The following is an 86,019-nucleotide window of genomic DNA, read 5'->3' on the forward strand; positions in this document are numbered from 1 at the left end:
GCCGGTATTTATCGGATTAGATTTTCCGGTGTGAGTAATCAGCTCGGCATACTTAGTGATTACGAAGGGGTTTCTGAAGAGTTTGCGGTCAGCGGACCGACGTCAAACTGCCCGTGAGCTAGAGGTGTATATTGCCAAGCCCTTTATATTTTAGGGCTTTAGTAATTCAGCGATATTCAGGTGTTGTTCAAAGCAGTCAGCTAGGCGATCAATATTACTTTCGATAATAGCTGCATAATCCAGTGCTTCAACGTGAGCGATACCTGCCCACGCAAGGAGTTCATTGCGGGTCTCGCTCTCATCAAACAGACCGTGTAAATAACTGCCAATGATCTGACCATCGTCACTAAGGCATCCATCGCTGTGGCTACCCAAATTTGCGAAGGGCTTATCTAGGGCGGGGCCGCTGCTAATGCCAGCGTGGATTTCATAACCGCTTATCTTAGCCTTGCTGGTGTTTAACTGTCCGTTTACCTGACGCAACGTTTTGTCGCTGCCGATGGTCGTTTCCATCTCTAGAAAACCCAAGCCTTGACTGGAACCGGCGTCGCCTTCAATGCCTTGGGGGTCGTGTATGGCCTTGCCCAGCATTTGAAAGCCACCACAAATGCCCAACACTTTGCCACCGTAGCGCAGGTGCTTGTTGATGTCGGCATCCCAGTTATTGCTGCGCAAATAGTCTAGGTCGCGGCGTGTGCTTTTGCTGCCGGGAATAATAATCAGGTCGCAGGGGGGAATGCTTTCACCCTTGCCAATAAAACAGAGGTCAACTTGGGGGTGGAGTCGCAGTACGTCAAAGTCGGTATGGTTGCTGATGCGGGTAAGCACGGGTACCACCACTTTAATTACTTTCTCTTCGAGTTGCTGGCGGCTATCAATGGCGTCTTCCGCTTCGAGGTGCAGATCGTGAATATAGGGCACCACGCCAAGCACTTTTTTAGCGGTGCGCTCTTCCAGCCAGTCGAGACCAGATTGCAGCAGACTAATATCGCCACGAAAGCGATTGATTATAAAACCCTTTACCCGTGCTTGTTCAGTTGCCGAGAGTAAATCTAAGGTGCCGACTAGGTGGGCGAAAACGCCGCCGCGATCAATGTCGGCGACAATGACGACGGGGCAATCCACCGCTTCAGCAAAGCCCATATTGGCAATGTCGTTGGCGCGTAAATTAATTTCTGCCGGGCTGCCCGCACCTTCCACTACCACGACCTCGTATTGTTCGCAGAGTCGTTTATGCGATTCTAATACTGCGCTCATGGCGCGTTTTTTATAGGCGTGGTAATCCTGGGCTTCCATATTGCTCAGGGCTTTGCCGTGAATAATAACCTGCGCTCCGGTGTCGCTATTGGGCTTGAGAAGTACCGGGTTCATATCGGTATGTGGTGCTAGCCCGCAGGCTTGCGCTTGAACGGCTTGGGCGCGACCAATCTCACCACCCTCTATAGTTACCGCGCTATTGAGCGCCATATTTTGCGGTTTGAACGGTGCCACTCGCAAACCACGGCGCTTAAACACGCGGCATAAGCCAGCCACCGTGACGCTCTTGCCCGCGTCTGAGGTGGTGCCTTGAATCATCAATGTTAGGGTCATGGTTTTGGTCGTCGAGGTTAAAAGTTTATTGATCTTGCCAACCGTCATGCATGATCAGTTCGTCCAAATTTCTTCGCGTGTCCCAGGCTTCTGTCTCTAGCATGGGACGGGGATAGAAGGCCTTCACGGGGCCCAAACATAGCACCGCAATAACCCTGCTGCCGCTAGGCATATTCAGTAAGTTTTGCAAAGCTAGGGGGTCGAACAGGGATACCCAACCCATGCCCAGTCCCTCTGCTCTTGCCGCTAGCCACAAGTTTTGAATAGCGCAGGACGCGGAGGCGAGATCCATTTCCGGTAAGGTGCGCCGACCAAAGATGTGTTTGTCGCGATCATCCATTAAGCAGACAACCAATAGTTCCGCGCAGTCGCGGATGCCCTCTACTTTTAAACGCATGAATTCGTCTTCACGCTTGTTGATGGCTTGGGCGGTTTTGATGCGCTCGTCTTGAACTAGATGATAAATATTTTCGCGCAGTTCAGGTTTGCAAATTCGAATAAATCGCCAAGGTTGCATAAAGCCAACACTGGGGGCGAGATGGGCGGCGCCTAATAGTTTTTTTAAAATTGCTTCGTCAACGACTCCACCGGTGAAGTGGCGCATATCGCGCCGCTCTGCCATCACCCGGTAAACAGTATCCCGCTCTGCTTGCTGGTAGCTAAGCGGATTATCATCTGAGGTGCTCACGGCGCGCCGGCCCGGTTGCTTAGCGGCACAAAATAAGTTTGACCATCGCTGGTGATTTTACTGAGTGCTTGGTCGTAAAGACGCTCTAGTGCCGTGACCGAAAGCATGGTGTCGGCATCGCCCCAGCAAGCCTCGCCATTGGGATAGATCAGCAGGATTTTGTCACACCAGTGCGCGGCTAAATTCAAATCGTGTAGACACAGAATAACGCCGCAGCCGGCATCCGCTTGCTCTGCTAGCAAGCTCATAATTTGCACTTGATGCTTTAAATCTAGGTGGTTGCTGGGTTCGTCGGCCAGCCAAAGTTTTGGGCTTTGACACAGGGCGGTAGCAATGGCTAGCCGTTGACGTTCGCCGCCAGAAAGAGTGCTGACCAGGCGATTTTCTAAATCTGCTAATTCTAATTTTTGCAGTGCATCGCGGGCGATAGCGAGGTCGTCTGCGGTCTCAATATCCCAGGGTGAAATAAACGGGTGGCGACCGATCATGGCGGTTTCTAAGACTGTGGCGGGAAAGCCATCGCCGCTATTTTGGAATACCACTGCCAGCTGTTGGGCGACGTGTTTGCGGCGCATATGCTGAATATTTTTTGCGTTCAATATTACTTCGCCATCGCGGGGTTTCCGCAGTCCGGCAAGGGTATGCAATAAGGTGGTTTTGCCTGCGCCATTAGGACCGAGTACGCCCCATATTTCACCTGCCTTAATTTCGAAGGACAGGGGGGTGCCGCTGGGGCGTTCGGGTATGTCGATAAGCAGATCTTTCGCTATCAGCATTTTCAGCGGCTCCGGTGTAATAAATACAGGAAACTGGGCACACCAATAAGCGCGGTTATCACGCCGGCGGGAAGTTGCTCGGGTGCGATTAAAGTGCGCGCCAAGGTGTCCGCCAAGGTGAGCAGAGCGCCGCCGGCCAATGCTGCGGCCGGAAGAATAAGACGCTGATCATTGCCCAATACCAGTCGTAACATATGGGGCACAATTAAACCGACAAAACCGATGCTGCCAGCAGTGGTCACTGCAAACGCGGTGAGTAAACTGGCGGCAATATAAATAGTCCATTCCAATGGCCTAACCGCGACACCTAATGCCGAGGCCTGCATCTGACCGCGCGCTAAGACATTTAAGCTGCGGCCCAGTGGCAACATCACCACTGAAATAATAGCCAGTACACACAGGGCAGGCCAAGGCGAGCGCGCATAGGCGAGATCGCCCATCAGCCAATACAACATACCGGGCAATTGGTCGCTGGGGCTCACTGCCAACATAAAGGTAATGGCGGCTCCCCAGCCAGAGGCGATAACGACGCCGGTGAGTAATAAGCGCGTGGGCGTCCAGCTACCGGTGCCGTGGGCAAGTCCAAATACGGTGACCGCTGATACCATCGCGCCGATAAATGCCGAGCCAGAAACAGCGGCGGCGCTTAAGCCGCTGAGCATAGCCATTAGGGCGCCAACGGCGGCGCCACCAGATAAACCGAGGACGTAGGGGTCTGCCAGTGGATTGCGAAGCAATACTTGCATTAGGGCGCCCGCAACAGCGAGCAGTCCGCCAGCGGCAAAGGCTGATAATGCCCGGGGAAGACGTAATTCAAATACCACGGTGCGGTGCAGCGGCTCGCCGCCGCCACTTAAAACCTGCCAAAGTTCTTGATGTGATATTTGTACACTGCCGGTGGTGATAGCCAGCGCTATCGCACCTAGGGTGAAGACAAATAAGAGTAGCAGCGGCATAAAGAAAACCGGCAAGCTGCTGTTTTTAGCGGGGACGTCAACGGCGGCCACGGGCGGTTTCCAAATGTTCACAGAGCAGGGTGGTGCCTTGCAGTAGGCGCGGGCTTGGACGTTGAATAGTCGATGGTGGAATAAAAAATAAATTATTGCGACGCACGGCAGTAAGACCCCTAAAGCGCTGCCAGTCTGTTAGCCAATCGCGATTTTCCTCTCCCATGCCGCCGGCAATGATGGTTTCTGGGTCGCTAGCTAGTACCGCTTCGCTGTCGATGCGCGGGGTTAAACTTGGCAGTTCGCCAAAGACATTAATTCCGCCGCAAATGCGGATTGCTTCGCTGATGATGTGTTCATTATTAACGGTCATCAGCGGCTTTGGCCAAATTTGCTGAAACACGCCAACGGCAGGCGCATCGCTGTAGCGCGCCTTCAGCGTAGTCACGCCGCGGCGGAATTCCGTCGCGGCGGCCTTGGCGGTGTCGGCGGTACCCGCGAGTGCACCGAAGCGTTCAAGGCTGGTGGCAATGTCTTCAAATGTGCGCAGTTCGCTTAAGTAAATAGGCATGCCGAGTGTTTGCAGTTGTGATAACTGTTCGCTGGGGTTGCCGCTAAGCCAGCCGATGAGCAGGTCGGGCTTTAAGGCGAGAATGGCTTCTTGATCAAAGCGGTTGTAACTGCCAACCCGCGGCAGTGCTTTAGCGGATTCCGGGTAGTCGCTAAAGCTGACAGCGGCGACTAACTTGTCGCCTGCACCGGCGGCGTAAATCAGCTCGGTTGCACCTGGCGATAATGCGATGATACGTTGCGCCGCTTTCGGTATGCAGAGTTGCGCGCCACTATCATCGCTCACACAAATGTCCGCCTGAGCGTTTGCGCAAACCAAGATTGCCGCTAATAGCAGGCCGATGATGGTATTGGTTTGCTGACGGCGCATTACCATTCCACGCCCTTGCGCGCTTTAATACCGTTGTGAAAAGCATGCTTTTTGTTGTCGATCATCGATACGGTGTCAGCCAGTTCTTTGAGTGGCACTGGCGCTCCGCGTCCGGTGATGATTACACTTTGTTCGCGGGGCCGATTGCGCAGCGCCTCATAGACTTCTTCGGCGTCGATATAGCCGTACTTTAATATATAGGTGAGTTCGTCTAGCAGTACGAGATGAATGCTGTCGTCTTGCAATAAAATCTGGCATTGCTGCCACGCTTGCTGAGCGGCTGCGCGGTCTTGCTCCCTGCTTTGGGTTTCCCAGGTAAAGCCTGAACCCATTACAATGAAGGGGACTTCGGGGCAGCGCTGTTGAATGAAGTTGCGCTCGCCACAATCCCACGTGCCTTTTATAAACTGTACTATTGCGACTTTATAGCCGTGGCCCAAGGCGCGAATGATGGTGCCAAAGCCGGAACTGGATTTACCTTTGCCGGGGCCGCTTAATACAATTAACACGCCGCGTTCTTCAGTGGCCTTGGCGACTTTTTCGTCGATCATGGCTTTTTTGATTTGCATTCGCTGCTGGTGCTTTTCTTCTTCATTAAGCGTCATGATGGCTCCTGCTTTGAATAGTGTCGGCACCGCGCACAGCACGGCGCCGAACTCATAGGGGGCAAATAATACCCTTATTTTGGTGTGTAGGTGATACTGAACATTGCCTCACGGCCAATGGATACATAATCGCCAAAGCTAAAACTGCGCGCGCTGACATATTCTTTGTCGAAAATGTTTTTCAGTGCCAGTTGCAGCTTTACTTGCTCGTTCACACGGTAAAGCACGGTGCTATCGACTAGGCCATAACCACTTAATTCGTCAGTGTTGGCGGTGTCTTCATAGCGGCTGCTAACCAGGCGCAGGCTGCCACTGACTCCCCAGTGCTGCCATTCACGAGCCACATCGAGATTGGCTTGCTTGTCAGCGCGGCGCCGCAACTCTAAACCGGTGTTGGCGTCGGTGGCGTCTAATAGTGTGACGTTGGCGTCAATGCTCCAGTGTTGGATAGTGCTTGAGACACTGAATTCCCAGCCTTTTATTTCTGCGCCTTCAATTTGATCAGGGCCAAAGGTGGCGGGGTTATATTGGATGAGCTTATCGACGTCATTTTCAAAACGGCTAATAGCCCAGCTACCCCAGCGCTGATTTCCGCGCAGTTCAAGCTCTATGTTTTCAGAGGTTTCCGGATTTAAGGTCGGCACGCCGTAAAAGGGATAGTAGAGATCGTTAAACGTCGGCGCGTTATAGCCTTCTCCGTAAGAGCCGATAATTTTAATTTCAGCGCTGATGTCAAAACCCATGGACAGATTTTTAGTTTCGTTTTTGCCGAACTGGTCGTTATCGTCTTTGCGAAAACCAATAAGCGTATCGACTACGCCGTAGTCGCCCTGCCACTGAATGTAGCCGGCCTTGTTGCCACGGCTTACTTCGCCGTAGCTGAGATTGCTTTCGACGTGATCGAGGGTGCGCTCGGCGCCCACGGTAATCACATGGTGTGCACCTAGCATTAAATCGTTTTGAAGATTGTAGATGCGCCGTTTGGTATCGAAGGTATCGCCACTTATCCCTGACGCAGCGGGGTCGATATAGCGGTAGTCGATGGTTGATTTATCCGCTGATTCACCGGCAGATAGAGTGAGTAGCCAGTTGCTGAGTGGTCGAAATTGGCCGCGAATATTAGCGACACTGACTTCCCCTTCGGTATATGGCGAACATTCAAATGCGGTGAAGGCACTATCGTAGCAGCTACCGTCGTAGTCGCTTTCGGTTTGGCTAGTTTGATAAAACGCGAATATTTTAGCGCGGTCACTTATTTTGTGACTGACACTGACATTGATGGCCGTTTGCTCAAAACCATCCTTGTCGCCGCTGACACCGGCTTTGCTTGAAGTGTTATCAACGCCATCGGTTTCTTCGCTTAGTACACTAATATTGGCTTGGGTTTGCTCATTGCCACCGCTTACGGCGGCCACTATTTTGCGAGTGCCTTGGGTGCCAGCACCTACTTGCAACATGGGTTGCAGGCCTTCGCTATCATGGTATTTGCGGGTAATTATATTGATAACGCCGCCGATAGCTTCCGAACCATAAAGACTGGAGCGTGAGCCGCGTACTATTTCCACCCGCTCAATCAACTCCGGTGGCAGATTGGTCAGTGATGGGCTGCCGAGAGTGGCAGAGCCGATACGCACGCCGTCAATCATCACCAAGGTGTGATTGCTTTGATTGCCGCGAAGAAACAGACTGGTAGCGGCGCTGCGACCGCCGTTGCGGACAAAGCTAACCCCCACCGCGCGGGACAGTAGCTCCTGTAAATCGGCTGGCTGAATACGTTCGATATCAGCGCGTTCAAACACGGTCACCGGCGCAAGAATATCTGCCACCGATTGCTCGGTACGGGTTGCCGTGACCACGGTGGTTTCTATGTGGGATTCGTCAGCCGCAAAAAGCGGTGACGTTGCGAATGTAAAAATACTGCCAACAGCAGCAAGGGTCATTTTGTTCATGGTGTGCCTCAGAGCTATGAAAGAAAGCAATGAGGGAGGGATAGGGGTTATATACAAGTATACGACCACTGATGGAGCCCTCCGCTTCATCGGGTGAATCACAGTAGAGGCCGGTTCCGGGCTTGCGCGCTCTGTTGTCCAGAGATCGCTTACCGTTGCGGGGGCAGCGTCGGCATTGCGGCGACTCGTGAGAGTGTTCGCGCACCTGACTTCCCGTTTAACTCTTTGCACCTTACTTAAGGAGCGCAGAGCACCTGCTACTTGGCGCGCACTCTAAGGCGGCGCTGGGGTATTGTCAAATTGAAAGCGGGGCTCAACTTATATTTATTCAGACTTGGCCAGCGCTTGAGAGGCGCTTAATTTCTGCGAGAAGCTGCTTGTTAAGCGGCACCTTGATATTGTGTTGGTCGGCTAGTTTGCAGAGGTAGCCGTTAATGGCGTCGATTTCGGTGTCGCGGCCGGCGCTTATATCTTGCAACATGGAGGAGCGATTAGCGGCGGTAGTGGTGGCAACATTAGCCACGTGTTCGTGAAGATCGTCTAGCCAATGTGAGCGACCGAGGGCGGCGCTGACCCGCAATATCTCATCGATGATTTCGTGCATTTGGGCGAGAATTTCGGGCCTTGTTAGCAGCTCACCGTTGCGGCAGCGATGAATCGCAGTGAGGGGGTTAACAACACAATTTACCGCCAGTTTACGCCATAAAACGGCGTCGATATTGTCGCAGATATCCACTTTCAGCGGTGGGAACGATAGCGACTCAGCGAGCTGCGCGCGTGCCGCTTGTTCGTGCTTGTCGCTATTGGCGGACGCGCCGATAAAGGTATGACCATGTCCCGCGTGAACGTATTCAAAATCGGATTGCCGATAGCAGCCTTCGGTGGTGGAGCCTTGCAATACGTTGGCGTGGGGGAATTCCCGCTGAATTTGCTCCGCAATACCAAGACCGTTTTGAAGCAGTAGCAATATCGCGTGCTCGTCAATGTGCTGCTTTATAGCGTTTAAGGCGCTCAGCGTGTGCTGGGTCTTGGTGGTGATCAGCAATTTGTGAATGGGGGCTGTCACACTTTGCGGGCAATCCGCCGCTAGCAGGCTGATCAGGGTTTGCCCGGCACTGATTAAGTGAGTGCCACCGTGTTGATGGTAGTTGTTTGCAGTGACTTGATTGCGCAGAACAAGGCGGATGTTTGCGCCTGCTTGGTAGCCGTATGTTGCCCACAGGCTGCCGATAGCGCCAGCGCCAAGAATATATAGAGGGCTTGCTAATGCGGGCTGTAAAGTGGCTTTTAACATGGGTTGCCTTGGCGACGCCTTAGTTTTTTCCTAGATACATTTTGTCACTTAGCAGGGAATGCTAAACTGCGCCCCGCAACATAACAAAGGAAATTAGGCTATGCCAGCGTTTGATATTGTCTCAGAAGTCGATCTACACGTTTTTAGCAATGCGGTTGATCAGGCCGGCCGGGTTATTGAAACTCGTTTTGATTTTAAGGGTGTAGACGCGCGGTTTGAGCGCGACGCGCTGACCGTAACCATGTTCGCCGAGGCGGAGTTTCAGTTACAGCAAATGGAAGACCTGCTGCGCGCGGCCTTAATAAAGGTAAAGATCGATCCTCTAGCTATGGAATTAGCGGATGTTAAGGGTGCCGGTAAGCAAGTGAAACAATTGGTTACTATGCAAAGCGGCCTGACCTCGGATGTCGCTCGCAAGATTATTAAGTTGATTAAAGAAAATAAAATCAAGGTGCAAAGCCAGATTCAGGATGAGCAAGTGCGGGTGACGGGCAAAAAACGCGATGATCTGCAGCAGGTCATGGCCTTGCTGCGAGCCGAAGAGCTTGATCAGCCTCTGCAGTTTACAAATTTTAGAGATTGATAATCTTTAGGGAAAGCTCAATGCGCCTTCTGATGAGCTTCGTAGCAATGGCAAGGTTGCAAATATGAGTAGTGATGTAGAGCGCGACGATTTGATCTGGTGGCGGCAGAAATCTGTCTGGATCATGATTTTTCTTGGTTTTTCTGCGGGCGTGCCCTTGCTGCTAATTTTCTCTAGTTTGTCGCTTTGGCTAAGGGAGGCGGGTGTCAGCAAAGCTGATGTTACCTATTTTAGCTGGGCGGCTTTGGGTTTTTCCTTCAAATTTGTCTGGGCGCCTCTGGTCGATAAATTGCCACTGCCTTTTCTTAGCGCGGCGATGGGCCGGCGGCGCAGCTGGCTGCTACTGGCGCAGTTGGGCGTGATTGCGGCTATTTGCATGATGGCCCTAACAGACCCTCAGCAACAATTACAGATGATGGCTGTCGCCGCAGTATTGCTGGGCTTTTCTGCCGCTACGCAAGATGTGGTTATCGACGCCTTTAGGATTGAGTCAGCCGACGCTCGAATGCAGGCCCTGCTTTCGGCTACATATATTGCGGGATATCGGATTGGTATGATTGCCGCAGGTGCAGGAGCGCTGTATTTGGCGCAGTATTTTGGTAGTACCACCGATGTTTATCACTACGACGCCTGGCGCAATACCTATTTGTGTATGGCCGCAGTGATGGGGGTGGGCTTGCTTACTACCTTGGTGATTGCTGAGCCCGAGCGCGGTCTTAGTCCATATACCTACCCCACTGGGGACTATTTGCGGTTTTTCTTTGGTTTTACCTTTTCGATATCCGCTTTTGTGGCGGTGTTGTTCTTGGTGCCGTCATCGCCGCATTGGTTTGACGGCGCAATGCAGTATCTACTGAGTTTTGCATATGGCGCTTTGCGTCTGATTTTGGCGGCTGGTATGGGGCTGTTGATGTTTCGAATATTGACGGGGCTTGGCTTTGTCAACGCCACTCTGGTATCTGAGAGTTACACCCAGCCGATTAATGACTTTATTAAGCGCTATGGCAGTCTGGCGATATGGATATTACTGTTGATCGGGTTTTATCGAGTGTCCGATATTATCCTCGGGGTTATCGCCAATGTTTTTTATCAGGACATGGGTTACAGCAAAGACCAAATTGCCAGTGTCACCAAAATTTTTGGTGTGCTGATGACGATTGTCGGCAGTTTTCTTGGCGGTTTTCTAACCCTCAAATTTGGCGTAATGCGGGTGCTGATGCTGGGGGCAATATTGGTCTCCCTAACCAATTTGATGTTTATGTGGTTGGCGGGCCTAGGGGTAGATATTATTGCCTTAACGCTAGTGATTGCCGCCGATAATTTGAGTGGTGGTGTCGCCGTTGCCGCCTTTGTCGCTTGGCTATCTAGCCTAACGAATGTGTCGTTTACCGCTACCCAGTACGCTATTTTTAGTTCGATTATGACTCTGTTTCCAAAGTTGTTGGGCGGATACTCTGGGACGGTAGTCGAATCTGTGGGCTACCCTCCTTTTTTCTTGTTGGCCAGTGCCATGGGATTGCCCGTCATTGCCTTGGTATGGTATCTGACCAAACGGCTTGGAAAGCTAGGCTAGCGGCGTGTGCTATTCTTATCTCAAGTTGCATATCGCAGGGCAGCAATACTGATTGAGAAACGAAATCTTGAATCGATAGAGGGTGGCGCTGTGATCAGAGCAGGCGATAGTAAATGGTAAAATCTAAAACCTTGGTTGGGCGCCTTTGTTATCGTCACTGGCCAACGGCACTCGTGCTTTTGTGCTTGTTAGTCCTGTATTACTTTCACACTCTTTACGACATATCCTATCTGCGCGATCAGGTGGCGGACGGTCAGTGGTGGAGGGTCTTCAGCGGCCAATTTGTCCATAATAATAGCTCCCACCTGTTCTCTAATATGGCAGCGCTGCTGCTGTGCAGAGTTTTACTGTCGATAGTGTATAGCGAGCGTGATTTTACTCTCAGTTTATTGAGCTGTGCGTTTTTGACTGGAGTGTTAATTCATTTTTTGTTGCCGTCATACGACTACTATTTAGGGGTGTCGGCGGCACTTTATGGGGTTTTGATCGCGGGTGCTTTGGCTATGTGGCGCGGACGCCCATATGCGGGCGCGTCCTTATTCGTGCTCGTTATCGCTAAATTATCGTTAGATTATCTTGTACCTGATTCCGTCGCCCCTGTGTCGGATCGTATTGGCGTTCCGGTGGCTGTCGAGGCGCATTTTGTGGGGGTGTTTGCCGGTGTACTAGTTGGGGTGGGTGAAGCTGCGCTGGGTTTAATCAGGCCAGCGGCACTGCCGCCAAAATAAGTGCCCTGATTCGTCTGCGCTGGACTCTGCAATTAAATGACCTAACTGGCGCTGATAGCTTTCGCTATTCGGTGGCAGGCTGATTTTTCCTTGGCTGTTTACAATTCTGAACCAAGGCAGGCTGCTATCTTTAGGAAGTTGACCGAGTAGCCGGCCAACGTAGCGAGCGTGACCTGGTAGACCTGCGAGTTCAGCAACCTTGCCGTAGCTGCACAATCGCCCCGCTGGGACGCCGTGAATAACCGCGTAAATTTGTTGAATGCTTTCCTGGTTCATATTATCCGTTGAGCGACTTACTCGGCTTCTAGGTTGCGGGTACGCTCCCAGTAATCCTCATAAAAGAAATCAACTTTGCCAGTTTCTAGGGAATATTCCGCTCCAACAACCATTAGCTTGCCCTCACTAATTAGCTTTTCGAGGGTGGGGGAGCCGCTGCTTAGATGCTCTACCGAGGTTCTTACATTGGCCCGCACACACTGCTCAATTAGTGCTTTATGGTCGTGACGTAATTCCGTAGAAAGCAGCGTTTCGACAGCTGGGCGAATACGTTTAACGATGGAGTGCAGATTCTGTGATGGGATTTTGCTATTGCCGGTGAGGACGTCGACGGTGGCAGAAATAGCGCCGCAATTTGAATGACCTAAAACCACCACTAAGGGGGTGTTAAAACTTAAGGCGGCAAATTCAACGCTACCGATTCCCGATGGCGCGACAACATTGCCGGCAACGCGGATAACGAACAAATCACCAAGGCCTTGATTAAAAACCAGTTCGGCGGGAACTCTAGCGTCAGAGCAGCCGAGCACGATGGCAAAGGGCGCTTGAATTTCGATAAGTTCTGGACGTTTATTGTTGGTGATAGTCGCGTAGTCGCTGTTTACATTTTTGACAAAGCGGGCATTACCCTCTTTTAGTCTCGCGAGCGCTTCTTGAGCTGTGATCATGTATATATTACCGTTAATTGGACCATTGCTTATAGCCAGTCGCTAATGAGTACACCAATGCCAAAACTTTCGATGGCGTTGTTGTATTCAATTAGACTCTCTCCGTAGCCATTAAAATACTTTACGTAGGCCTTTACTCGCGAATTAATTGGAAAGCTCCAGCCTAGTTCAATAGCGCCTTTGTTCTCGCTGCGTAAATTATTGCGTAGCATGACGCTTAGTGTTCGCTTGTGCCACTGGTAAATACCCATCCACTCAAAATGGCCTAGGTATTTCTCGATGTCCGGGTTGTCATCGTCTGCCGCTGACTCCGGTAGTCGATACCAAGGTTTGAACGACATCGCAAAGCGATCGCGCTCAAATACCATATTTAACATAATGCGATTCCAGCTGCGCGATAAAGGCTTGCCGCGGCCGTTGGATTGATGGTTGAAAACAAACTGATTTGCTACATTGCGCAAACCCATCAATTCCCAGTCATTGGTAAATGTGAGCATGAGCTCGGGTTCGTGGTTGGTTTCCCGGAACGGCGCGGACGCAGCGCTATTGTAGGCCTGCCAAAAAGAGCGATTGGTGTAACCAACGCTTAGATAGCCATTATTCTTGTAAATCTCTTCCCACACGGTGAGCTTAATGCTGAGCTGAAACTCCAATTCTATGCTGTCCGGCTCGGCACTATTATTGGCGAGGAAGTCTGTGTAATCGCCAAGGTCGTCGCGGTATGACACCGGGAGTATGTAATTGGTTCGATGCGGTGTTAGCACAAATGGATTGTTGGTGGTGAAGCGTTCCAAGGCGAAGCGCTCTTCGATCACACCGCTGCGACGGTCAGTATTTTGTACTTTCTCTCGGCCTGCTTCGTAGCTTATTTCTGGGCTTGCCGAAGCTGCCGTCGATGCCTCACAAAAACTGCGCAACTCGGCAACTGTGGTGGAATCGGCGAACGATTGTGCTGCCAGCTGCAGGCATTCAGCGACCTTATCGTTGGTTTGTGCATGACTTTGATTTACACAGAACAGGCTGGCATAAAACCATAGCAGAGCCAAGTGTGTGCCTAATCGCATTATGATTATTGTCTCTCTGTTGCTAGTTTGTGGCAGGCGCAATTGTAAACCAAACTAGGGTATTGTGATGGAGTTTTTATACCCAGTTACCTAAGGGGCACCTGCGCTGGTCACAGCCGCTTGAATTTGCCGCTGAGCCCCCCAATATCTCAATAACTGCTGAGCTAAGTGAGTCCCTGATGCGATTTTTGTTCTTAATATTTGTTGGTCTACCGATTATTGAAATGTGGCTGCTGCTTAAAATTGGCGCGGTTATCGGCCCGCTACCCACGATCGCTATGGTGGTGACCACCGCGGTAATCGGTGCGGCCCTTCTTAAACAACAGGGCCTCGACACTTTAACGCGCGCTCAGCAGCGTATGAATTCAGGTCAGGTGCCAGCTACCGAGATTTTAGAGGGCCTGATGTTAGCCGTGGGTGGCGCGCTGCTACTTACTCCCGGCTTTGTCACCGATGCCATCGGTTTCGCGTGCTTGATTGCCCCCTTGCGCAGAATGCTCGTTGCAGCGCTGATTAAGCGGGGTGTGATGCAGGTGCAGGTGAATCAGTTTGGCGGCGGTTCCAGTCCTTTTGGCACTGCCAATCAAGAATTTGGCGCGGAACCCAATTCTCGCACCCAAGATATACCTCCCCAAGATCGCTCTATCGACCCAGTCATTATCGAAGGCGAGTACAAAAAAGAAGAATAATTTTTTGCGGCCGCTCTTGAAATGTTTTCTGTGAACCCCATTTACAGGACAGCCCACGGTGACTTGGTGATTGCACTTGGTTTTCCCAGTTGGAGCATAAGTATGCTCCAATCCGTATGAAAGGGGGTTCAGGTCAAAGCACTACAGACTGCAACAGTCTTATGGGTTTGGGCTGATGCCGGCGTAGCCGGTCAAAATAAATTCTAAATCATTGATTTAATGGAGATTGACAAAAATGAAAATTCGTCCGTTATACGATCGTGTTGTTATCCGTCGTAAGGAAGAAGAGAAAACTAGTGCCGGCGGTATCGTTTTACCTGGTTCAGCAAAAGAAAAGCCAAATCAAGGTGAAGTACTTGCGATTGGTGAAGGCAAGTTGCTAGAGAACGGTGAATTGCGTCCGGTTGGCGTAAAAGTGGGCGAGCTGGTTATTTTTGGTCAGTACGCTGGTAGCGCAGTAAAAATCGACGGCGAAGAGCTGATCGTGCTGAGTGAATCAGAAATCTTTGGTGTGGTAGAAGCTTAATTCCCACACAGAATTTCTTTTGAATCAACGAATTAGTTAATAAAAGGGTTATACGATCATGGCAGCAAAAGACGTAGTATTCGGTAATGAAGCACGCCAGCGCATGGTGGCTGGTGTTAATATTTTGGCAAATGCCGTTAAGGTCACTTTGGGTCCTAAAGGCCGTAACGTTGTTCTTGAAAAATCATACGGTGCACCAACCATCACTAAAGATGGTGTATCTGTAGCGAAAGAAATTGAGCTTGAAGACCGCCTTGAAAATATGGGCGCGCAAATGGTGAAGGAAGTTGCTTCACGCGCTTCTGACGATGCCGGTGATGGCACCACCACTGCAACTGTTTTGGCTCAGGCTATTGTGAACGAAGGTTTGAAATCTGTTGCTGCTGGCATGAATCCAATGGATATCAAGCGCGGCATCGACAAAGCAATTGCAGCCGCTGTTGCTGAAGTCAAAAAACTGGCTAGCCCATGCTCTGATACTAAAGCGATTGCCCAGGTCGGTACTATCTCTGCCAATAGCGACGCAAATATCGGTGACATCATTGCTGAAGCAATGGAGAAAGTCGGTAAAGAAGGCGTTATCACGGTTGAAGAAGGTCAAGGCCTAGAAAACGAGTTAGAAGTTGTTGAAGGTATGCAGTTCGACCGCGGTTACTTGTCACCTTACTTCGTTAACAACACTGAAAATATGAGTGTTGAGCACGACAGTCCATTCATTTTGTTGGCTGACAAAAAAGTCTCTAATATTCGTGAATTGCTGCCCTTGCTTGAGCAGGTCGCTAAATCTAGCCGTCCGCTGATTATTGTTGCAGAAGACGTTGAAGGCGAAGCACTGGCCACTCTGGTTGTTAATACCATGCGTGGCATCGTTAAAGTTGCTGCCTGTAAAGCGCCCGGCTTTGGTGATCGTCGTAAAGCGATGTTGCAAGACCTTGCAATTCTGACTGGCGGTACCGTTATTTCTGAAGAAGTGGGTCTAGATCTTGAGCAAGTGACTCTTGAGCACCTTGGTACCGCTAAGCGCGTGACCATGGATAAAGACAACACCGTGATTGTTGATGGCGCTGGCGAAGCCGCTGCTATTCAAGCGCGTGTTGGCGAGATCCGCACTCAGATCGAAAACACCAGCTCTGACTACGACCGTGAGAAGCTTCAAGAGCGCGTAGCTAAATTAGCTGGCGGTGTTGCGGTTATCAAGGTTGGCGCAGCTACTGAAATGGAAATGAAAGAGAAGAAAGCCCGCGTTGAAGATGCGCTGCACGCAACCCGTGCTGCTGTTGAAGAAGGTGTGGTTCCTGGCGGTGGTGTTGCTCTGGTTCGCGCGGTTTCTAATATCGGCCTTATTGAAGGCGATAACTTGGATCAAACTGCCGGTATCAATGCAGCCTTGCGTGCACTGGAAGCGCCAATGCGTCAAATCGTTGCCAACGCTGGTGATGAAGCATCGGTTGTTCTAGATAAGGTTCGCAACGGTACTGGTAACTTCGGTTACAACGCAGCGACTGGCGAATACGGCGATATGATGGAAATGGGTATTCTTGACCCTGCCAAAGTAACGCGTACTGCACTGCAGGCAGCGGGTTCGGTTGCTGGTCTAATCATCACAACTGAGTGCATGATTGCTGATGCGCCTAAGTCTGATGAAGGCGCTGGCGGCATGCCTGATATGGGCGGCGGTATGGGTGGTATGGGCGGCATGGGCGGCATGATGTAATTTAGCCCCTCCGTTCTACCAAAAACCCCGCTTCGGCGGGGTTTTTTTATGCCTCAATTTTGAGCCCCCTCAGCCTCCCACTAGCTATCTAACATGCTGCCTAAGTTTTGGCTTGTGTGCTCAGGTCTAATTTGTGTAGTATTGTCATATAAATGAAAAAATGTGTATTAGTTGGGTCTCGGTTGGGCGCAGCGAAACACGATTCAAGTCATAACAATAAGTCTTCAGGTGTCTCTTATGTCCCTTAGTCGTTATTTGTGCGTCCTACTAGCTGTTGCAGCCTTATCGGCTTGCGGTGGTAATTCTGTCTCAAGCACCGGATCTGTCGGTTCACCGACAGATGGTGGTAATGGTGGTGGGGGCGGAACTCCGACCCAGGACACCGATTCTGACGGCATAGCGAACGATGTCGATAATTGTCCTCAAGATAGCAATCCGGGGCAGGCAAATGCCGACCTCGATGACCTTGGAGACGCCTGCGATCCAGACGCTGACAATGATGGTGTACTAAACGGCGGCGATAACTGCCCGGTCGTCGCGAATTCCGATCAAGCGGATTTAGACGGCGATCTTATTGGTGACGCCTGTGATGACGAAGATAATAGCGGTGATGGCGGCGGCGATCAGCCCGTAGATACCGATATGGACGGTATTGCGGATGCGGATGACAATTGTCCCGTTGACTCTAATCCCGGTCAGGCCGACGCAGACACCGACGGCGTCGGTGATGCTTGTGATAACGATGCCGATAATGATGGGGTGGATAATGCCGGTGATAATTGCCCTGCGGATGCCAACTTAGATCAGCAGGATACAGATGGGGATGGCATCGGTGATGTCTGCGACCCTCAGGATGATCGCGACACCGACGGTGATGGTGTAACAGAAGCTGATGACAACTGCCCCGCGCTCGCCAATACCAATCAGCAAGATTTAGATGGCGATGCCATTGGCGACGCCTGCGATCCAGAAGATAACCGCGACAGCGATGGTGACAATGTTGGCAATGAGTCTGACTTATGTGCAGACACCGCCGCGGGCGAGAGTGTAGACGGCAACGGCTGCGCAGTGAATCAAACCAATGCCTCATGCGGCGACAGCTTTGCCAGCGTCACGGCAAATCGCCACTATCAAGTAAACCTAGTGTCGGCTAGCGGCGAAAATATCAGCTTTGAAGTGTTTGAGCCCGCTGAAATAAATTGTGGCCAGCGCGCTTTAGGTGCCCACCCTTTGGTTCTTCATAGCCATGGTTTCGGTGGTGCACGGGTCAGTGATACCGGCAGCGGATATACAGGTAATGCGCTTGATAGATTGGTCGCTGGCGGTTACCCGGTAATCAGTATAGATTTGCGCGGCTTTGGCGACAGCGGTGGCACCGTGAGGGTGATGGACCCTGAATTTGAAGGTCTGGATCTACTGCAGATTTTGGACTGGGCAGAAGCCAATCTCGATTACCTAGCGTGGCGTGACGAAAGCACCGGCGACTTAGCAGCGCGCCCAGAAGTGCCAGTGAGTGTTGCTGGTGGCGTCAACTTGCTGACCGGTTCAGTGGGTTCAAGCTATGGCGGTGGCTATCAAATGCTGATTCACGGCGTTGATGAAAAGCAGCGCCTAGATGCGATGGTTCCCGATATAACTTGGCACAATCTCCCCTATAGCCTTAATCAGGGTGACGTTGTTAAATCTGCGTGGTCGCTATTGTTGGTTGCTGGAGGAACGGCAGGTAGTGTTCAGCCAGGCTTGGAGAATCAGGAATCGCCGCTGGCGCGAGGTCTTGATCCCTTTGTGCTGGAAACCTTGGCGCGCGGCGTGGCGACTAACGAGTTTCCCCGTGATGCGCTGGATTGGTTTACCTATCACAGCCCGCGTTATTGGTGCGGGCTGAATGGTCAGGCGACCATGCCCTACAGCGTCGCCGCGAGCCCATTGAATAATAATATCAGTAGTGAGTTTAACGAGGTTCCCGGTAGCAATACATACACTGGCCAGCCCGGTGTAGATATTTTACTTACCCAAGGTATCCGCGACACCTTGTTTAATTTTAATGAGGCATGGTGGAATTTTCAGTGCTTAAGCGAGCGAGCGGCGGCAACAGGCCACGAAGTTCGTATGCTGACCCATGAAAGCGGGCATATTATTTCCGGCTTTGTTCCTGAAAGCCCAGACCCACTTTATTTTCAAGCGCCAGGCGGTAAGTTTGCCTGTGGCGATATAAATCAGCGCGATGCGACGATTGCCTGGCTAGATGAAAAGCTCCGCGGTTTGCCGGCCGCTGCTTATCTCAGTGGCGAAAACGCAATTTGTACATCACTCGCGGATGATGATGCGGTGATGATTCCAGTATCACAATTTAAGGCGCGGCGTTCTGTTAATGACACAACGGCGGTGACGTTTACTGAATTCAATGATGTGTCGGCAAGCAATATCTTTAATGGTGTTGCCGCTCAAGTCGCCCATTTACCGTCGGCACTGGGGCAGGGGCAGGACGTTAATATTGTCCCTCTGCTGAGTGTGAACGATACCAATGGCGTCATTGTTGCGGGCATTCCCCAGCTGGACATTACGGTGACAACACCCCAGCAGATTAACGACGCGGTATGTGCGCTGGGCAGTATTCCTACCTTGCGAACGGGCTGTGACAGTATCTTGTTTGCCGGTTTGGCGATCCGCAGCGCTGGTGGTGAGTGGCGCTTGCTAGACGATCAGATAGCACCGGTACGAGGTTTGGGTGAGCATACCGATATCGATATGGTGGGCATAGCCGAGCGGCTAGTGGACGGTGATGAATTGGGTTTGTGGCTCAGTGGCTATCATCCTCAGTACCTAGAGGCGTTCTCCCGTGACATAACTATACCGGCAGTGAATGTGACAGCCAGTGTTAGGCTGCCACTGTTTGCTGTTAAGGCAGATGGCCAACCCGACTTTGAAGGCAATGTTGCCGCTTCATTTGGCGCACCTGATTTGAGCGGTGGTGGTGCAGGGCTGCCTATTCCCCAGTAAAAGAGGGAGGGGGAATCAAAACCTGTAAATCGGCCTAATGATCAAAGGCCAAAGCAAACGTTGGGAAGGGTAGTTTAAACTTCCCACTACCCGTCCAGAATAAGCATCTCTGTCTATTCCGCAGAGGTGCTTTTCTACGAAAAAACTGCCTAAGTCCTTCAAACTGAATCAAAGAAAGCATCGGGCGATAACACACAAGTTCACTCACAGGTCGCGTTTGCCTGTGTTGACATTGTCTGTGACCGGTGTGCCAATTGTTTTAGCTGCTAGTTTTTCGGAACCTCACCAAAAAAACCTATAACACACCGTACTTTACCTTGCTCATCGGTTTCCGTTACATCAAATCCAGACAGCAGCAACTGACCTTCTTGATGAATAGCCCAATGGTAGCGGTGAAAATTATGCTGAGAATCCACGCCACTGCTTCGAGAATACACTGCGCCCGGAATCTTTGACTTAACGTCGTGAATATTATGCTCAAATCCTTCAATACCAGTGACATCAATAGAGGGGTCAACAAAACGCACATTCGAATCTAGTGCTTTATCTAGGTGGTTTCTAACTTTGGCAGCGTCAGCTTCATTCCATGCTGCGAGCATGTGGTCAAGCGCTTCGGGATAATTGGCCATTCGTCACTCCTCGTATATCTAGTAAAAATGGGCAGCCGGTCAAGTGTCACCTGCAGGAGTCTTTTGGATGTCTGGTTGGGAACTGCTCCAAACTTTCTTCAAGTAACATTAGCAAGCGGTCGTCCCTCAAGAGTGCAACAGCGTCAGCAGGAGCAGCCGATTCTTTTACTTTCTTAATAAATTTGCTGGGCTCAGCAAAGATGTCAAATTTTTTATCTGCCATTGCAAGCACGTAGGCTTCAAGTATTGAAATTTCCGAAAAATCTCCTAGAACCTCGATTAGATTCTCAACCTGCCCGACGCCGTGCGTCCAAAGGTCTTCAATGCCATACGAAGTTTGTCCCCCGGATGAGTAGCAACGAGAGCCATATTTTGAACGCATTGCCTCAAGCTTTCCCATCATTAACTTTGGAATTTGAATGAGCCCCAAAGGCGAACCCTGATCGCCTCCATCAATTGGCACGGTCGTGTCACCACTCAAAATGAAAATAACCCTCTGAACCACCGCCCAGGCACAAAACAGAATGGCTTCTATTAACGCCCCGGTTTTTATTGATAGGGTTGGGCAAAAAAAGCTGGCCTGTGAAAGTGGTGCAGGTTCGCCTTCGACGAAGAGTGGATTTCCTGAGGGTTTGAAAATTAGAAGATTAATCTCACGCATATAGTCTTCGGCAGCAACACAAAAGGCTTCTAACTCCTGTGGTATAGCTCTTATAGAAACTGAACTTTGTTTCTCATGAGAAAATCCCCTTTTAACAACCTTAGCTCGAACATGTTGCATAACTGAAGCTGGCCACGATCGTTCCGCGTTACTAAAGTAATACAGCTCGCCAACTCGATTAGAGAATTGAGCGTGTGCAATAGAATTCTCCAGAAAAATCGCAAACGGTATCTCAATATTTTTTACCGAGGCTGCGGCAAGACCAATATGTACAAAAGCTCCGTTAATCAGCGCCATTGCTGTACCTTGCGGCGTGGGTATGTTCTTATCTCTAAATCTCTCAAATACATTACGAGCCCAATGTGCTGCAGGGATTACATCACCGCATGAATAAGATGAACCCTTTGGAATGAGAGGATTAAAGTCGGTTCTAACGCATAATTCCTGAAGCTCTCGATAACAACGGGTGTCTATCCCGGTGTAGCCAGCCGCGAGGGAATAAAGTTTGGCGTAAGATATGCACTTTACTTCAAAGGCACAGTAATTCTCACCATACGAAATCGCATGGGTAGACAATATCTCCGCATTAATATCAATGTTTTCGGTACCGAAACCTTCCTCCCCGTCTCTATGGCCCGTAAGCGTGTTTGTGCCGTAAACTCTAAAATTCAGCGTGTTTTGAAACTTACTAGCAATCTGAAAATCGCGATGTACACGATCATTCTCGGTCGCCCAAAGAGGTGGTGCTTTAGACGAGGCGGCGTAGTTCAATAAATCAAATAAAGTCTGCACTATCTTTCCTTTCTCGCGATAGCCACCGCTAATGCACCAATCGCAATAGCTATGGAGTATAAGGATAGGTCTATGGAGGAAATTGAAGGCCAATCTGTGAATCCTGGAATTTCGTCTGGAGAAAATGACTGATCACGAGAATACGCAAATAGATTTATACAAAAATCTAAAACCGCAACCCCACCGATTGCAGCAAGAGAAATTTCAACCATTTTTTCGTTGCGTATATGGCGCCGCTCAATCGCAGCCGAAATATCCTTGTTTAGTAACTCGCGCTTAACCGCAAGCGAGCTTTTAAGTAAGTCATACTCCCATGTAAAAAATAACGCGGTCGCGACCATTTTTCGATGGCCCTGAAGACCCAGCCATACGTCATTGAACAGGCTTTCTATGAAGTCTATATGTGAGGCAATCCTCATGTGGCTCGCGTAGTAGGTTTCCCGTTGAGCTTCTTCTGAAACTCTAGATTTTGAAACCATATTCCTCAATGTCGTATTGATCAGGTCGGCAAGAACGTAAAAATATGTAGCAGTTGATAATGCTGAGCGGAGGGAATGAATTTCGTCCTCTTGCAGCACACCAATCACCAGACTATTGCCGATAAAAAAATATGCAGTCGCATCACTGAAATTCACGCCATTTTTTTCATTTACTTTATTCTGTATCCATGATTCTAAAGAAACAACGTCAACGCGATTTTTATCTATAATCGCAATTCTTGTAACCCACAAGGGTGTCACTGGTGTTAATTCTATTGCCTCATGTTCGAATATCTTAAACGAATCTTTTGCGAGGAAGCAGGTAACTTCTCCAGCTTGAATTAGCAACTGGATTGCGCGGTCTACCTCTTCGAAGACGCTTGCATTTTTGTTAAGAAAGTCAACGCACAATAATGTTGTTAGTTCATCCAGATTTTTCGGCAGAACCTTACTTTCAGTAGGTCGATTATGAACAACGTCTGCTGCCATTTTGAGAATCGCAACTGTATTGTCATAAAATTCGACTATGCAATCGTAAACGCGAATGTCGTCATTATTGCCAATTTCAAGAGTTACTGTATCGAAACTTAGGGTAAGGAATGGCTTTGCGCTTGAAGGAAGACTATCTTCCATAATCGAGCTATATTTCAATTCGGCTAGTGATTTCGAATCTATACTTGAACTTACGGTGATTGATTTTGGCAGGTCTTTCTCGAGCTTTGCACAAAGAACTTCAATGTCGCGTAAAAAAGTTTGTTCAGCCGCAGTGGCGCGGGCTGTATCTAGGTTTGCAGCCGATCGGAACGGCGCACTTAGTAACAAAATCGGAGAGTTCATATGCCCAGCGTACCTATAGAGAACTAATAGTTTATTATAAGGGCTCTCGCTCCCTATCATTTTAGCCCCTTGTCAAAGTTGGGGGGTAGTATAGGTTAAAAAATTTCAATGAGTTGGCTTCTTTATAATTCACAAGACTCGCTCAAACGAAGACTAATTCCCGCTATTTCTGTCATACATTCCTTTCCCCTGATCATATCGCGTTTTTTGTGAATTTCAATGAGTTAAGAAGTATCTCGTCAGGGTATTATTGGGAATGACGCTATTGTTCACATTCATCGACGGAGCGGAATTCGCATAGATGCAGGATGTTTAAGTAGCGATATTCGTTGAGGGAAGACCTGTTGCACCAGTGTCGGCTGATTGGGACGGGATTGTGCAAACCGTTTGTGCTGTCCCCGCGACGATCACTATACTTGCTTGGCGGCGATGGTTATGGTGTTGCCTGTGTTAAATAGCAGCCCGATACGAGCTAGCATTCATTATTGAGAGGAAGTTTTGGAACTGTCATCCATTGTTCCATGGGGGCGATCTTACGGCGAATACTGCAGTATGTTTTCCCTGTCAGAGCGAGACTTAGAATGCCATATACTGGGCTGTGGCGACGGCCCTGCCAGTTTTAATGCGGAACTGACCCAGCATGGTGGCCGCATTATGTCGGTCGATCCCATCTATCAGTTTTCTGCTGAGGGTATTCGCAGTCGTATTCAGCGGGTTTACCCTGGCATTCTTGCTGAGCTTGCCCGCAATACCCAGCATTATTATTGGGGCAGTTTCAAAGACCCTGGCCATGTCGGTTCGGTTCGGATGTCGGCTATGAACCGATTTCTGGCTGACTTCGACAACGGTCTCGAGGACGGGCGCTATGTTGATGCCAGCTTACCGGAGCTGCCGTTTTTTGATGCTGAATTTGATCTTGCCCTGTGTTCCCATCTCTTGTTTTTATACAGCGAGCAAATTGACGCGGCCCAGCATATCGATGCCTTGGTTGAAATGTGTCGGGTTGCCAAAGAAGTGCGGATATACCCCTTATTAAGTTTAGATGGCCGAGTGTCGCAGCATGTCCCCGGGGTGCTGCGCTACTTTAATGAACGGGATTATATTGCTGAGTTAAAGCCCGTTGCCTACCAATTTCAGAAAGGCGCCAGCGATATGCTGGTGCTACGCCAGAAGCGCGATTAAAACCGCGCGAGTGAACATGAATTAAAGTGGAGAAATCTTTGGTGACTGCAGACATCGCTGCAAGCATAGATATGCTTGAATTACGTAATGCTCAAATCCACTTGCGACCCGCTAGCGATATTTTTACGGAGGCGGATGGCTTTTCGGCGCTGAATTCCGAGTCCGCGGACTTGCCGGTGTTGGAGTGTATTAGCGCAAAATGCCGTGCGGTTATTTCCTTGCAGGGCGCGCAGGTTTTGGCGTTTTGTCCTGCGGCTAAGCAAGAGTTGTTGTGGTTGAGTCCGCTGTCTAGGTTTCGTCCTGGGGATGCCATTCGAGGCGGTATTCCGGTCTGCCTGCCGTGGTTTGGCGTGAATCGCCGCCAAGCTGACTTGCCAAAGCACGGTCTCGCTCGCACCCAGCTTTGGAGCCTAGACGATGTTCAACAAGCGCCGGACGATACGATTAGTTTACGCTTGGTGTTTCGTCCCAATAGTGAGGATTTAGCGCTATTCCCTTATGCCTTTCTCGCTGAGCTGACTATTGAGCTTGGAACGGAGTTGCGCCTTAGTTTACGGCTTAGCAATGAGGGGCAAGAGCTAATGCCATTGAGTTTCGCCTTCCATAGCTATTTTTCGGTTAGCGATTCTTCAGTAATTAAACTAGAGGGCATCGACGGCCGCGAGTATCTAGATAACTGCCAAGGTTTGTCTCGGTTTGTGCAAAGCGATAGCTTGGTGTTTGATCGGGAGATAGACCGGGTATACGAGGCGGTAGGAGCGAGTCAGACGCTTATCGATAGCAATCGTAACATCGAGATAGATGGCCGGGGTTGCGATACCGTGGTGATCTGGAATCCCGGTGCGGTGTTGGCTGCTAAAATGGATGATGTAGGCCAATATTACTGCCGCTATATATGTGTTGAGCGCGGTATGGCGTTTGGGGATGAGTTGCAATTAGCGGCGGGTGGCGTTGCTGAGGCAAAGATGACGCTGTCATCTAGCTGAAATGGATATTGAGTCGATATGTTTATAATCATTTGCTTGATTAATATGGGGGTGATTTCGGCGGCTGTGCTGATTCACTACGAAACCCTATTCTCCCTGGCTAAATTATTACCTCGCTTGGGTAATCCAAGGCACCGGGTTTTGGTTGCCTTGGTGGGCGTTTTAATCGCCCACACTGTGGAGATCTGGATTTTTTCCGTGGCCTACTACCTGCTCAATGCCAATGGCAGTTTTGGCGAGCTAACAGGTAATTTTTCCAATACCTTACTGGATTGTGCATATTTTTCCTTTACGGTTTACACGTCCTTGGGTTTTGGGGACATTGTGCCTCTGGGTGATTTGCGTTTTTTGTGTGGTCTGGAATCGCTTATTGGCTTGGTGATGATTGCCTGGTCAGCCTCATTTATGTATCTGGAAATGCAGAAGAATTGGGGCGATCTTCGATGATTTGTCGCGACACGATGGTTTGTTAAGTTTCAGTTCAGCTCTAAGAGCGTAGTATGTGCGTACAGTAAAAGGCAGGCGGTAAGTGCAGATAGGCGCGGCCGCAATTAATTGTAGTATTTAAGGAGAATTTTATGCGTTTACAGTGGGCTTTTGCCATTTTGTTGTCTGGTCTTGTTGCGGGCTGCAGTAGCACTGGAACTACCTATCAACCGGCTGATGAGCGCGGTGCATACGGTTATACAGAAACTGAATTGGGTAGCGATCGCTATCGAGTCACTTTCACTGGCAATAGCCGTACCGATAAAGAAACGGTAAATGACTATGCCATGTTGCGTGCAGCAGAGCTTACTTTGCAGAATGGTTACAATTGGTTCCATTTGGTGAATCGTGACACCGAGAGCAAGAGCCGCAGCAGCACCAGTATCTCTGGTATTAATGACTTTGGTGGCGGCACGGCGGTGTATCAGCGCTGTGGTTTACTTAGCTGTCAAACGGTAGTTTCGCAATCTCCGTCGCGCTTTAGTGGTGGCATTGCGTCGTCGACCACGCGAACGAACTATCAGGCATCCTTAGAAATTAAAATGGGTAAAGACCCCATGCCCGATGATGCGGAAGCCTATAATGCGCAAGAATTGGCTTCGACCCTGCGTCGCTGGATGGGTAAGGCTGCAAAATAATTTACAGCTGATAGTTTAAGAATACCGGGCGCTCGTCGCCCGGTTTTTGTTTGTGCGGGAGTTGATTGGAGACACGGACTAATGACTGAAACAGTATTGGTGCTTGGGGCAAGTCCAAAGCCGGGGCGATACTCGTTTAAAGCGGTGCAGCTGCTGCGTGAATATGGCCACAGAGTTTTGCCGGTGAACCCCTATCACGGAGAAGTCAGTGGGGTGAAATGTATTGCTAGCATTGCCGCCGTTTGCGAAAAGGTTGATACGGTGACCTTGTATATTCGAGCAGAGTTATTGAAAAACGACATCGACCAGCTCATTGCTTTAGCGCCGCGCCGCGTGATTTTTAATCCGGGTACTGAGTCCGAGGAGATGGCAGCAAAGCTGGAGAGCGCCGGTATTGCGGTAGAGGAAGCCTGTACCTTGGTGTTATTGCGAACGAATCAGTTTTAGATAAGCTTAAGTAAGCTAGCCTGAGTGAAAACTCAATAAAAAAGGGAGCCAAAAGGCTCCCTTTTTTACGAGCTAATAAGGCTTAAACGAATTGAAGCAGCGCCACCATGACTACTGTCAGTGCGACACTGCAATGTACAACGCCTTTAACCGTCGTCATTGGACCAGTTTTGCCGAACATTGCATTGATTTGAAGTAGCGCTATCAAGCCGATACAAATCCATAGACCCAAGCTGATAGACGGTCCTGCTTTACTTAATGCTGCTGCGCCTGCTGCGCCGGTGCCGTGAAAGGATCCGAGCATGCCGATTAGCATTGGGGCAGAGAATAATGTGTTGGTACGTGAAGCCAAGCCGGCTTTCGGGGCCGCTTTTGCCGCATCGCCAGGCACAATGCCGCAAACGATTTTCTGGTTTGGCCAAATAATCAGCCACACGTTTAAGAACATTAAGGTGCCCATGAGAGCGCCAATAATGATGTAGCCGTTAAGACCGCCGCGCGACATAGTGAAGTGCAGTAGACCAAAGCCGGTTAAAAAGGTGAACATTGCACCCCAGCGGAACCACCACAGCGCTCTAGGAGCTAGTTTTTTTACGGCGTCGGCTTTAGCTGAGGCTTCAGCCTCTTTAAAGTATTCGGTTTGCACAAAATTGAAGTAGTACAGTAAGCCGATCCAGGTAATGCCGAATAGGACGTGTAACCAGCGGAGTAGCAGGTCTGGTGAAATAAATGCATCCATTAAAAGTAGCCTCGTTTTGCGTATTGTTGTGTTGGATTTCTATTGTTGTCGGTTTGCTCGATATCGCACTTGGCGCAGCTTGAGCATAATGCGCAGCGCTAAAACCGCTAAAGTATAACAAAGGCGATGAACTTGGGTAGCCAATAAGACTCAAATCCTTCCGCGAGTGCTTTAACCCCCAGCATGCCAGTGTCATAATGCCTCTTCTTCTACCTCTTTCAAACACAGTGAGTTGATAACCGTGAGCACGGACAGACAGGAACCAAAAATTTCACTCTCGATTGATGATGAGGATATCGTGCAGCGCGCGGCAATGAAAAAGCCCGCCCAGCCGAAGACGCCGAAAGCGGGTGCGCCCAAGGGTGGCGGTGGTTTTGTCATGTTTATGCTGACGGTGTTGGTATTGTTGCTCTCTGGCGTGTCCTACTATTTATACGAGCAGTTAACGGCAAGCCAGGCACAGATACTGGCGAGTCAGGGCCGCATCGATGCCTTGGAAATGCGTCTGTCATCAGCAGATGAGAGCATTAGCGAAAGTACCGTCACCACATCTGTGAAGCTCAAGGAATTGGACCAAGAGGTTCGCAAGCTCTGGGACAATGTCTGGAAGAAGCAAAAAGACGAATTAGCTCAGCACGATGCCACTCTAGACAAGCAACGGGTTGAGCTGGATACCGCGGTCAAACGAATTGCGGCACTTGAGAGCAAACTCAAGAGCAGTGATGCGCAGCTAAGTAAAATTGCAGCGTCTTATAATAGTGATCGCGAATCCTTTACCTCAATGTCAGGTAAGTTGGACAGGGTTATTGCTCAGTCTGAAGTGAATCGTAAAGAGCTATTTACTATGGCTAAACAAGTCGCCGCTGGCGGTAGCTTGGATGCCCGGGTCAAAGATGTTGAGCGCCGCATTACTCAAAATGAAGATTGGTTAGACTCGGTGAATGCCTTCCGTAAGCAAGTAAATCGCGATATCGAATCTATGCGCCAAACGATGACGCAATACCATGCGGGCAGCCCGACACCGCGTTGATTTGTTTGGGCAGGCGGTGGTGCGGCCCTAGGCTCTACACTACCGCCCTCCTGCTGGTGTATACTTTGCCGCCGTTCTGGGCGCTGTCGCCAACCATTTATCAGGAGTCTTCCCGTGACCGTAATTCGTCAAGATGACCTTATTCAAAGTGTGGCCGACGCGCTGCAATATATTTCTTATTACCACCCCGTTGATTTTATTCGCGCCATGGATGAAGCCTATCAGCGTGAGGAGAACCCTGCCGCCAAAGATGCGATGGCACAAATACTGATCAACTCGCGTATGTGCGCTGAGGGCAAACGTCCGATTTGCCAAGATACCGGTATTGTGACCGTATTCCTCACCGTCGGTATGAATGTCCAGTGGGAAGGCACGATGGGCGTAACAGACATGGTGAATGAAGGTGTTCGCCGTGCTTACAATTTGCCTGACAATGTCCTTCGCGCGTCAATTTTGGCAGATCCAGACGGCGCTCGCGCCAACACCAAAGACAATACCCCCGCTGTTATTCACTACGAGATTGTCCCCGGTGACACCGTAGAGGTGCACGTGGCTGCCAAGGGTGGCGGCTCTGAGGCTAAATCCAAATTTGCCATGTTAAACCCCTCTGATTCGGTAGTGGATTGGGTGCTAAAAATGGTGCCGACTATGGGTGCTGGCTGGTGTCCGCCAGGTATGCTGGGCATTGGTATTGGTGGCACCGCAGAGAAGGCGATGATAATCGCCAAAGAAGCCTTGCTAGACCCTATCGATATTCACGATTTGCAAAAGCGCGGTGCCAGTAATCGCGCCGAAGAATTGCGTCTGGAATTGTTTGAGAAAGTAAACAAATTAGGTATTGGCGCCCAGGGCCTAGGTGGTTTGACCACGGTGCTGGATGTGAAGGTGAAAGACTTCCCGACCCATGCTGCTAACAAAGCGGTCGCCATGATCCCCAATTGCGCAGCAACTCGTCACGCCCACTTTACCCTTGATGGCAGCGGCCCTGCGGCGCTCACGCCGCCCTCATTGGACGAGTGGCCAGAAGTGACTCGTGAAGCGGGTGAGAATGTAAAACGGGTTAATCTTGATACCGTTACTCAAGAAGAAATGAATACTTGGAAGCCCGGTGATACGATTTTGCTGAGCGGAAAAATGCTTACGGGTCGGGATGCCGCGCATAAGAAAATGGTCGACATGCTTGCCCGTGGTGAAAAGCTGCCTGTAGATATGAAAGGCCGGTTTATATACTACGTTGGCCCGGTTGACCCGGTGCGCGACGAAGTGGTTGGCCCTGCTGGCCCGACCACGGCAACACGAATGGATAAATTTACCCGCACCATGCTGGCCGAAACTGGTTTGATGGGCATGATTGGTAAGTCTGAGCGTGGCGACGTGGCTATCGATGCGATTAAAGAGTTTGGTGCAACCTACTTAATGGCTGTGGGCGGGGCGGCCTACTTGGTGGCGCAGGCTATTAAAAAGTCGGAAGTGGTGGGCTTTCCTGAGCTGGGAATGGAAGCGATTTACGAATTCACCATTGAAGATATGCCGGTGACTGTCGCCGTTGATGTGCGCGGTGAGTCTGTTCATAAAATTGGCCCCCAAATTTGGAAGGCTAAAATTGAAGAGCAGGCGATTACGGTTTCTTAGTCCATTAAAGCAGGGCACGCTTCGGCGTGCTCTGCTGATGTTTTTTTGATTTATCCCGCCTCGATTAACAGTAAATCATTACATTGTTTGCATTTTTCCCCTCAGCCATGTGCAATACCGTCACTGCTTCTTTGATTGGATGACATCTTGGCCACTTCAACCTTTTATTGGCACGACTACGAAACTTGGGGCGCGAATCCCGCCCGTGACCGGCCGGTGCAGTTTGCTGGTGTGCGAACCGACGCTGAGTTAAATATTATCGGCGAACCATTAATGGTTTACAGTCGGCCCACCCCAGATTATCTCCCTCACCCAGAGGCCTGTTTGATTACCGGTATTACCCCTCAGCAAGCGCTGCAAGAAGGGGTGTCTGAGTCAGAATTTATTGCCACCGTAAACGCAGAATTATCCCAGCCGGGTACCTGCGGTGTCGGTTACAACAGCATCCGATTTGATGACGAAGTGACGCGCTACACCTTATACCGCAACTTTTATGACCCCTATGCCCGCGAGTGGCAAAACGGCAACTCGCGCTGGGACCTCATCGATGTGGCTCGCCTGTGTCGCGCTCTGCGCCCTGACGGTATTGAATGGCCCCTGCGCGAAGACGGCACGCCCAGTTTTAAGCTAGAAGAGCTGTGTATTGCCAATGGGCTGAGTCACGAATCTGCCCACGATGCTCTGTCGGATGTGTATGCAACAATCGATCTGGCCAAGTTATTAAAACAGCGCCAGCCCAAATTGTTTGACTACGCCCTGAGCCTGCGAGACAAACGCACAGTCGCCGCGATGTTAGATGTGGTGACTCAAGTGCCGGTATTGCATGTCTCTGGGCGCCTGCCCGCAGCTAAGTTTTGCTCTGCACTGATGATGCCTTTGGCTCTGCACCCCGATAATAAAAACAGCGTGATTGTTTATGACTTAAGTGTCGATCCTAGTCCGCTGCTTGAATTGTCCGCTGAGGAAATTGCCGCGCGGGTATTTAGTGCAACCGCAGATTTGCCCGAGGGTACTGAACGTATTCCGCTGAAAGAAATTCATATTAACCGCGCGCCAATTATTGCGACTGCTAAATTAGTCGATGAGGCGGTGAGCCAGCGCTTGCAGATCGATATGGCGCAGTGCCGCCGTCATTGGGCTCAGCTTCATAAAGCATCCGGCGTGGTAGAGAAGTTGCAGAAAATTTTTGGAGCGCGCGAGTTTGTGCAAAGCAACGATCCTGACGTCATGTTATACGGCGGCGGTTTCTTTAACGGCGACGATAAAAAAATGATGGATGAGGTTCGCCGTGCGACGCCGGACATTCTCGCCATGCATAGCTATCGCTTTAGCGATGCGCGCTTACCGGAATTATTGTGGCGCTATCGGGCGCGTAATTTTCCCATGAGCTTGTCTGATTCTGAGCGCGGAAAATGGCGCGACTTTTGTCGTCAATGTTTGCGTGATCCCGAGCCAGGCCAGCTTGGTTTTACGGAATTTCGGCAGCGCTTGGTTGAACTCGCGGGTGAGCGCAGCTCCAGCACGGATGCGATGATATTAAGCGAGCTAAATGATTACGCCGATGCCTTGGAGCAAGAGGGTTTGTGACGTCAGCTTGGTGGGTATATCTGGTGCGCAGTCGAAGCGGTAAGTTGTATACCGGCATCACCACAGATCCAGAGCGCCGTTTTAGAGAGCATTGCGGCGAGGGTGGGCGCGGTGCTCGGTTTTTTCGAGGTGATCCAGCTGAGGCAATGGTGTATTGCGAGCCCGCAGAGAATCGTTCGATGGCATCGCGACGCGAAGCTGCCATAAAGAAATTGCGGCGCAGTGACAAAGAATCCTTGATCATTCAGTCGCCGAATTAATTTTACTGACTAGTAAATGCCTGTAAACGCCGCTTTCCTGTACTTGCGATAAAGGCGATAATGCGCGGCTAAGCAGGGGAGATTTATGACGGATACAGGTTCGGAGCGCGAAAAAAGCACTAACGTTGGTGTATTAAAGGCGATGATGACGTTCTTGCGGCCTTATCGCTGGCAAATGGTGGGGGCTAGCCTAGCCTTGATTTGCACTGCGGCAATTACCCTGTCTATCGGCCAAGGCTTGCGGATGTTGGTTGATCAGGGCTTTTCCAGCAATGCCTCAGAAGCGGCTTTAAACCAAGCACTGCTCTTGTTTATGGTCATGATTTTGCTTTTGTCTGCCGGTACCTTTGCGCGTTTTTATTTGGTGTCGTGGATTGGCGAGCGCGTTAGTGCAGATTTGCGCAAGGCGGTGTTCGCGCATGTTGTTCACCTTCACCCCGGTTATTTTGAAACCAATCTCAGCGGAGAGATTCAGTCTCGCATCACCACCGATACCACTTTGCTACAAACTGTCATCGGCTCATCGGTATCTATTGCGCTGCGTAATATGCTGATGTTTGTTGGTGGTCTAATTCTATTGTTCATCACCAATCCAAAGCTAACCGGTTTAGTCATGCTGAGCGTGCCGCTGGTGGTTGTGCCGATTATTGTTTTTGGGCGTCGTGTTCGCGCGCTGTCGCGCACCAGCCAAGATCGTATCGCCGGTGTGGGTACCTTTGTCGGTGAGGCAGTTAAAAATATAAAGATGGTGCAGGCTTTTAACCATCAAAAGCTCGATAAAGACGCCTTTAATGGCCATGTGGAGTCGGCGTTTACCGTTGCAATTGTGCGTATTAATCAGCGCGCATGGCTGTCTACTATTGTTATTACCTTGGTGTTGGGCGCCGTAACCGCAATGCTGTGGGTTGGTGGTCACGATGTGCTGGCTGGTGAAATCAGTGGCGGCGAATTGACGGCCTTTATTTTTTACGCGGTGATGGTGGCTGCCTCGGTGGGTGCTATTTCAGAAGTATATGGCGATCTGCAACGAGCAGCGGGCGCGACTGAGCGTCTACTGGAATTGCTGGCGGCAGAAAACTTAGTGCCTTCTCCTGAGCATCCGCGCAGTTTGCCGGCGGCGCCACCGGGTAATTTGCAGTTTGACGCCGTGAACTTTAGTTATCCATCGCGCCCTGAGCAGCGCGCTATTGATAATTTAACTTTGAATATTGCGCCGGGTAGCAGTGTGGCCTTGGTGGGAAGTTCGGGTGCGGGTAAGTCCACCTTAGTCGATTTAATTTTGCGCTTTTACGATGTACAGGGCGGGGCGATTCGCTTTGATGGTATTGATATTCGCGAACTCAGTCTTGATGAACTGCGCAGCCAAATTGCCATGGTCCCTCAGCAGCCGGTGTTGTTTACCGGCACTGTGGCTGACAATATTCGCTACGGTAAACCCAATGCCAGTCCGGCTGAAATAGAAGCGGCGGCGCGCTCGGCGTATGCCCACGAGTTTATTGAACGTCTATCAGGTGGCTATGACAGTTTTGTTGGCGAGGGTGGTATACGGCTCTCCGGTGGCCAGCGTCAGCGTATTGCTATTGCTAGAGCGATATTGGCAGACCCAAGATTATTATTATTAGATGAGGCGACAAGCGCGCTTGATGCCGAGAGTGAGTATCAAGTTCAGCAAGCCTTGGAATTGCTTATGAAGGGCCGCACCACCATCGTCATTGCCCACCGTCTAGCGACGGTAGTGAATGTTGATGTTATTGCAGTCTTGGATCATGGCAAGTTGGTGGATACCGGCAGTCACGCCGAACTTCTGCAGAGTTCGCCGCTTTATGCGCGCTGGGCGAGTCTGCAGTTTGATGAGGGTGTGAACACTGTTGATGTGTTGGCAGCGGTTTAATTTTTCGGAGAGGCAGCAGTGAAATTTTCCGGCAGTCATATTCTCTCTATCAGTCAGTTTGATCGCGATGACATTGAACGCGTCTTTGAGGTTGCCGATCGCATGGTGCCCTACGCGCATCGGCAGCGCGTCACCAAAGTGCTCGACGGTGCCATTCTCGGCAATATGTTTTTTGAACCCTCAACGCGAACGCGGGTGAGTTTTGGTTGCGCCTTTAATCTGCTTGGCGGGGAAGTGCGTGAAACCACCGGGTTTGAAACGTCTGCAATTTCCAAAGGTGAGTCACTTTATGATACCGCGCGGGTCTTAAGCGGCTATAGCGACGTTATTGTTATGCGCCACCCGGTGGCGGGTTCGGTGGCCGAGTTTGCTGCGGCGAGCAGAGTACCGGTGATGAATGGTGGTGATGGCGCAAATGAGCACCCTAGCCAAGCCTTGTTGGACCTGTATACCATCCGTAAAGAATTACAGCATCAGGGCCGAAGTGATCTTGATGGTCTACGTATTGCCATGATTGGCGATCTGAAGCATGGCCGTACTGTGCATTCACTGTGCAAATTACTTTGCCTGTATAAAAATGTCACCGTGATGCTAATCTCTCCCGATGAACTAAAGATGCCGGAAGCGATTATTGAGCAGCTACGCGAGGCTGGTAGCACGGTGCAAGAATCTGATGTGATGGAAGGCAGTATCTCAAAGGTCGATATTGCGTATTCAACCCGGATTCAAGAAGAGCGCTTTACCAGTCCCGCCGAGGCAGATTTATATCGTGGTCGCTACCGCCTGAATCAATCTATTTATACTCGCTATTGCGAGCCAAACACGGTCATTATGCATCCACTGCCCCGCGACTCTCGGACCGAGGCAAATGAATTAGATAACGACCTAAACGACAACCCCAATTTGGCTATATTCCGTCAGGCCGATAATGGTGTGCTGGTGCGTATGGCGCTGTTCGCGCTGACCTTGGACGTTGTCGATCAGGTCGACAAAGCCGCCCGTGATGTCAATTGGTATACCGAAAGACGGTTTTAAGTTTGTTTCTATCCTCGCACAGCGGCTATTCTTAATGACAGATTTTGAATCCAAAGATGTAGAAGTTGAAGAAGACCGCGCAGCATGGCGCGGTTTTTTTCAGGTGCGCAAATTGCGTTTGCGCCACCGTCTATTTGCCGGTGGCTGGGGGAAATGGCTAAGTCGCGAGCTATTTATGCGCGGCCCTGCAGTGGGTTTGCTGCCCTATGACCCAGTAAATGACTGCATTCTTTTGGTTGAGCAATTTCGTATTGGTGCACTTAGCCGCGCCCAGCGCCCCTGGTTACTGGAGTTAGTCGCCGGCATTATTGATACCGATGAAAGCCCTGCTGAAGTGGCGCGTCGGGAAGCAAAAGAAGAGGCCAATATCGAGATTGGCGAAATGGAGGCGATCGCTGAGTATTATTCTTCACCCGGCGGCAGCGATGAATATTTCTATTTGTTTTGTGGCTCAGTAGATCTGAGTGCAGCGGGCGGTTATTTCGGACTTGCCACCGAGGGCGAAGATATTCATGCCCAAGTTTTTTCTTTTGCTGATGCCATGACCATGCTTGAGGCCGGAAAAATAAATAATGCTCACAGCCTGATTGCTATGCAGTGGCTGCGCGAGCATAGAGAAGACTTGCGTCGGCGGTGGCAGGCGTGAGTGACGTGGCTGCGCCCAAACCAGTAAAGCAAAGGGGCTTATTGCGTTCTAGTTTGTTAGTCAGTGTGATGACGCTGATGTCGCGGGTTTTGGGGCTGGTTCGCGACGTTGTTATTGCGATTTTTTTGGGCGCCAGCAGCAACGCAGACTGTTTTTTTGTCGCGTTTAAAATCCCTAATTTTCTGCGGCGTCTATTCGCTGAGGGTGCCTTCTCTCAAGCCTTTGTGCCGGTGCTATCTGAGTACAAGGAAAAGGGCAGCATAGAGTCTGTTAAGTTACTGATTGACCGCACTGCCGGTGCATTGGGTGGGGTGTTATTGCTGGTCACCTCTTTGGCGGTCATTGCCTCGCCGCTGGTTGCCACTCTGTTTGCCCCCGGCTTTCGTGATGATCCCGCCAAGTTTCAGCTCACCTCGGATATGATCCGGATTACCTTTCCGTATTTATTTCTTATTTCGATGACTGGTTTTGCCGGCGGTATTTTAAATACCTTTGGTCGCTATGCGGTGCCGGCATTCACGCCGGTATTACTGAATGTCTGTTTAATTGTGTCGGCGCTGTATTTTTCCTCGTATTTTGCTGAGCCAGCAATGGCCTTGGCTTGGGGTGTGTTGATGGCCGGCATGGTGCAGCTAGTATTTCAGTTGCCGTTTTTGCAGCGGATTCAAATGCTGCCGCGGCCGCGATGGGATTGGCACAACGAGGGTGTGCAGAAAATTGTCACCTTGATGATTCCCGCCTTATTCGGGGTTTCAATAAGTCAGATTAATTTACTGTTAGATACTATATTGGCGTCGTTTCTACCCACCGGCAGTATTTCGTGGCTCTACTATTCCGACCGCTTAGTAGAGTTGCCGCTGGGGGTGTTTGCCATTGCTATCGCCACCGTGGTGTTACCCAATTTGTCTCGCCAGCGCGCTGGCGGCAATGAGGTCGCGTTTTCATCTACACTAGATTGGGGTCTGCGCGGTGTATTGCTTATGGCAGTGCCCGCTGCCGTGGCCTTAATGCTGCTTGCCGAGCCCATTCTCATTACTCTGTTTCAGTACGGCGAGCTGCAAATGCGCGACGTGTCGATGGCGGCTTTGAGTCTGCGCGCCTACACCCTTGGCTTGATTCCATTTATGTTAATTAAGGTGCTAGCCCCGGGCTTCTATGCCCGCCAAGACACCAAAACCCCGGTGCGTATTGGTATTATCGCGATGGTCGCGAATATGGTGATGAATATCGCCTTCGTGATTCCATTGCATCACTACTGGCAGGTAGGCCATGCTGGCCTAGCATTGGCAACAGCGGCTTCGGCTTGGCTCAATGCGGGTTTGCTGTATCGCGGTTTACGTCGCAATGCGAGTTTCACCCCCTTACTTGGCTGGGGTCGCTATTGTTTGCAGCTGCTGGGCGCCGTGGTGGCAATGAGTGCCTGCTTATATTATGGCCTGCAGTGGTTCACTGGCTGGGAGGCTTGGAGTGTATGGGAGCGCACCTTGCACCTATTGGTCTTGTGCGTCGCGGGTGGTGGAGCATACGCCTTAGTGATGTTTGGTTGCGGTTTACGACTCAGAGACCTTAAAGGACCGGTCGCGCATTAAGACTGCAAATCATGGTTTTTAGCCTGCGGGCATAGCAATATTAGCTCGCAGCGGCAAGAGTCACGAACACTGGCGTTTTAGTCGGGCCTACGCTGGGCTATAATCTCTCGCTTTGCTGAGCAATAAGACGGTAGCCATGGAGTTAATCCGCGGATTTCAACATTTTCGTCCTCGTCATCGTGGCTGTGTAGCCACGATAGGGGCTTTTGACGGTGTTCACTTGGGACATCAGGCGGTATTGCGCCAGTTAATTGCCAAGGGTCGAGAAATGGGTTTACCGTCAACGGTGATTATTTTTGAACCCTTGCCCAGAGAGTTTTTCTCGCCCGATGAAGCCCCGGCGCGCTTAATGAGTTTTCGCGAGAAGTTTATTGCTCTGCGGGACTTGGGGATTGATAGGGTAATGAGGATCAGTTTCACACCTGATTTTCGCGATATGACCGCCCATGAGTTTATTCACAAGTTATTTGTGGTCGGCTTGGGTGTTAAATACATTGTGGTTGGCGACGATTTGCGTTTTGGACGTAACCGCAGTGGTGATTTTGATTTGTTGCGCAAGGTTGGTAAAAAAGACGGCTTTGACGTTGTGGACACCTCGACCTTAGAAGTGACCGGTGAACGAGTTAGTAGTACCCGTATCCGTGAGGTCTTGGCAGACGCTGATTTTGAATTGGCCGAGCGTTTACTCGGGCGGCCCTACAGTATCTCTGGCCGCGTTATTGTCGGTCAGCAGTTAGGTCGCACCATTGGCACACCAACGGCAAATATGGAGCTACACCGGCTGCGCTCGCCTTTGTCGGGGGTCTTTGCGGTAGAAGTCTACGGCGCGGATAGCGTTATGCGCCCGGGTGTCGCCAATGTCGGTGTGCGGCCGACGGTGGGTGACTTGTCAAAGGCGATTTTAGAAGTTCATCTGTTGAACTTTGAAGAGAATATTTACGGCCGCAATATTAAAGTCGTATTCCGTAAGAAACTGCGGAATGAGCACAAATTCGACGGGCTTGATGCACTCAAAGCGCAAATCACCCGAGATGTAGAACAGGCGCGAAGCTATTTTAATCTTTAGCCCAAGCTTTTAATTCATAGTGGGGCCTTTGCACGGGCAAGACACAAGCGTGCACAGGGTCTCATCGTATCGACCTTTGGAAAATACAGAACACCTATATGAGTGAATACAAGCACACCCTGAATTTACCCGAGACTAGTTTCGCTATGAAGGCGAATTTGTCGCAACGCGAACCCGGTATGCTTAAACGCTGGCAGGAAGAGGGAGTGTACGAGCAAATTCGCGAAGCTCGCGCTGGCCGTGAGAAATTTATTCTCCACGATGGCCCACCGTATGCCAACGGCGATATTCATATCGGTCATGCGGTAAACAAAATTCTTAAAGATATGATCGTTAAGTCTAAAACCTTAAGTGGTTTTGACGCGCCCTACGTGCCGGGCTGGGATTGCCACGGCCTGCCAATAGAGCTGAATGTAGAGAAGAAAGTGGGCAAAGCCGGCCATAAAGTTGACGCGGCTACTTTTCGTGAAAAATGTCGCGAATACGCCTATAAGCAAGTGAATGGCCAGCGCGAGGACTTCAAACGCTTGGGCGTATTTGGCGATTGGGATAGACCCTATCTGACCATGGACTTCAATTTTGAAGCCAATATCATCCGCGCCCTAGGTAAAATTGTTGAAAACGGTCATATGCACAAAGGCTTTAAGCCGGTGCATTGGTGCATGGATTGCGGTTCGGCGTTAGCAGAAGCTGAGGTTGAATATAAAGATAAAACCTCACCGGCAATCGACGTGGCATTTGCGATTGTTGATCGCGATGCAGCCATCGCAAAAAGCGGTTTGGCTGCCGATATTGATGGTGAATTGAATCTGGCGATCTGGACTACCACGCCGTGGACCCTACCCGCGAATATGGCGGTGTGTTTGCACGCGGAGCTAGATTATCTTTGGGTGAGCTTTACCGGCGAAAGCGGCGACAAAATGGTGTTGCTATTAGCTGATGCCCTGCATGAATCGACCTTGGCGCGTTACGGTGTCGAAGATTTTACCGTTGTGGGGCGCTGCAAAGGCGCGGCACTGGAAAATCTGCAGTTGCAGCATCCCTTTTATAGCAGGCAGGTCCCAGTCATTCTCGGCGATCATGTCACTACTGACGCAGGTACTGGCGCGGTACACACTGCGCCAGCGCACGGTCAAGATGACTTTGTGGTGGGCAAGCAATACGGTCTAGAGGTTTACAACCCGGTTGCGGCCAACGGCACCTTCTTAGAGGGCACCGAGTTATTTGAGCGTCAGCATGTCTTTAAGGCTAACGACAATGTGATCGCGACCTTAACTGAGCGTGGTCGGTTACTGCACTGTGTACATTTTGAACATAGCTATCCGCACTGCTGGCGTCATAAGAGCCCGATTATCTTCCGTGCTACCCCGCAGTGGTTTGTCAGCATGAAGCAAAATGGCTTACTCGAGATGGCGATGGCTGCTGTCGACACCGTAGCCTGGACGCCGAGTTGGGGGCGTGCGCGCATCGAGTCGATGATGCAGGAACGACCTGATTGGTGTATTTCTCGCCAGCGGACCTGGGGCGCGCCCATTGCGCTATTTGCCCACAATGAAACGGCTGAATTGCATCCGCGTACGGCGGAGCTGATCGAGCAAGTGGCCAAACTGGTTGAGGTCGGCGGTATACAAGCGTGGTTCGACTTAGACGCGGCAGAGCTGCTCGGTGACGAGGCGGCGCAATACAGTAAAGTGAGCGATACACTGGATGTGTGGTTTGACTCTGGGGTGACTCATTTCGCGGTATTGTCGCAGCGAGATAATTTGCAATTCCCCGCCGATCTTTATCTGGAAGGCTCGGATCAACATCGCGGCTGGTTTCAGTCGTCCATGTTGACGTCGGTGGCGACTACCGGAGTAGCACCCTATAAAGAGGTGCTTACCCACGGTTTCACGGTCGATGCGCAAGGTCGTAAAATGTCCAAGTCAGTGGGAAATGTGGTTGCGCCGCAAAAAATTATGAACACCCTAGGAGCCGATATTTTGCGGCTTTGGGTAGCGGCAACCGATTACCGCAATGAAATGACGGTATCGGACGAAATCTTTAAGCGCACCGCAGATTCATATCGTCGTATTCGCAATACTGCACGCTTCCTGCTTTCTAATATGGCCGGCTTTGAGCCCACCGAGCACGCTGTAGAGCCATCAGAGATGCTGGCACTGGATCGCTGGGTTATGCATCGTGCGGCGGTATTGCAAGAAGAGATTGTGGCGGCGTATGAAGCCTATCAATTCCACTTGGTCTATCAAAAACTGCACAACTTCTGCGTATTGGAGCTGGGTGGCTTTTATCTAGATATTATTAAAGACCGCCAGTACACCACGAAAGCCAATAGCCTGCCGCGGCGTTCTGCGCAGACTGCGATGTATCATATTGCCGAAGCCCTTACGCGCTGGATTGCCCCCATCTTAAGTTTTACCGCAGACGAGTTGTGGGAGCATTTGCCGGGTGAGCATTCGGGCACAGTATTTGCCGCTGAGTGGTATACTGGTTTGAGTAAAATGACCCTTGATAGCGACATGGATAATGATTTTTGGAATACCGTACAAGATGTTAAATCCGCTGTAAATAAAGTACTGGAAGGCGCGAAGAAGGAAGGCTTTGTAGGCGGTAGTCTTGCGGCAGAAGTCACTTTATTCTGCGATGAGTCACTAATGACAAGCTTGCATGCCCTGGGTGATGAGCTGCGATTTGTATTGATTACCTCAGCTGCTCGTTTAGCGCCTTTATCAGCGGTTAACGAAGCGGTAGAGACTGATGTCGAGGGCTTACAGGTTCGCGTAGCGGCTAGCGAAGGGACTAAGTGCGCACGCTGCTGGCACCATCGCGAAGATGTTGGTCAGGCTCTAGATCACCCTGAACTGTGTTTTCGCTGCATAGATAACGTCGACGGCGACGGGGAAGTACGTTTGTATGCATGATGCTGGAGTAGATAGCGAAATGGCTGCCCAGCGCCGTAGCCGGTTTTTTTGGCTACTGGTGGCAGCCACGGTGATCGTACTTGATCAAATCACTAAATATTTCGCCAACACCATGCTGGACTACGCCAGCCCGGTAGAGATTTTGCCGGTGCTGAATATTACCTTGCATTACAATCCTGGAGCCGCGTTTAGTTTTTTGAGCGACGCCGGCGGCTGGCAGCGCTGGTTCTTTTCGGTGATCGCTTTGGCGGTGAGCGCGTATATTTGTGTATGGCTAATGCGCTTGCGGCGCGACCAATGGTTGTTGTCCCTTGCCTTAGCGTTGGTCTTAGGTGGTGCGCTCGGTAATTTGTGGGATCGCCTGTTCCTTGGGCATGTTATCGATTTTATATCGGTGCATTGGGGGGATAGCTATTTCCCAACATTTAATATTGCCGATGCGGGTATTAGCGTGGGCGCGGGCCTATTGTTACTCGATATGGTGGTAAACCCTGAATCGGAAAATCAGCCTAAATAGCTGTCTGGAAATGTGTTGATCATGACAAATGTTAGCGTAGCACCGGCTACCGAAATTAGTTTGCACTTCTCTCTTAGTATCATTGATGGCGATGAGGTGGACTCGACCTTTGGTGGTAAGCCTGCCACTTTTGTATTTGGTGATGGCAGCCTGCTCCCCAGTGTAGAGGCCAAATTACTAGGCTTAACAGCTGGCGCGAAAGAGACTTTTACCCTAGCCCCAGAAGACGGCTTTGGTCAGCGCAATCCGGCCAATATTCAGCGTTTTCCGCGCAGCCAGTTTAGTGCCGATATGGTCTTGGAAGAAGGTTTGGTGATCTCCTTTGCCGATGCTGCCCGGGCCGAAGTGCCGGGTGTGGTAAGTGAGGTGGGCGACGAAGATGTGATGGTAGATTTCAACCATCCGTTGGCTGGTCGAAATCTGAGCTTCCGTGTTGAAATTTTAAGTGTCAGCGCGCAGGCTGATGCCAAGTAATATTCATTGGCGAAAGACAGTAATCTGAACACGGTGACGTAATGACTAGCTCGGGCGATAAAATGCAAATTAAAATGGCAAATCCTCGTGGATTTTGCGCTGGAGTGGATCGTGCCATCGAGATTGTTAACCGTGCCTTAGACGTGTTTGGCGCGCCTATTTATGTGCGCCACGAGGTTGTACACAATAAATTTGTTGTTGAGAATCTGCGTCAACGCGGAGCCATGTTCGTTGATGAGCTAGACGAAGTGCCAGACGATAAAATAGTTATTTTTAGCGCCCATGGCGTGTCGCAGGCGGTTCGCAACGAGGCCAATCGCCGCGGTTTGAAAGTCTTTGATGCCACCTGCCCGCTGGTGACAAAAGTGCATATGGAAGTAGTTAGTTTCAGTGGCGCGGGTCATGAGTGTGTATTGATCGGCCATAAGGGCCACCCTGAAGTTGAGGGCACAATGGGGCAGTATGACGAATCCCTAGGTGGCGGGATCTACCTTGTTGAAGACGTTGAGCAAGCCTTGGCACTGCAAGTAAAAGACCCGGACCATTTGTCCTATGTAACCCAGACCACCTTGTCTATGGATGACACGGCGGCGGTCATTAAGGCTTTGCGTAGTAAATTCCCTAACATTGAGGGTCCGCGTAAAGACGATATTTGTTACGCCACCCAAAACCGCCAAGATGCCGTAAAAACCTTGGCACAGCAGGTGGATGTGGTGCTGGTGGTAGGTTCACCCAATAGCTCTAATTCCAACCGTCTGAGAGAGCTGGCCGAACGTATTGGCTGCCGTGCTTATTTACTTGATAGTGAAGAAGATATCCGTCCTGAATGGCTTGAGGGTCAGCCCAAAATCGGCATCACTGCCGGCGCCTCTGCACCAGAAGTCCTGGTCAAGGCGGTCATTGATCGGCTTTGCGAACTTGGCGCATCCGCTCCTGTAGAGCTGGATGGTCGTCCTGAAAATATTACCTTCTCGCTGCCAAAAGAGTTGCGTTTGATTGAGGTTTCTTAAGCCCTTCAGCACGCCGCTATTTCTGATTTAATCATTCTTACCCGCCCGCCAATACTGATAATAAGTTGGTATGCGTCGCTGTGGTCTGGCCTACAGACTGTAATGGTGCCAACTTGAAATGCGCCGCTTGCCGTTGTCGCGCTGCCGTCAGGGGCGAATTTGACATAATCCGCCACCCAGCGGTTTCCGCTAATAGTGACATCCTTCTGAGCTGGATTGCGAGCTAAGACAATTTCGCTTGGTTCCCTTTCGCCGTTGCTATTGTTATCTTCAAATAGAGCGACGTCGCTAGACCAGTCGCCATCTTCATTCCACACAGTGATTTGCTTGCGTCGCATTACTGCTGTTGCTCTGGCGCTAGTGAGTAGGCCGAAAAGCTGCTGCCCGGCTGCGCGCAAGCGATGTTCTTGAATCAGAGCGTAGAAAGCGGGTACCGCACTAAGTATCAGTATTGAGGTAATGGTAAGCACACCAATAAGCTCAAACAACGAAAACCCTCGGTTTTCCACAATGGACTCCTTTCCACATTGGATTTAACTTGGGATTATTTGCCTGTTTATGTATCAGCTTCCATGCTGATCAGGTTTAAATTAGCACTAAGCTAGTCTAATCTAGAACGATACGACAATATGTCAAGTTTACACGGATGCGCCTAATGCAGCTTAACAGCGGAAATAAGGGCTTTACCCTAATCGAGTTGATAGTGACGGTCTCGATCGCCTCAGTATTAGCCGTTGTTGCTGTGCCTAGCTTCAGCCAGTTTATCGATGAGTCTCGTGATCGCGCGGTGGTTCAAAAGCTTATAAAATCCCTTGTGGCTGCGCGTTCAGAGGCCGTGTTGCGGGCTGCCCCCGTGAGTTTGAGCGCAGTAGATGGCAACTGGGCTAACGGCTGGTTGAGCTGGGTGGATACCGATGGCAATGGCAGTTATGACGATGGCGAAGCCATTCAAAAAAGTGCCGCGGTCAGCGGCACCGCAGCGATTACAGGTGATCGCGGTGGTACCGCCGTAAATACTATCGCTTTTAGCCGCGATGGTTTTCTTAATGATGCCACCGCGATAGTGATTTCATATCGCACATCGCCAGAATATTGCTCCCGTGATCGAAATATTAGCATCAGCCTTACTGGTCAGGTGAGTGTGAGCGAAAGGAGTTGCTCGTGAATAGAAATCGACAGCGGGGTGTAACCTTAATCGAGGTCCTTGTCGCCGTACTAATAACGGCGACCGGTGTGCTCGGCGCTGCGGCGATGCAGCTCAATGCAGTAAAGTTTAATCAAACCTCAAATACTCGCTCTACTGCCGTTTTTCTTGCTAATGATATCTCAGACCGTATGCGCGCAAATCGGGCAGATGCCTTGGCCGGACGTTATGATTTGGCTATGAGTAATGACGTGCCAACAGGTACGGCTATTTACCAAATTGACGTGCAGGACTGGCTGCAGGAAATTGCCCTACGGCTTCCAGCTGGTGATGCCTCCATTGAGCGAGATGACGCCAATTTTACTATTTCCATCCAGTGGGACGAGAGCCGACTGTCGAAGACCCGCGAAGTAAGCGCCGGCGATATTCAAACCTTTGTGTTTCAGACTAGGCTGTGAAAGGGGTATATATGAAGTTCTCACAGCGGGGGTTTGGTCTTGTAGAACTAATGATTTCCATCACCCTGGGCTTATTTTTAAGTACAGCGGTTATTCAAGTTTTTCTCGCCACAAGTACCAGCTCTAAAGTTCAAGATTCATTAGCGCAAGTTCAAGAAAATGCGCGTTTCGCAATGCGCTTTCTGGGGGAAGAAATTCGAATGGCAGGCTATATGGGCTGCAGTTCCATTGGCAATATTAGTGTTAACGTCATTGCTCTACCGGCAAGCGCTGTTGATTTTGGGATGGCAACGGCGCTGGTAGGGGAGGATAACGTCGCCGCTGGCAATGTTTTATCAGCCGTGCCCGGTAGTGACGTCTTGCATATTAAAAAAGCGTCTGAAAGTAGTGTTAATGTCACCGGTAATATGGCGACTAACAATGCGAATTTACAAATTGAAAACAATAGCCTTGGTCTTGAAACCGGGGATTACGTCATGGTTAGTGACTGCCTTAACGCAGATGTATTTCGGATTGTGAATAACCTAGGCAGTAACGGCAATGCTGCAGCGACTTTAGCCCACTCTCAGGGCCAGGGACTTAACTCAAGCAACAACCTAAGTAAGCTCTACCAAACCGACGCCGAAGTGTTTGCCTTTGAAAGTGTTGATTACTTTGTTCGCGATACCGGAAGAGATACGGCTGGAGGGCAGCCGATAAACGCCCTCTACATGCGACGTCTTATCGCTGGCAGCGGTGGTGTGATCGCTGCCGCTGTAGAGTTGGTCGAGGGTGTTGAGGATATGCAGATAAGCTACGGTGTAGATACTAACGCTGATCGAGCCGTGGATGCCTACCAAACCGGGGCTGCGGTGACGGCTTGGGAAGATGTGTTGAGTGTTCGGATCGCCTTGCAGCTGGTGGCAAACGAGGAGAATGTTGTTGGCAAGACGGGTGGCGCTAATGCACAGGCAATTGTTGATTTAAATGGGAATGTTGTCGCTAATACGGACGGCCGCTTTCGACAAATATTTACCAATGTATTTGCTATTAGGAATAAATTGCCATGATGTGTGGCGTGGAAAGAAATAGTGCTGCTAGACAACGCGGCGCGGTATTGATTGTCAGTCTTGTGTTTATGCTAATACTAACGATTATCGCTGCAGCGTCTATGCAGTCCTCGACCTTGCAAGAGCGGATGGCGGGTAATGCTAAAGACACCAAATTGGCGTTTCAGGCGGCTGAGGCGGGATTGCGGGTTGCAGAAGCTGCTTTGTCACAAATAAATGTGGGTCCATTTGATGGCAGTAATGGTTTGTATCGCCTGTGTGCGGATCCTACAGATACTGCGACCGCCTGCGTTGAGCCAGATTGGTCGAAGCATTCTTCAGCAGGTTGGCAAGTTCTGGCTGCAGATGTGATTCCCTACGCCGCACAACCGCCGGAATACTTTATTGAAGAGCTAGTCAGCGTAGCAAGCGAAAATGAAATATTAGACTCTGATAAACCTATCGCGCCTTTAGTTTTTTATCGTGTTACCGCAAGGGGCTATGGGGCAAGTAACCGCAGTATGGTTGTGCTAAGTACGACATATAAGCGAAGCAATTAAGTGTGCACAAATTAGGTCGAGAAAAATTATGACTATATCTAAGAAGCGTAATACGCGTGTCGGTTTATTATTTTTTTCTATGGCAATAATCTTTCCGAGCTTACTGAATATGTCATCTGCCTATGCCGCAGATAGCTGTATTATCGAGCAGGTGACTAATAAGTCTATCGGTAAGAAAAATGCTAATCAGACGTACACCTTTTCAGATTTAAGTAAAATTACTGAAATAGTTAGTGTCGATGTCGATAAAAAGAAAGAATGTCCTAATAGAAAGTATGCGTTTAATGATAATAAGCTGACTGTCTATAACAGCAAAAATGATAATACAAAATGTAAGGCTAAGTTTACGGTTAAAGGTGAGAAGAAAGACTGCTCATCGGTTGATCCAGTGAATGATGATATTGCCCAAAATCCATTATTTTTAACTCAGGCCGCTGAGCCCAATGTCATGTATATTTTGGATGACTCCGGTTCAATGCAGTTTGAGTTGATGCCAGATAGCATTATTTATAGTAGCACTCGATATATATTCCCTCGGGCAGATGGCGTCTATAAAGGTGATGACTATAGCAACTATGTGCCCACTGTCGATGCAAACTCAGGGTTTAATGCACGTTCGCGATCGCCACAAATAAATTCCGTTTACTACAATCCAAACTCGACTTATGCACCCTGGATCAAAGCCGATGGGAGCTTGTATCCCGATGCTGATCCTAAGTGCGCTCTGCATAACCCAGATCGAACTACGAATAGTTTTGATGCAAAACTCTGCCGCAACCTTACGGTTAATAATGGCAATTACAATAGCGTTAGATGGTATAGCTGCGATAGTGGTGGCGATTGTAGTTTCACCACTAACAATAAATCATTTTGGCCCGCTAAATATTTTTGGTACAAGGGTGCGGGCAGTGATTGGTCTTGGAGTAACTTCAAAGAAGTCGAGATTCGTTCAGGCCAGACATATACCGGTGACGGTCGTGAAAATCGTGATGACTGTGATGAGGCCGATGATGGGGCTGTTTCTTGTACATATACGCAGGAAATACAGAATTTCGCAAACTGGTATACCTATTATCGTTCACGCATTTTAACCGCCCGCGGCGGCAGCGGCTATGCCTTCGCTGAACAGGGTGTAGGCATACGTGTTGGTTTTGGCAGTATTAACCAAGACGAAACCACCATAGATGGTGAAAAGACCAAAGTGATTGTTAACGGTGTGCGCGCTTTTGACGGCGAAGCACGAACTAATTTTTACAAATCGCTATATGAACGTGAAATCCCAAATGCGGGAACTCCATTACGCTTAGCAGTGGATTATGCGGGTAAGTATTTTTCACGAAAGGATAATAAGGGGCCTTGGGGCGCCGATCCTGGTACTGATGATAGCTCGGATCAGTTGGAGTGCCGAAGAAACTATACGGTATTAATGACCGACGGCTACTGGTCTGGCTCTGCTACCAGTGGCGGGCCAAATAATAATAATGATGGTACTGATGGACCTACGCAAACTGGGCCTACTGGTGCTAGTTTTAGCTATAAAAAGGTGTCGCCATTTACCGATGGAGAATCGAGTACGCTAGCCGATGCGGCTATGTATTATTGGAAAAATGATCTTCGTACAGATATGCCCAATGTGGTTGCGGTATCTAAAACCTCGCCGGCATTCTGGCAGCATATGACCACTTTTGGTGTGGGTCTTGGCGTTTTTGGTACAGTTGACCCAGATGCAGCATTTGCGGCGATTTCATCCGGCGATACCATCTCCTGGCCTAAACCAACATCAAATGAAGTTCATAAAATTGATGATTTACTGCATGCGGCTGTGAATACCCGGGGCGGGTTTTTTAGCGCATCAGAGCCAGAAGTATTTGCGAACAAGCTTGGCGCGATTTTACAAACGATTGCTAATGAAAGTAAATCTTCGGCGTCATCGGTCGCCGCGAACTCCACCAGACTGGATTCCGGAACATTAGTTTATCAAGCGAGTTTTAATAGTTTAGAGTGGTCGGGTCGAATTATCGCCTATTCTTTAAATGGCGACGGTAGCCTTAATAATGCTGTTTGGGATACCAATAAAGGTGGAATCCCAGCGCCAGCATCAAGAAATATTATAACGGGTGTGGGTGATCAACAAGGATTCACAAATAAGGCAATTGCTTTCACTGATGCGAACTGGAGTCAATTGGCGACAAGTCAACAGAATGAGCTTATCGCTGGTGAATCGATTGCTGATGGTAAGGCGCGCCTCGCTTGGCTGCGAGGTGACAAGAGTCTTGAGGGTAATAAGTTCCGAGGGCGTTCAACTATTTTGGGCGATATTATTAATTCAGATCCCTTTTTTGTTGGTCAGAATGAGAACTTTGGCTACAACAAATTACCGGGACTTGAAGGCTCAAGTTACGCAAGTTTTCTTTCGGCTAAGGCCGCACGTACCTCGATGATTTATGTTGGCGCGAATGATGGCATGTTGCATGGCTTTAATGCCTCCACGGGTGTTGAGAAATTTGCTTATATTCCTGTTTCTGCGTATCCGAAGTTAGCTGAACTGACAGCGCCTGAGTACGAGCACTCCTATATCGTCGATGGATCACCGCGAGTATTAGATGCCTATTTGAGTGGCGCTTGGAAGTCCATTTTAGTTGGCTCGACTGCGGCCGGTGGTCGATCTGTTTTTGCGATTGATGTTACAAATCCTGACGCATTGGGTGCATCTAACTTTCTTTGGGAGTTTGCGACACCAACTACTGCCACTGATAAATTAGGCGTTGCTATGAGTCAGCCCGCCATCGCGCGCGTTGCGGCAGGAGGTAAGTGGGTCGCGATCTTTGGCAATGGCTATAACTCTGGTGATACCGTCAAACTCTTCGTTGTCGATTTGGGAACCGGCGCATTGCTGAAGGCAATTAATACTGGGGTAAGTGGCACCGATAATGGCTTGGCAACGCCAGTCCCCGTCGACGTCAATAATGACCGGGTCACTGATTTTGTCTACGCAGGTGATTTGAAGGGCAATCTTTGGAAGTTTGATTTAAGGGGAACAAATAATAACCAGTGGGATGTTGCTTTCAAGACGGCGGGGGTCGCAACACCTCTTTATACCGTTGTTGATTTAGACGGTAACCCTCAGCCGATTACCTCTCGTCCGACGGTAGGTGCTCACCCTCAAGGTGGGTATATGGTTTACTTCGGTACTGGTAAATATTTCGAGAACAGCGACGCAGTATTGCCAGCAACACCGCCAGTTCAAGATTTTTACGGTATCCGTGATAATGGTGCAAGCTTTACTGGAAGGGATAAATTGCTTTCGCAATCGATAGAATTTCAAGGGGCGGCTACAACCAAAAATGGGTCAGTCTCTACAAATCAAATTCGCATTGTAACTAACAATAGTGCTGGTTCTCCGCCGACCTATGGCTGGCATTTACCTTTGTATCCGCCGTCGAAAGCGCGTACCGGTGAGCGGGTCGTTTCGCAACCTGTGCTTCGCAACGGCAGAATTATCTTCGCCACTATTATTCCCTCGGAAAGTGTCTGCGGTTTTGGTGGTAGTAGTTTTTTGATGGAGTTAGATGCTGAGACGGGTGGTCGCATTGGCGATCCAGTATTGGATATCAATGGCGATGGTAAAGTTGATTTGTTGGATTTAGCACTATTTGAAGGAGACTATTATCCTGCAAGTGGTATCGGAAGCCCGGAGATGATTAAAACGCCAGGTATCATTGGCGCGGGCGAACTCGAATACAAATACACGTCGGGTACCAGTGGTACGATTGGCGTGATTACAGAGACGGGCGGAGGAAGCGAGGCTTCTGGTCGGCAGTCATGGAGACAGCTGCAGTGATACATTCTAAGCGAGGCTTCAGTTTAATAGAGCTTATGATTACTGTGGTGATCATCGGTATTTTGGCGTCTGTCGCCTATCCCTCTTACCAGGAACAAGTGGCTAAGTCGCGGCGTACTGAAGCGAGCGGTGCGTTGCTATCGGCTGCTCAAGCGTTAGAGCGGTATTACTCGGCAAATGGGCGCTACACAACCACCGCGGCAGGCTCGACTTTGCCGTCGGTATTTTTGACTAAAGTGCCAGAAAATGGCGCGGCTTATTACAATATAGCGTCTAGCTCTGCTTCCGCCAATGCATTCACGCTCAGGGCCAGTCGAGCGGGATTAATGGCAAACGATAGCTGCGGAGATTTTACTCTGGATGAGACGGGATCCCTTGCTATAACGGATAAACCGGCGGGCTCTTCAAAAACCATAAGCGACTGCTGGCGCCGCTAGTTAAGGTCCACTTGAGTTTGTTCCTACCGCTGGTCGCCTTGAGTCTACCGATCGTCGGCCCCCAGCTGACATTGATCTAATTCTTTCCTAAAGTGTAAAGCGAGTCATTTTAATTGGACGCTTTACACATGCTTTTATCCTTAGCCCGTCACCGAGGCTTTACCCTGATTGAAGTAATGATCACGGTTGCCATCATTTCCATTCTTACCTTGGTTGCCTTGCCTTCCTATCGTGATTACGTTGTCCGCGCTAATCGTTCGGCAGCTGCTAGCTACCTGCAGGAAGTTGCAAATTTACAGGAACGCAATTTTCTTGATGAGCGGAGCTACGCAACCAGCATGCTAGATTTGGGCGCTACAGTGCCTTCTCAGGTAGAGCAGAACTATACGGTGACGACAGTGGCAGATAATGCGGCCACGCCACCGAGTTATACGGTTTCCGCGGCGCCGAAATCGAATCAAGCCGGCGATGATGACTGTGGCACTCTAACCTTAAATAGTCAGGGCCAGCAAGGCTATGCAGCGGGGGCGACACGATGCTGGAATTAGGCCAACAGCGCGGTTATACACTGCTTGAATTGATGGTGACCTTGGGTATTGTCTCGATACTCGCGGGAGTGGCGGTACCTTCATTTACTGATTTTGTCCGCACCCAGCGCTTACGTAGTGTAGCAAGTGATTTGACAACTTCGTTTCAGTTAGCGCGAAGTGAAGCAGTGAAGCGCAATACCGATATTACCGTGGCTAGAGTGGGCAGCAGTTGGGTTGAAGGTTGGACTGTGGCTGCCGGCGCGACAACATTGCGCGCGCAGGATGCAATTTCTGGATTATCTATTACTGGCAGTGCGAACAGTTTTATCTTTCGAAGTAATGGACGTATCGACAGTGCGGTCACTTTTAGTTTGGCGAGTGCGGCAGATGCGAGTGCAGCGAAATGTGTGCGCCTGTCATTGAGTGGCAGCACCATTACTGATGATGGGGCTTGCTAATGACCAGAATTACCCGCTCTAGGCACAACGGCTTTACCTTGATTGAGATTTTAGTTGCGCTAGTTGTGTTGCTTGTTGGCTTGATGGGAGCCGCAGGTCTGATGGTTAGAACAGTGCAGCAGGAGGCTGAGTCCTACCAGCGTTTGCAGGCCTTGAATTTATTGCAGGATATGGTTGATCGGATAAATGCCAATAGGGCTGTGGCCGGCTGTTATTCCTATGGTGGTAGCGGGTCAGTTTTGGGGTATCAGGTGACCTCCCTGACATCGTGCTCGCTAGGTGATACTTCCCAGCAAACGATTGCCGATGCGGATCTTAGCGAATGGAATAATTTATTGCAGGGCGCCTCAGAACAAATCGGCAATACCAATGTAGGTGCAATGCTGGGAGCTAGGGGCTGTGTGCAGCAAATTAGTGCGACGGATCAAACCTACCGTATTACTGTGGCGTGGCAAGGACTGAACGACACGGTGACCGCCCCGGCCAGTAATACGTGTGGCAAGGATCTTTACGGTGACGAAAAGCTTAGACGTATTATCAGCGCGATTATCCGTATTGGAGATTTGTCTTGATGAAATGCAAATTAGATATTAGGACTCATCAACGCGGCTTGTCCTTGGTAGAGCTATTGATCGCGCTCGGCTTGGGCGCATTTATGTTACTGGGTATTATCAGCCTTGTCGCTTCCGTTAGCACCACTCGCACAGAGTTGGCCAACACCTCGGATCAAATAGAAAATGGTCGCTACGCCTTGCAGGTGTTTAATGAAGACCTTGCTCTGGGCGGATTTTACGGTAATTATCATCCCGGTTTGGGGGCGGTTACTTACACCGAGCCGAATCCTTGCGAAACGACGGTCGCCAACTTAGGATTTAGCGGTATTCTCACGCCGGTAGTCATGCCTGTGGCCGTTAATGGCTTTCCCTACGACAGTGCCAGCTCGGCTCCCGGTTTGACGATTCCTAGCTGTTTCAGCGCCCAAGTGCGGGATAAGTCAGAAATTCTGATCGTTCGTCATGTAGACCCAAACTCGGTTGCGGTCACCGCAGCCAATATTCCGGCAAGTAATACGACGCCTTATTTGCAGATGTCTGGCTGCACTTTAGATTCACTTGCTTTCAAAATCAGCACCGATAGAAGCGATCTGGATCTTCGAGAAAACGGCTGCACCCCCTTAGCGTCGACCTTGGCTGAAGCGTGGCCCTACACGCTGCGAGCCTATTTCATTTCGCCATGTAATGACTGCACAGGCTCCGGTGATGGTATTGCCAGTCTCAAGGCTTATGAATTTTTAAATGGAAGTGGTGACATTAAGACCTTGGTTGAAGGGGTGGAGGATATTCATTACCAGTATGGTCTAGACCTTGACGGCGATAGCGGTCCAGATTGCTATGTTGCCAATCCCACTGTTAATACCAAACCTGCTGGCTGTCCTGCTGGCGCAGCGTATACATGGGAAAGTAGCGATACTCTAAATTGGCAAAATGTGGTCTCAATGCAAATTAAAATACTGGTACGAGGTAGTCGTTCCAGTAACAACATTAGCAATAGTAAAACCTACAATATTGGCCGCGAGGTTCTAGGTCCCTACAGCGATAATGTGAGGCGACAAGTTTATTCGACTGTTATTACCTTACCGAATGTTGGCGGAGTGAGAGAGTAATGAATTCTAACTTGGGAAATAAACAGGGCGGTGTGGTTTTGATCATTGTACTGATTATGTTGGGCATCTTTAGCGTTATTGTTGCCAGCATGCTGACCAGCAGTAATGTTAATTTCAAAATTGCCGGCAACCAGCAGTACCGCTTAGAGGCCAAGTTGGCCGCTAGGAATGCGCTGGAAACTTATATATCGAATCCCGCTAACTTCTCTTTGCCACTGCCTACCGCCAACTCAAATATCGAAAGTGATTTTGACGGTAATGGGGTGGTTGATATGGTGGGCGTTGTGCCGCCGCCGAATTGCCTGCGCATCGCGCCGATACTGCGCTCGGAGCTAAGTTATCCCAAGGACAAAGACTGTATTCGCACCGCTCAGGATGTTGACGATAATATTTTTAGGGATAACGAGGGCGTTGCCTCCGTCACAAATTCGGGTTGCGTGAAAATGACCTGGGATGTTCAGGCTAATGTAGTCGATACAGTGACGGGCGTTAATTTAGAAATGCATCAGGGCGTATATGTCCGCGCTGCATTAGGTACCACATGTCTTTAAGGCTAGACGTTTGTTGAATTTAATTTTGCGAGGCCGCTATGAAAACTTTTAATCACACCATGAGAACTCTGGTCTCCGCCGCTGCGTTACTGTTTTTATCAGGTGGGCTGGTTGTTGCTGAGGATATTGATCTCTTTGTGGGTAATACGCCGTCCTCAGAAGCTCAGACGGTGCTGCTTGCCTGGCATACCAGCGGTAATGTAAACGCCAACGCTGTGCATGGCTGTGTGTACAGTGATAACGCGGGTATACCGGCGCTCGGTGCGACAACGGTCGGTGGTATGGAGCAGTGCGCCATGGTGAATGCGGTGCTATCTCTGAAAGCTGATATTGATAACCTAGGTGCTCTAAAAGTCGGCTTAATGGTATTCAATAAGAATAACCTCGACACGTCTTTCCCGAACGGCACCAGTCTTGGCAATGGTAACAATGGCTGCGGGTATTTGATTATTCCACCGACTTTACTGACCTCCGCGGGTATTGATGCCTTTGTTACTAAATTGAAGGCGATTGATGGACGAGTTACTGCCAATGCCTCGGAAATGGGGGATATGGTGTCCGAGAGCTGGGCTGTATTAAATGGTCTTGGCGCATCGGCATCGTGCTCCGGTGTGAATTATAGTTCTTTGGCCGTGCCAGGCGGTTCATGCCGCGATGCTGTTATGGTTTATATTGGCAATGCCACTGCAGCTAATGCCAGTGTAAAAGATGGTAATAACAATCCAAGTGGAGTGCTATTTAATCAACTGAATTCAGCATTTGGTTATGCTAATGGGTCGGCCGAATATAATAATTACGCAACAATTAGGAATGTGACTGGCTTTAATAAAAATCCGGCCAATGATTTTTGGGCGGATGAATGGACATACTTTATGAACAAGGTGGACGTTGACGACAGCGCCCAGTCTGATCGCAATGTTACGACTTATTCTATCGCCGTTTATGATCCTAGTGTTCAATCACAAGTCGCAGAGGAGTTAGCATTTCTTGGTGAAATTGCCAGAGTTGGTGGCGGTAAGGCTTACCAGGTAACGGCGACAAGTCATGCAGATTTGGCGCAAATTTTCCGCGAGATTTTTAATGAAGTGCTTGATGTTAATAGCGTCTTCTCTTCTGCGACTTTGCCAGTGAGTGCAAACACCCAGGGCACGTTTGAAAACCAGATTTATATCGCCATGTTCCGCCCTAACCCTACTGGCGGCCCGCGCTGGTTGGGTAATGTTAAGCAGTTTCAGTTTGGTGTAGATATAAACGGCGGTATTGTGCTGACGGATGCTCTTAACCCCACTGTTGACTCTCAGTCGGTAGTTAACCCGGTTACCGGCGGCTTAGTTGACAGTGCGCAAAGCTTTTGGACTACTAATTCGCCGGTAGGGCAGGCGCAATGGCCTATTGATGGTTTTTGGAAAAATAGTCCAGAGGGCGATGGCTTTACCTTTGATGCGCCTGATGGAGATCTGGTTCAGAAGGGCGGCGCCGCACAAATGCTGCGGGTGGATTATCTGGCGGACCAGAGTGCGCGTCGTGTTTATACCTGCCCCAGCTCTGGTTGTGTTGCCAATGCGGCCTTAACTGAATTTAAAACAAGTAATAGTGATTTGGTTAGTGCCCTAGATGCAATAATTTCTGCCACATCAAGTAGCGCAACGTCGACCATTACAGCGGGTAAGCAGGCGCAGATATCTGGGACATCAGTGTGCAGTGGCAACGGCGGTAATCGTCGGTGTACCTATAGCTACGCTGTCGGGTCGCCGACGTTTGATTTTTCCACCAGCGAAGATCGGGTGGTGTTAGGCGCAGGGATTGTCGGCAGTTCAAAATGCACCAACTCGTCTCCTTGCGTATTAGAGTCCGCTTCTGCAAGCCAATTTGTTATCAAGACGGGTAACTCTGTTAGCGCGGGTACCACCACATTTACAAATGCGACGGTGACCCGCTTGACCAGCCGGATCAATGTGGGGCAAATAGCGCATGGTCTCAATGCTGCTCAGGCTTTGCAGTCGTGTACTCTCAATGGCACCAACAGTGCTGCGACGGTTTTGAACGCTTCGTTAATCACCGGTGCGTCGGTTTCAACTAGCAACTTCCGTAATGTGGATGCTAATAACTATACAGTTAGCATTGGCGGTGGAGCATATGTCTATGCCAGTGCTTTGGCTAACGTTCAATGTACCGCTTCTACAGACTCATTAAATACCGCTAGTATTATTAATTGGGTCCGTGGTGAAGATAATGCTGCAAATGAGCAAATGCCTGGACCATGCTCTGATGGAAGCTGTGCTTTAAATGTGCGTGGCTCTATTCATGGCGATGTTTTGCATTCGCGTCCAGCGGTAGTAAATTATGGTAGCCGAGGGGTTGTTGTTTACTACGGCTCTAATGATGGTCTTTTCCGAGCAATTAATGGCAATCGCAGTGCCGCCATAAGCAATAGTGGCAATACAGTTTCTGTGAGGGCGGGCGGGGAATTGTGGAGCTTTGTGGCGCCTGAGTTTGTTGACCAGCTTCCACGTCAATTTAACGACGACCCTGCGATTCGTTTCCCAAACACGCCTGCGGCATCTGATGCTGAATACCGTGATTATTTCTTTGATGGCACGACTACGTTCTTTCAGGATAGCCGTAGCTCAGGTGCGACCTCGGGAGATGTCTATCTTTATATGTCAGCGCGTCGTGGTGGCCGCCTGCTATACGCTATGAACGTGACTGATCCAATGGACCCGGTGGTTATGTGGCGATTCACTACTACGCAGCTGCCAGAGTTGGGTTATACCTGGTCGCAGCCAAAAGTCACCAAAATCGGTGGGCGGGCTAGACCGGTATTGATCTTTGGCGCTGGTAATTCACCAGAACAAGATGCCGACCCTGTCGTTGCGGCCGACACGATGGGTCGTGGTATCGTGATCCTTGATGGCATTACAGGTAAAATTATTTGGGCGGCATTAAATAGCTGTGCTTCTGTTCCCGCCGGGAGTTTTAGCACTTTGGGAACAGAGGGTGTTACCGGAACATGTGTTAGTAACGGCGCGTTGAGCAATGCTTTTCCTGCAGATTTAACACTGTTGGATAGAGACGGAGACGGTTATACAGACCGTCTTTACGCGGCCGATGTTGGCGCAAATATATGGCGGGTTGATCTTGATCCTCAAGACTCAACAAATATTTACGTCAGTCCAGTTACCACCACTCCGGCTACAGAAATCATTCTTACCAAGTTTGCGGCGCTAGGCGGCACAGGAAATAACGCCAGAAAAATGCTTTATCCACCTGATGTTGTGCCCACCGATGGCTTTGACCTAGTGGTGGCTTCGACCGGAGATCGCGAGCATCCACTCTATACCGCGGCTGCTACGGCCGGGACTGCGCAGAATGTCCAAAATCGCTTCTATATGTTAATTGACCCAAATGAGGGGGCGTCGGCGGCAGGCTTTACAGCCGTGGTGGAGTCCGATTTATTGGATCAAACTACATTAACCTGCATCGACAATAGTAATGTCAGTGGTACAAGCGTGACTTGTGATTCGACTAATAGTACAACCTATGTATTCGACGGCAGTACCTCACCGTATTTAGGTTATTACTTGAATTATTCTGCGGGTGAAAAAGGGGTAAACGCTCCACTGACTGAAACGGGTACGGTTTATTTCGCCACTAATAAACCAGATACGCCAACGCCGGGTACCTGTAGCAATGGTCTTGGACGTGCCTTTGCTTATCAGGTTGATGTGCTTACTGGTGAAACCGTGAGGTCAGAGTTTGCTGGTGGTGGCTTACCGCCAACCGCAATTTCAGGACTGGTTTTATTGAATGGGGAGATTCGCTACTTCCTATTGGGTGGGGATGGCGATTCTATCTTTAAGCCCAGTGAAGGTAAGCCAATTACTAGTGGTCGCAAGCGCATGTATTATTTTTATAAATAGCTTCATGCAATGGAAAAGCGGCGGCTTGTAGCCGCCGGTTTTAATTGTCTAGCTGATGTTTTTTGAGCTTGTAGCGGAACTGCCTAAACGTCACCCCAAGCATTTTTGCTGACTCCGTTTTATTCCAGCGGTTAGCTTCCATTGCATCGGAAATAATCTGCATTTCTATATTTGCAAGATAGCTCTCCATATCGCCCTTGGCGGCCTCCATATGCGATATCTCGCTTGCTATTTTTGCTGACGTGTTAGCGCCCTCAGTAGTTGCAGGTGCTGAGGGTAGAGACAAGTCATCTGGCTTTATGATGCTGTTCTCGCAGAGCGTGGCAGCGCGCTCAATAATATTTTCTAGTTCGCGCACATTGCCGGGGAAGCGATAGTCGCACAGGGTTTGCAGTGCTTCATCGCTCATGACCGGAGGTGTCAAACCCCACTCTCTGCCGATTTTGTCTAACATGAATTTCGCTAGTAGAGGAATGTCTGTCCGGCGATCTCGTAAGCTTGGCACTTGTACTTCAATAACGTTGATTCGATAGAACAAGTCACTGCGAAAATGTTCTGCCGCAACGGCTTTGCTTAAGTCTCTATGGGTAGCGCTGAGGATGCGAACGTCGACGGGTATTTCTTGGTTGGAGCCAATTCGCCGAACCGCTTTTTCTTGTATGGCGCGTAATAATTTCACCTGCATATTCAAGGGTAGATCGGCCACTTCATCTAAAAATAGCGTGCCGCCATTTGCTGCTTCAAACAGACCTTCTTTGTGGTCATAGGCACCGGTAAAGCTGCCTTTGGCATGGCCAAAAAACTCACTTTCTACGAGCTCGCTGGGAATTGCACCGCAATTTACGGGGACGAAAGGGGCATCGCTGCGTGGGCCATTAGCATGAATGAGCCGAGCAACGACCTCTTTACCACTGCCGGATTCACCGCTGATATAAATTGGCGCCTGGCTGCGTGATAATTTGATGATCTGCTCGCGCAGTGTGACGATGCACGGGGTTTCGCCGAGAAGTCTAGTATTGCTGCTGCCATCAAACTGGGTGTCGCGGCGGCCAAGTTTTAATGCGCTTTTAACAAGGTTGCGGAGTTGCTCTACTGAAACTGGTTTGTTGATGAAGTCGAAAGCCCCAGCCTTTAATGCGTCGACCGCCACCTCGGTGCTGCCGTAGGCAGTTAGCACCGCGACCGCGGTAGAGGGGGATGACTGTTGGATATGGCGGACTATTTCTAAACCAGAGCCATCAGGTAATTTTATGTCGGTTAGGCATAAGTTAATTGCGGGGTCTGACTGCAGTGCCTGCATGGCATCGTGAACGTTGCCAACAGCAATAGTTTTCAAGCCCATTCGGCTAATGGTGATGTCGAGAAGTTCGCGAATATCCGGCTCGTCATCGATAATTAACACGGTTTGTTGCATTTGTTTAGACTCTTTTTAGATTCTTTTTTAGTCAGCGATAGTGCCGCGATCAGGGTGGGAAAATTGTAGTCTGAAGCAGCTCTCCCCGCGCTCAGTGCGGCGATAATAAATGTGTATTTGGTTGGCTAGGCACAGTTCCCTACACAAATAAAGCCCCAAGCCGTTGCCCTGTTTTTGTGTTGTGAAAAAAGGTTCAAATATTTTGTCTTCATCTTCGGGCTTGATACCTGGCCCGTTGTCGATGATATCAAGACTTACTGCCCCGGAGCTGGCATTCTTTATGCAGCGAAAAGTAAGAATGGCTTTATCACTATTTTCGGCACCATGACGCGCGCCATTCTCCGCAATATTAGAAATAATTTGCACTAACTGGCTGCGATCGACATTGACGTCGTCATCCTTTAGAGCGCTGTCCACGTTAATATCCAGCGGTTTATGATTCGATGGCTGCCAGTCATCTAGAAATTGTTTTAGCCATGAGCTTAGTGCAAAGCGCAGCGGCTCTGGGCTTCTACCGCGCGATAATTCTAGAATATTTTTTATAATGTCGTTCATACGTAGCGCGTGGTTTTGAATAATGGCGGCAAAGCGCTGGTCGACTTCGTTCAAATCAGGGCTTTCTGCTAGTAGTTGCGCGGCGTGGCTTATGGCGCTCAGTGGGTTGCGGATCTCATGAGCAATGCTGGCGGTAAAGCGGCCTAGAGAAGCCAATTTTAGGTTTTGTGCTCGCTGGTTAATTTTACTGATGTCTTCCAGGTAGAGTAAGCGGTGGCTATCACTATTTTTTTCAAGAATGCTCATGTTGACATGGATGTCTAAATGCCCCGCGCCAATATTGATAACTTTTGTCGTGTTCTTATGATTGCGGGCCATGTCTATGAGCGCAGGAGGCACATAATGGTTGCTGTCTGTGACGGGGGTGGGGATATCGAGTAACTCTGTGGCGGCTGCATTGATGAGTTTTATTTGCCCGGTTTTACTCATCACGACTATTCCGGTCTGCATGCGCTGCACAATCCGCTGATTGATTCGCGACAACTGCTCTATGTCGGTACGGCGGTGTTCGGCCAATTGTTGGGCTTTAACGATGCGCGCGCTTAAATAGCGGATGGCTATAGCGGCCGCAAAATAGGTGGTGCCGGTCATGCCTGCAACAATAAATCGTTGCGCAGATACCCGTTCGCTCAAAGTGTGGGCGGCGACTTCGCTGATTGCAGATATGGTTGCCAGTGCGGCAATGGCTAAGCTTAGCTGTCCGGGCATAGTAATACTGGCGGCGCTGATGGTAACAATGAGTAATAGCGGCAGGCCAGAGTCGGCGCTGCCAGAGCAATAGCTCATTAGCATGATGACGCCGACGTCGACAAAAAACTCGAAGAATAGCTGGGTTTGGCTATATTTGGTGCTAAATAAGGTATGGATTAGCAGGGCCGCAATGGCGAAGAGGGTGTAGCCGATGACGGCGATGGCAAACCATTTTGGTGCAATAGTTCCCAAAGTGGAATTTGCTGGTCCAAATAGCAAGGCAATCAGTATCATGCTTGCTAGAACAAGCCGATACGCGCTGTACACCCGCATTATGGCCCGTTGCTGGAGGAAATCTTGCGCAAAAAACATATTGTGCCCTGATGTTAGCTAAAGCGTAGTTTATACGCCCATAGTGGGGGATGCACTCTCGCTTATTTGCTAGAATAGATCTCTGTATTCATGTGCTTGCCTGGCGACGACCGGGCGCGGCCTCGTTTTTATTTATGGAATTGTATTAATGACCTCCCTGCGTATCGTAATGGCTCAGATAAATCCCGTCGTCGGAGATATCGAGGGTAATACAAATAAGATTATCGCCAACATTGAAACGGCGGTATCGCGTCACGACCCCCAGTTAATTTTGTTTCCAGAATTAGTGATTACAGGGTATCCGCCTGAAGACTTATTGCTGCGCTCCAGCCTGGCGCACCGCGTTGAGCGCGCGCTGCAGCGTATCGCCAGCCATGCGCCGAAATGTTATGTAGTGCTGGGTTATCCGCGATCGATGGATGGCTATTTGTATAATGCGGCGGGTGTGTTTTTCGGTGGCAAGCTGGTTAATGAATACCATAAGCAATGCCTGCCTAATTACCGTGTTTTTGATGAGAAGCGCTATTTCAAGGAGGGCCGCGATACCCTGGTGATGGATATTTTTGGTGTCCCCACGGCGATCAGTATTTGTGAAGATGTTTGGGAAGATGCACCAACGGCCGGCGCCAAAGCAGAGGGGGCTAAGTTAATGTTGAATCTCAGCGCTTCGCCCTTCCATGCTGGTAAGCAGATCGAGCGTGAAGCCTTGTTGGCGCAGCGCGCTTGGCAGGGTGGCATGCCAGTGGTGTACTGCAATCTGGTCGGTGGCCAAGATGAGCTGGTATTCGATGGCGCTTCAATGGTGGTGTCTGAGGAAGGGGAATTAATTGCGCGCAGTCCCGCTTACGTTGAATACATTAATTGCGTGAATGCTCGCTGGGATGGTCGCCGTTTGCGGTTTGATGACGGCGAGGTCAGTGATCTGCGACCGGTGCTGGAAGATATATACGAGACCCTCGTGCTGGGAGTGCGGGACTACGTCAATAAAAATGGTTTTAACGGTGTAGTCTTGGGCTTGTCGGGTGGTATCGATTCGGCGTTGACCTTGGCGATAGCCGTAGATGCTTTGGGCGCTGACCGGGTTGAAGCCGTGATGATGCCGTTCCGCTATACCGCGTCAATGAGTATGGAAGATGCCCAAGCCCAAGCCAAGGTGCAGGGTGTGAGCTACAAGGTGATCTCGATTGAAGCCTTGTACGATAGCTTTATGCTTGCCTTAGCCGATGAGTTCGCGGGTATGTCCGCGGACAAAACTGAAGAAAACCTGCAAGCTCGCTGCCGCGGCGTATTGTTGATGGCGATATCAAACAAGAAAGGCTATTTGGTGCTCACTACCGGCAATAAGAGTGAAGTGGCGGTGGGTTACTCGACCTTATACGGTGATATGGCCGGTGGCTTTGACGTCCTAAAAGACGTTGCAAAAATGCGGGTGTTTGAGTTAGCAAGATATCGCAATACCGTGTCGCCAGTGATTCCGCAGCGGGTTATTGATAGGCCGCCATCGGCTGAGTTGGCGCCTGGGCAAGAGGATCAGGATAGTCTGCCACCCTACGATATTTTGGATCAGGTACTGGAGCGCTATATAGAGGACGACGAGAGCGCCGAAACCATTATCGAGGCGGGCTTTGATCGCGAGATGGTGTATCGTATTTTACGCTTGGTTGATTTAAACGAATACAAACGTCGCCAGTCGCCTATAGGAACACGTATCACCGAGCGCGGCTTCGGGCGTGACCGCCGCTATCCGATTACTCAAAAATGGGTCATCGGTGACTAAGATTTTCTTGTTGGTCGCGGCAAGCCTGGCTGCCGCGTTTGCCAATGCCGTGAATTCAAATGGTTTATGCTAATCCGGCGAGTTTTTTGCTTCGTAGCTCTAATCTGTGGTGGTTTTTATAACCGCTAAGTACGCACTCTTTAATTACCTCTGAAAGAAAATCGGGATCGCAATGGAATTACGGGCAAACAATGTCAGCAAACTGCGCGATGGTTATTTCGACGTATTGATTTTAGGTGGCGGCATAAATGGAGCGGTGTCAGCGGCGTCCTTGGCAGCCAAAGGTGTGAAGGTCGCTTTAGTTGATCGCGGTGATTTTGCCGGCTCAACCAGCTCCAATTCATCTAATTTAGCCTGGGGCGGCATTAAGTATTTAGAAAATCATGAATACTTTTTGGTCGACAAACTCTGCCGCAGCCGCAATCACTTGATGCGCAGCTATCCCTCAACGGTAAAAGAAATTCGGTTTTTGACCACCATCCAAAAAGGCTTTCGTTTTCCGCCGTTTATTGTCTACCTTGGCACCATTCTTTACTGGATTATTGGTCGCTTTGCCACACGTGCTCCCAAATATCTGAGCCCAGCTGGATTGAGTAAACGTGATGGCGTTATTGATACTGCCTTGGCAGCCGGTGGCTTTGAATACTCCGACTGCTATCTTTACGATAACGATGCCCGTTTTGTGTTTAATTTTATTCGCAGCAGTTTGAATTACGGTTGTATCGCCGCCAATTATGTAGAGTCTATGGGCTCTGAACGCCGTGGCGGGCTGTGGCATACCCAGTTGCAGGATAAACTGAGCGGCGAGACATTCGAGGTGCGCAGTCGGGTATTGATTAATGCCTGCGGCCCCTATGTTGATGCTCATAATGACCTTACAGGTCAAGACACCGAGCACCGGCATTTATTTTCTAAGGGAATTCATTTAATTGTTGATCGGATATCTGAAACCCACCGCATTCTCACTTTTTTTGCCAGTGACGGGCGTTTGTTCTTTGTGATTCCCATGGGGCCAAAGACCTGTATTGGCACCACCGACACTCAGGAGAGTAGTCCCGAGGTTGAGGTGACCGCAGCAGATCGTCAGTTCGTACTCGATAATGTGAATGCCGTATTGAAGCTTGAGCGGCCCTTGACCCCCGACGATGTGATTGCCGAGCGCTGTGGTGTGCGGCCGCTGGCGTTAAAGGGACGCGAGGGTGTGGCTGACTGGGTTAAGCTGTCGCGTAAGCATGCAATAGATACCAATAGCGACGATCAGCATTTAAGCATTTTTGGGGGTAAGCTCACCGACTGCTTGAATGTGGGCGACGAAGTGTCGGACATCGTTGCTAAAATGGGTGTCGCTGTGCCGTTTCCTGCTAAACGTTGGTACGGCGAGCCTAGCAATAGTGTGAAAGAAGAGTTCATGCATCAAGCCATGTTAATGGGGCTTGATGATTTGACGGATGCATCGTCTTCAGAGCCCTTAACGCAGCGTTTGTGGCGGCGTTATGGTCGCAGCGCCCTAGAGATGTTAGAGATGATTCGCGAGGATCCCACTAGCGCTGAGTTACTGATTGAGAATGCGGAGTATCTGCGCTGCGAGATAGAGCATGCGGCGCGAAGGGAAATGATTACTAAGCTGGAGGATTTTTTACGTCGCCGATCTAAGATTTCTCTGGTGGTGCGTCGTGATGACATTATCAATGCACCGGGCTTGAAAGAAGCCTGCGAGATTTTATTCGGCGATGAGGCCGATGCAAAATTGCAGGAATACATTGCCGCGACTGCATAGTCGCGGCTTCTAGCTTGTGTTAGATAGGTAGTGGACACAAAAAAGGCAGCCTAAGCTGCCTTTTTTAATTCAATGCCATTCGACCGGAGTATTACTCCTGTTCGCGGTTATCAAATTTGGGTGGGTCGTATCGGTCAAATAAACCGAGAGTCGCCTTATTTATCACCGAGCCTTCCTGATCAACCCCGACCTGGCTGATAAAGTTGCCCTTTTTATCCAGTGAAGGATGGTCCGGGAAGTTTTTACGCAATACCGTTAGCGACTGTTCGGCTAAATCTTCCATGCCCAATAGCAAATATGCCTGAACCATAACCGCCAGTGCGTCGGGTGTTGCCGGAGTTTGTGGCAAGTTTTCAATTACGTAGCGACCACGATTAGCCGCTGCCAAATAGGCTTTGCGCTTAAAGTAGTAATTAGCGACATTGATTTCGTAACGAGCCAAGCGGTTGCGCAACTGAATCATCCGCGCTTTGGCGTCGTCAGCGTATTCGCTGTCAGGGAAGCGTTGCAGCAACTGGCGGAAGTCGTCAAACGACTGAATAGTCGAGCCGGGGTCACGCTGGGTCATATCGGTGGGAATAAAGCGCTCCAAGAAGCCTTCGCCATCGGTATAGTTTGCGAGACCGCGCATATAATAGGCGTAGTCGACTTTTTCATGCCGCGGATGTAGACGGATAAAGCGATCTGCAGCGGCAACAGCAGCGTCATTATCGCCGCGGCGATAGTGAGCGTAAACGATTTCTAATTGCGCTTGTTCAGCGTAAGGGCCAAATGGGTAGCGGCTTTCCAGTAGCTGCAAATTATCAACAGCCAATGCAAAGTTCTTGCTTTTCAGGTAGCCTTGCGCGGTTTCGTATATTTCCCGTTCAGATAAATCTGGGCGGTCTGGTTTGCCAGCACAGCCGGCGACCAAAACGGTAATAAATAGTAGTGTAAAGACCTTAACGACAGCTTTCATGTAATTTTTCCAAATAGCGGAATATCCTAACGACCCCTTGCCAAGCGAGGGCCTGCTATTTAAACACAGCGCGCAGATGGTATAAAGAATCACATATGACCGAGATTATTGATCGACAGGAAATCGTCCCCGAAGCCCACAATGGCGGTCGTTTCGACCAGGTGGCGGCGCAGTTGTTCCCAGAGTACTCCCGTTCTAGGCTACAAACCTGGATAAAAAGCGGCGAACTCACTGTTAGCGGTGAACTTAGGCGTACCCGCGACAAGGTTGTGGACGGCGAAACACTGTGTTTAAAGGCAGAATTACAGGTTGAAGTGCGCTCGGTGGCTGAGCCCATCGATTTGGATATTGTCTACGAAGACGATTACGTCATCGTGATTAACAAGCCAGCGGGGCTGGTTGTCCATCCCGGTGCAGGTAATCCTGATGGTACTTTGCTAAACGCGCTGCTCAATCACTACCCTGAGATCGATAAAGTGCCGCGAGCGGGTATTGTCCATCGTCTCGACCGGGATACCACTGGTTTGATGATTGCCGCTAAAACCGTGGAAGCTCATACCAGCTTGGTTGCGCAATTGCAGTCGCGGGAAGTACACAGGGAATACGACGCCGTGGTCTTTGGCACCATGACAGGCGGCGGCACGGTGGATGAGCCTATGGGGCGTCATCCCCGCCAGCGCACTAAGATGGCGGTATCGCAAATTGGCGGCAAAGATGCCGTGACCCATTATCGGGTAACGCGCCGCTTTCTTAATCACACCCATATTCGCTGTTTCTTAGAAACTGGCCGCACCCACCAAATTAGGGTGCATATGGCATACATAAAATACCCCTTATTGGGTGATCCGCTATATGCCGGGCGTCCGCGTTTGCCTAAAGGCGCGACTGAATTGCTGATTAATACTCTGCGGGGCTTTGACCGTCAGGCACTCCATGCCCGTAAATTGGAGCTGGAACACCCTATCACCGGCGATACCATGTCTTGGGAGGTGCCCCTTCCTGATGATATGAAGGCTTTGTTGGCGGTTCTGTCCACGGAAGATGTTCGCTAGATTATTTTTGCGCAGTGGTATCGAGTGAGACTGGAGCCCACAGAATGATAGCGAGTGATTATCTTATAGCCCCTAATTGGCCTGCACCTGCAAATGTGCTGGCATTGTCGACTACCCGAAAAGGTTTGGCGGGCTATGCGGGTGCTAGTGTTGGGGCATACTCCCACTTTAATCTCGGCGATCATGTCGATGACTCACTTTTAAACGTTGCCAAGAACCGAGCGGCCCTACTCGCGGCCTGCGATAATTTGGATGCCATTGTGTGGCTGCAGCAAGTGCATGGCATTGAGGTTTGTGAGGTCTCAGACGTCCGAGCGGCGCCAGTTTGCGCGGATGCCAGCATTACCCGAGCCAAGGGGCTAGGGTGTGCAGTGTTAACCGCCGATTGTATCCCCGTCCTGTTTTGTCGCATAGACGGTGGCGAGGTTGCTGCGGCTCATGCGGGTTGGCGAGGCTTGTGCGCCGGTGTCTTGGTCAATACCGTGACCGCTTTTAATTGTCCCCCACAGGAATTGATGGCGTGGATAGGCCCCGCTATATCACAAGCGCATTTTGAGGTTGGTCCAGAAGTGTATCGGGCTTTCTTAAAAGAATTTAGCGGCGTGTCTAAGGCTCAAATTGAGAATGCATTTAGACCCTCTGCCTATAAGGCAGGACATTTTTATGCTGATATTAATGCACTCGCCCAATGTCAGCTGCAAAACCTAGGCGTGGCCTGGGTCGGTGGAGGAGATCTGTGTACCTATGCTGATGCCGATCGTTTTTATTCCTTTCGGCGCGATGGCCAAACCGGTCGTCAGGTCAGTCTTATTTATCGCCGCTAATTATTTATAGCGGTATCTCCTTAGCTATTCTGCTTGAAATCGTTCAGTTAGCCCCCCATTTATGGTTTAGGGAAGGCGAAGTATTACTTTGTCTATTCGTGATCTTTTGGGGGAGCCCGATATGCGTGCTGATCGTTTTACTAATTCTTTACAAACTGCACTTGCCGATGCGCAATCCTTAGCGCTAGGTAAGGATCATCAATATATCGAAGCCGTCCATTTGTTGTCTGCATTGTTAAAACAGCAAGGCGGCAGCACGAGACCCTTGTTGACTCAGGCTGGCGCTAATATTCCGGCATTAGAGCAGGCGGTGGCGACTGAGTTGAGTCGTTTGCCAACGGTGCAAGGTGCTGGTGGCGATGTCCACGTATCTCAAGCCTTGGCCAAGATTTTTAATATAAGCGATAAGATTTCGCAGCAGCGCCAAGACAGCTATATCTCCAGCGAATTAATTTTACTGGCCATGCTCGAAGTTGGCGGTGAAGCCGCAAAGTTGATCACTGACAACGGTGTCGCCAAACCTGCCTTACTGGCGGCCATCGATAAAGTTCGCGGTGGCCAGCCTGTCAATGACGCCTCAGCAGAGGAGTCGCGGCAAGCACTTGATAAATATACTGTCGACCTAACCGAACGAGCTGCATCGGGCAAGCTAGATCCGGTCATAGGTCGCGATGACGAGATTCGACGCACTATCCAAGTCCTGCAGCGCAGAACAAAAAACAATCCGGTTCTAATTGGTGAGCCGGGAGTTGGTAAAACCGCGATTGTTGAGGGTTTAGCGCAGCGAATAATTAATGGTGAAGTACCCGAAGGCTTAAAGGGTAAGCGTGTCCTTTCCCTGGATTTGGCGGCTCTATTAGCGGGCGCTAAATTTCGCGGGGATTTTGAAGAGCGCTTAAAGTCGGTATTGAATGAGCTGGGTAAAGAAGAAGGCCGGGTAATTTTATTTATCGACGAATTACATACCATGGTTGGTGCAGGTAAGGCCGAGGGTGCGATGGACGCCGGCAATATGTTGAAGCCTGCGCTGGCGCGGGGCGAATTGCATTGCGTTGGCGCGACAACCTTGAATGAATATCGCCAGTCTATTGAAAAAGACTCGGCCCTAGAGCGCCGCTTTCAGAAGGTGTTAGTCGAGGAGCCATCTGAAGAAGATACCATTGCGATTCTGCGTGGTCTAAAAGAGCGTTATGAAGTCCACCACAGTGTTGATATTACCGACGCGGCTATTATCGCGGCGACTAAACTGTCGCAGCGTTATATTACCGATCGTCAGTTGCCTGATAAAGCCATCGATTTGATTGATGAAGCGGCAAGCCGTATTCGTATGGAAATTGATTCTAAGCCCGAGGTCATGGATAAGCTTGAGCGACGCTTAATTCAATTAAAGATACAGCGTGAGGCGGTAAAGAAAGAGGATGATGACGCGGCGCGTAAACAGTTAGATAAATTAAATTTGGATATTGATAAAGTTGGTAAAGAATTTTCAGATTTAGAAGAAATTTGGAAAGGTGAAAAAGCGGCGTTGCAAGGTTCTGCACAAGTTAAGGTGGATCTTGAGAAAGCCAAATTAGATATGGATAACGCCCGCCGCGCCGGTGATCTGACGCGCATGTCAGAATTGCAGTACGGGGTTATTCCGGGATTAGAGAAAAAACTCCTCGATGCCGATGCGGTAGATCATGGCGAAATGCAGCTGCTCCGCAATAAGGTAACTGAAGCAGAAGTTGCTGAAGTGGTATCGCGCTGGACCGGTATCCCCATTAGTAAAATGTTGGAAGGCGAACGCGATAAGTTATTGCGTATGGAAGATGAGCTGCACCGCCGAGTGATTGGTCAAAGTGAGGCCGTTGACGCAGTATCGAATGCGGTAAGGCGCTCTCGAGCGGGTTTGAGTGACCCCAATAGACCAAACGGATCGTTCTTGTTTTTGGGGCCAACTGGGGTAGGTAAGACAGAGCTCTGTAAAGCCTTGTCGATGTTTCTTTATGATAGCGAAGACTCGATGGTACGTATCGATATGTCGGAATTTATGGAGAAACATTCTGTCGCCAGACTTATCGGTGCGCCTCCGGGGTATGTTGGCTATGAAGAGGGCGGATACTTAACCGAGGCGGTACGCCGTCGTCCATATTCTTTGCTTTTGTTGGATGAGGTAGAGAAGGCGCATCCTGATGTGTTTAATATTTTATTGCAGGTTTTAGACGATGGTCGTCTTACCGATGGTCAGGGTAGAACAGTAGATTTTCGCAATACTGTAATTGTCATGACGTCGAACTTGGGCTCAGATGTGATTCAAGAGATGACACTGGCCGCTAGCGGATACGACAAAATGCGGGAGGCCGTTTTGAACGTGGTTTCTGGACATTTTCGACCTGAGTTTATTAACCGCATCGACGAGCTGGTTGTGTTCGAGCCCTTGGACAGAAATCAAGTTCAGGCTATTGCGAGTATTCAAATAGGAATACTTAATCAACGTCTCGCCGAAAGAGAATTGCGCTTAGAAGTGAGTGATGAAGCGATGAGCCGCTTGGCCGATGTTGGCTTTGATCCGGTGTATGGCGCAAGACCCTTGAAACGCGCCATTCAACAGCGTTTTGAGAACCCGCTCGCGCAACGATTACTGAAGGGTGAGTTCAGTCCTGGACAGATTATTACGGCCACGGTTGACGGTGAAAACATTGTGTTCACCACGCCACGGTTGCAGTAATAGTGAAAGTAATCGCTTGATGTTTGGCGTGTAGATAATTTTATTTAGTGATCGGTATTAGTTTTGGCTGCGTACAGTGCAGTCAATAAGTAATAACCGAGGTATCACTATGAAATTATCTACACGGGGGCAGGCGCTTGCGCTGTCACTACTCAGCGCAAGTGTTATAGGTCAATTTGCAGTCGCATCAAGTCACCGAGAGGCACCGTTCATTGCCGGTTCGCCCAAGGTTGATGGTACCGATTTTTATATGTTCCGCAGCTATGAAGATGGTCGCGGCGATTTTGTTACTTTGATTGCTAACTACCAGCCTCTGCAAGATTCTTACGGTGGTCCTAATTATTTTACGATGGATCCCACTGCTCTCTATGAAATCCATATCGATAACGATGGCGATGCAGTAGAAGATTTAACCTTTCAATTTGAATTTAATAACGCCTACGGCCAAGCGAATGCATCTGGCCTAATTCGCGACGGCGGTATTGATACCGGCGCTGGCAGTGATGTTCAAGTGCCCCTAGCGGCTTTTGGGCCTGCGAATGTAGTGGGCGGTCAAACTGGACTGCTTAATGTGGTCGAAACGTATACCGTTAACGTGGTAAGTGGTGATCGCCGCACCGGTAGCAGTAGCGCAGTGACTGAATCAGGCGGCAGTAGCACTACATTTACCAAGCCTGTGGATAACATCGGTGCCTTGACGATTCCCGATTACAACGCCTATGCCAACCAGTTTATATACGAAGTGGCCGTGCCGGGTTGCGCTACCCCGGGTCGTTTGTTTGTGGGCCAGCGCCGCGAAGGTTTCGTGGTGAATTTGGGCGAGATCTTTGACCAAGTAAACCTCAATCCTCTTGGTGCGCGGGATTCGCGTAGCAATACCATCGATGACAAAAACGTGACGTCCTTGGCCTTAGAAGTGCCAGCAAGTTGTTTAACTAGCGGTGACGACACAGTGATTGGCGCGTGGACAACGGCGAGTAAACGTCAGGGTCGCGTTCTTAATCCAGCACCGGCTGGCCCAACGGATAATGCGTCAGGTAAAGGGCCGTCAGTAGAGCTGGGTGCTTGGACACAGGTCTCTCGTTTGGGTAGCCCGCTAGTTAATGAAGTCGTTATTGGTATCACCGATAAAGACAAATTTAATGCAAGTGAGCCAAAAGACGACGTTGCAAACTTTGCTACATACGTCTTGTTCCCCACGCTGCCAACTATTGTTGAAGTATTGTTCGGTGTGCCTGCGCCAATGCCAGAAGGCGGTCGTACTGATTTGCTAGCGGCCTTTGTAACTGGTGTAACGACTGGCCCCAATGATACACCTGCTAACTTTAAGTTTACCGCTCCGGCTAATTTGACCACGCCTGGTGAAATGCTTCGCTTAAACACGGCAATCGGAACTGTGGTTCCAGGTGCGAGCGGCTACAGCGATCTTGGTTTTCTAGGCTGTGATTTGGCAGGTTTTCCGAATGGACGTCGTGTAACAGATGATGTGGTAGACATTGCCCTTACTGTTGCTGAGGGTGCGTTATTGGGTGCCAATGGTCTGCAAACTTGTGATTTAAGTGGTGCTTCGCCGGTAGTTGCTAACTCCGGTACGGTTGTAAACGACGGCGCCTTGCCAGTGACAAGTGATTACCTGACGGTATTCCCATACCTAAATACACCTTTCGCTGGTGTAGCAACGACCAATAGATAAGGAGGCGTTTATGAATATCACCATTAAATGCGGCCTGTTTCTTATTTTAGGTCTCGGCTTGGCGGCGTGTAACAACGAAAGTAAGCGCGATGGCCAAGCGGCGGGTGGCAATACCGAGTTAAGTGGCAGTCAGCTGATCACGGCGGTACTTTTGCAAGATAAAAATGCCGAGCCGGTGTCAGTGAATGACAAAAATATTGCGGATAGTTTTGACCCGATCGATGTCAATAGTCTGTAATTTGTTGGGTCTTTTACAGACCCAAAATCTAGCGCAGCGATGGTTTCATCGCCGCGCTATTTTTTTTCGCGTACTACTCATTGCTAATTGTGCCTTGCTTAGTGGTCACTTGTCGGCGGCGTCTATAGACGGGCCGGATATCTTTCAGCCTAGTGATGATGCGACAGTCGTGTTTCGGCTTACTGCATCTCCGGCATTGCTACCTTCAAGCGCAAGAACACCTCAAGAGCATCTAGATACCGTGGAGCAGGCCCTAAAATCCTTTAGGAATACTGCTAATCCGCGTTATTTAGGGGATGCGGAGCGCGAGCTCGCCTTAATTCCAGCTAATGATCGCGATGTAAGATTTTATTTTTTCCGAGCGTCACTCAAGCAAAGTCTTCATCTATTTGACGAAGCAGTGGCGGACTTGAATAGGATTTCAGATTTAGACGGCGATTCCCTAGAATCGCTGATGATGCGGTTTACGATTAACTTTGTAAGTGGTGATTACCCCGCCGCTGAGCTTTCGTGCTCCGCACTCAAGAATTTCCAGAATAATCTTTACGCGGCCAGTTGTAAGCAACAGCTTCAGGCCTTAGTGGAACCGCAAACCGCCTACCGCGATCTTAAGCAGGCAATGGCCGAGTTTGGGGTCTTAAGTGATCGTCGCGCCCTGATTTGGGCGAGCGGCACCTTGGCGGATATTGCCGAGCGTGCTGGTCGTGATGACGCTGTCGCTCTGTGGCAACTTACCTTACAACTGAATCGCGACGATCTTTATACCCGCGCTCGCCTCGCTGAATCCCTTCTTGCACAGGATAGTTACCAGCAGGTAATAGCGCTCACCGAAGACTATTTGTCGATTGATGCGCTGGCGGTGTCCCGTGCTATTGCTCAAACCTATTTAGGTGGCGGCACTAGGCTGGCGAAAATGTTGCGGGAGCGCTTTGATGAAGCCCTCTGGCGTGGAGAAATTTTGCATAAGCGCGCCTATGCGCAATTCTTACTTGATATTGAAAAGAATCCGGAAGTCGCTTTAGAAATGGCGGAAGACAACTGGGCGCATCAACGTGAATGGCCCGATGCGCTTATTCTAAAACGCGCGCGTGAAGTACTTAAAGGCAGGGCAGCTCAATGATGTCTCGTATCATGCTGCTTGTATTGCTAGTGGGCTTGTCGACGGCTTTTCCTCGCTCTGTGTTGGCCCATAAGGCAAGTGATAGTTTTATGTATATCACCGCAGAGCAAATCCGTTTCGACGTCGCCCTGCAGGATATGCAGCGAATTCAGTCATTGGATTTGAATGGTGATTCACAGCTTCAGTGGGGCGAGCTTCGCGCTGCCGAGAGCGCATTTTCACAGTTGTTGGCTCGGCGAATTTCAATTAGCAGTGACGGTGATTCCTGTCCCTTAGTCATTAAGTTAGCTGGCCTTAGCGAACATAGCGATGGACCCTATGGGGTTTGGTTGATTCGCTCCACCTGCTTGGCGCAACCGGAGGTTCAGCTCAGCTATTCTTTGTTATTTGATGTGGATCCGTTGCACCGCGCATTGTTGGTGAGCGATATAAGCGGTGAGAAACAACTTGGTGTGCTATCGCCATCTAGCAACACGGCGAAATTAGGTGAGCGGGTGTCTGCGCTAGAAACTGCCGAAGTATTCCTTTGGCAGGGCGCGGTCCATTTGTTGTTGGGCTATGATCACATGCTGTTTTTATTGGCTTTACTATTGCCGGCAACGCGGCTAAGAAAGCACGGTGTTCACCTGCCGTTGCGCAAGGTATTCACCGATGTGGCTTTGGTCGTCACCATGTTTACCTTGGCCCATAGTTTTACTTTGGTTGCTGCGAGCTTGGGCTGGTTTAGTCTGCCTTCACAACCCGTGGAAATTGCCATTGCGTTATCAATTAGTTTGGCTGCCGTGTTGGCTTTGATGGACGTTGATTATCGTTTTCAGCGGGGCTTGGCAATGGGGGTGGGACTAATTCACGGCTTTGGTTTTGCCGGTGTATTGTCGGATCTGCTAGCGGCCAGTTCCTTGAAGTTACTGGCGTTGGGGAGTTTCAATGTCGGCATTGAACTCGCCCAGTTGCTACTGGTGTTTATCGTGCTCCCCCTGCTATATCGCTGGAGCGCGCAAGCCCATTATCAGCGCTGGGTCTTTCCTGCTGCGGGTTTGTCGCTAGCTGCTAGTGGGCTATATATGGCTGCTCAACGACTTTAATTGCAGTTAATTTTAATTACCTCTAGGGCTCGGTTTTCCTGCTGTTTGATTTCTTCTGTGTTTAGCATACGGCTAGTGCCGTCGGCGTTGGTAATGCGAATTCTGGCCCCGTTAGCTCGAAGTGAATCCATATTCGCTTTTGCTTTTTCACACAGTGCGGGGTCTTTCGGAGGAAGAATTTCCATTTTCTCAGGTGGCGCTTCATTGTTATTGCTGTCTGCTTCGTTACTGGAATACGGGACCTCGACGGAAGAGTCATCACCACCACTGCTCATTGTCGCACCGCTGCCAGTTTTCACGAATTCGTAGGGTCGGCCTTGGGGTGGCTGCTGTGAGAAGTGCTGCTTACCGTCCTTGTCGGACCAGCGGTAGTAACCTGTTTTATCTGCGTTGACTCCGAAGCTGCAAACCAGGAGGCCGGAGCAAAGTGCAATTGTTAGAGCAGTATTTTTCATGGTTGAAAATGACCGTACTTTAGGTGAGTGACTTAGATTATGGCAGATTATTCTCAGTGTGGAAAAACGACAGCAATACGACCCTAATATGGCGGGATAGAGTGCGCTTGCGGGCAATTATCCTGAATTAAGTTCTGGTTTGGTATTGACATAGCACGCCATAGGCTAAAAAATACGCAGTCTATCTTTACGATAGCAAATGGCTGTTTTCCCCGCCGCTTACCTGCGGCCAAAGTACAGAGTGCGGCTCATCGTGTCGCGCTGCTACCTTCGGTAGTTCCATTCACTCTGCAAACACATGACCTGTGTTGCGAGATTGCCCGCACCGCGTTATCCCGCGATGCATATAAACGCTGCCTTGCAGCATTATGGCGTTTCGCCCGGAGTTCAGCCGTGTTGGCTGCGATCCGGTGGTAATGTGTTTCGACATCTTTGTTCTTGTTTCATATCTTTTGCTGAGCGTTTGTCTCGGCGGTGCTGTGACAAGATTTTTGCGTATTCAAACTGAATCGAGGGTATTTCAGTGGAGTTGTTATCTGGCGGCGAAATGATCGCGCGTGCCATGGAAGACGAGGGTGTTGAATTCATCTTTGGCTATCCCGGTGGTGCAGTACTGCATATTTACGATGCTTTGTTTAAAAGCTGCAAAGTACCCCATATTTTAGTGCGTCACGAGCAGGCAGCTACCCATGCTGCAGATGGCTACGCACGTGCGACGGGCAAACCTGGTGTGGTCTTAGTGACATCTGGTCCCGGTGCGACCAATGCGATTACTGGCATTGCGACGGCGTATATGGATTCTATCCCGATGGTGGTCTTGGCGGGTCAGGTTATGAGTCACCTGATCGGTGAAGATGCCTTCCAAGAAACCGATATGATGGGTATTTCACGGCCTATTGTTAAGCACAGTTTTCAGGTGACTAGGACCCAGGATATTCCGGAGATCATTAAGAAGGCTTTCTATATTGCGACCAGTGGTCGTCCCGGCCCAGTTGTTATCGATTTGCCGAAAGATCTTACGAATCCGCATGACAAATTCGAGTACAACTATCCTAAAAAAGTGAAGCTGCGCTCTTATACGCCGGCGACTCGCGGTCACTCTGGGCAGATTAAGAAAGCGGCTAGTATGTTGCTCGGCGCCAAGCGGCCGATTATTTATGCCGGTGGTGGTGTAATTCTAGGTAATGCCTCTGAGCAGTTGCGGGTATTGGCGCGGGAGCTTAATTTCCCTGTCACTCACACTCTGATGGGGCTGGGAGCGTTTCCTGCTAGTGATCGTCAGTTCTTGGGTATGTTGGGTATGCACGGCTTTTACGAAGCCAATAATGCCATGCACCACAGTGATGTGATTCTGGCGATTGGCGCGCGCTTTGACGATCGTGTGACTAACACCACGGGCAAATTCTGTCCCGGCGCAAAAATCGTACATATTGATATCGATCCCGCTGCGATCTCTAAAACCATCACTGCGGATGTGCCTATTGTTGGTCCGGTTGATTCGGTGCTGACTGATCTAATTGCAGTTCTTCGTGAAATGCGTGCGGTCGACTCCAGTCTTCCAGACGCGAATTCCCTGAAACACTGGTGGAGTCAGATTGACGAATGGCGTGAAACCCACGGCTTGTGGGTAAGACCCCGCTACGATATTACGTCGCCCTATATTAAGCCGCAGCAGGTTATTGAAACGCTGTGCAAGGTGACTCATGGCAAAGCGTATGTCAGCTCAGATGTTGGCCAGCATCAGATGTTTGCGGCCCAGTATTATAAGTTTGATGAGCCGCGTCGCTGGTTAAACTCTGGCGGCCTTGGCACGATGGGCTTTGGTTTACCTGCGGCGATGGGAGCTAAATTGGCATTCCCGGATGCTGACGTGGCCTGTGTTACCGGCGAAGGTAGTATTCAAATGAATATTCAGGAGTTGTCTACCTGCGCCCAGTACAAAATTCCGGTTAAAATTATCAGCTTGTATAACGGCTATCTTGGCATGGTTAAACAATGGCAGGACATGCAGTATGAAGGCCGGTATTCAGAAAGTGTTTACGCGAATTCACTACCTGACTTTGTCAAACTAACCGAGGCTTATGGCCATGTTGGTATTAAAGTGACCCAGTTGAGTGATTTGGAAGAGGCGATGAAAGAGGCCTTTGCCCGTAAAAATGATTTGGTATTCATGGATATCCATGTTGATCCGCACGAGCATGTATATCCTATGCACATAGCGCCAAACGGATCGATGCGTGATATGTGGTTGAGCAAGACGGAGCGTACCTGATGCGACATATTATTTCGGTATTGATGGAAAATGAGCCCGGTGCATTGTCTAGATTGGTGGGCCTATTTTCACAGCGCGGCTACAATATTGAGACCTTGAATGTTGCGCCAACAGAAGACCCTACCTTGTCGCGTTTAACGCTGACAACGACCGGTAATGATCACAAAATAGAGCAAATTACTAAGCATCTTAACCGCTTAATCGACGTGGTGAAGCTGGTGGATTTGTCGGAAGGTTCACATATTGAGCGTGAATTGATGTTGGTGAAAGTGCGAGCTACTGGCGCGCAACGAGCTGAGATTAAGCGCTGCACCGATATTTTCCGTGGTCAGATTGTTGATGTTGGTCCCAGCGTTTATACCATTCAGGTGACTGGCGCGGCGGACAAGCTCGATTCCTTCCTTGAAGCCGTTGGCGAAGCCGCGATTATGGAAGTGGTTCGCAGTGGTGTGTCGGGTATTGCTCGGGGTGAAAAAATACTGAGTCTGTAAGCGCCATAATGCAGACGATAAGGCGCCTTCGGGCGCCTTTTTTATTTGTGGGCATAGATGTTTTCTGAGTAGAGAGTTTCTAGCATGGCTGCCTAGGTGGGCTTTCCTGCTATTTCAGTCCGCGCTTAGTGCGCGCTGAACGCTTGCACGCAATAGCCTTTTGCCAGCGCTTCAATAATCTGTGGATCTTTTGCCAGCGCGGGATTACTTGGAATCTGGGTATTGTCGATGAGCTTACGTTTTATAATGGTGACGTCGCGAAAGCCTTCAGCCATCACAAAAAGCTGGGCGAGTTTCTCGGCGCCGAACATATCTTTAAAATCCACATAGACAATGAACGGTGCTTGTTCGCCCTCGGTGAATTCACCTTGGGTTTTTTTGGCCGTCGCGTTAACTGAGAATAGGTACATGGTTTGCTCCGGTCGTTTACTGGCTAACAATGGCCAGGCGCAATGCTGACATATTAAGTTGCAAGGATTGCAGTGCTGTCATACCTATTGTGGTTTCTTGATCAAAGATCTCTAGCTCTTGTGGTGCTACGTGTGGGTTGCGGCTCATTAATGCGTGTAGGCGCTCACGCTCGCTGCTGCGTTCGGCTTGGAATGCTTCGGTGGCTTCCTTTCTCCAATCTTTGCAGGCATCTTCGGCAAGACTTTCTATATGCGGGATCATTGCGGTAATGGTGCTGCGCACCTCGCGCAGTAGAACGGGCATTAAGGTTTTCTTCACGCCTTGCGCCAGTTGATTCAATTTGCTGTGAGCAACGGCCTTAGATAGATCGCGGTTTTGTTGGTCGACGACAAGACGGAAGCTTTGCGCCGGTAAGTAGCGTCGCAGTTGTAGCCAAGCAGGGGCTTGCAGCGCGGGGCTAAAGAACCCTTCAAGCAAAAGTGTGCCGGGCTTGAGTGCTTTGACCGCAATAGTGCATATACATGCGCTGCCGAAATCACTGGACATGACCATGTCCATGGCACTGATGACCAGTGGATGTTCCCAGCTGAAATACGCCATGTCTTCTCTGCTGAGCGCACGTTCTCTATCAAATGTACCAGTGATGCCGTCGTCTGGCAGGTGTGGAAATGCTTCGGTGATCATGTGGTCGCCGGGACGCAGAATCACGGCGTTGTCGCTGTGGTCTTCATGATCGAGCCCGAATTGCTCTGCCAGCATTTCAAGGTATTCAGCTAAAGTGTCGCTGCGTTGCTCGGCTTCTAGTGCGGTAATTAGCTCGGCGGCGCGCTGTGGTTGACAGGAGTTTAATTCCAGTAGGCGGTTGCGGCCTTTGCGCAGATGCTCTTGTAGTTCAACAGCTTTAGCCGAGGCGCGCGCAATTAAGCCCTTAATAGCGGCATTGTCGGTATTTGCTAGTGCAGCATGGAGCTCGTCACCGAATTCAAGATTTAGCGCATTGCCGACAGTGCAGGGTTGGCTGAAAATATTGACGGCGTCGCGATACCAGAGGAGTAATTTTTCTTGAGCGCTGTCAGCGTAGTAGGGCACATGTAAATTAACATCGCCGAGCTGACCGATACGATCTAGGCGGCCAATTCGCTGCTCTAGCAAGTCGGGGTTTAACGGTAGATCAAGCAAAATGAGATGTTGTGCGAACTGGAAATTGCGGCCTTCGCTGCCAATTTCTGAACAAATCAGAAGCTGGGCGCCATCTTCAGGGTCTGCAAAGTAGGCGGCGGCGCGGTCGCGCTCAATTAAGCTGAGTTCTTCGTGGAATACCGCACTGGCGATCCCGCGACGTAAACGCAGGTGTAATTCAAGGTCTCTAGCAGCGCTGGAGTCGGCTGCAATTAATAAGACTTTCTCGTCGGGGTTTTGCAGTAAAAATTTCTCTACCCAAGCGACGCGTGGGTCTGTTTTTAGCCACATAACACCAAGTAGCTGTTCTGGATGAAGCGATTCTTCAATGGTTGCCGTGGTGCAGGCCTGCTCATATCCCGGCGGGACGCTGAGTGGGTGTTCGTGTAGAACACGCTTGGGGAAGCCGCCGACCGACGCGCGAGTATTGCGGAACAGCATACGGCCGGTGCCGAAGCGATCGAGAAGGTCGCGTATGGTTTTGTCGAGCTGCTCAGTGCTCGCCTGGTTTTGAAGCGAAGATACTTGGCTGTTGCCTAATAGGGCTTCCAGGCGCTGACAGAAGTCGGCGTCGTTTAGCGCAGCTTCTGGGGTATCAGCTAAACCTTGTATCAGTTCGCTGATTTCTTCGTAGTGCCCCTGTTCTTCAAGAAAGGCCGCAAGGTCTGGATAGCGAGCCGGATCTAGCAGGCGAAGGCGTGCAAAATGCCCATCGATTCCCGCATTTTCCGGGGTGGCTGTTAGCAAGAGTACTGAGGCGATCTCCGCGCTCAGTCGTTCAACTAGTTTGTATTCTACTGAGGAGTCGTCGTCTTCATGCCATTGGAGGTGATGAGCTTCGTCAACCACCAGCATGTCCCAGCCGGCATCACAGAGTTGTTGTTGGCGGCGGGTATGGGTGCTTATCCAGCTAAGCGGACAAATAACGAGCTGGGCATCTTCAAAGGGATTCTCTTCTTTCTGCTTAGACTCTTCTTCGTCAAAGAAGATGCTGCTTGGGTCGTCTTCATATTCGTCTATTTGTTGGCAGCGAGCTTCGTTAAAAATACTGAACTTAAGATTAAAACGCCGCAGCATTTCCACTAGCCATTGGTGAACCAGGCTGTCTGGTACCACAATCAGGATTCTTTTAGCCCGCTCCAGCAATAACAACTGATGAATGATGAGACCGGCTTCAATGGTTTTACCCAAGCCAACTTCGTCTGCCAGTAAAACCCTTGGAGCGGCCCTGCTTGCGACCTCGGCGGCGATATACATTTGGTGGGGTAGTAATTGCACCCGAGGTCCCAGTAGGCCGCGGGTACTGGCGGCCTGGCTGGTGTTTTGTTGTTCTAGGGTGGCTGCCCGCAATGCAAAGCGGCGGTAGTGTTCGACTTGACCGGCTAGCAAGCGTTCTTTAGCGTTGCTGAGCTTGATGTTGGCGCTCAGAACTTGCTCGGGTACGGGGTGTACGTCGCCATTTTCGTCTCTGGCAAAATAGACGATGCAGCCTCCATGCTCCTGCTGCTCGGTAACAATAAGGGGGCCTTGGCCCGGCACATCTATATCATCGCCCACTTGAAACAAAACCCGTGATAAGGGCGCGGCAGCGGCAGCATAAGTCCGCTCTTCTTCCGCAGCCGGAAATGCGATAACCACGCGGCGGTGTTCGGCTTCAAGAATAATGCCCAGGCCAAGGTCGGGTTCGGGGTTGCTAATCCAGCGTTGGCCGGCGATAAAAATATTAGACATAGGGTATTGGTATGGCTCGGTGTATTGAGTGAGTTGCACGGCGTTTAGCGTGAAACCTGAAATTCAGGAGCGAGAATGTTACGCATCAGTGCTGCATAGTGAAAGTCTTAATGTGGTAAATGTCACCACAATGGACGGTTCGCCTTGAATGCAGAGTGTGTGTTTTTTTGGTTTGTGGAGGAAGGGTTTTATAAAAAAAGGCGGCGCCCAATGGGCGCCGCCTTTAATAGAGCATTCGCGATGTTAAATACCGATTAAACGATTTTCTTCATTGCAGTCATGTAGCCGCGCAATCTGCGACCAACCACTTCAACAGGGTGGTTGCGGATTGCGGCATTAACGGTAATCAGCTCTTGGTTGTCTACGCCCAAGTCTTTTGTGTTTAAGCCTTTGCCGATAATGTCGGTAGAGACTTTGCTCATGAAATCGGTGAGCAGTGGACGACAGGCGTGATCGAACAGGTAGCAGCCGTACTCTGCAGTGTCTGAAATAACAACGTTCATTTCATACAGTTTACGACGTGCAATAGTGTTGGCGATCAGCGGTGTTTCATGGAGTGACTCGTAGTAGGCAGACTCTGGCTCCATGCCGGCTGCAACCATGCATTCAAACGCCAGTTCTACGCCGGCTTTACACATGGCCACTAGCAAAATGCCGTGGTCGTAGTATTCCTGCTCACTAATTTCAACATCGCCTGCTGGGGTCTTTTCAAATGCAGTCTCGGCAGTTGCTGCGCGCCAGCCGTGAAGGTTTTTGTCGTCATTAGCCCAGTCTTCCATCATGGTCTTGGAGAAGTGGCCACTGATGATGTCGTCCTGATGCTTTTCATATAAAGAGCGCATGATGTCTTTTAGCTCTTCTGCCAAGTCAAACGCTTTGATTTTGGCAGGGTTGCTCAGGCGGTCCATCATATTGGTAATGCCGCCATACTTTAGGCCTTCAGTGACAGTTTCCCAGCCGTATTGAATCAGCTTCGAAGCGTAGCCAGCTTCAATGCCTTGCTCAACCATTTTGTCGAAGCACAGGATGGCGCCAGTTTGCAGCATGCCGCAAAGGATGGTTTGTTCACCCATCAGGTCAGACTTAACTTCAGCGATTGGTGAAGATTCCAGAACACCAGCGCGGTCGCCGCCAGTTCCAGACGCCAGCGCCTTGGCAATAGCCATGCCCTCGCCTTTGAGATCGTTTTCGCGATGAACGGCGATCAAGGTAGGTACCCCAAAGCCACGTTTGTATTCTTCGCGTACTTCAGTGCCCGGGCACTTCGGGCACATCATCACAACAGTGATGTCTTTACGAATTTGCATGCCTTCTTCAACAAGGTTGAAGCCGTGAGCGTAATCTAGGCAGGCGCCTTCCTTCATTAAAGGCATAACCGCGTTAACAACAGGGGTGTGCTGCTTGTCTGGGGTTAGGTTCATAACCACGTCAGCGGTGGGGATAAGTTCTTCGTAAGTACCAACCGCAAAACCGTTCTCTGTCGCGTTTTTCCAGCTCTGGCGTTTGTCGGCAATCGCCTCTGCGCGCAGTGTGTAGGAAACGTCCAAACCAGAGTCACGCAGGTTCAAGCCCTGGTTGAGGCCCTGGGAGCCACAGCCGATAATGACAATCTTTTTGCCTTTCAAGTATTCGCAGCCGTCAGCAAATTCGCTGCGATCCATAAAGCGGCATTTGCCGAGTTCTTGCAGCTGAAGACGCAGCGGCAAGCTATTGAAGTAATTCTGACCCATGGGGGCTCTCCTGAAAGACTAATAAAAAAACGGGTTTGCGGGAGGGTGATATTTCACTTTTCCACAATGGCGGCCACTTTAGCACTGCTTTTATGTTGCGTAAAATGATATATAGTTGATGTAGTGTTGCGTATTTCGGCGCAATAACGATAACTTGCTTCCGTCCTGACACTGCTTTGAGAGAAGGCGCTGCTATGAATATTAAAGAGCTAGAGACATTTATTCATCTTGCTCAGTCTTTGCATTTTGGTCGTACCGGCGATGCGATGCATTTAAGCGCTTCAGCCGTCAGCCGATCTATTATGCGTTTGGAGGATCAGGCGGGGGTGGCCTTATTCGAACGCGACAACCGGCGGGTGCAGCTAACTGCTGCTGGGCGCGAGTTTTTGCGTTATGCAGAGCAAGCTGTCGTTAACTGGCAGTCGGTATTGCAGCGTTTGCATATTCAGGGTGAGGCGCTGCAAGGGGAATTGGGGGTGTATTGCTCGGTCACCGCCTCTTATAGCGTGCTTAGTAATATTCTTGAGGTGTTTAGGCAGCGATACCCTGCGATAGAATTGAAATTGCATACAGGTGACCAGGCTGATGCCATAGAGCGTATTGTTGAGGGCGGAGAAGATGTTGGTATTACCGCAAAGCCCAAGCAGCTGTCATCGCGGCTGCAGTATCAGGAGTTAACGCGCTCTCCGCTGCGCTTGCTGGTACCGAATATTCCCTGCGCGGTAAATGAGCAAATTGCGGCTGGAGATGAAATTTTAACGCCGGCAGTGCTGTCGACTTTGCCCTTTATTTTACCTGAGCGGGGTGTGGCCAGAACCTTAATAGAGCAGTGGTTTCGTCAGCAGCAAATTAGACCGAGTGTCTATGCTCAAGTGAGCGGCCATGAAGCCATTGTTAGTACTGTTGCGCTTGGTCTTGGCATTGGCGTGGTGCCGGAATTGGTGTTGGCAACTAGTTTTTTACGCGAACGGGTGCGGGTGATTCCGGTGGAGCCGGCTTTGCCCAGTATGGAGGTGGGTATGGTAGTGTTACAGCAACGATTATCAAATCCCTTGGTCAAAGCGTTTTGGGATTGCGCCAAGTCATCGTACAGCTCCCAAAATTAATTTATGATGTCGTCACTTTGCAACGTATTAACAGGTTGAACACCTTATGACAGAACAACCGGACAGCGAGAAATCGAAATTAAGCTTTGAGAAAGAAGCCTTATTGCTGATCGATGACCATGAAGAAGAAGTGTCTGTTGATGGCAAGACCGTGCGCAAGCGCGGGATATACCTTTTGCCGAACCTGTTTACCACTGCAGCCCTGTTCTCTGGCTTCTTTGCGATTATCTCCGGTATGCATGGCAATTTCGAGAATGCAGCCATCGCCATCTTCGCAGCTATGATTTTTGATGGTTTAGACGGTCGTGTCGCTAGGCTGATGAACGCGCAGAGTAAATTTGGTGCCGAATACGATAGCTTGGCCGATATGGTCTCGTTTGGCGTGGCGCCGGCGCTGGTGGTGTTTAGCTGGGCTTTGGTTGATCTGGGTAAATTTGGCTGGGCGGTCTCCTTTATATACGTCGCCTGCGCTGCGCTGCGTTTGGCGCGCTTTAATACCCAAATAGAAACCGCAGATAAAAACTACTTTACCGGTCTGGCGAGTCCCGCTGCGGCAGCGGTCATGGCGGGTTTGGTGTGGGTTTGCGCTGAAGAGGGTTGGGTGGAGCAGGGCGTTCATTTTGAGTTGGAAGTGTTTGCCGGGCTGTTGATGGCCCTGTGTGGCTTGCTGATGATCCTTAATGTGCCATACAGCAGCTTTAAAGGCATCGATTTCCGCGGTAGGGTGCCCTTTGTGGTGATGATTGCCGTTGTCTTTATCTTTGGCTTGGTATCTGTAGATCCTGCGCGGGTCCTGTTGGCGGCAGCTATGATCTATGCCCTGTCTGGCCCCGTACAGGCAGTATACCGTCGATTTAAATGAGCGGCGTTTTGTAACAATGCTGAGCGTGGTTCATCTAAATAGAAGTTGAACATACTTTTATGGGAACCACCTTATGCTTATTCGTTCACCCTCAGATATCCCCAGCAGTGAAATCACTCCAGAGAGCGTTTACCTCAAGCGCCGTCAGTTTATGCAGGGGCTTGGCGCGGGTGCGGCGGTCTTAGGTTTGGGATTGCCCGCAGCAGGTTTTGCGGCGAGTGATGATCTGCGTAAAGCCCTAGATTTTAGCCCTGCGATTCAAGCAGCGGATAATCCTTTTTATACCGATGAAAAAGCCGCTAGTTTTTCTGACGCTAGTAGTTATAACAACTTCTATGAATTCGGCACCGATAAAACCGATCCGGCTCGCTATGCTCATGCTCTGACCGTCGACCCTTGGTCTGTGGAGGTAGAGGGGCATGTTGCCAAGCCGGGCAAGTATCCCCTTGAAGATATTATGAAGTTAATGACTCTTGAGGAGCGCATCTATCGCTTGCGCTGTGTAGAGGCTTGGTCGATGGTGATTCCGTGGGTGGGTTTTTCGCTGGCCGACTTCATAAAAATGTTTGAACCCACTTTCGATGCTAAATACGTTGAATTCACGACCCTGCGTCGTCCGCGCGAGATGAAGGGCCAGCGGTCTGCCTTCAGTACAATAGACTGGCCTTATACCGAGGGCTTGCGAATGGACGAGGCCATGAACCCCTTGGCATTTATGAGTGTGGGGATGTATGGCAAAACCCTACCTAACCAAAATGGCGCGCCGATTCGTTTGGTTGTGCCTTGGAAGTATGGTTTTAAAAGTATCAAGTCTATTGTCAAAATGCGGTTTACTTCGGTTAAGCCCAAAACCAGTTGGCAGGGTATTGCCCCTAGAGAGTACGGCTTCTATGCCAATGTGAATCCAGAGGTCAGTCATCCCCGCTGGAGCCAAGCTTATGAGCGTCGCCTGCCAAGTAGCTTATTGCGGCCTAACCGGATCAAAACCGAAATGTTTAATGGCTATGGTGAGCAGGTCGCCGGCTTATATAAAGGCATGAATTTGCGTCGCTTCTACTAATGCCTGCGCTGACATCAAAGCAGTGGAGTACTGCTAAGGCCTTAGTTTTTGTCCTTTGCCTGCTTCCCTTAGCTTATATAGTGTATGCGGCCCTTAGCCAAAGCCTAGGTGCCGACCCCGTTAAAGCGCTTATCCAGCTAAGTGGCGAGTGGGGGATTCGCTTCTTTATTCTTACTATGGCAATCAGTCCTCTGCGGGCGTGGCTAGCCTGGGGCTGGGCTCTGCGCTTTCGGCGCATGTTGGGTTTGTATACTTACTTCTATGTCAGCTTCCATTTACTTATTGTCACAACCTATCTGTTCGCTTGGGATTGGACTATTGTCCAAGAGGAGTTGGCTGAGCGGAGGTATATTATTGTCGGTTTTGCGGCTTGGTTGTTTATGCTTCCGCTGGCCATAACGTCTAATAATCGGGCGGTCAGGGCGCTGCGGAAAAACTGGGGGCGGCTGCATATGTTGGTCTATCCCGCGCTGTTCCTCGCATGGCTCCACATAGCGTGGCAGGTGAGGTCTAGTTACTTTGATGCCGCACTATATGCTATTGTTATTATTGTGCTGTTTTCTCAACGATTTCAAAGGCTTAAAAATACTTTGTAGAAAGCAGTTGACTCCCCTCCTAGTATCTCTATAATGCGCCTCCTCAACCGCAAACGCGGACTTCACCGAGGTGGAGGCAGCAAGTATTTAACGCGGTTGAGGTGGTGAGAAAGTTTAAAAAACTACT

Annotated in this window: 76 protein-coding genes and 1 riboswitch (1 of these 77 running past the window's edge); of the genes, 53 read left to right on the forward strand and 23 right to left on the reverse strand. The window is 49.9% G+C overall.

Going from position 1 to position 86,019, the window contains the following annotated elements; genetic code table 11:
- Window positions 1–117, forward strand: the 3' portion of a protein-coding gene (locus AB4875_RS16870) for a neutral/alkaline non-lysosomal ceramidase N-terminal domain-containing protein (protein WP_368377283.1). Its footprint begins 2,256 nt before the window's first position; the window shows 117 of its 2,373 coding nt (coding positions 2,257–2,373); its start codon lies beyond the left edge, outside the window; it ends in the stop codon at window positions 115–117.
- A gap of 33 nt (window positions 118–150) precedes the next feature.
- Here AB4875_RS16870 and AB4875_RS16875 read toward each other — a convergent pair whose 3' ends face one another.
- The 8 genes from AB4875_RS16875 to AB4875_RS16910 all read right to left on the reverse strand — a co-directional run bounded on the left by AB4875_RS16875 (window position 151) and on the right by AB4875_RS16910 (window position 8,789).
- Window positions 151–1,590 (reverse strand): cobyric acid synthase, encoded by a 1,440-nt coding sequence (locus tag AB4875_RS16875; RefSeq protein WP_368377365.1) that lies wholly within the window; start codon window positions 1,588–1,590, stop codon window positions 151–153.
- Window positions 1,591–1,615: 25 nt separating this feature from the next.
- A complete protein-coding gene (gene bluB, locus AB4875_RS16880) occupies window positions 1,616–2,278 on the reverse strand; it encodes a 5,6-dimethylbenzimidazole synthase (RefSeq protein WP_368377284.1) in 663 nt (220 codons plus the stop codon).
- A complete protein-coding gene (locus tag AB4875_RS16885) occupies window positions 2,275–3,054 on the reverse strand; it encodes an ABC transporter ATP-binding protein (protein ID WP_368377285.1) in 780 nt (259 codons plus the stop codon). The genes bluB and AB4875_RS16885 overlap by 4 nt, the downstream gene beginning before the upstream one ends.
- Before the next feature lie 2 nt (window positions 3,055–3,056).
- Window positions 3,057–4,061 (reverse strand): FecCD family ABC transporter permease, encoded by a 1,005-nt coding sequence (locus AB4875_RS16890; RefSeq protein WP_368377286.1) that lies wholly within the window; start codon window positions 4,059–4,061, stop codon window positions 3,057–3,059.
- Entirely contained in the window at window positions 4,048–4,941 is an 894-nt protein-coding gene (locus tag AB4875_RS16895) for a cobalamin-binding protein (RefSeq protein ID WP_368377287.1), read from the reverse strand. The genes AB4875_RS16890 and AB4875_RS16895 overlap by 14 nt, the downstream gene beginning before the upstream one ends.
- Entirely contained in the window at window positions 4,941–5,546 is a 606-nt protein-coding gene (gene cobO, locus AB4875_RS16900) for a cob(I)yrinic acid a,c-diamide adenosyltransferase (protein WP_368377288.1), read from the reverse strand. Before cobO ends, AB4875_RS16895 begins: the two co-directional genes overlap by 1 nt.
- A gap of 74 nt (window positions 5,547–5,620) precedes the next feature.
- The gene (locus AB4875_RS16905; RefSeq protein WP_368377289.1) at window positions 5,621–7,495 is read right to left on the reverse strand and encodes a TonB-dependent receptor domain-containing protein; all 1,875 of its coding nucleotides are present in this window, start codon (window positions 7,493–7,495) and stop codon (window positions 5,621–5,623) included.
- A 92-nt stretch (window positions 7,496–7,587) separates the two neighbouring features.
- Window positions 7,588–7,768: riboswitch (cobalamin riboswitch) on the reverse strand.
- A gap of 55 nt (window positions 7,769–7,823) precedes the next feature.
- Complete coding sequence (locus tag AB4875_RS16910) at window positions 7,824–8,789, reverse strand: ketopantoate reductase family protein (RefSeq protein WP_368377290.1); 966 nt, start codon at window positions 8,787–8,789, stop codon at window positions 7,824–7,826.
- A gap of 100 nt (window positions 8,790–8,889) precedes the next feature.
- Here AB4875_RS16910 and AB4875_RS16915 point away from each other — a divergent pair, with 100 nt between their 5' ends.
- From AB4875_RS16915 to rrtA, 3 genes are all read left to right on the forward strand, one after another.
- Window positions 8,890–9,372, forward strand: a complete 483-nt coding sequence (locus tag AB4875_RS16915) for a YajQ family cyclic di-GMP-binding protein (protein ID WP_368377291.1) — start codon at window positions 8,890–8,892, stop codon at window positions 9,370–9,372.
- Between the two features lie 64 nt (window positions 9,373–9,436).
- Complete coding sequence (locus tag AB4875_RS16920) at window positions 9,437–10,945, forward strand: AmpG family muropeptide MFS transporter (RefSeq protein ID WP_368377292.1); 1,509 nt, start codon at window positions 9,437–9,439, stop codon at window positions 10,943–10,945.
- A gap of 113 nt (window positions 10,946–11,058) precedes the next feature.
- Window positions 11,059–11,673 carry a rhombosortase gene (rrtA, locus tag AB4875_RS16925; RefSeq protein WP_368377293.1) on the forward strand — a complete coding sequence of 205 codons (615 nt, stop codon included), beginning with the start codon at window positions 11,059–11,061 and terminating at the stop codon, window positions 11,671–11,673.
- Here rrtA and AB4875_RS16930 read toward each other — a convergent pair.
- The 3 genes from AB4875_RS16930 to AB4875_RS16940 are packed head-to-tail and all read right to left on the reverse strand — an operon-like array spanning window position 11,641 to window position 13,681.
- A complete protein-coding gene (locus AB4875_RS16930; protein ID WP_368377294.1) occupies window positions 11,641–11,949 on the reverse strand; it encodes an MGMT family protein in 309 nt (102 codons plus the stop codon). The genes rrtA and AB4875_RS16930 overlap by 33 nt on opposite strands.
- 17 nt (window positions 11,950–11,966) lie before the next feature.
- Window positions 11,967–12,617: a carbonic anhydrase gene (locus tag AB4875_RS16935; RefSeq protein ID WP_368377295.1), complete on the reverse strand. Its 651-nt coding sequence runs from the start codon at window positions 12,615–12,617 to the stop codon at window positions 11,967–11,969.
- A 29-nt stretch (window positions 12,618–12,646) separates the two neighbouring features.
- Window positions 12,647–13,681 carry a phospholipase A gene (locus tag AB4875_RS16940; RefSeq protein WP_368377296.1) on the reverse strand — a complete coding sequence of 345 codons (1,035 nt, stop codon included), beginning with the start codon at window positions 13,679–13,681 and terminating at the stop codon, window positions 12,647–12,649.
- A gap of 179 nt (window positions 13,682–13,860) precedes the next feature.
- Here AB4875_RS16940 and AB4875_RS16945 point away from each other — a divergent pair, with 179 nt between their 5' ends.
- The 4 genes from AB4875_RS16945 to AB4875_RS16960 all read left to right on the forward strand — a co-directional run bounded on the left by AB4875_RS16945 (window position 13,861) and on the right by AB4875_RS16960 (window position 19,610).
- On the forward strand, window positions 13,861–14,370 hold the full coding sequence (locus AB4875_RS16945) for an FxsA family protein (RefSeq protein WP_368377297.1): 510 nt from the start codon (window positions 13,861–13,863) through the stop codon (window positions 14,368–14,370).
- Window positions 14,371–14,605: 235 nt separating this feature from the next.
- Entirely contained in the window at window positions 14,606–14,896 is a 291-nt protein-coding gene (locus AB4875_RS16950) for a co-chaperone GroES (protein WP_368377298.1), read from the forward strand.
- A gap of 58 nt (window positions 14,897–14,954) precedes the next feature.
- Entirely contained in the window at window positions 14,955–16,610 is a 1,656-nt protein-coding gene (gene groL / locus AB4875_RS16955) for a chaperonin GroEL (protein WP_368377299.1), read from the forward strand.
- A gap of 237 nt (window positions 16,611–16,847) precedes the next feature.
- The gene (locus AB4875_RS16960) at window positions 16,848–19,610 is read left to right on the forward strand and encodes a thrombospondin type 3 repeat-containing protein (protein WP_368377300.1); all 2,763 of its coding nucleotides are present in this window, start codon (window positions 16,848–16,850) and stop codon (window positions 19,608–19,610) included.
- A gap of 266 nt (window positions 19,611–19,876) precedes the next feature.
- Here AB4875_RS16960 and AB4875_RS16965 read toward each other — a convergent pair whose 3' ends face one another.
- Genes AB4875_RS16965 through AB4875_RS16975 form a run of 3 tightly spaced genes read right to left on the reverse strand, consistent with a single transcriptional unit; the run spans window position 19,877 to window position 23,008 of the window.
- Window positions 19,877–20,239 (reverse strand): hypothetical protein, encoded by a 363-nt coding sequence (locus tag AB4875_RS16965; RefSeq protein ID WP_368377301.1) that lies wholly within the window; start codon window positions 20,237–20,239, stop codon window positions 19,877–19,879.
- Between the two features lie 46 nt (window positions 20,240–20,285).
- Complete coding sequence (locus AB4875_RS16970; RefSeq protein ID WP_368377302.1) at window positions 20,286–21,692, reverse strand: aromatic amino acid lyase; 1,407 nt, start codon at window positions 21,690–21,692, stop codon at window positions 20,286–20,288.
- Window positions 21,692–23,008, reverse strand: coding sequence for a hypothetical protein (locus tag AB4875_RS16975; protein WP_368377303.1), 1,317 nt, complete (start codon window positions 23,006–23,008; stop codon window positions 21,692–21,694). The genes AB4875_RS16970 and AB4875_RS16975 overlap by 1 nt, the downstream gene beginning before the upstream one ends.
- 498 nt (window positions 23,009–23,506) lie before the next feature.
- Here AB4875_RS16975 and AB4875_RS16980 point away from each other — a divergent pair, with 498 nt between their 5' ends.
- From AB4875_RS16980 to AB4875_RS17000, 5 genes are all read left to right on the forward strand, one after another.
- A complete protein-coding gene (locus AB4875_RS16980) occupies window positions 23,507–24,190 on the forward strand; it encodes a class I SAM-dependent methyltransferase (protein WP_368377304.1) in 684 nt (227 codons plus the stop codon).
- Window positions 24,191–24,231: 41 nt separating this feature from the next.
- Window positions 24,232–25,176 carry a D-hexose-6-phosphate mutarotase gene (locus tag AB4875_RS16985; RefSeq protein WP_368377305.1) on the forward strand — a complete coding sequence of 315 codons (945 nt, stop codon included), beginning with the start codon at window positions 24,232–24,234 and terminating at the stop codon, window positions 25,174–25,176.
- Between the two features lie 18 nt (window positions 25,177–25,194).
- Complete coding sequence (locus AB4875_RS16990; protein ID WP_368377306.1) at window positions 25,195–25,623, forward strand: potassium channel family protein; 429 nt, start codon at window positions 25,195–25,197, stop codon at window positions 25,621–25,623.
- Between the two features lie 131 nt (window positions 25,624–25,754).
- Entirely contained in the window at window positions 25,755–26,300 is a 546-nt protein-coding gene (locus tag AB4875_RS16995) for a CC0125/CC1285 family lipoprotein (RefSeq protein ID WP_368377307.1), read from the forward strand.
- A gap of 81 nt (window positions 26,301–26,381) precedes the next feature.
- The gene (locus AB4875_RS17000) at window positions 26,382–26,747 is read left to right on the forward strand and encodes a CoA-binding protein (RefSeq protein ID WP_368377308.1); all 366 of its coding nucleotides are present in this window, start codon (window positions 26,382–26,384) and stop codon (window positions 26,745–26,747) included.
- An 82-nt stretch (window positions 26,748–26,829) separates the two neighbouring features.
- Here the strand turns inward: AB4875_RS17000 and AB4875_RS17005 are convergent, their stop codons facing one another.
- Window positions 26,830–27,486, reverse strand: a complete 657-nt coding sequence (locus AB4875_RS17005; RefSeq protein WP_368377309.1) for a urate hydroxylase PuuD — start codon at window positions 27,484–27,486, stop codon at window positions 26,830–26,832.
- Window positions 27,487–27,727: 241 nt separating this feature from the next.
- On the opposite strand from AB4875_RS17005, the gene AB4875_RS17010 reads away from it, so the two are divergent.
- The 13 genes from AB4875_RS17010 (at window position 27,728) to ispH (ending at window position 43,144) form a co-directional block, all read left to right on the forward strand.
- Window positions 27,728–28,516 (forward strand): hypothetical protein, encoded by a 789-nt coding sequence (locus AB4875_RS17010; RefSeq protein WP_368377310.1) that lies wholly within the window; start codon window positions 27,728–27,730, stop codon window positions 28,514–28,516.
- 114 nt (window positions 28,517–28,630) lie between these two features.
- Window positions 28,631–30,148: a fumarate hydratase gene (locus tag AB4875_RS17015; RefSeq protein ID WP_368377311.1), complete on the forward strand. Its 1,518-nt coding sequence runs from the start codon at window positions 28,631–28,633 to the stop codon at window positions 30,146–30,148.
- A 147-nt stretch (window positions 30,149–30,295) separates the two neighbouring features.
- Window positions 30,296–31,735, forward strand: coding sequence for an exodeoxyribonuclease I (sbcB, locus tag AB4875_RS17020; RefSeq protein WP_368377312.1), 1,440 nt, complete (start codon window positions 30,296–30,298; stop codon window positions 31,733–31,735).
- On the forward strand, window positions 31,732–31,995 hold the full coding sequence (locus AB4875_RS17025; protein ID WP_368377313.1) for a GIY-YIG nuclease family protein: 264 nt from the start codon (window positions 31,732–31,734) through the stop codon (window positions 31,993–31,995). Before sbcB ends, AB4875_RS17025 begins: the two co-directional genes overlap by 4 nt.
- Window positions 31,996–32,080: 85 nt before the next feature.
- Window positions 32,081–33,886 carry an ABC transporter transmembrane domain-containing protein gene (locus tag AB4875_RS17030; RefSeq protein WP_368377314.1) on the forward strand — a complete coding sequence of 602 codons (1,806 nt, stop codon included), beginning with the start codon at window positions 32,081–32,083 and terminating at the stop codon, window positions 33,884–33,886.
- Window positions 33,887–33,904: 18 nt separating this feature from the next.
- Window positions 33,905–34,921 carry an aspartate carbamoyltransferase gene (locus AB4875_RS17035; protein ID WP_368377315.1) on the forward strand — a complete coding sequence of 339 codons (1,017 nt, stop codon included), beginning with the start codon at window positions 33,905–33,907 and terminating at the stop codon, window positions 34,919–34,921.
- 34 nt (window positions 34,922–34,955) lie between these two features.
- Complete coding sequence (locus tag AB4875_RS17040; protein WP_368377316.1) at window positions 34,956–35,567, forward strand: NUDIX domain-containing protein; 612 nt, start codon at window positions 34,956–34,958, stop codon at window positions 35,565–35,567.
- 5 nt (window positions 35,568–35,572) lie between these two features.
- Entirely contained in the window at window positions 35,573–37,156 is a 1,584-nt protein-coding gene (gene murJ / locus AB4875_RS17045) for a murein biosynthesis integral membrane protein MurJ (protein ID WP_438273538.1), read from the forward strand.
- A gap of 136 nt (window positions 37,157–37,292) precedes the next feature.
- Window positions 37,293–38,222 (forward strand): bifunctional riboflavin kinase/FAD synthetase, encoded by a 930-nt coding sequence (gene ribF / locus AB4875_RS17050; protein ID WP_368377318.1) that lies wholly within the window; start codon window positions 37,293–37,295, stop codon window positions 38,220–38,222.
- Window positions 38,223–38,320: 98 nt separating this feature from the next.
- The gene (ileS, locus tag AB4875_RS17055) at window positions 38,321–41,143 is read left to right on the forward strand and encodes an isoleucine--tRNA ligase (protein ID WP_368377319.1); all 2,823 of its coding nucleotides are present in this window, start codon (window positions 38,321–38,323) and stop codon (window positions 41,141–41,143) included.
- Window positions 41,136–41,660 carry a signal peptidase II gene (lspA, locus tag AB4875_RS17060; protein WP_368377320.1) on the forward strand — a complete coding sequence of 175 codons (525 nt, stop codon included), beginning with the start codon at window positions 41,136–41,138 and terminating at the stop codon, window positions 41,658–41,660. The genes ileS and lspA overlap by 8 nt, the downstream gene beginning before the upstream one ends.
- A gap of 21 nt (window positions 41,661–41,681) precedes the next feature.
- Window positions 41,682–42,134, forward strand: coding sequence for an FKBP-type peptidyl-prolyl cis-trans isomerase (gene fkpB / locus AB4875_RS17065; RefSeq protein ID WP_368377321.1), 453 nt, complete (start codon window positions 41,682–41,684; stop codon window positions 42,132–42,134).
- A 62-nt stretch (window positions 42,135–42,196) separates the two neighbouring features.
- Window positions 42,197–43,144: a 4-hydroxy-3-methylbut-2-enyl diphosphate reductase gene (ispH, locus tag AB4875_RS17070; RefSeq protein WP_368377366.1), complete on the forward strand. Its 948-nt coding sequence runs from the start codon at window positions 42,197–42,199 to the stop codon at window positions 43,142–43,144.
- Between the two features lie 5 nt (window positions 43,145–43,149).
- On the opposite strand, the gene AB4875_RS17075 is transcribed toward ispH, so the two are convergent.
- Entirely contained in the window at window positions 43,150–43,653 is a 504-nt protein-coding gene (locus AB4875_RS17075) for a GspH/FimT family pseudopilin (protein ID WP_368377322.1), read from the reverse strand.
- A gap of 146 nt (window positions 43,654–43,799) precedes the next feature.
- Between AB4875_RS17075 and AB4875_RS17080 the strand changes: the two genes are divergently transcribed.
- The 12 genes from AB4875_RS17080 to AB4875_RS17135 all read left to right on the forward strand — a co-directional run bounded on the left by AB4875_RS17080 (window position 43,800) and on the right by AB4875_RS17135 (window position 57,734).
- Entirely contained in the window at window positions 43,800–44,309 is a 510-nt protein-coding gene (locus AB4875_RS17080; RefSeq protein ID WP_368377323.1) for a GspH/FimT family pseudopilin, read from the forward strand.
- On the forward strand, window positions 44,306–44,746 hold the full coding sequence (gene pilV / locus AB4875_RS17085) for a type IV pilus modification protein PilV (RefSeq protein ID WP_368377324.1): 441 nt from the start codon (window positions 44,306–44,308) through the stop codon (window positions 44,744–44,746). Before AB4875_RS17080 ends, pilV (AB4875_RS17085) begins: the two co-directional genes overlap by 4 nt.
- Before the next feature lie 11 nt (window positions 44,747–44,757).
- A complete protein-coding gene (locus AB4875_RS17090; RefSeq protein WP_368377325.1) occupies window positions 44,758–45,795 on the forward strand; it encodes a PilW family protein in 1,038 nt (345 codons plus the stop codon).
- Between the two features lie 8 nt (window positions 45,796–45,803).
- A complete protein-coding gene (locus AB4875_RS17095; protein WP_368377326.1) occupies window positions 45,804–46,334 on the forward strand; it encodes a pilus assembly PilX family protein in 531 nt (176 codons plus the stop codon).
- A 28-nt stretch (window positions 46,335–46,362) separates the two neighbouring features.
- The gene (locus AB4875_RS17100; RefSeq protein ID WP_368377327.1) at window positions 46,363–50,175 is read left to right on the forward strand and encodes a pilus assembly protein; all 3,813 of its coding nucleotides are present in this window, start codon (window positions 46,363–46,365) and stop codon (window positions 50,173–50,175) included.
- Window positions 50,172–50,612, forward strand: a complete 441-nt coding sequence (locus AB4875_RS17105) for a type IV pilin protein (protein WP_368377328.1) — start codon at window positions 50,172–50,174, stop codon at window positions 50,610–50,612. Before AB4875_RS17100 ends, AB4875_RS17105 begins: the two co-directional genes overlap by 4 nt.
- Before the next feature lie 128 nt (window positions 50,613–50,740).
- Window positions 50,741–51,160: a type IV pilin protein gene (locus AB4875_RS17110; protein WP_368377329.1), complete on the forward strand. Its 420-nt coding sequence runs from the start codon at window positions 50,741–50,743 to the stop codon at window positions 51,158–51,160.
- Entirely contained in the window at window positions 51,148–51,600 is a 453-nt protein-coding gene (locus AB4875_RS17115; RefSeq protein WP_368377330.1) for a GspH/FimT family pseudopilin, read from the forward strand. Before AB4875_RS17110 ends, AB4875_RS17115 begins: the two co-directional genes overlap by 13 nt.
- Complete coding sequence (pilV, locus tag AB4875_RS17120) at window positions 51,600–52,172, forward strand: type IV pilus modification protein PilV (RefSeq protein ID WP_368377331.1); 573 nt, start codon at window positions 51,600–51,602, stop codon at window positions 52,170–52,172. The genes AB4875_RS17115 and pilV (AB4875_RS17120) overlap by 1 nt, the downstream gene beginning before the upstream one ends.
- The gene (locus AB4875_RS17125) at window positions 52,172–53,263 is read left to right on the forward strand and encodes a PilW family protein (RefSeq protein ID WP_368377332.1); all 1,092 of its coding nucleotides are present in this window, start codon (window positions 52,172–52,174) and stop codon (window positions 53,261–53,263) included. The genes pilV (AB4875_RS17120) and AB4875_RS17125 overlap by 1 nt, the downstream gene beginning before the upstream one ends.
- Window positions 53,263–53,814, forward strand: a complete 552-nt coding sequence (locus AB4875_RS17130; protein WP_368377333.1) for a PilX N-terminal domain-containing pilus assembly protein — start codon at window positions 53,263–53,265, stop codon at window positions 53,812–53,814. Before AB4875_RS17125 ends, AB4875_RS17130 begins: the two co-directional genes overlap by 1 nt.
- Window positions 53,815–53,852: 38 nt before the next feature.
- Complete coding sequence (locus AB4875_RS17135; RefSeq protein WP_368377334.1) at window positions 53,853–57,734, forward strand: pilus assembly protein; 3,882 nt, start codon at window positions 53,853–53,855, stop codon at window positions 57,732–57,734.
- A gap of 40 nt (window positions 57,735–57,774) precedes the next feature.
- Here AB4875_RS17135 and AB4875_RS17140 read toward each other — a convergent pair whose 3' ends face one another.
- Both AB4875_RS17140 and AB4875_RS17145 read right to left on the reverse strand, forming a co-directional pair.
- On the reverse strand, window positions 57,775–59,148 hold the full coding sequence (locus AB4875_RS17140) for a sigma-54-dependent transcriptional regulator (protein WP_368377335.1): 1,374 nt from the start codon (window positions 59,146–59,148) through the stop codon (window positions 57,775–57,777).
- Window positions 59,149–59,175: 27 nt separating this feature from the next.
- Entirely contained in the window at window positions 59,176–60,765 is a 1,590-nt protein-coding gene (locus AB4875_RS17145; RefSeq protein WP_368377336.1) for a sensor histidine kinase, read from the reverse strand.
- Between the two features lie 148 nt (window positions 60,766–60,913).
- Here AB4875_RS17145 and AB4875_RS17150 point away from each other — a divergent pair, with 148 nt between their 5' ends.
- Together AB4875_RS17150 and AB4875_RS17155 are read left to right on the forward strand one after the other, a co-directional pair.
- On the forward strand, window positions 60,914–62,542 hold the full coding sequence (locus AB4875_RS17150) for an NAD+ synthase (protein ID WP_368377337.1): 1,629 nt from the start codon (window positions 60,914–60,916) through the stop codon (window positions 62,540–62,542).
- A gap of 172 nt (window positions 62,543–62,714) precedes the next feature.
- A complete protein-coding gene (locus AB4875_RS17155) occupies window positions 62,715–64,319 on the forward strand; it encodes a glycerol-3-phosphate dehydrogenase/oxidase (RefSeq protein WP_368377338.1) in 1,605 nt (534 codons plus the stop codon).
- 91 nt (window positions 64,320–64,410) lie between these two features.
- Here AB4875_RS17155 and AB4875_RS17160 read toward each other — a convergent pair whose 3' ends face one another.
- Window positions 64,411–65,277, reverse strand: coding sequence for an outer membrane protein assembly factor BamD (locus tag AB4875_RS17160; RefSeq protein WP_368377339.1), 867 nt, complete (start codon window positions 65,275–65,277; stop codon window positions 64,411–64,413).
- A gap of 95 nt (window positions 65,278–65,372) precedes the next feature.
- Between AB4875_RS17160 and rluD the strand changes: the two genes are divergently transcribed.
- The 7 genes from rluD to AB4875_RS17195 all read left to right on the forward strand — a co-directional run bounded on the left by rluD (window position 65,373) and on the right by AB4875_RS17195 (window position 73,999).
- Window positions 65,373–66,329, forward strand: a complete 957-nt coding sequence (gene rluD, locus AB4875_RS17165) for a 23S rRNA pseudouridine(1911/1915/1917) synthase RluD (protein ID WP_368377340.1) — start codon at window positions 65,373–65,375, stop codon at window positions 66,327–66,329.
- 44 nt (window positions 66,330–66,373) lie between these two features.
- Window positions 66,374–67,153 (forward strand): peptidoglycan editing factor PgeF, encoded by a 780-nt coding sequence (gene pgeF / locus AB4875_RS17170; RefSeq protein ID WP_368377341.1) that lies wholly within the window; start codon window positions 66,374–66,376, stop codon window positions 67,151–67,153.
- Window positions 67,154–67,274: 121 nt separating this feature from the next.
- Window positions 67,275–69,863, forward strand: a complete 2,589-nt coding sequence (clpB, locus tag AB4875_RS17175; RefSeq protein ID WP_368377342.1) for an ATP-dependent chaperone ClpB — start codon at window positions 67,275–67,277, stop codon at window positions 69,861–69,863.
- A gap of 109 nt (window positions 69,864–69,972) precedes the next feature.
- Window positions 69,973–71,556 (forward strand): DUF4331 domain-containing protein, encoded by a 1,584-nt coding sequence (locus AB4875_RS17180; RefSeq protein ID WP_368377343.1) that lies wholly within the window; start codon window positions 69,973–69,975, stop codon window positions 71,554–71,556.
- Between the two features lie 10 nt (window positions 71,557–71,566).
- Complete coding sequence (locus tag AB4875_RS17185) at window positions 71,567–71,794, forward strand: hypothetical protein (protein WP_368377344.1); 228 nt, start codon at window positions 71,567–71,569, stop codon at window positions 71,792–71,794.
- Window positions 71,742–72,914 carry a tetratricopeptide repeat protein gene (locus AB4875_RS17190; RefSeq protein ID WP_368377345.1) on the forward strand — a complete coding sequence of 391 codons (1,173 nt, stop codon included), beginning with the start codon at window positions 71,742–71,744 and terminating at the stop codon, window positions 72,912–72,914. The genes AB4875_RS17185 and AB4875_RS17190 overlap by 53 nt, the downstream gene beginning before the upstream one ends.
- Window positions 72,911–73,999, forward strand: coding sequence for a HupE/UreJ family protein (locus AB4875_RS17195; protein ID WP_368377346.1), 1,089 nt, complete (start codon window positions 72,911–72,913; stop codon window positions 73,997–73,999). The genes AB4875_RS17190 and AB4875_RS17195 overlap by 4 nt, the downstream gene beginning before the upstream one ends.
- Here the strand turns inward: AB4875_RS17195 and AB4875_RS17200 are convergent.
- Window positions 73,996–74,454, reverse strand: a complete 459-nt coding sequence (locus AB4875_RS17200; protein WP_368377347.1) for a DUF4124 domain-containing protein — start codon at window positions 74,452–74,454, stop codon at window positions 73,996–73,998. The genes AB4875_RS17195 and AB4875_RS17200 overlap by 4 nt on opposite strands.
- Window positions 74,455–74,977: 523 nt before the next feature.
- Between AB4875_RS17200 and AB4875_RS17205 the strand changes: the two genes are divergently transcribed.
- Entirely contained in the window at window positions 74,978–76,726 is a 1,749-nt protein-coding gene (locus tag AB4875_RS17205) for an acetolactate synthase 3 large subunit (protein ID WP_368377348.1), read from the forward strand.
- Window positions 76,726–77,217, forward strand: coding sequence for an acetolactate synthase small subunit (gene ilvN / locus AB4875_RS17210; RefSeq protein ID WP_368377349.1), 492 nt, complete (start codon window positions 76,726–76,728; stop codon window positions 77,215–77,217). Before AB4875_RS17205 ends, ilvN begins: the two co-directional genes overlap by 1 nt.
- 125 nt (window positions 77,218–77,342) lie before the next feature.
- On the opposite strand, the gene AB4875_RS17215 is transcribed toward ilvN, so the two are convergent.
- The 3 genes from AB4875_RS17215 to ilvC form a co-directional block, all read right to left on the reverse strand.
- Window positions 77,343–77,627: a hypothetical protein gene (locus tag AB4875_RS17215; RefSeq protein WP_368377350.1), complete on the reverse strand. Its 285-nt coding sequence runs from the start codon at window positions 77,625–77,627 to the stop codon at window positions 77,343–77,345.
- 16 nt (window positions 77,628–77,643) lie between these two features.
- The gene (gene rapA, locus AB4875_RS17220) at window positions 77,644–80,538 is read right to left on the reverse strand and encodes an RNA polymerase-associated protein RapA (protein ID WP_368377351.1); all 2,895 of its coding nucleotides are present in this window, start codon (window positions 80,536–80,538) and stop codon (window positions 77,644–77,646) included.
- A 254-nt stretch (window positions 80,539–80,792) separates the two neighbouring features.
- Window positions 80,793–82,268: a ketol-acid reductoisomerase gene (gene ilvC, locus AB4875_RS17225; RefSeq protein ID WP_368377352.1), complete on the reverse strand. Its 1,476-nt coding sequence runs from the start codon at window positions 82,266–82,268 to the stop codon at window positions 80,793–80,795.
- Window positions 82,269–82,462: 194 nt separating this feature from the next.
- Between ilvC and ilvY the strand changes: the two genes are divergently transcribed.
- The 4 genes from ilvY (at window position 82,463) to msrQ (ending at window position 85,892) form a co-directional block, all read left to right on the forward strand.
- Window positions 82,463–83,374 (forward strand): HTH-type transcriptional activator IlvY, encoded by a 912-nt coding sequence (ilvY, locus tag AB4875_RS17230; protein WP_368377353.1) that lies wholly within the window; start codon window positions 82,463–82,465, stop codon window positions 83,372–83,374.
- 46 nt (window positions 83,375–83,420) lie between these two features.
- Window positions 83,421–84,236, forward strand: a complete 816-nt coding sequence (gene pssA / locus AB4875_RS17235) for a CDP-diacylglycerol--serine O-phosphatidyltransferase (RefSeq protein WP_368377354.1) — start codon at window positions 83,421–83,423, stop codon at window positions 84,234–84,236.
- Window positions 84,237–84,309: 73 nt separating this feature from the next.
- Window positions 84,310–85,296, forward strand: coding sequence for a protein-methionine-sulfoxide reductase catalytic subunit MsrP (msrP, locus tag AB4875_RS17240; protein WP_368377356.1), 987 nt, complete (start codon window positions 84,310–84,312; stop codon window positions 85,294–85,296).
- A complete protein-coding gene (msrQ, locus tag AB4875_RS17245; RefSeq protein WP_368377357.1) occupies window positions 85,296–85,892 on the forward strand; it encodes a protein-methionine-sulfoxide reductase heme-binding subunit MsrQ in 597 nt (198 codons plus the stop codon). Before msrP ends, msrQ begins: the two co-directional genes overlap by 1 nt.
- Window positions 85,893–86,019: the final 127 nt, after the last annotated feature.

Origin of the sequence: Zhongshania sp. R06B22 (assembly GCF_040892595.1) — a bacterium.
GTDB lineage: Bacteria > Pseudomonadota > Gammaproteobacteria > Pseudomonadales > Spongiibacteraceae > Spongiibacter > Spongiibacter arctica.

Excerpts from the sequence above, each read along its gene's own strand:
- AB4875_RS17135 (WP_368377334.1), top strand. The coding sequence starts at position 53,853 with ATGAAAACTTTTAATCACACCATGAGAACTCTGGTCTCCGCCGCTGCG.
- clpB (WP_368377342.1), top strand. The coding sequence starts at position 67,275 with ATGCGTGCTGATCGTTTTACTAATTCTTTACAAACTGCACTTGCCGAT.
- AB4875_RS16990 (WP_368377306.1), top strand. The coding sequence starts at position 25,195 with ATGTTTATAATCATTTGCTTGATTAATATGGGGGTGATTTCGGCGGCT.
- AB4875_RS17125 (WP_368377332.1), top strand. The coding sequence starts at position 52,172 with ATGAAATGCAAATTAGATATTAGGACTCATCAACGCGGCTTGTCCTTG.
- AB4875_RS17115 (WP_368377330.1), top strand. The coding sequence starts at position 51,148 with ATGCTGGAATTAGGCCAACAGCGCGGTTATACACTGCTTGAATTGATG.
- AB4875_RS17040 (WP_368377316.1), top strand. The coding sequence starts at position 34,956 with ATGACAGATTTTGAATCCAAAGATGTAGAAGTTGAAGAAGACCGCGCA.
- AB4875_RS17090 (WP_368377325.1), top strand. The coding sequence starts at position 44,758 with ATGAAGTTCTCACAGCGGGGGTTTGGTCTTGTAGAACTAATGATTTCC.
- AB4875_RS16935 (WP_368377295.1), bottom strand. The coding sequence starts at position 12,617 with ATGATCACAGCTCAAGAAGCGCTCGCGAGACTAAAAGAGGGTAATGCC.
- ispH (WP_368377366.1), top strand. The coding sequence starts at position 42,197 with ATGCAAATTAAAATGGCAAATCCTCGTGGATTTTGCGCTGGAGTGGAT.
- msrQ (WP_368377357.1), top strand. The coding sequence starts at position 85,296 with ATGCCTGCGCTGACATCAAAGCAGTGGAGTACTGCTAAGGCCTTAGTT.
- rluD (WP_368377340.1), top strand. The coding sequence starts at position 65,373 with ATGACCGAGATTATTGATCGACAGGAAATCGTCCCCGAAGCCCACAAT.
- AB4875_RS16915 (WP_368377291.1), top strand. The coding sequence starts at position 8,890 with ATGCCAGCGTTTGATATTGTCTCAGAAGTCGATCTACACGTTTTTAGC.
- AB4875_RS16895 (WP_368377287.1), bottom strand. The coding sequence starts at position 4,941 with ATGCGCCGTCAGCAAACCAATACCATCATCGGCCTGCTATTAGCGGCA.
- rapA (WP_368377351.1), bottom strand. The coding sequence starts at position 80,538 with ATGTCTAATATTTTTATCGCCGGCCAACGCTGGATTAGCAACCCCGAA.
- AB4875_RS16885 (WP_368377285.1), bottom strand. The coding sequence starts at position 3,054 with ATGCTGATAGCGAAAGATCTGCTTATCGACATACCCGAACGCCCCAGC.
- AB4875_RS16910 (WP_368377290.1), bottom strand. The coding sequence starts at position 8,789 with ATGTTAAAAGCCACTTTACAGCCCGCATTAGCAAGCCCTCTATATATT.
- lspA (WP_368377320.1), top strand. The coding sequence starts at position 41,136 with ATGCATGATGCTGGAGTAGATAGCGAAATGGCTGCCCAGCGCCGTAGC.
- AB4875_RS17215 (WP_368377350.1), bottom strand. The coding sequence starts at position 77,627 with ATGTACCTATTCTCAGTTAACGCGACGGCCAAAAAAACCCAAGGTGAA.
- AB4875_RS17080 (WP_368377323.1), top strand. The coding sequence starts at position 43,800 with ATGCAGCTTAACAGCGGAAATAAGGGCTTTACCCTAATCGAGTTGATA.
- pssA (WP_368377354.1), top strand. The coding sequence starts at position 83,421 with ATGACAGAACAACCGGACAGCGAGAAATCGAAATTAAGCTTTGAGAAA.
- AB4875_RS16975 (WP_368377303.1), bottom strand. The coding sequence starts at position 23,008 with ATGAACTCTCCGATTTTGTTACTAAGTGCGCCGTTCCGATCGGCTGCA.
- AB4875_RS16965 (WP_368377301.1), bottom strand. The coding sequence starts at position 20,239 with ATGGCCAATTATCCCGAAGCGCTTGACCACATGCTCGCAGCATGGAAT.
- AB4875_RS17130 (WP_368377333.1), top strand. The coding sequence starts at position 53,263 with ATGAATTCTAACTTGGGAAATAAACAGGGCGGTGTGGTTTTGATCATT.
- groL (WP_368377299.1), top strand. The coding sequence starts at position 14,955 with ATGGCAGCAAAAGACGTAGTATTCGGTAATGAAGCACGCCAGCGCATG.
- AB4875_RS17110 (WP_368377329.1), top strand. The coding sequence starts at position 50,741 with ATGCTTTTATCCTTAGCCCGTCACCGAGGCTTTACCCTGATTGAAGTA.
- AB4875_RS16930 (WP_368377294.1), bottom strand. The coding sequence starts at position 11,949 with ATGAACCAGGAAAGCATTCAACAAATTTACGCGGTTATTCACGGCGTC.
- cobO (WP_368377288.1), bottom strand. The coding sequence starts at position 5,546 with ATGACGCTTAATGAAGAAGAAAAGCACCAGCAGCGAATGCAAATCAAA.
- msrP (WP_368377356.1), top strand. The coding sequence starts at position 84,310 with ATGCTTATTCGTTCACCCTCAGATATCCCCAGCAGTGAAATCACTCCA.
- AB4875_RS17155 (WP_368377338.1), top strand. The coding sequence starts at position 62,715 with ATGGAATTACGGGCAAACAATGTCAGCAAACTGCGCGATGGTTATTTC.
- fkpB (WP_368377321.1), top strand. The coding sequence starts at position 41,682 with ATGACAAATGTTAGCGTAGCACCGGCTACCGAAATTAGTTTGCACTTC.
- AB4875_RS17190 (WP_368377345.1), top strand. The coding sequence starts at position 71,742 with ATGACAAAAATATTGCGGATAGTTTTGACCCGATCGATGTCAATAGTC.
- ribF (WP_368377318.1), top strand. The coding sequence starts at position 37,293 with ATGGAGTTAATCCGCGGATTTCAACATTTTCGTCCTCGTCATCGTGGC.
- AB4875_RS17030 (WP_368377314.1), top strand. The coding sequence starts at position 32,081 with ATGACGGATACAGGTTCGGAGCGCGAAAAAAGCACTAACGTTGGTGTA.
- AB4875_RS16950 (WP_368377298.1), top strand. The coding sequence starts at position 14,606 with ATGAAAATTCGTCCGTTATACGATCGTGTTGTTATCCGTCGTAAGGAA.
- AB4875_RS17145 (WP_368377336.1), bottom strand. The coding sequence starts at position 60,765 with ATGTTTTTTGCGCAAGATTTCCTCCAGCAACGGGCCATAATGCGGGTG.
- AB4875_RS17005 (WP_368377309.1), bottom strand. The coding sequence starts at position 27,486 with ATGGATGCATTTATTTCACCAGACCTGCTACTCCGCTGGTTACACGTC.
- AB4875_RS16960 (WP_368377300.1), top strand. The coding sequence starts at position 16,848 with ATGTCCCTTAGTCGTTATTTGTGCGTCCTACTAGCTGTTGCAGCCTTA.
- AB4875_RS17185 (WP_368377344.1), top strand. The coding sequence starts at position 71,567 with ATGAATATCACCATTAAATGCGGCCTGTTTCTTATTTTAGGTCTCGGC.
- AB4875_RS16905 (WP_368377289.1), bottom strand. The coding sequence starts at position 7,495 with ATGAACAAAATGACCCTTGCTGCTGTTGGCAGTATTTTTACATTCGCA.
- AB4875_RS17195 (WP_368377346.1), top strand. The coding sequence starts at position 72,911 with ATGATGTCTCGTATCATGCTGCTTGTATTGCTAGTGGGCTTGTCGACG.
- AB4875_RS17140 (WP_368377335.1), bottom strand. The coding sequence starts at position 59,148 with ATGCAACAAACCGTGTTAATTATCGATGACGAGCCGGATATTCGCGAA.
- ilvC (WP_368377352.1), bottom strand. The coding sequence starts at position 82,268 with ATGGGTCAGAATTACTTCAATAGCTTGCCGCTGCGTCTTCAGCTGCAA.
- AB4875_RS17100 (WP_368377327.1), top strand. The coding sequence starts at position 46,363 with ATGACTATATCTAAGAAGCGTAATACGCGTGTCGGTTTATTATTTTTT.
- ilvY (WP_368377353.1), top strand. The coding sequence starts at position 82,463 with ATGAATATTAAAGAGCTAGAGACATTTATTCATCTTGCTCAGTCTTTG.
- rrtA (WP_368377293.1), top strand. The coding sequence starts at position 11,059 with ATGGTAAAATCTAAAACCTTGGTTGGGCGCCTTTGTTATCGTCACTGG.
- AB4875_RS17200 (WP_368377347.1), bottom strand. The coding sequence starts at position 74,454 with ATGAAAAATACTGCTCTAACAATTGCACTTTGCTCCGGCCTCCTGGTT.
- AB4875_RS16875 (WP_368377365.1), bottom strand. The coding sequence starts at position 1,590 with ATGACCCTAACATTGATGATTCAAGGCACCACCTCAGACGCGGGCAAG.
- AB4875_RS17150 (WP_368377337.1), top strand. The coding sequence starts at position 60,914 with ATGACCTCCCTGCGTATCGTAATGGCTCAGATAAATCCCGTCGTCGGA.
- AB4875_RS17000 (WP_368377308.1), top strand. The coding sequence starts at position 26,382 with ATGACTGAAACAGTATTGGTGCTTGGGGCAAGTCCAAAGCCGGGGCGA.
- AB4875_RS16995 (WP_368377307.1), top strand. The coding sequence starts at position 25,755 with ATGCGTTTACAGTGGGCTTTTGCCATTTTGTTGTCTGGTCTTGTTGCG.
- pilV (WP_368377331.1), top strand. The coding sequence starts at position 51,600 with ATGACCAGAATTACCCGCTCTAGGCACAACGGCTTTACCTTGATTGAG.
- AB4875_RS16945 (WP_368377297.1), top strand. The coding sequence starts at position 13,861 with ATGCGATTTTTGTTCTTAATATTTGTTGGTCTACCGATTATTGAAATG.
- pgeF (WP_368377341.1), top strand. The coding sequence starts at position 66,374 with ATGATAGCGAGTGATTATCTTATAGCCCCTAATTGGCCTGCACCTGCA.
- AB4875_RS16940 (WP_368377296.1), bottom strand. The coding sequence starts at position 13,681 with ATGCGATTAGGCACACACTTGGCTCTGCTATGGTTTTATGCCAGCCTG.
- AB4875_RS17180 (WP_368377343.1), top strand. The coding sequence starts at position 69,973 with ATGAAATTATCTACACGGGGGCAGGCGCTTGCGCTGTCACTACTCAGC.
- ileS (WP_368377319.1), top strand. The coding sequence starts at position 38,321 with ATGAGTGAATACAAGCACACCCTGAATTTACCCGAGACTAGTTTCGCT.
- AB4875_RS17160 (WP_368377339.1), bottom strand. The coding sequence starts at position 65,277 with ATGAAAGCTGTCGTTAAGGTCTTTACACTACTATTTATTACCGTTTTG.
- ilvN (WP_368377349.1), top strand. The coding sequence starts at position 76,726 with ATGCGACATATTATTTCGGTATTGATGGAAAATGAGCCCGGTGCATTG.
- AB4875_RS16920 (WP_368377292.1), top strand. The coding sequence starts at position 9,437 with ATGAGTAGTGATGTAGAGCGCGACGATTTGATCTGGTGGCGGCAGAAA.